The sequence below is a fragment of the Streptomyces sp. NPDC003032 genome (assembly GCF_053591415.1).
The window spans coordinates 1-114,139 of sequence record NZ_JBSFTT010000027.1 but is presented as its reverse complement, the minus strand read 5'-3'; the positions used below and the strand labels follow the sequence as shown (position 1 = coordinate 114,139).

Below are 114,139 nucleotides of genomic sequence, written 5' to 3'. Positions count from 1 at the left end.
GGGAGGGGCAGGTCCGGGCTGGGGCTTTCGGCGAGGCAGTGCACGAACCGTGCGTGCGTGTGGGGCGCGAGGCCGTAGCGCTCTCGTCCGCCCTTCGCGAATCGTCGGGGCCGGCGGCGAGGACCAGGAGCAGGACGACACGCAGGCCGCCGCCCAGGCCACCCCTACGCCTGCGGACCCTCGTCGCCGAGCTGGAGAGCCCGTCAGCAGACCAAGGCCGCCCGCGAGGTGCGCGCTCACGCGGGTTGTGAGGCTCGTGCTGCCCCGTAATCTCGTTTCGTTCACATGTCAAAGACGGGGGGCGCTCAATGGCGAAGCCGGTACGTGCAGCACTGGGAGATGTCTGGCTGACCTGCCAGGTCTGTCAGGGAGACGTGTTCCGAGAGCGGAGTGTCTTGCTCAACAGCACCGGTATGGAGTTCTTGAAACTGGCCTGGGCCGACGAGAGCGCTACGGGGCTGATCTGCTGGCAGTGCGGCTACGTGCACCTCTTCGTCAACAACAACATCAAGCTCTACCGGGCGGACAAGTAACGGCCATCGCGTGCGCGGATACGGACTCACCTGACAAGACCCGGTATGGAGCGTGAGCCCGGGTACGCGATCAGCGGAGCAGCGGACGCACTGCGGCAGTTGGACAAGCGGAGGAGGCCCGGGGCTCTGTCGGCCACGGCCGGGGGCTTTCAGTGTCCCAGAAGCGAGAACGACGGCGGGCCGTATAGGCCAGTGACCAGTGGAAGCTACTGTGCGTCGACGCAGGGCCCTTGGGCACGGAAGCGCGCGCGGGTTTCCGGCCAGCGCGTCGCGCTGTCGTGCCCGAAGCAGCCGACGCCTGCGCAAAGAACTCGTGAGTCACGCGCCGGTCTGCCGTTGATCAGCGCCACCCGTCCGTAGGCCTCGTAGCGCTCGCGACTGTCCTCGCCGTACACGGGATCTGTGGCGAGCTCCTCTTCAGATGTCGTTTCTTATGGCGTGATCGTTCGTTGAGTAGTGCATGACGGATCTGGTTGAGCGGCTGGTTCCGGACGAGTTGTGGGTGTTGTTTCGGCGGGCGGGTGACCGTGAGTGCCTGGCGGCGATCGTCTTCGTGGCCACCTCGGGCTGTACGTGGCGGCAGTTGCCGCCGGTGTGGGGGCCGGCCTGGCCGACGGTCTACCGGCGTTTTGCCCGGTGGAGCCAGGACCGGGTCTGGGCCAGGCTGCACCGGGTCGTCCTGGACGAGCTCGGCGCCGATCCGCTCCCGGCGCGGCCCGCACCGACAACGCCCAGCCAAGCTCCATGCGGACCAGGGCTACGACCACGCCCACCTGCGGCGATGGCTGCGCGGGCGCGGCATCCGGCACCGGGTCGCCCGTAAGGGCATCGAGTCCTCCACGCGACTGGGCCGCCACCGCTGGGTCGTCGAGCGGACGTTTTCCTGGCTGACAGGATGCCGCCGTCTGCACCGCCGTTACGAGCGCAAGGCCGAACACTTCCTCGCCTTCGTCGGTATAGCCGCAGCCCTCATCAACTACCGCCGGCTCACCAAGTAAAACGACGTCGCAAGTCCCGGCCGAAGGCGTCGCAAGTCCCGGCCGAAGGCAATGACAAGGCTGATGGCCCTGGAAGAAGAGGTGGTCAACGCTGCTGACCGCTTAGAAACCGCTGCCGCGGCGACAGCCGTCCACACGCTGACTGACCCTGACGGCACGGCCCCACGCGCCTGTGCGGGATTCCCCGAACCCCGGACGGCGTACAGCCCCACCCACTACGTTGCCTGCCATATCGGGAGTGGTTTCCCGAACCGGTCCTGAGGGGTAGGGAACCGGCACTGCACGCTGGGGGGAACATGTCAGACATATCCAGGGCGATCGATGCCCTGTTGGAAGCACGCCTGCGTCAGCTTCCGGCGGTGGAGCGTGAGAGCGCCCGCTGGAAGACGCTGGGCGAGCGGCTGGACGAGCTGGACACCGCCCTCGCCGCTCTCCGCGTCCACACCACCCCCGATCCGGACCTCGCCGCCTCCCTGACCGTCCCTCAGCTGCCCGAGATCCGCGCCGGTGCGGCCGAGGCCGCCGACTCCTTCCGAACGATCGCCGCGCGCTTCACCCGGCCCACCGTCAACCTCGGGGTGAGCGGGGCGGCCCGAATGGGCAAGAGCACCCTGCTGCAGTCAGTCTCCGGCCTGGGCGACCAGCAGATCCCGACCGGTCACGGCATCCCGGTCACCGCCGTACGCAGCCGGATCTTCCATTCGCCCACGGTGCGCCGGGCCGAGCTGGAGATGCGCAGCCCGGAGAGCTTCCTCACCGAGGTGATCGTCCCGCTGCACACCGCCCTCGGGCTCGCCGCGCCGCCGCGTTCCCTGACGGAGTTCGCCGCCTGGAAGTACCCGAAGGCGGACGAGGAGACCCGCAAGCGCCTGCTGCTCACCCGGCTGCGGGACCTTCAGAGCGCACTGCCCTCGTACGAGCACCTGCTGACCGGCGGGGTGAAGTCCGTACCGCTGAAGGAGATCCGCCCCTACGTCGCCTATCCGACCAGCGAGGAGATCAAGGCCGCCGGTACGGACGGAGTTCCGCGCGCCTACGCCGCCGTCCGCGAGGCGCGGATCGAGTGTCCCTTCCCGCACGAGCACGTGGCCCGCGTCGGCATCGTGGACCTGCCGGGCCTGGGCGAGGTCACCGCCGACGCCGAGCAGCGCCATGTGGACGGGCTGCGCAACGAGGTCGACGCGGTCCTGGTGGTCAAGCGCTCCTCCGACACCTCCGCGTTCTTCGACGAGACCGACACCTCCGGGATGTCCCTGCTGGACCGGGTGCGTGGCTATGTGCGCAGCGTCGAGGAGTTCACCTACGTCGTGCACAACATCGACCCGGACAAGCCGCATCTCGCCGAGGACCTCCGGGGGGATCTGCTGCGCAACCTCAACGGCGGGGAGGCCGACCGCTTCATCACCGTCTTCGAGACCGACGTACGCGATCCGGGCCGGGTCGGCCGTGAGGTGCTCACGCCCCTGCTGGCCAAGCTGGCCGACGGGCTACCGGTGATGGACGCCGAGGTGCTCTCCGGCACCCGCGGCCGCGCCGCCGCGGTACGGGACCGGATCGGGCTGCACCTCACCGACGTACGGCGGGTGCTGGAGCAGGTGGCGCGGCGCGCGGGAGTGCCGGAGGAGGTCAACGACGCCAAGGCCGAGCAACTGCGCGGCGGGGTCGCCAAACGGCTGCGGGTGCTGGTCGCCGAGCTCGCGGCGGAGGCGAACGATCCCGCCGACCCGGGCTTCGTCCAGGCGGTCGAGTCCGCCTACCAGGGCGTACTGGACTGGATCGACGACGGTTTCGGGCGCGGCGCCGAGGCCTGGCAGGAACTGGCGCTCACCCGGATGATCACCGAAGGGCATCCGGCGGACTTCGCCGGACCCGAGTTCAACCGGATCCGGGTCGAAATCAGCCGCCGTTTCGCGGCACTCGACGACTTCTTCACCGAGCGGCTCACGGACGCGTGGGACCGGGCGGCGGCGGCCGTGGCGGCCGAGTGCGGCGCGCTGTTCGCCGAACCCGCCGACGGCGGGACTCCCTCCGGCCGCGCCGTCCTGAGCCGCCTCGCGGAACTGTTCGAGGAATCCCCGCAACCCTGCCCCGGCCTGGCCGCAACGGTCCACAACCTCCTCGACGTACGCCTGGAGTACCGCACCCTCCTCCACCCCCGGGTCCGCCCCGACCTCGCCCCGCTGAACATCCAGGTCACTCACCCCGACACCGGCGAGGAGATGCAGCAGGTGGCGGTGCCGCTGACGGAGGAGGGCGCCAAGGAGCTGTACGGCATCTTCAACGGCCTCGCCGAGCAGGCGGCGTTCCGCATCCAGAAGTCGCTGCTGCGGGAGGCGGCCATCCCGACGGCCGTGGTGCACGCGCTCCTCGAGCAGTTCGAGGACACCCTGATCCGGTCCGGCACCTCGGCGCAGGAGTTCCGCCGCTTCGTCCGCAGCTACCGCAATGACCTGTGGCCGGAGGAGTTCCGCGGCATCGACGAGGCCAACAGCCGCTTCGCGCGGGTGGTCAGGGTGGTCAACGAGATCGCCGTCCTCACGGAGCGGGAAGGGGAGGCGCTGTGATGGACGCCCAGGGCCCGGTTTTCGAGTACAAGATCGGCCTGCTGGCGCCGAGCCAGGCGGGCAAGAGCACCCTGATCGCCGGCCTGCTGACGGAGGGGCAGCGGCTGCTGAACCGGGAGACCGCGGTGCAGCTGACCGCTGCCGACCGGCCCACCCGCAACCGGATCGCCACCACCGACAACCTGGTCAGCGGGGCGCTCAAAGCCCGGGTGTTCCAACCGAAGCTGATGCCGAGCACGAGCGACCCGTCGTGGTTCCGGCTGCTGCTGGAACCGCGGGGCCGGGACTTGCCCATCAGATTCGACATCCTCGACTATCCCGGCGGCTGGCTGGAGAACGGCGGCGAGAGTTCCGAGCACGAGCACAAGTGGAACGAGTGCGAAGCGTTCCTGGCCGACAGCTCGGTGCTCATCGTGCCGATCGACTCGGTGCTCCTCATGGAGGCCGGCGCCGAACACGCCCCCCTGCTGACATCCCAGCTCAGGGTGTTCCAGATCAAACAGGTCGTGCTGCGGTGGGCCAAGAACCGCCGAGAGCGGACCGGCGAGCCCGCGATGGTGATCTTTTGTCCGGTCAAGTGCGAGACGTATCTGCCGGACAGTGGCAGTCTCCAGGACCAGTCCGCGGAGCTGAGGCACCAGGTCGTCGACCAGTTCAGCGAGGTGCTCGAGACGATCCGGGAGGCCGCACCGCATGCCTCGATCCGCTATCTGCCGATCGACACCTACGGATGCGTGGAGCTGGTCTCGGCTCGCTGGACGCCACACGCCGACGCCCCGGGCGGGGTCATCCTGGTGCCCAAGTACCGGGTCCGGCCGCCCGGCACCATCGTCAGGAAGGGCCTGGACGACCTGATCAGCCTGCTCTGCCGCCAGTTGGTCGACAGCGCGCGCATGCAGAGCGAGCAAGCCACCGCCCAGCGCCAGGCAACCGCCCGGCACTCCAGGGAGCACGCCGATCTGCGCGAGGGCTTCTTTCGCGACCTGTGGCTCAAGGTCAACGGGGAGCGCAGCCGTCGCGAGCGCGTCGCCGACAACCACCGAGAGCGCTACCTGGAAGCGCAGGAGACCACCAAGTCCCTCTTCGACGTGCTGGCGGCCTTGGCCGAGCGGCAGAACAGCCCCCGCCTGCACCACCTGAGCTGACCCGGCCCGCTGAAGGTAAGGGACCCTCCTCGTGCAAATGCACCTCCGTACTCGCGGCACACCACGCGGATTCGACTACGAATTCATCAATTCCGCACCCGGCACCCGGTGGTGGGACGCATACAGCGACTGGATCGCCACCGAGCGGCCCTGCCTGCTCGCTGTCGCCGAGGACGGCCAGGAGCACTGGCGGGTGCTGCTCAGCGGCATCCCGTCAGCCCGCAACGACTCCGGGGGCAGGCTCATCTACTACACCCTCGTCCTGGAGGGCGCGTACGACACCGCGGAGGAGAACGAGGCGGTCGTCCTGAGCCTGGCCTCCCACCTGCTGGCCGACCTCGCGGCGGACGAACAGGGCCGTGGGGAGCTGTCCGGCCTCCTCGACGGGCTGTGCCCGGCCGAGAAGGTGGACCCACTGCTCGCCGCCCCCGCCGAACACACCGCGGACCGCGCGGCACTGACCGACCGGCTGCTCACGGCGACCACCGCCCTGGAGCCCGTACGGTACGAGGCCCCCGCCGGGCACACCGGGAACGCCGACCGGTGGATCGCCGGACGGGCGGCCCCCGGGGCCGCGGCGGCCTTCCTCACCCGGCTGTCGGCCCTGCTCTCCGGCACGGAACGGGGGCAGGCGCATCTGCTCAACCTGGTCTCCGAGGCGGAGGACGTGGTCGACCTGTTCCCGGGACGACTCGCGGTCCTGGTTGAAGGAGGCCAGGTCGGCGATCCGGCCATGCCCTTCGAAAAGCTGCCGGCGCTGGGGCCACCGCGGCCTCTCGTTGCTGCTGCCCCTGCGGGACCCCACCCAAAAGCCTGGTGGCGGACTCCGATGGCCCAGGCGTCGGTGGCCGCCCTGCTCCTGCTCCTGGTCCTGGCCGGGGTCCTCTGGATCTCGGGGGTGATTTCCTGACCCTCGGCAAGGCGCGCGTTCTTCGGAAGACCCTGGTCGGCGTCAGAGTGCCGCTACCCGACTACGAACTCGACTTCAACAGTCCGCCGGGATTCGAGGAGAGCTGGCTGAAGGAAAACCAGCTCCTGGAGTTTCGCTGCGAGTTCCAGCCGACCGAGCAGCGCGTCCGGGCGCGGCTGCGAGCGAGGCTTGTCGTCGCTTGGCGGGACGCCTACCGGGTCCCTCTCCTGGGTGAGATCCCTCCAAAATTCGAGCTGATCACAGTGGAGAGCCTGGACTTTGTGGTGGCACTGGACGGGAAGAGGGTCTTCGACGTTGTCGAAGCCCGCCCGGAACAGAACGGTCACTCACTCGTCGTCCCGGTCCGCTTCGGTGGCAGCCTCCGGATCTCGAACATCGTCTACAGCATGAACAAGTCCGTGGAGCGTATGACCGACCTCCGTTCTGGCCAGACACCCGCCTAGGTGTGCTGTTTGGACAGGTTGGTGACACGGCTGGCTGGGGTGTGGCCGATGATGCCGGTGTGGGGTCGGTGGTAGTCGTACCAGGCCAGCCAGTCGGGAAAACGCGGCCTGGCGTTCGGCATCTGAGGCGTAGGGCCGCGCTGGTAGGCCCATTCGTCGAGCAGGGGGCGGTGGAAACGTTCGGCCTCGCCGTTCCTGCGGCCGCCAGGGCCGAGTCCAGCGCGGACTGATGCCCAGGTCGCGGGAGGTGTCGCGCCAGGTGTTCTTGGTGTAGGCCCAGGCGTTGCCGGTCAGGAAGCGCTCGATGGTGACGCCTTGTCGCGCGAACCAGGCGGCAGCCCGGGTGAGAAAGCCGGCGCAGGTGGCGGCGGTCTCGTCGGGCAGGTCCTCGGTATAGGCGAGACGGGTGTGGTCGTCCAGGGTGGTGTGGAGGTAGGCGTATCCGGCTCCGTTGCGGCGGTCCTTGTTGGGGCTGCCGGCTGCCCGGCCGAGGAACCTGTGTCCACCGCCGTCCGGGATGCGGCCGAGCTTCTTGACGTCGATGTGGAGCAGTTGGTCGGGCCGGGAGCGTTCGTAGCGGCGCACGGGTTCGCCGGTAGCCCGGTCACAGGCTGCCAAGGCGGGCAGGCCGTGACGGCGCAGGATGCGGTGAGCGGTGGAGGCGGCGATGCCGCATCGGGCGGCCAGCCGCACCGGTTCCCGGCGGCTCCCGAGTGCCGGTAGCGGTCTGCCCAGCGGGCGGCGGTGGTATGGCTGACCTGGAAGCGTGCCGTCCTTGGCCCACCGGCGGAAGCGGGTATGCAGGGTGGCCCACGAGCCGTACCGTTCCGGCACGTCCCGCCAGGGCACCCCGGCCCGGAACTGCCACACGATCCCGTTCAAGATGCTGCGGTCATCCGACCAACTACGTCCCCGACTCGGCCGGGGCAGTAACGGACGGTTGAACTTCCACTCAGCATCGGGCAGTTCATGGACACCGTCCACCCATAATGCGTAACTCAGCATCATTTGACGACGCCGACTAGGGTGTTGGCCCCGCGGGCAGCAGCAGACCACGGCGTTCCTCCGCGGTCAGGTCCCGGAACACGCGGGAACGAGCCAGTTCCACCAGGGCGTCGACGTCCGTCGTTGTCTCCCAGGTGCGGACCGTCCCGTCCCGGGACCCGGTGGCGACCCAGGTACCGCTCGGATGCCAGGCCAGAGCGTTGACCTGATCGTCGTGGACTCCCAGAACCACCCGTTCACGGCCCTCGTCCGGGTCCCAGAGGCGCACGGTGCCGTCCCAGGACGCGGTGGCGACCTGGTGGCCGTCCGGGGACCAGTCGACGTCTTGCACACGGTCCAGGTGGCCGCGCAATGCGCACAGTTCCGCGCCGGTTTCGGTGTCCCAGACGCGGGCCGTGCCGTCGCGCGAGCCGGAGGCGACCCGGCGGCCGTCCAGTGACCAGGCGACGCACTGCACACGGTCGCTATGCCCCCGAAACGTCGTCACGACCACCTGCCTCTCCACGTCCCACACACAGAAACGGTTATCGGTCGACGAGGCCGCGAGGAACCGGCCGTCGCGGGACCACGCGCCACCGCCGATCCAGTACGACTCTTCGGCACTGAGCACCGCCAACTCGTCACCCGTCCCGGCGTCCCGAACACACGTGGTGCCGTCGCGGACGGTCACGGCGACACGCGTACCGTCCGGGGCCCACGAAATGCCCGTGACACGTTCGCCATGGCCGACAGCGATGAGGGGTGCGGTGCCGGGTGTGGCCGCGTTCCAGACTGCGACCTGAGGGTTCCGCCCCGCGCTGAGCAGGCGTGTACCGTCGGGTGACAGGGCGACGGTGACCAACTGCCCCATCCAGGAGAACTCCACCGGTGCGCTCCCCTCGCCGAGGCCCCACACCCAGGCGCTGCCCTGCTCGGTGCCGGCCGCGAACCGCGAGCCGTCCTCGGACCACGTGACGCTCGTGACCCCGCTTCCGCACTGCGCCAGGAACGTACTGGTGCGGCCGCATACCCCTGCGACGTCCCACAGCACCGCGGTGCGGTCCCGCGACACGGACGCGACGTGGTGTCCGTGCCAGGCGAGGGCGTCGACGGTATCCGCGTGGCGGCCCAGGACTGTCTCCTGTCGAGTGGCTACCTCCCACACCCGCACTATGTGGTCGGCTCCCACCGCGAGGCAGCGGCTGTCCGGGGACCACGTCGCACACGTCGGCTGTTCCCGCGAGGAGAAGCTCTGGCGTGCCTCCCCCTCGTTCCGGACGTCCATGGCCCATACCTGCACGTCATGGCCGTCCGTCAGCAGTGCACGGAAGCGCCGGTCAGGAGACGGCACGACCTGTCGGGGCGGAAGTCCGCTCTCCGGGAAGGCGTTCAGGCGGGTATATGTCCCGCCGTCCCAGGAGTGGGTCGTGCCCCGCACATCCGTGCCGCGGAGCGTACCGTCCTCGGGCTCCCACTCCAGTCCGTCGACCGGCTCGTCATGCTCGGCCAGCTCCGCGAGCACGGCCCGCGTCGCCACATCCCAGACCGTGACTCGGCCGTCATGTGCTCCACCGGCGACTCTGTGGCCCTCCGGCGACCAGGCGACGCACCGTATCCGTACGCCATCACGCGTGAGGACGACCGGGTCGCGGGCGGTGTCGGGGTGCTCGCCGCCCACTTCCAGGACCCGCACCGTCCCGTCGTCCGACGCCGTGGCGAGATGGGTGCCCTCCCTGGACCACGCTACCGCGGTCACGTCCCGGCCGTGCCCGCGCAGGACCGCGCACTTCCGGGACGCGTTGAGCCCCGCGTGAAGTGCTTGCTGGACCAGGGACGTCGGCGCGCATTCCGCCACCGCCGCCAGCGCCGCGAGGAGCGCCAGCTCCGGGTCGTGCCCGACGTCCTGGAGGGCCCGCCGCGCCACGGCGTCAGCCACGCGCACCAGGGCGGCGCGGTCGCGTCGTACCGAAGCGTCGAGGAACTCCACGACCAGCGGCACTCCCTCGAACACCCCGGGCGCCTGGCCCACCCACACGCGTGCCGACGCAAGCCGCTGCCCCTCGAGGAGATACGCTTCCGCCCGCCCCGCGTGCACCCAGTCCCGCGCCGCCCGCTCCACCTCCGTGCGGCGTCGCAGCGCCTCCGCGCTCGCCTCCAGCGCCTCGCACAGAGGTCGCCACCGGCGGAACAGCGCCTCGTGCGCCACGTCGAGGACGCCGTCGTCCCCGGTCAGCAGCCGCCCGGCGACGAAGGCGTCCGCGACGGCACACTCGCGGTCCGTCAGGTCGTCCCGGCGGACCCGTCGTCGCGTCGGCTCTCCGTGGTCCAGGCTCACGAACTTCAAGAGGACGTCCATCACCGGGACACCGGGGTCGGCCGCCCGCAGCTCCGCGCTGATCCGGTCCGCCTGTTCGGACAACGCGCCCTCCACGCCGCCCAGTCGAAGATAGTCGCCTTCCGTCACATGACCTCGCGAGCGGGCCCTCAGGTAGAGGGCCTGGAGCAGGTACGCCAGCAGCGGCAGCGCGTCGCCGCCACCCGTGTCGTCGACCATGCGAGCGACCAGGGCGGGCGGGAAGATCAGGTTCGCCTTCTCGCCGGGCTTCTCGATCACGTCGACGAGATCGGCGCGACCGAGTACGCCGATGAGCAGCGGCTCGCGCACCAGTTCCGTATGACCGGCTTCCAGGAGGTCCGTCAGGAAGTCCGAGCGCAGGGTGGCCACCACCCACAGGCGGGTGTTCACCGCCAGGGCCTCTGCCACCCGCGTGAGGAACGCCTCCCCCTCGTCCGTCTGGAGCAGTAGTTCCTCCAACTGATCGATGACCAGCAACAACCGGCCGCCCGAGGAATTCCGGGACACGTCCTCGAGAGCTGTAGTCAGCGCGCCCAGCGGGTCCGTCCCCGGTGTGAAGCAGGCCGCGACGCACCACCTCTGCCGGCGCGCGCCGAGCGCGGGCACAAGCCCGGCCCGTACCAGGGACGATTTGCCGCTGCCGGAGGGACCGATCACGGTCACGAAGCGGTGCGCGGCCGCGCCGAGGGGGTGCAGTCGCGCCACCAGCTCCCGCACCTCGCGGTCCCGGCCGAAGAAGACACCCGCGTCCGCCTCGGTGAACGCCTCCAGGCCCGGATACGGGGGCTGCGACGCGTCCCAAACGGGCCGCGAGGGCATCGGTCGGTCCAGGCGGTACAGCGCCAACTGCCCCGCGACGAGCAGCAGCGCCGCCCCGCCGAGCAGGGGCAGCGACCAGTCCTGGAGTACGCGGAGCGGCCACGGTACGCCGTCCGTGCGGCTGGTCACGTAGTTGGCGGTCAGGCCCAGCAGGACACCCACCAAGACGGTCAGTACGTCAACGCACAGCTTCAGACGGCGGTGGCCCACGCCAACACCCTAGACGGTGTCGTCTACGCACCGGACCTGAACCCGGTGGAAGGCGTCTGGTCGCTCCCGCGGCGCAGCCCGCCGGCGAACATCGCCTTCACCGACGACACCCCACCTCGAACAAATCTCCGCCGCGGCCTGCGACACATCCAACACCGCCCCGACCTGATCGACGGCTGCCTCGCCGGCACCGGACTCCAACCGACCCACCATCCGACAACACCCCGAAAGGATCAGTAACTCCGAGCGCGGGGCGAGCTGGATTGGTCGCGATGCGCGATCGACTCGGTCAGTCTGCGGGCGGCAAAAGGGGGCCACTGACCGGACCGAATCCGACCGACCGACCGACCGCGGCAAACTGGGATCGAAGATCCACCTGATCCGCGACCGGAACGGACTGCCACTCTCCCTGAGCATTTCCGGCGCGAACATGCACGACAGTCAGGGCCTGGAGCCCCTCGTGCGCGGCATCCCGCCCATCCGGTCCCGCCGCGGGCCTCGGCGTCGGCGGCCGGCGAAACTGCACGCGGACAAGGGCTACGACTACGACCACCTGCGCCGATGGCTCCGCAAGCGCGGCATCCGGCCACCGCGTCGCCCGTAAGGGTGTTGACTCCTCGCAGCGGCTGGGCCCGCATCGATGGGTGGTCGAGAGAACCGTGTCCTGGCTGGCCGGCTGCCACCGTCTCCACCGCCGCTATGAACGCGAGGCCGAACACTTCCTCGCCTTCGTAGGCATAGCCGCAGCCCTCATCAGCTACCGCCGGCTGGCGCTCCCCTCATGGCCTGAGCCGGTTTCGCTGTACGTCGAAGCAGACGAGGCCCATGGACTTCGCCACGGCCGCCGCGTAGGCAGACGCCTCCTGGACCATCGTTGGAGCAAGGGCGAGGTGTCCTCCTCGTCCCCGGTGAGGTCGCACCACCGCTTGAGCAGCGCAGCCGCGCAGGCCGCTATGCGTTCGGATGGAGGCTGCTCCACCTCGCTGTCGATGTAGCGGTCGTACAGTCGTTGAATACCTGGGCGGCGGTCTTGCCATCCGCCGGTCTACGCCTTCCCAGACAGCAAGGTCGTAGCTCCGACAGCCATAAGAAGCGACGTCTAAGCTTGATCTTTATCTACCAGGATTTGACGCGTGCGTGTAGCCCTTGTACTTGCGCAGATACGTCTCGTTTTCCCACGTCCCCACGGTCAAGCACGCGACCTGGCTCGACAGGAAGAACGCCCGCTGGAGGGGGCGGCTGTACTGGGTTCGGCAGCGAGGACACCGCCGAAGTCGGCATGGAAAGGACGATGGGCGCCTGGGGGCGCTGGGAGAGAAGTTCCTTGATCGCGAAGGAACTGGACAGCCAGCATGCGCACCCGCTCCCTCGCGGCCTGGCCCTGCGGAGTGAGACCACCGCCCTGCGCATATCTCATGGCCCCGGCGTACCGCAGGGATCGAGCAATGCCAGCCCCGACAACTGAACGGAAAGGTCAGTGGCGAGAGTGGCAAGTCGGCGGGTCATCAACTCCGCGACGGTGTCCGTACGCCCGGGGACGGGATCAGGGCGCGCCGGGACAGGCCGTAGTCGAGCGCGGCCGCTGCGGCCGGGTCGCTGTCTCGCGTGCGGGACGTCTCGGCGCCGGCTGCGATGGCGCCGCGGATCGCGGCGAGGGAGCGGGCGACGTCCAGGAGCCGGTACGCCTGGGCGCGGCTGATGCCGAACTCCGCGTCACAGAACGACGCCCAGTCGTTGTACCGAGCGGCACCCGAACCGGGAGCTTCCGGGCCGTTGTCGGGTCGCTTCAACGCCGTCTTTGAGTACGGCCCGTACCCGTGTGATTACTTGCTGCTGTGATGATCCGGCGCGGGACGAGCTGCGCATGTGCCGACCGCGTCGTTTGTGGTGCTGGTCGGTGCACTCGAGCAGGCAGGAGAGGTCATGTCGACAGACGAGGGCACCGCGAGTGACACCCAGGCTGAAGATCCTCGCGCTTTCACCCCCAGCACCGCTGTCGTAGAGCGGGCGGAGCTGGCTCATAAGGAGCTGGCCACCCGGGGTGTAGAGGTCAGCGTCAAAACGATGTGGTGGAAGTTCGAGGTGCACCTCAATGCCGAGGGGGCGGCTCTCGCGGCGGAGATCGCGCCGCTCATCGGAGAGGTGGTCGCGGCCTTCCTCAAGGAGCCGATCGGCACGATCGTGGAGATCTACGCGGAGCTGCGCGGCGAGTGGATCAAGCAGGTGGCCGATGGCGGTCCCGTCAAGCTCGTCTCGCCGTGGCTGGCGCCGGGCATGCTCATCCCGGTGAAGGTGCGGGTGGAGGACTATTCGCTGTACTGGAACGTGTACGAGCCGGCCAACGGCTGGAGCGAGAGCGAGAAGTTCGTCGGCCAGATGACGGCCGAGAACCCGGCGCTGGCGATGTTCCGGGACAAGATCTACTGCCTGTACCGCGGGTCGCACGAACGGCACCTGTTCTCAACGGTCTATGACCCCGACCGGGGCGGCTGGAGCCCCGGGACGCAGCTGCCCGGCGGGTACGCCAGCCCCTCATCCCCTGCCGTGGCCGTCTACAACGACAAGCTGTATCTGGTGCACCGTGCCGAAGACGGCAAGACAATGTTCTGGAACACCTTCGACGGCACCCGCTGGAGCACCCCCCGAACGATCGGCACCCAGCAGACGTCCGCCGGGCCGGGCCTGGCCGTCTACAACAACCAGCTGTACTGCGTCTACCGCGGCACCACCGCGCAGATGTTCTGGACCCGCTTCGACGGCAACAGCTGGAACAACGGCGCACAGACCGGCCGCCACAGCTCCCACGGCCCCGCTCTGATCGCCGGCAAAGACAAGAACAGCACCGTCGCCCAGCTGATGTGCGTGCACCGCGGCGTCCAGGACCTGCCCGACGGGTCGAGTGAGAGTGCGGGCGGGGCTGCCCGAGTGGGCGTCAGGCAGGCCCGCCCGCAACAACAGGCGGGCGTCAGGCGGGCGGTCCGCCCACGGCGACAGGCAGACCGATGACGCGCTTCTCGTCCAGCGTGAACGTCTTGTCCACACCGCCGCGGTCCGTGGACAGCCAGACGCCGACGACCTGGCGCTTGTTCTTTCCGAAGATGGAGGGCACCGTGACAGCGTCACCGCCCTCAGGCAGGACCGCGTTCCAGTAGGAACCGTTGTCGAACACGCCGATTCCTCCTCCGGCACCCTCGATGTACTCGGAGGTGCGGGTGCCGGGCTGGACCTGGCAGTGGCCGAGGCACCATCCGGGCCAGCTTCCGCTGTTGTCGTGGAAGAAGCGAACCTGCTTGAGGCCGCCGATGTCATCGATCGTGACCTCGTAGCTCCCCCTGGAGCCCGCTTCGAAGTCGTTGCCCTCAGTGTTGAGTTCGATCTCCGGGCTCCTGCCCTTCTCGCCGATCAGCTGCACACGCACCGTCGCGTCCGTTCCCGCATCGGCCACGGCGGCGGTGTCGACGAGCAGGCGATAGGTGATCTGTGTGGTCACGTACGGACTCCCTTGGTCAGTTGGTGAACGACATGCGAGGCCCCCCCTTCGGGGTGGAGCGTGACGCGGACCGTCACGGTCCGCCCGCCTGCTGATCAGCGTCAAGGGGTCTGCACGCACGGTCTTGTGCGCAGGCGCTGGTGTACGCCTTGTCCGGCGCGGTCGCTGTACCGGGCGGGAAGGAGGAAAGGGCCGCTGTGACCTCCCCAGGTTGTCGCGGCCCTTGCCTGATCAACCTTCAGCGGGCTACCCCGACGTGCTGCTTCCACGCCTTCGCCGCCATGCCTGGACCGCCGCTGTTACTGAGATTCCCAGCGTGATGTCGCCCGATGAAGGCGCTTCTGACCTGGAGGTTTCGTCGACCTTTCCGGTGACATGACGCCGAGATGATCAGTAGTAGATGGTCCTGCAACTTTGCTGGGGATGCAGAACACCGCCGGCCGGCTGACGGCGACAGGTCGTAGCTGGCAGGGCAGCATCGGAGTTGTTGAAGGATGTGCGAGGGCAGGTTTTCCGGCCCTGTCCATGATCCGGTCATGTCGAAGCCAGGGGTCGCGTAGTGCTCCTCGTGACTCTGTCTCACGGTGGCGGTGCGGCCTTTTGGTTTGTCTGAGCGGGTGCGACCGGTGAGTACCGGACAGGGAGGCGGGCAAGCCCGCGCAGCCAGATGCTGGGCCTCCACACGAGGTCGGCGGGGTCGGCGTCAAAGGCGATGTCGGGGCAGCGCTCCAGGAGCGAGCGCAAGGCAACGGCGGCCTCCTGGCGGGCGAGTGAAGCGCCCAGGCAGTGATGGATGCCGTGCCCCATGGCCAGGTGTCCGTGGGTGTCGCGGCGGATGTCGAAGCGGTCGGGCTCGGTAAAACGGCGGGGGTCGCGGCAGGCCGCGGCCAGGACGATGAGTACGCGCTCCCCGGCGGGGATGGCAGTGCCTGCGATGTTCACCGGTTCCGCGGCGAACCGGAGGGCGCAGTCCTTGACCGGGGACTCATAGCGCAGCATCTCCTCGATCGCGCCGTCGAGCAGCGTCCAGTCGGCACGCAGTTCGGCCAGCTGGTCGGGGTGACGCAGCAGTGCGTAGCAGCCATTGGCGATGAGGTTGACCGTGGTTTCGTGGCCGGCGAAAAGCAGGAGAAAGGCCATAGCGAGCAGTTCCTCGCGGGAGAGCCGGTCGCCGTCGTCTGCGGCTCGGGCCAGGGCGCTGAGGAGATCCTCGCCCTCCTGGCCGGAGTGCTTGGCGTCAACGAGAGTGGCCAGGTACTGGGCCATGGCCTGTGCGGCAGCGGCCCCTGCTTCCACGCTGGTGGCGGTGACGATGTCGGCTGACCACTGGTGGAAGTCGGTGCGGTCGGTTACGGGCACGCCAAGGAGCTCGCAGATGATGGCTGTGGGCAGGGGCAGTGCGAAGGATTCGACGAGGTCCGTGCGGCCGAGCGGCGCCATCGCGTCCAGGAGTTCGTCGGCGACCTGCTGGATGTGGGGGCGCAGCATCCGTACGCGGTGGTTGGTGAAGTCCTTGGCAACGAGTCTGCGCAATCTCGTGTGCTCGGGCGGGTGACTCTCCAGCATGGTCCGGTTCAGGACGCCCCGGTCCGACTCCGGCGCGCCGATACCGATCGGGCTGGTACGCAGGCGGGGATCGGCCAGTGCTTCCCTGGCCTCCTCATGAGCGAGAACCGCCCAGACCTCACCATGCGTGGTGGTGTTCACACGGTGCACCGGGCCGCGTTCACGCAGGCGCGCATAGACCGGATAGGGATCGGCAGTGAAGTCGGTGCCGGGCGGCGCCAGGGACTCAAAGCTACGCGCTGCCATGACAGGCCCTTTCCCTTTCCCTGTGTGGGGTATGTCAAATGTCAACCGTTCGGACCATCACCAGGCCCGATCCGGTGAACCACCACGCGAGCGGGAAGGAGAGCTGTTGAAAGCTGTGCTGTTACCTGTCATACCGGCGAAGAGCAGTTGGTCGCCAACTGCATTTGTAAAACACTCTCCCTGTCCATCCTCGGATTCTTGCCGCGCCCGGCGTGTTTTTGGCTGCTGGCGCCACAAACCGCTCTGCGCCTTACGCGAGAACGGCCCCATTTCCAGCCCGGCGTGGAGGACAATATGTCGCACCCCTTCAGCGATCAGGTCGGCGAGATGTACGACCAGCTCACCGACCTCTCACGCACCATCCACGACGACAATCTCCACTACGGGTACTGGGCCGATCCGCAGAGCCAGGAGGAGTCCCTGGCCGAGGCCACCGACCGGATGACCGACCAGCTGATCACCCGGCTTGACGCGCATCCCGGCCAACGAGTGCTCGACATCGGATGCGGCACCGGCAAGCCGGCCCTGCGGCTTGCCAGGGAAACCGGCGCCGACGTCACGGGCATCACCGTCAGCCGGCACCAGGTGGACATCGCCAATGCCGCTGCCCGAGCCCAGGCGCTCCACCACCAGGTCCGCTTCTGCTACGCCGACGCCATGGACCTGCCCTACCCCGACGCCAGCTTCGATCACGCCTGGGCGTTGGAATCCATGCTCCACATGCCCGACCGCGGCCACGTCCTTCGCGAAACAGCCCGCGTCCTGCGGCCCGGCGCCCGCCTGGTCATCGCCGACATCGTCCTGCGCGCCCCCATCCCCGACGATGACACCCAGGCTCTGATCGACCAGTTCACCTCCATCGTCCACTCCCGGGGCCTGGAGAGGATCGACACGTACCCAGCCCTGATCGAAGCAGCCGATCTGGAATTGCTGCAGCTCACCGACGTCACCGCTCACACCCAGCGCACCCTGCACGGCATGATTGCCGGCTTCCGCACCATCGGGGCCCATGACGCCGCGATGAACGAGGACCACTTCACCGAAAGCCTGCGCTGCTTCGAAACCATCGCCACCCTGCCCCATGTCGGTTATGCGCTCATGACAGCGCGCAAAGCCTGATACTCCACACCGGAACCCGGGACAAAAGGCAGAGGCCGATCGCGATTGCGGTGATCGAGCCGCGATTCCCTGCGCCGCGACCTCGTCCGCGGCGCCGTCCACTTCCCGTCCAGGGCCCGACCCGCTGTCCGCCACGTCACGTGGTGCAGCCGCTGCAACGACCGTAACGACCGTAACGACACCCCCAGCAGTTGATTCGCAGGGATTGCCGTGTTCAGCCCGACCTTCGACTACGAGTTTCCCATGAGGCCCCAGGGGCAGAAGCACACCTCACAGTCCCGACCGCAAGCGCCCAACTGACGTCGAGACAAGCAGACGTCGCATAGGCAGAAGCGCCGCCATGCGCCCCCCGGTGAGGGTCGTCCCGTGCGGCTGCGGCCGGTTGGACGCTGGGTACATGACGGGGGGCATGGAAGACAACGCACGGACCCCGGTGTTGCGCACCGAGCAGATCCACGGCTGTCTGCGGGCCCTGGGGCCGCCGGAACCGGAACTACTGCCCTGGGCCGCCGCGCTGGGGGCGTTGCCGCTGTGGGTGAAAGCGTCCGCGCCCGGCGCCGACCGCCTCGACCAGCAGCAGCAGCTGCGCGACGCCAGATCCTAGTCCCCATTGGATCACCGGGCGGTGCCGCTCAGTGCCGTGCGGGAGGACGAGCGGGACGGGTATGCGCAGCTCCTGTGGACGTTCGCCGAACAGCGGTGACGGTGAAGATCCGCGAGGCTGTCGGGCTCCGGACGTCGACCCTCACGCCAGTCATTGTTCGCTGTGCCTGACCACACCGTACGTCGCTGCATCAGCAGAAGACTGACTCATCTGCTTTGCTCAGGAACCTCTCTGCCACCCATCGGTTACGGCCGTGCTCACGGAACCCTCTGGCGGTCCAAATCGATGCACGCCCGACCTCTCCATTCTCAGCCTCGCGTCCTCAGCTCGCGCGAGGACGTGCCGCCCTCAGCTTCTCTACCCACCTGCGCCACAACTTCTTTGAGTCGCACCTTGTCAACTTTACCCCTCCTGCGGTATATGGATGTTGTCGGACCTGAAGCCACGCGACGGAAGCGACGAGGAGGCGATGACCATGCTGATGCGTACTGAACCCTTCCGTGAGCTGGACCGATGGGCGCAGCGGGTATTCAACGGTGCCGCTGGCCCCGCCGCCGTCCCTATGGACGCTTGGCACGGGGACGGATCGTTCTGGGTGCACTTCGACCTGCCCGGTGTGGAGCCGGACTCCATCGACCTGAACGTCGAGCGGGACGTGCTCACCGTCCGGGCAGAGCGGAAGCCCGTGACCGGGGAAGGCAGTGAAGTCCTGATCAGCGAACGGCCTACGGGCACGTTCACGAGGCAGCTCTTCCTCGGTGAGACCCTCGACGCGGAGCACATCGAGGCGGCATACGACGCCGGCGTGCTGAGCCTGCGCATCCCGGTCGCCGAGCAGGCCAAGCCCCGCAAGATCGAGATCAGCGGTGGCCGTAAGGAACTGCAGTCCTGACCCGCACGCCCAGGTGCGGGCTCCCCCAGGAGGCGCGGAGCCCGCACCAGCCCGCCTGTACGGACACATGGCCACTGTGAAGGGAGAACGGATTTCCGCACTGACCTGGTTGCTCATACCGCTGATGACCGCTCTCGGCGCATGCCTGTGGGCCTGGTACACCTCGCGTCCGCACCCGGCCGACGTATGGACCGACGTGGAACGCCATGACCGGCTGCGCGCCGAATTCGCGCGTATCGTGGCGGGCCCGCGAGCGACGGACAGGTCCAGTTGAACGAACGCTGTCCTCGAAGCGCCCGGGCGGGCAGCGCCGCCGGGGCCTCGACGGTCACTGCATGCACCGCCGGCATCAGCGGCGCCTTCGACGCGGTTCGTCCGGGGTGTCCACCGCCCGGCGCGGATGGGTCGCCCTGATCAACATGTGTGTGCCTCCCGTCGGCCCTGAGCGGCAACGCCTGGTCGAGCAGTTGGGCCAGGCGTGGCTTGGTGCAGGCGTGGCTTCCCACAGCCCACCGTCTTGCAGGCAAGTTCCGCGACCGCGGTGAGCCCCTGGAAGATCTGGAGCAGGTCGCGGCGCTGGGTCCAGTCAAGGCCATCGACCGCTACGCCCCAGGTCCGTGACACCACGTCCTTGCAGTGCAGATCGAGGCCAGCACCTGGGTACAGCAGTCGGTCCCGTCGTTCGTCCAGCACGCCTCCAAACGGTCGTCGCAGGACGCGGGCCCAGAGTTCCGTGCCCGGACAGCCAGGCACGAACTGGGCCGTGCCCAGATACCCCGTCGTCCTCACCCTGCAGAACACGGCAGCTCCTCGGGGTGGACGTCGCCCAGTTGTTGTCACCTGGCCGCAGTGGTGCGACGGGTGAGCAGCGTGCCCGCTGCGATCATTCCGATGCCGAGTGCGAAGTGCAGCCAGTCGTCGGCGTTGTTCAGCGGTACGAAGTTGGCGCTGCTGTGGTGGTCGATGATCAGGCCGTAGAGCCACAGCACCAGGTAGACGGCGCCGCCGGCCAGCAGGAACATGCGGGCTCCGGAGGCTGGTTCGGGCCATGGCCAGGCCCGCGACACCGAAGGCCAAGTGCACATTCTCGGCGTCAGCACTACCCTTTTAGCCGAACGGTCGCGCTGGCAGCGGGAAATCACAGCCCGCGAACGCGCCGTTAAACAGCAGCTTGGTCCGGGCTCACGCTTGTCCGTGCCCCTGTCCCGCCCGTATTCCGTGGGTGCCGGCACATTCCCGCAACGCCGACACCCACGGTCGGACTGCACCGGCTGCGGAGGGGAGCTCGACACGGCCGGAACGTCCTACCCCCACCCTCCTCCCTCGGCAGGGGCCAAAACGGGCCGGGACAGCGCATTTCCTCTACGCCGGGACGCACAGGCCCGGTCTCCACCCTCTTGGCATGCCGGCTTCATCAGCGGCTTCTCAACGCCCGGCGTGCAGGTGCGCCTGGCGGGCAACGACCACGCCACGCCAGCGGCTGCGGGTGTCCTGTTCACTGTCGAGCCACCGCACTGCCCAGGCCTGCTCGACAGACATGTCGGCCATGAACTGGGCCATGTCGACGAAGCAGGCGTGATCGCCGTCGGACGTCTTCCCGTAGACGGGCGATCGTGGCGTTGGCGTGCAGTGCGGTGTGATCGTCAAGGACGGCCTGGCGGAAGGCGCAGGCCAGCTCGATGGCGGGTGTCGCAGGCGAGGCCAGCAATATCAAGTTCGGTGCGCAGCGTGGCGATTTACTCGTCGACGCTGTCGCTGTCGGCATCGCGAATGCGTTCGGCCACAGCGTCTCCTCCCCCAGGTGCACCTCGCGGCCAGCGAAGTCCCACCGGGCGGCGAGCGACCGCCCCTGCTCCGACTGTCCGGTATACCCGGTAACAAGCCGTGGAGCTTTGAGATGCGCGCCTGCTGCGAGGCTGCGACCCTCGGCCCATGGCAGCTTTCGATGATCTCCTCGCAGAAGGGCAGGCCGTACCGGTCGAGGGTTGGGACTTCTCCTGGTTTCAGGGGCGCGGCACCGAACAGCGTCCTTCATGGGGATACTCCCGGCTGCTGGCTGACCGGATGGCCCAGGCGCAGGCCGGGCTCGACATTCAGACGGGGGGAGGTGAGGTTCTCTCCGGTATCCCCGTTGTCCCTCCCGTGCTGGTCGCGACGGAGGGATGGCCCCCCAACGTCGCTGTCGCCCGGCGTCAACTCGCCGCCCTGCAGGCCGACGTCGTCCAGGCCGGCAACACTGCAGATCTTCCCTTCGCGGACAACTCCTTCGACCTGGTCGTCAGCCGCCACCCCAGTGCCATCCGATGGGACGAAGTAAGCCGGGTGCTGCGCCCGGGCGGCACCTACCTGTCCCAGGGCGTCGGCTCGGCCAGTGTCCGTGAACTCACCGACTTCCTCAAAGGGCCGCAGCGCGCCGACCTGGCCATGAGCGCCATGACGGCCGCAGCCTCAGCCGAACAGGCCGGACTCGACGTCGTCGATCTGCGCCAGGAAGCACTGCGCATGGAATTCTTCGACATCGCCGCCGTCGTCCACTTCCTGCGCAAGGTCATCTGGATCGTCCCCGGCTTCACCACCGACACCTACCGCACCCAGCTCAGAGAAATCCATGACTTCATCCAGCGGCACGGACCCTTCATCGCACACAGTCAGCGCTACCTCATCGAAGCACGCCCCGCACACCGCTGACATATACCCAGATCGCCGAGGTGCTGGAGGTGCTGGAGGTGCCGCAGCCGGCCCCCGCGTGGCGTTCGAGTGCACCTGCTGTTGCTTGACTCTGTCGGGGATCTTGGAGTCGCCGAGGCCAGCTGCCCAGGGTTGGCCCAGGACCTGGGCCGGGAAATCCCGCGCTGGTCGAGGTAGTTCTGCGAGGCCGTCGGTCGGCGGGGTGTGGGGGCTTGGGCTTCCCCGGTTGGCGGCAGTCCGCGGAGGCGCTCGATGTTGACGGCGATGGCAGCCGGGACGTGGTGATGTCTGGGAACTGCACGCAGCTCGGCTGCTTCGAAGGAAAAGGTTACGGAACACCCGCGGGACAGACTGTCGGCGCCCTGGAGTTTCGGCACCCCTCGTCAGCCACCCCGAAACCGGGGGCCAGCTGGCGGGGACACTCTGCAGGTAGGGCTGCGCAAGCTGGCCGGAGATGAAAACTCAAACTCAAACTCAGGCCAGGCCACGGCGGCACCGGCTGCTTGGCACCTCCCGTTCTCGGAAGGCCAGGAGTACTCGCTCATGCGCTGATCATGGCACGGCGAAAGCTGCCTCCTGAACGTGTCGCGAGGCGCCGGTCATGACCGGCCGGACAGCTTGGTCGGCTCGCTGGCAGCGGTGTTCACCGTTCAGCAGTGGAGGCGGCATCACGTCAGGCGGAGGGCTCACCAGTCGCTGTCCTGGATGGGCTCCAGACGCCACATCTGGTTGTCCCAGCCCACCCAGTCCCACTGCTGGACGATCGCGCCGTTGTCGTTCTTCGCGGCGCCGCCGTCGACGTCCAGCACCTTGCCGCTGTGCTTGGCCACCAGGCGGTGGTAGCCGTCACCCACCGGCTCGATACGCCACTTCTGGTTGTCGCCGTTCACCCAGCTCCACTGGTGGACACGAGCACCGTTGCGGGTTTCGTCCGGCCCCCCGCTGACATCCAGCACCCTGGTGCTGTGCTTGGCCACCAGGTAGTAGTAGCCGTCGCCCGCCGCATTGATGCTCCACTTCTGGTTGTCGCCGCCCTTCCACTCCCACTGGTGGATGCGCGCGCCGTTGCCGTTCGTCGCGGCGCCGCCCGCGACGTCCAGCACCTTGCCGCTGTGCTTGGCCACCAGGCGCGCCCGCGCGGGAAGCTCAGTCTTCGGCTGCCCCTGGGGAAGGTCTTCGTCCAGCGCCTCGACCAGGGCGACGAACATGCTGTGCCAGACACCGTTGCCGCGCGCGGTTTCGTAGGCGGAGCCGCGGACAATGCGAGCGTTGTCGCCGTCGTAGCCGTGCTGGGTCAGCAGCGTGCGGATCTCCACCTCGTTCAGATCCAGCAATTCCTGATCCTCGACCGAGTCGCATTTGTTGTGGAGAACGACGAGCGGAACACCGGCTGTACGGGCCAGACGCACATGCTCACGCGTCTGGGACGTGACGCTGTCCAGCGCGGAGACGACCAGGATCGCGCCGTCCAAGGTCTGGGTCCTCAAAAGACCGGGGACCTCGTCGGCGGGGCAGTCGAGGTGGCGGTAACGGCGCCGGGACGTCTCGTACCCGAAGCGGCGCATGCTGGTGCCGTCAGTCGCCTCCCCCGCCTGAGCGCCCGTGGCCTGCGAGAGCATCCTGACCAGCGCACTGGCCATCGTGGTCTTGCCATGGCCGGTATCCCCCAAAGACGCAATGGTCAACTCGGGCTTGCCACCCTGGAATCCGTCGGCGGCCACGGCCGCTCCTTTCTGCCGACTGCGTACACAGCAGCGGCGGCGACAGGATCCCCGTCGCACACGGCATCCACAAGACCGCTCGGGCACTTCGAGCCACCCGCCCGGTACTCCGGCAACTCGCTGACGGAGTGCCGGGGGCACCGCCCCGGACCGGCCATCCCACAGGAACCCCGCGGACAAGCCCCAGCGGCCGGCAGTGACGAGGATGGGCCAGTGGCTCATGCGGAACATCGTGCCGTGCACAGGGGGCGGCACGAGAGGGAACCTCCCTCTTCTGGCGCTGCCTAGCGAATGTGCTGTGTGACGTGCGGGCCTCACAGGTACTGCTGCTGGATCCAGTAGCCGAGCAGGCCGGACGCGGCGGTGCCCAGGCCATAGCAGAGCCCCTGGAGGGCGTGGGCCGCGGCGGTGCGGTGCAGCCGGTGCAGCCGTTTGGGCGTAGCCAGGGCGCGCGGTGTGCCGGTGGGCGGGCGGGCGACGTCCGGCCGATGCTGCCCGCCGCCGGGGCCTCTCCCTATATAGGGCCCGCACGCTCACTGAGTAGGCCATGGACTTGTTGCCCACCGGTGCCGCGCCGCCGGGTGTCGCTGGACGTGCCGAAGCCCTGGCCAATGCCGCGTGCGAGCTGCCGCCGCCGGCGCCCCGCCGTGCCACTGGAGTTTGGACGCCGTCGAGGACGCGGTCGAATCAATGGAGACCGCCGCGCTCGCCCTGGCGGCCGCGCACCCCGATGCCACCGCGGCCATGTTCGCCATCAGTCAGCAGCCGACCCGGTTCCGCGAGCGCCTCGGCCTCCCGCCCGGCGAACACGCAGCCGCCGACCCCGACGAGGACGAGCACCAGGAGCAGCTCGTCGCGCCACCGACCCCGCTCCGGCTCCGGCGTGAGCGGCGCGGCCTCGGTCCTGGGTATCAGGGTGTGCGGATTCCGCCGGGACGTACCGCGTCCGGGCGGTAGGCGAGTAGCGTCGACATCGCAGCCAGGAGGAGATCACCGTGACCGCACAGCCCGACCATCCGGCCGACCGGCCCGGTTTCCACCCGCCCATGGGCACGCTCGCCGAGCTGCGCGAAGCGCTCAGCACCTGGGGCTTCCCCGTCGACCGCCAGCGGTTCGAGCAGGAGCTGGACGCCCTCGACCTCGACGACCTCACGCAGGCGCGCGAGCTCACCCAGGCCTACCGCCACCGCGTCCAGCTCCGCTACGACCCCCAGGGCATGGCCGCGCTCGCCCGCACCACCGACGACGTCGAGGACGAGCTCCGCCGCAAGCTGGAGGAGGCCGCCCGGTGACCCACGCGTTCTACAGCGACGCCGCCGAGAAGATCCGGCGGGAGCTGTCCCGCAGCGAGCAGGCCGCCGTCGAGTCCGTACGCCGCGCGCTGGAGGACGACCCCACCCCCGCGCATGCCCGCGGCCTGCCGCTCGCCGACCCGCGCAGCGAGTCCTACGTCATCGAGTTGCTGCCCGAGCAGAGCGGCGGCCGCGGCATCAGCATGGTGTTCCGGCACTCCCAGGAGCTCGACGCGTGCCTGATTCTGTGGCTGACCGCAGGGCCATAGACCATCGACGTCCCGGCGAACACCAGCCCAGACACCCCCTCCCCCTGAGAATCACAATCAAGAAGGTGACGGCTTATGGGGCATCGGTCGGTGACCCCCGCCTTTTCTCTTTGCCGTGGGGACGTCGGCGCCGCCGCACTGGTTAAGGGCGCTGCCAAGGGGCAGTCCGGCAAGGTTTCCGTTGGCCGCGCCAGTGCCCTGCGTGGTGGATACGCTGGCGTGGGCCCCGTTGTTGAGGTTGGCGCAGCTGACGCCAAAGGCGGGGAGAGGAAATCACCGATGCCGCCGGCGGAGACGGGGGTGGCTGTGCCCAATCCGACTCCCACCACCGCCGCGGTGAGGGACAGGGCTGTAACTGACCTCCGTGTGATCATGCCTGGGCAACGATGGCGGCCGGGGAAGCGTCACGCGTATACGGCGTCCCGGGGAAGTCGAGCAGCACGCCTTTGATCGCCATGCCGCGATCCTCCGGGGCCGCCGAGGGCCCGGTCAAGCACCACCCGCCGGGCGCCCCGTGCCTCGTTCACCAATCGGCGTGCCAGTACCAGGCGTTGCTGCCGACGCGCACCGGCGAGGCGCCGCCGGTCTCCACCCAGGGTTCGCCGAAGCTCTGGTAGCGGAGATCGAACGTGCGGTCGTCCGCACGGCTGCGCAGAGTCTGGTGGTTGATTTGCTCACTGCTGTCGAACATCACCTTGTGGGCGGCGTCCATCTGCACGGCGCGGCGGCCCGGCACCACAACGACGTCGAAGTCCGTGCCGATCAGCGTCCAGTCCGTCTGCTGGTCGGACTGCGGGTTGTCGAGCTGGTTCTGCAGGTAGTACGAGTCGGGCCGCATGTGGACGCGATCCGCACGTCCTCGCCCTCCGGGTCGCCGACGCCCCCACTGCGGGAAGCCTCACAGGTTCCCGGCCGCGGCATCCAGAATGTCCCAGACCATCTGCTCCGCGTGCTCGGGCAGGGCATCGAGCACCTTCGCGGCCGGAGGCGACAGCCGGACCGCCGGGTGCGGAGGCCGAGCGGGTCCAGCACCCCCGCTCCACCCCTGATCGGGCGGGTCCCATCTGTCGGCCTCTGCCGATACCACGCCTTGAAGGTCAGCAGTTGTCCGCGACTACTGGACCCGACCGCAGCCGTCGACGACGCCGCCGCTGTGTACGTTGCAGATGCGGAAGCGGACACCGCGTACGTCCGTGTCACCCAGATCGCGCGTGAACGTCTCGCCGGGATTGACCCCGGCATAGGTCTTCCAACTGCGATCCGTGGTGTGTGTCGTCGAGCGCTGCAGGACGCCGGCCGTGAAACCGGCAGGACACTTGGACGGGTGGTTGACGAGCCGGGCGCTGCCCCACGTGCGGTACAGGTCCATGCCGGCGTTCGTGAGTTCCCAGCCGTAGGTGCCGGTCACCGTGGTGCATCCGCGGTAGCTTGCGCCGCTGATCGGCCCCTGTGCCGCGCTCGCTGCGGACGGGAGTAGCGCAAGGCCGGTGGCCGCCGCCGCAGTTCCCAGGAGCTTTCCGATGGTACGAGACACGCTCTCCTCCAGTTGATTGCCGGGACACTGGCCCGCTTGTCTGCCGGGCAGGCCAGAGCTTGCGATGGCGAGCTGACGAAGGTCAACGGGAGTTGCCTGTCCCGGACAGTCAGCTGTCTGTCCGACCTGGTCGGGGTCTTGTCCGGATTTCTGTCCGGCCGCGTGCGACGCGGGCGTGCCCGTTCAGAGCCTGATTTAGACGTTCGTAGAGGACCCGCACGAGACGGGCGCGGTTCTGGGCGCAGCCGGCGGTGCCCTCCAACGGTGCGGACAGGCGTCCGCCGGCTGCACGCAGGACGACTTCGGCGAGCGCGACGCGGCCGTCGTTCTTCGGCAGGGCGGCGGCGTGGCGCCGGACGTCGGCGGCGACCGCACGGGCGTGGCCGGTCAGCTGGAGGGCGATCTGCTCGTAATCGCGGGGTGTGCGGTGCGGATCCGTCCACGCGAGAACGGCGGTGAGGAGCGCTTCGTACCGAGCGCGGTCCAGGGGGAGTTCGGCCTCGATCAGGCCGCCCCCGCAGACCGGACCGTCCACCCCGTGTCCCGGTGTCCCACATCCCGCGAACACCGGGGGGACCCGCTCAACACCCTGGTCACAGCTGGGGCAACACCAACCGGGACACACACGCGGGACACCGACCGGGATACCCGGCAGAGGACCGCTTGCCGCCCTCTGGACGCGCGCTCTTGGCGGCTCGCCCTGCAACTTGCCCAGTGAATACAGATGACGCCCGCACAGTGAAAAAACCTGCCGCCCATCAGTAGACACTGGGAAACCAGCGCACCCCCCGCCGAAACCGGAAGGGGGTGCGGGAAAAGGAGCGTCACTCGCTCTCCTTCGCCAACCGCGCCATCTCCTCGGCGTAGCGGCGCGTGGCCTCCTGCTGCTCCTCGGCCGCGCGCTGCAGCGCCTCCATGATTTCTTCCAGGGTCTGCTCGCTCATCGGTTGATCTCCCTCGTCGTTGTTCAGCGGGTGGTGTTGATCCGGTCGATCCCGATCTCGACCTCGATGGAGTCGAGGTACAGCATGAGGCGGCCCTTGTCGTCGCTGGAGGTGGTGGGCGTGACCTTGCGCAGGATGCTCAGCGCTTCAGACAGCCGGTGCTCGTTCTCGCTCGACGCGGTGATGCGGTGATGCGGTGATGCGGTCGGACATCATTGCCCCTCTGTTGGTGCAGGTCAGAGGCATGGTGGCGGCGCCCTTCCGTCGTGGCCGGGGTTTGCCTTTCCGGACACCGGAGCAGGGCTCTACTTCTCGGAGTACAAGACAGCTTCTCAGGGAAGTGGAGCGTTATGCTGCCCAGCATGGAAATTCCGGAGAAAGCACAGGCTGCGGCACTCCAGACCCTCGCCGACCTTGGCGCCAAGCGCGCCGACCTTCTGCAGCAGGCCAAGGAGCTCTTGCCGCAGATCCAGGCCGCAGCCCTGGAGGCCGACCGGCTCGGTGCGCCACGCTCCCGCGCCCAAAAGCTCAGCCGCATCAGCCCGGCCACCTACTACCGATGGCTGACGGACCCCGCGAGTCGAGACAGCCAAGCCAACCCAGCAGAAGACTGAGCAGGACAGCCGTCATGTGCACACTTGCGTAAGCTGGTGTGCATGACGGAGACGAGCTATTCGATCGTGGAAGCGCGCGCCCGCCTAGGCGCCATCGCGCGGGAGGTCAGCGCTACCCGGGAGCCGGTGGCCATCACCGACCACGGGCAGACCGTCGCCGTACTGGTCAGCCCCGCCGACGCCCTGGAACTGCGGGAACTGCGTGCGCTGGCCGCTTACCGCGCACGCCAGGCCCGCGGGGAGAACGCCAGCGTCTCCCATGAAGAGGCGTACCGCCGGGTGTTCGGCGGAGCTGAGGCGTGAGCTACGAGGTCATCTGGGAACCAGAGGCTCTTGCCCAGGCGGAGCAGTTCGCCAAGGACGACCCCGAAGGGATCCGTCAGGTGTTCGCCACCGTCGACCGCCTCACCGCCGACCCACGTCCCAAGGGAGCGTTCGGCAGCGCCGACGTGCTACGCGTCCACGTCGGCGGGTACCGCGTGATGTACGAGATCAACGACCAGCAGATCCGTGTCAGCGTGATCCACCTGGGACGCGTGCGCTGAACAGCCGAAGGGGCGGCCCAGATGAGGCCGCCCGTTCAGCGTGTGGAGCCAGGGACGGGCTCTCCACACTGAGACGCAAACCCACTCATGTGGGTGATGGCGGGATGCAATCACCGGTGAGATGGTCCGCCAAAAGCCTGGTAACGAGCGCCACAGACGTCAGTTGACGGCCCCGGTTCGCATCGCGCGTCCGGGGCCGCGCGTTGCGGCGGCAGGCCACAACCGCCCCACACTTCGCGGTGCGGTGGCGGTGAGGTGAGGCCACGTTCGCTCTACGTCCAGGCTTCCGGCGGCCTGGGCACCCCCTACGCCCGGGCGGCGACGGCCTCGTTGCAGGAGTCTTTGGGGTTGTGCAGGGCGGTGGCGGCGGTGTGATCCAGGACGACCGCGATGGGCGCCATTACGCGGCGGCTCCGCCCTGGCGGGCGCCGAGGCCCTCCAGCAGGGTGCGAGCTTTGGCCTCGACTTCGATCGAAGCCTTCGACACCGCGGCCGCGCTCACCGCCTCCGAGCTCCTGCGCGCCGGGCACTCCTGGGCGGGCGTGCACGCCATCCACGCGGCCCGTCCCTCCGCGGCTTTCCCCACCGGCCGCTTCCTGCTGACGCTCACCCCCGAGGCGTACGAGGGCACCGGCGTCAGGGCCGTCCACCCCGACCGGTAGCGATGAGGCGTGTCCCGCGCTGGACTTGGCGCCCAGGGCGCCGGCGAGCTCGGCGCGGGCCTGCTCGGCGCGCGCCTCGAACTCCGAGGCGGTGGGCCGCGCCTCGGCGAGTTCCTCAACGAGGCCGCGGATGGTGGTGCTCTGCTCGGCCGCGAGCTGGGCCAGGCGGTCCCGGGTGGAGCCGCTCACCTTGATGCTCGTTTCGTCTGCCATCCCCCCTCTACCGCCGGTAGAGGATATGCCGTGCCCCAACGCCACAACGCTGTGGTCGGGCTTCAGTTGCCCCTGAGCGTTGTACTTGGCCCGGCTGAGCGTGACGGTTGGCCCGGGCCGTTCGCGGGTGGCGCTCCGCCGATCTGATCGGCTGCAGCGTCATGGGTTTTCTCGTTACTCCACAGTGCGGCCGATGAGTTTGTGGCTCCCGGCCGGTCCAAGCTCGTGACACCCCAGGAAAGGACAGCGCCATGTCGGAGCTTCTTGTCGACTTCATCACCTCCCTCGACGGCCACGCATCGGGAGAGGGGTGGCCCGGGTTCTGGGGCCTCGAGGGCCCGGAGTACCTCGCATGGCTCGGCGAGCAGCCCGAGGCCACCTACCTGATGGGAGCGAACACCTACCGCCTGATGTCGGGCTTCGCCGCAGGCGAGGTCCCAAATGGCCAAGACGAGTTCAGGCCCGAAGAAGAGGCGTCCGTCGACGAGCTCACGCAAGCGTCCAAGGTGGTGTTCTCCTCCTCACTCGAGGAGCCACTGACGTGGGCCAACTCCACGCTCGTCCGCGACGACGCCGTCGAGGCGGTCCGCGCCATGAAGTCGAGTGGCTCGGGGCTCCTCAGCACAATCGGCAGCCTCAGCCTGAGCCGGTCCCTGCTACGAGCCGGACTCGTCGACCGCTTCCGGGTCGTGATGTTCCCGGTGATCACCGGGGCCACGGGCGAAGAACGCATCTACGACGGCTATCCGGACGTCGCCCTCGAGATGATCGAGCACCGCACCTTCGACGGCCGCGTCCAGCTGGTCGAGTACAAGCCCCGCGTGCTCAAGCACCCGCCGCTCGGCGTCCCTGCGTGACGTCGCCCCGCCGGCGCCGGTCTGGACGGCCGCCAGGCCGACGCCGGCGGCGCGGAACCGTCCGGAAATGCCCGCACTGCGATCAGCACGTCACCATCGTCGCCGTGCTGGCCACCCCGCACCCGATGCCAGAGATCCTCATCACGGGCGGAGTGAACGGGCCGGGGAGGGCGTTCAGGCATCACGTATGCGCAGCAGCAGGCCGCCGGCCAACAGCGCCGCGGCGGCCCACCCGGCGGTCACGCTGAGGCCGGCCCAGGGGCTGATGGGCAGGCTGCCGAGACCGGTGGTGGCCTGGATGGCGAGCCCGGCGCTCATCGGTGCCATCTTCTCCAGCAGTTGCTTCCAGTACGGATCGCTGATGGTCTGGGAGACTATGGGGACGATGTAAAGCAGGCCGAGGACGACCCCCGTGCTGGTGGCTGAGTCCCGCACGGCGGTCGCGATGCCGAAGCTCAGAAGCCCGGTCAGAATCAGGTAGAGGACCGTCCCGAAGACCGCGCGCAGCGTCGGCCCGTCGGACAGGGACAGGGCCTGGTCGCCGAGGTCGGGCAGGATGAGCCGGCCGGCGAGCACCGACCCGAGGACGGCGACCGTTCCGCCGACGGCCACGACGCCGGTGAGAGTAAGGGCCTTGGCCGCGAAGGCGGCGGCTCGCCGCGGCACCGCCGTCAGGGTGGTGCGGATCATGCCCGTACTGTGCTCCCCGCTGATGATCAGCACTGCCAGGATGGCGACCAGAGCCTGGCCGATGTAGACGCCCATGAGGGTGAGCCTGGTCGTGTCGCCGCCGCAGCCGCTGGCCGTGCAGTTCACCACCGAGGTCGCCACGCTGCTCAGGGCCACCATTGCCGCGACGGTACCGAGCAGCAGCCATAGAGAGCTGGCGACGGTCCGCATCTTCGTCCATTCCGCGCGCAGTGCCAGTCTCATGCGTCCCTCCTGTTGAGAAGGGCGGCGGCCACGGCCAGGCTTGCCACCGCATAGCCGGCCAGGACTGCGAACCCGGCCCATGGCGCCAGCGGGTAGTAGCCGTAGTACGGCGTGTAAGCGCTTGCGACCTGGTCATATGGCTCAAGCGTCTGCTGGACGGCGAAAGCTGCGCCCGGCGTCACCGTGGCCACCCCCTTCGACACGCCTGCGGGCATGAACGGGATGGCGATCAGGATGTAGGGCAGCACGATGGCCACGATGACCGTGGTGACCGCGCCCGCACTGTGCCGGAAGAGGGCGCCGACGGACAGGGCCAGGACCGAGGCGGTCGCGAGCAGCGCCGCGGTCCCGAGTGCCACCCGCAGTTCGGTCCAGGACGACACCGGGAAAATGTAGACGCCGTTGCCCCGGGCGAGCCGCTCACCGAGCGGAGTCGCGAGGAGCGCCCCTACCAAACCAGCGACGAAGGTGACGGCCCACAACACGATCGCCTTGGCCACCAGCACCCGGCTCCGCCTCGGACTCGCGGCGAGGGTGAGGTGGATCATCTTGTTCCGGTACTCCTCGGTGATGAACAGCGCCCCCACGACGATCACCGTGATCAGCGCGGCGAACGTGCCGGCGAGGATGTCCCGGAGGAGCCCGCCGGTCGGCAGGCTGTCGCGGACAGCGGGCGCTATGTCGCCGGCACCGGTCACCGTGAACCGGGCGCCGGATCCCGTGAACGAACCCGAGGCGTTCTCCGGGTAGCCGGCGAAGCTGGGGGATGTGGCTCCCACCTGACCGCCTGTCCAGTTGCCACCGGCCCAGCTCCCTTGGGTACGAAGATCCCCGAAGGTGGCTGTGGACACACTGGCGGCGGTGCCCCCGCCGCCCACGGCAGGCGGAGAGGCGACGAACAGCCCCACCTGCGCGGTCGATCCGAGCCCGCTCGCCTGCGCGGTGCCCACCTTGGTCCATTTCGTGCCGTCGGTTGAGGCATAGCCGGTGATCGTGTCGCCCGAGCGGTCCAGCCGCAGCCAGCGGGGGGACTCGGCGGAGACCGGACCGGGGGGGCCGGCCGTGTCGTCGACGTAGCCGTCCTGCATCCGCACGCCGTGGCTGCCGGTGGCCATGATCGCCGCGTAGGGTGATCCCTGGCGGGTGCTCCCCTTGATGATGAGCCCGGCCTTCGCCCACGGCACGGTGCCGGGCCGCAGGTCCCCGGGGCCTTTGGGGATGCTGCTCTTGAGCGCGGAGACGGAGACGGTGATGCTGCCGTTTCCGGTGAGCGGCTGGTGCACGAAGTAGAAGCTGTCGGTGACCGGTTCACCGCCCGGTCCGATCGGAACGGGCGGTGAACCCTTCTGGTTGCTGCTGACGCCGACGAGCAGGGCGAACAGCACCATCATCAGTGCCGCCGCCAGCATGCCGGTCACCCAGCCGCGGACGGTTCGGAACTTGGTCCACTCCGCGCGCACTACATGCGCGAAGCTGTTTCCCCCGTCCCGCTGCCGGAAACGGGACGGCGTGAGCGTGGCGGTCACTGCGAGACCTCCGTGGGCGTCGCGGCGCGGAACTCGACCGACCCGCCAGTGAGTTCCAGGTAGACGTCCTCAAGGGTGGCGCGGTGTGCCGATACCTCGGAGAACGGCACCGCGCTCTGGCTGAGGAGCGTCACGATCCGTTCCGCGGGCAGGCCGGAGACGGTAAGGGTGTCGTGGCCCGTGGCCGCCACGCTCGCGTCGGCATGCGCGAGGACCCTCATCGCGTGCGTCCTGGCCGTGGTGCGCAGGGTCACCCGGTTCCGGGAGGCGGCCGCGATGAGGTCGGCCATGTCGGCGTCGGCGACGGCTTTGCCGCGCCCGACCACGACGAGGTGATCGGCTGTGTCCTGCACCTCGTTCATCAGGTGGCTGGAGACCAGCACGGCGCGGCCATGCGCGGCCAGCGACCGCAGGAATCCGCGCATCCAGATGATGCCGTCGGGGTCCATGCCGTTGAACGGCTCATCGAGCATGATGATCGGCGGGTCGCCCAGCAGGGCTGCGGCGATCCCGAGCCGCTGCCGCATGCCGAGCGAGTAGCCGCCGGCCTTGCGCCGGGCTGCCGGGACCAGGCCGACCTGCTCGATCACCTGGTCCACCCGCCGCGCGGCCAGGCCCTGCGTGTGCGCCAGCCACAGCAGGTGGTTACGCCCGCTGCGGCCGGCGTGCAGAGCCGCGGCGTCCAGCAGTGAACCGACATGATTCATCGGATGCCGAAGGCTGTGGTACGGCTTGCCCTCGATGAGTGCGGTGCCCTCATCGACCGCGTCCAGGCCGAGGATCACCCGCATTGTGGTGGACTTCCCGGCCCCGTTCGGCCCCACGAGACCGGTCACCACACCCGGACGGACGGTAAAGGACATGCCGTCGAGGGCCAGCGTGGCCCCATATCGCTTGCGCAGTCCGGCGACGACTATCCCTGGGGCGCTCATCGCAGCGGGCTCACGGTTCGAAATGCACTCATGCCGACGGTTGTACGCGGCACCCGGTTCCAGCCCGGTTGCAGCCGCTGCGACCCGGCTGAGACCTGGGATCTGGCATCGTTGGCGCATGCCACCTCGACCCGCGGACCGGTTCGGCCGCCCCGCCCGCACGACGACCGGCGGTGGGGGACGGTGAGGGTCCTCGTCGTCGAGGACTTTGAGGTCCTCGCCCGCTCCATCGGCACCGGCCTGCGCCACGAGGGCATGGGCGTCGATGTCGTCCTGGACGGGACCGCCGCCCTCGATCATCTGGCCGTCACCCGCTATGACGTGGTGATCCTCGACCGCGACCTGCCCGGCGTCCACGGGGACGAGATCTGCCGACAACTCGCCCACGGCCGCTGCGCGACGCGCGTGCTGATGCTCACCGCGTCCGACACGATCGAGGACCGCGTCGTCGGGCTCAGCCTCGGCGCCGACGACTATCTGCCCAAGCCGTTCGCGTTCGCCGAACTGGTCGCCCGCGTCCGTGCCCTGGCCCGCCGCGCCACTCCACCGCTACCGCCCACCCTGGCATGCGGGGACATCGCTCTTGATCCGGCCCGCCGCGTCGCATTCCGGGCCGGCCGGCGCCTCGAGCTGAGCCCCAAGGAGTTCGCCCTGCTCGAATGCCTGCTCGCCGCACCCGGTCTGGTCATCTCCGCCGAGGAACTGCTCGAACGCGTCTGGGACGCGGCCGCCGACCCCTTCAGCAGCGCCGTCAAGCACACCATGCACCGGTTGCGGGCCAAGCTCGGCGACCCGCCCGTGATCGAGACCATCCGCGAAGCCGGCTACTGCATCGGACCGTCATGACGACCCAGCAGCTCGCCAGAAGGTCCCTGCAGACACGGCTCGCGCTGGCCTACGCGGCGGGCATCTACGCCGCCGGGGGCTTCGTCCTCGCCGTCGTCATCGTCCTGCTCGCCAGCGTCGATGCGGCCACACCCGAAGGCCACCCCGCATCGAGCGTGACCACCGGAAACGGGCGCGGGATCAGCCTGTCCCACCTCCTCACAGGATCCGCCGTCGCCCTGGTCATTCTGATTCCCGTCGCCCTGGCACTCGGCTGGTTCGTCGCCGGCCGGTTCCTGCACCCGCTACGCGCCATCACCGCCACCGCCAAAAGCATCTACGTCGGCAACCTCCACCGGCGCCTCGGCCTCGGCGAGCCCACGGACGAGCTGACCGAACTCGGCTATACCCTCGACGACCTGTTCGCCCGCCTTCAAGCCTCCTTCGACGCCCAACGCCACTTCGTCGCCAACGCCTCCCACGAGCTACGCACCCCCCTCGCCGGCCTGCGCACCCTCCTCGAAGTCGCCCTCGCCGACCCCGACGCCGACACGGACACCCTGCGCTCGGCATGCCAGGAAGCCCTCGCCCTCGGCGAACACCAGGAACGGCTCGTCAAGGCACTCCTCATGCTCGCCACCAGCGAGCGTGGAATCTCTCGTTGGGAGACCCTCGACCTCGCCCAGGTCGTCGAAGGAGTGCTCGCCTCCCGCCGCGGCCAAGCAACAGACAGAAGCATCGACCTGGCCGAACACCTGACGCCCGCGGTGACGGCCGGGGATCCAAGGCTGGTCGAAAGCCTCGTCTCCAACCTCATCGACAACGCCATCCGCCACAACCACTCAGACGGGCACGTAGAGATCACCACCCAGAACTCCGGCACCCAATCGACCCTTACGGTCACCAACAGCGGACCAGTCATCCCCGACAACCAGATCCAGCGCCTCTTCCACCCCTTCCAGAAACTGGCGCCCGATCGTCACGGCCACCGCGAGGGCTACGGTCTCGGCCTCGCCATCGTCAACGCCGTCACCCAAGCCCACCACGCCGCCCTCACCACCACCGCACCCCCCAAAGGCGGCCTGTCCATCACCGTTCGGTTCTCGCACACATCCCATCCAAACCTCCGCCGGGGGGAAATTGAGGGCCTGTCAGTCACCGGCGGGATGCGCTCAGCGGAGGATCCGGACGATGATGACGCTGGCGCGCTGGGGAGTCCGTGACGTCCCTGCCGCCGTGCGCTGGAGGAGGCCGGTGCTGACGGCCAGGTGATCGGGACCGAGCGCGGATCTCTGACTGACCAGCAGGTAGGAGTTGACCGAAGCAGGCCAGTGCCGGTGGTGGTCGGTCAGCCACTCCATGGTGAGCCGGTGTGTGAACTCCTCCGGATAGAGGGTGTGCCGCAGTAGTCCGCGGCGGATTTCGAGCGTGCCGCGGGCGATGTCCAGGTTGCTCGTCAGGATCATGCGGATGTCGTTGCCGGGCACGGCATGGACGGCGGCCAGCGCGATGACGAGGCGCCCGAGCGGGGTCTTGGCCCGGTCGAGCAGGCCGACGAGGCGGTCGCGGGGAACGGCCCGCGGAATCCCCTTCAGGTCGCCGACGGTCAGGTGGCGCGCTTTCATCCAGTGGCACCGCGACGCCGACCGTGACCCCGGGGCACTGCCCCAGCTGTTCGAGGACTGGGAGACCGAGACCATGGACGCCCACGGCTGGTCCCGCGCCCCACAGCCCGAAGCCCCGCCCAGCCCGTCGGCCCGCCTGAGCCTGGTACCGCGCGGACAAGGCTGAGCGCACGGACGACGAAGCCTCCGGGGCGGACAGACTCGACCGCGAGCCGTACGAGAGCCTCGTCAAAGCCGTCCTCGCGTGGACCGGCGAGGACACGCTGACGACCCACGACTACGAGCAGATCGCCCCCCAGCTCACCGGCCACGCCCACGCGCTCGCCGCCGACGTCCGCCGCCGCGCGAACCAGCTGCCGAAGGACAGCGGGCCCAAGGCGCTCGCCAACGTCGTCGTGCGCGAGGTGGACGGCCGGCTGTCCGCGACGCTGGAGGGCACCGTGCGCTGCGCCCGGAACCGCGCTCGCCTGGCCCCGCGCGCTCTACGAACGCACCCTTGAACCTGACGTCACCAGCAAACCTCTGGCATGAGCACGTGCACGCCGTTGGCGTCGCTCGCATGCAGTGCTTCGCTTCCTGGCGTACTCGCCGCTGAGGGGCGGCCCGCCGCCACAGCTTCATGCTCATTCGAGACCGCCCTATCTGGCGGTCCTGGATGGCGCTCGGGCCCCGCTGTGTGATGGGTCGGGGCGCCATGCGAGCGTGGTGACTATGACCACTGACACACCAGCAGATGTGCGAGTCACCCGGGCATGGAGCCGGATCGTGGAATGGCTGGCAGAGTACGCCCCGCCGTCGTACGCGGCCCTCAAGCCCGGCGCATCCGACGACGAGATCGCGGCCTTGGAAGAAGCCCTCGGCGTGAGCGTTCCGGAGGAGTTGAAGGCGCTGTGGCGGCTGTCCGCCGGTGAGGACGGCGTAAACGGCTCGGGTCTCATGCTGGGCGACTGGGCCCTGATGCCGTTCGACGCCGTGATCGAGGTCTACCAGATGCAGATGCGGTTCCAGGAGGGGGACGGCGAGGACGACACCGTGGATGAGGACGCCCTGGTGCTGTGGAAGCCATCGTGGATACCGTTCTGCTCCCTCAGCCCCGGCGACACCGTCTACGGCCTCTACCTGAACGGTGAGACCGGGGAGGTGTGCAAGTGGACCAGGTTCGCCGAGCGCGAGCGGGAGTACGAGTCGCTGCCCGCCTACCTGGAACTCATGGCGGTCAGCCTGGAAGCCCCCTTGGCGGCGGCCGGCCCGGAGAAGCCCGGCATGATGGGCGGCGCCCTGGTGTGGGGACCTCCTCCGGACGAGGAGCGCGGGGACCGGTGGGAGCGCCACCTTGGCCAGGCCCCGCCGCGCCATCCCGCGAAGACTCTCGGCGCGATCCGGGAAGCCCTGCCCGGCGATGAGCGTGAGGAGTTCGACGAGCAGCGCGACGCCTGCGACCTGGCCGATCCCGCCGTCGCCGCCTTCCGGGACCACTGGTGGGAGCGTGCCGTGCAGGGCCAGGAGGAACTGGAGGGCCAGGTTGCCGCCGCGCTGGGCGGGAACGTCCTGGTCCAGCCGGGCCACAAGCTGGCGCCGGAGTACGAGGCGACGCTGCCGCCCGCCATCCGCCGCCTCCCGCCGTCCCGGGACGACATCCGCGCCGCCTTGCGCCACGAGAACGTCCGCGCACGGTTCAACCGGGAGTTCATGGACGCGGTCCCGCCGCACTGGCCGGCGCTGCTGCTGCGGTGGTGGGACATCGCCCGACTGATGGCCGACCCTCGCGGCGACCGGGCCGTGCGCGCTGTCATCAACGGCCGCCGCACCTCGGACTAGATGTAATGACCCGCAGTGTTGTCCACGCGGCTGATGGGTGGCTTGCCTCCAAGGGCGGTGTGGCATCGGTGGTGGTTGTAGGTGTGCAGGAAGTCTGCCAGGGCGTCGGTGCGTTCGGTGTTGCCGATCGTTTACTGATCTCTTCGGGGTGTTGTCGGGCAGGGTGACGGATGGCGATCCTTGCGGTAGGCCGGTGGCATGCGGTATGCGGTGTGCGCAGGGTGGCGGGCTGACCGCCGAGCGTCAGCGGTTTCGTGAGCGGATCCGGTTCGAGGCCGGTGATCCGTGGCAGTGGTCGCAGAGCATCCGGCCGACCGCGTCACCAACCGCTCGCCTCCTCCGACGGGCTTCGACATCGAGCTGCACTCGACCGCACACCGCCGCGCCAGCTGACCTGCCGCGGTCTCAGCATGAGTTCGGCCGTCGTCTACGAGGTCACCTCGATCCGCGACACACCTTGCTCCGTTCGCCACGCGTGACCGGTGCGAGTAGTCAGTCCTCCAGTTACTCCTCCAGTCACTCCTCCAACTCGCCTGTATTTCCCCGCCCTTTCCGCGTGTAGAGCAGCAGGAAGGCGAAGATTCCGGCCAGCCCGGCCAGGATGCAAGCGGTGTCGGCGACTCCGCCGCCGAAGGCCGTCATAAGTGAGGCGGAACCGACGGCGATGGCCACTGTCTGGCCCGCGACCACCACGAAACCGGCCAGTAGGAAGAGGGCAACCAGAACGCGCGAGGCATTCAGGCAGAACATATACATCCGATACTCCTTACCCGAGCCACCCAGCACGTCCCGAACCACCCGGCTCACCGGCTCACCCGGGAATCCATATCGCCCCAACCGCCATCAGCACGCCGATGAGATAGGACGGCACGAGGTAATACAGCGTCACCGGAACGAAGATCCGTACCGGATTGATGTCGGCGATTCCGGCAGCCACATACAGCGGTGCGGCCCCCGGCGGCGAGCAGCCCTCGGACGAGGCCCACACGATGATCGCGGCGAAGGCGATGTACGGCGCGACGTCGGCCGCCGTCAGCGCGGCGAAGGCGACCGGCCCGACCGCCGCCAGCGTCGATGTCGTGTTGAGCGGACCGGCGACGATCACCACGACCAGTCCGACGACGAGCGCCGCGACGATCTGCGGAACGTCTTCAAGGCTCCGTAGAACCGGGGCGAGCTGGTCACCGATCCCCAGGGTGTGCAGCACGTTGGAGGCGGCGAAGGCCGAGATCATCGTGACGCCGATCAGCCCGAGCTTGGGGCTGATCTCCGACAGCAGCGTCCACCATTCACCACTGGCGCGCGGCAGCACCCGCCGCTCGACGACAAGTCCGGCGAGCAGCATCACCACCGGCAGCCAGACCAACAGCGGTACGGCGTCGGCGGCTTCGAGCCCGCCAAGACGCTCCCCGACAATGTCGCTGGTCGGCGAGGTCGTCAGTACGATCGGTGCCGCGAGGGCAGCCAGTACGACGAGCGAGGTCCAGCCCGCCGCGAACGACTGCCGCAGCGGGTGGATGTCCTCCTCGGCCATCGCGCCCACGCCGCGCCGTCTGACGATGACGTACGCGATGACCAGACGCATCACGACCATCCAGGCACCGGTGACGAAGAGCGTGCCGACCACGTCCCGCGCGCTGAGCACCGGCAGCACGGTCGGCGCCGCGAGCAGGATGAAGAACGCGCCGCTGAACGGGAAGGTGGCGCCGACGCCCGCGTTCCCGGAGAGGACCAGCGCCGCGGTCTCGCCGCTCGCCTTCGAACGCTTCATCCACGGAATGGTGATGGACCCGACGGTCGCCACGATCGCCGCGCCGTTGTGCGCCACGGCACCGAAGAGACCGGCCGAGACCGTCGCCGCGTAGGCGGAGCCACCCTCGCGGCGGCCGAGGAGGGAGCTGAGAATAGCGATCATCCGCTGCACGAGCCCCGTCCTGGTCAGCAGTTCGCTGACGAAGACGAAGGCCAGTGCGGCGAAGGTAATGTCCGACTTCAGCCCTTCGACGAGGGCGTCCCCGGCGACGCGCGGCGCGTCCGTACCGGCGAACGCGGCGCTGGTGAGAAAGCCGATGACCATGGCCTCGCCGATGTTGCGCTTGACCCACACATTCCACACAACGATGGCCCCGATGAAGGTGACCAAGGCGAATATCGCGTTCATGGGCGCCTGCCGCCCCGGCGGCACAGTGGACAGTGAACCCCGGGCAGTTCAGTCCAGCGGTGATACGTCCTGTCAGCCCAGCGGTCATACGTCCTGTCAACCCAGCGGTGGTACGGCCAGACCCGCATCGCGGTACGCATCCCCGGCCTCCTCCCCGGTGAGGAACGAGTGCAGTGCGCGGGCCTCGGCCCGTGCGACGGCCGCCGTTCCCAGCGCGGCCGAGACTTCCGTGAAGTGCTGCGCTCCCTCCGGCAGCGGCCCCACCACCTCTGCCTCTGGTACGAACAGCAATTCGCTCATCTGCTGTACGGCCAGATCGGCCCTGCCGTCGACCACGGCCAGCGCGGTGAAGCCCTTCTCCACGACCGTGGCCCGCGCGTTCACCTCGTCCGCTATGCCGAGCCGTTCCAGCAGCCCGGCGAAGTAGACCCCGCTGGCCCCGGTGCGCGAGTAGGCGACGGAACGGGCCGAGCGCAGCACCGCGATGAGGGCGTCGACAGTGTCGATGGCGGGTTGGCCGGCACCGGGCGGCGCGGCCAGGCCGACCCCGACCCGGGCGAGGACCCGTACGGAGCCTCTGTCGATCACACCCAACTCGCACAGTGCGGGAAACGAGCCGGTCACACCGACCATGACCTCCGGCCGGGCGCCCTCCTCGATGCGCTGCAACAGCACGTTCGTCGGGTCGTAGACCCCTTCGACGGTGATACCGGTCTTCTCGGTGAACTTGGTGAGAATGACGTCGTCGAGGGCTTTCTTCACCGCGAGCGCGCTGAAGAGGGACACCTTGTGCGGTGTGTCCGTGGACATCTTTGCCCTTTCGCCTGAGCTTGAGTGGAGTGGGTGTGCGCACCGGCCCGACCGCTCACGCGACCCCCTCGGCGGAGGCGTCGACGAGCAGACCCGGGCCGCCGAAATTGCCGGACTTGAGCAACAGCGAGAGGGGGCGACGACCACCCAGCGGATGAATCCACGGCACTCCCAGCGCCGCCTCCGCACCGACCCGCGCGCCGATGACCCCGAGGGCGGCGACCACCGCCCCTGACGTCTCGCCCCCTGCGGCGACCAGTCGGCGCACCCCGCGCCCGGCGAGACCGACCGCGATCAGCCCGGTCGCCTCCTCCAGCACGGCCGCCGACCGCTCCACACCCAGCAACCGCTGGACTTCGCGCAGGCGTTCCGGGGCGAGGGAGGAGTACAGGACGGGCGCGCCGCCCCCCGCGGGCAACTCGTCGTACCAGGCGAGTGCGGCATCGGCGAGCGCGACCGGATCCGGTACGGCCACCGCGTCCAGGTAGTACGAGGGCCTGCCCGCCTCGTCGAGAGCGGCGAGCTGTTCCAGGGTGCGGCGGGAGCAGCTCCCGCTCAGCACGGCGGCCGGCCCGTCAGGCGTCCCCCCGGCGTCCCCAGTGTCCCCGGCGCCCGGAGCCTGCCCGGCGCGCTTCTCCGCGTACGCACGGGCCAACCCGGCGGCCAGCCCCGCTGCACCCGCGACGAGCGGCGCGTCCACGAAGGCCCGGCCCAGCGTACGCAGGTCGCTCTCCTGTGTGCCGTCGGCCAGCACATAGCGCGCGCCCCGCACTCCGGCGGCCGTCAGTGAGGCGCGTACCGCCGCCCGGCCCTTCCGTACCGTAGGAAGACCGATCAGCGAGATCTGCTCGCGGGTCTGGGCGCGCAGCAGCCGGGGCAGATACGAGTCCGTCATCGGGGTCACCGGGTGGTCCCGCATGTGCGACTCACCCAACAGGACGCCGTTCACGAACAGATGACCCTGGTACTGGGTCCGCAGGTGTGCGGGCGAACTCGGCGTCAGCGGTACGGGGCCCGCTCCCGTCGCGTGCGCCAGCGCGTCCAGGACCGGGCCGATGTTGCCGCGCGGCGTCGAGTCGAACGTCGAGCAGAACTTGAAGTAGAGCTGCCCCGCGCCCTGTGCGCGCAGCCATTCGCACGCCTCGGTGGACGCCGCGACGGCATCCGACGCGGGGGCCATCCGGCTTTTCAGCGCCACCACCAGCGCGTCATGCGGGGGGAGTTGGGGAGCGTAACCACCCTCGCTCGTACCCTCACCCTCAGGCACCCTGAAGAACAACAACGTCCGCAACCCGGCACGGCGCAGTGCCACGGCGACATCGGTCGCGCCGGTGAAGTCGTCGGCGATGACCCCGAGAGGGCCTCGCGGCGGGTGAGGTTCGGTCACGGTCATGCGGGCCTCCCCGTGAGGGTCGTGCGCAGTGACATGGCAGCGGCCTGCGGGCCGGAGACGACGGGTAGACCCAGCGCGGCGGACAGCGGCGCGGCGGCGGGCGCCAGCGAGTACTGGGCGAGCAGGACGGCATCGGCGTCGGCCGCGTACGCGAGACATGCGTTCCGCAGTACGTCGGCCAGCGCGGCCGTGTCGTTCCTGCGGGCCGCGTCGAAGGCGCCGGGTGCGACCACGCCGACCGGCTCCGTCGCCGAACCGGCAGCCCTCACGGCGGCGGAGAAGCGGGCCACCGAATCCCGCATCGCCGCCTCGAACGAGGCAAGCACCAGCACCCGGCCGAAGCCCGAGGACAGCGCGCGCGTGAAGGCGGCCGCGTCGGGCGCCAGCAGCGGGACCCGCGCCTCGACCTCCTCGGAGACCGGACCGTACAGCGAGCAGGTCAGCAGCACCCCGTCCGCCCCACCGTCCAGCGCATACCCGATGAGCCACCGCATCCGCTCCCTGAGGGCGGGCGGCAACGGCCCCTCAGCCGGCGCGTCGGCCAACAGCCGGTCGTCCAGCAGGTTCCAGGGCTCGGCGGCCGGAAACTCCTCGGCCAGCCCCGCGACCGCCGGGGCGACAGCGGCGGGGGTGGCGCTGATCAGTGCGATACGCGGCGCGCGGTCCGCCTTCCCGCCGCTCATCGGGGCACTTCCGGCCCGGGGTGCGCCGAAGCCGTTCCGGCCTGCTCAGCGATCCACGACAACCCGTTGACCGTGCCGTTCGCCGGGCGGTACTCGCAGCCGATCCAGCCCGCGTATCCGGCCTCCAGCAGTGTGCCGAAGACGCGCGGCCAGGCGATCTCGCCGCTGCCGGGCTCCGTCCGGTCCGGCGGGTCGGCGATCTGGACGTGCCGCACCCGGGGAAGGTGCTCGCGCAGCGTCGCGACGAGATCACCTTCCTGGACCTGTACGTGGTACACGTCGAGCAGCAGCCCGAGCCCGTCTCCATCCCCGTCGCCGCTGCCGTCCCCGTGCCCGCTGAGTTCGGCGAGCGCCTCCAGGACGGCGGCGGCCCGCGCCTGGGTGTCCGGCACAAAGCCGGGCGCGTCGCGGCCGTTCTGCGCCTCGAGGATCAGACACACTCCGGTGCCCCGCGCCCGCTCGACCGCCCAGGAGAGGTTGCCGACATAATGGGCGAAGGCGCGGTCGTCACTGACGCCGGGCGGCCGTACCCCACCTCTCACGTGCAGGAAGTCGCTGCCCAGCTCGACCGCGTAGTGGAGGCCGCGCTCCAGGTCGGAGCGGAAACGGTCCGTGTCTCCCGGAAGAATGGCCGCGCACCCCCGCTCCGGTGAACCGGGCTCACTCGCCGGGGTGTTGATCAGTACCTGGTGCAACCCCGCGTCGGCCAGGCGTCTGCGGAGTCCGGTGGCCGGGTACGGATAGGGGTCCGCGTACTCGACACCGGTGAAGCCCGCGGCGGCCGCGGCGTCGAAGCGCTCTTCGAAGGGGACCTCGGTGAACAGCCACTTGAGGTTGGCGTCAAAACGCAGCCCGTTCGGCGCCCGCATCAGTGCGCTCCGAAGTGCGCTCCGACATGCACTCCGACGTGGGCCGCGGCGTTCGCGTACCCGGGGTTGACCAGGTGAGCGGGCGAGCGCCCGGCGAGCACGTCGATCACCTGCCGGGCCGCCATGGCACCGGACCTGGCGCGCGCCTCGCGGGTGGCGGCACCGATGTGCGCGGTGACCAGCACGTTGTCGAGCGCGCGAAGCCTGCTGTCCGCCGGAAGCGGCTCGTGCTCGGTCACGTCCAGTGCGGCGCCCGCGAGTCGACCACCCTCGATCGCGTCGGCGAGCGCGTCCTCGTCCACGACCCCGCCCCGCGCGGTGTTGATCAGATACGCGTCGGGTTTCATCCGGCGCAGCGCGGCGGCGTCGATCAGATGGCGGGTGTGCTCGTCGAGGGAGATGTGCAGGGTGAGGAAGTCCGCCTCCGCCAGCACGCCGTCGAGGCACCGCGCCCGGACGCCGGTCTCGGCGAGGAAGTCCTCGTCCAAGTGAGGGTCGTGGGCAACGACCCGCATGCCGAGCGCGAGTGCGGCGCGGGCGACGGTCTTGCCGATGGAACCGAGGCCGACGACGCCGAGCGTCGTGCCGTGCAGCTCACGCCCGCTCTCCTGCGTCCAGCCGCCGCTGTGCACGGAGGCGATGTTCTGGGGAAGGCGCCGGGCGCAGTTCAGCATCAGCGCCAGGACGTGCTCGGATACGGATATCCGGTTGGCGCCGGGGGTGCAGGTGACCGCGACGCCCTGCCGGGTCGCCGCCGCCACATCGATGTTGTCGTAACCGACGCCACAGCGCCCGAAGACCTTCAACGCGGGTGCTGCCCCGATGACGTCGGCGGTGAAGGGGTCGGTGCCTGCGACGATGCCCGCCGCGTCCGCGACACACTCCGCCAGAGTGCGTCCGGTGGCCTCGCGGTCGGCGCGACGGGCGAAGACCGTGTCCAGGCCCGCGTCTTGGAGCATCCGGTCGACTTCGCCGCCGGGTTCGAGATAGGGCGTCGTCACGAGGACACGGGGCGGGAGTTCGTACGGGGACAGGGGCTGCGCCATGGGGAAGTCCTCTGTTCTGCTCAGCTCTGCGCTTATGCGTCCAGTGGTCCATCTCCGAGCCCAAAACTATAGTATAGGTTCTACCTCAATCCTATAGCGGTGCATGAGAATATGTGATCGCGAAGAGAGGGGCCGCGCTACCATCGGGCGACAAAGGAGGCTCGCATGGTTACGCGCCCGTCGGGTCGGCTCCCCCTGGCCGATCAGATGTATGAGGTGCTGCTCGGGCAGTTCATGGATGGACTGTGGTCGCCCGGCCAGTCGCTCAACATCGGTGCGCTGACCCGCGAGTTGAACGTCAGCCAGACCCCCCTGCGCGAAGCGCTCGCCCGGCTTGAACACACCGGTCTGGTACGTCGCGAGGCCCTCAAGGGCTACCGGGTGGCCCCTCTTTTCAGCGAGACCGAACTGGTCAAGCTGATGGATGCGCGCCTGGTGCTTGAGCCGACCCTCACGTACGAGGCGGGCCGCCGCACCACCCCCGAATTCCTCCAAGATCTCGCGGGCAGCATCGCCGACCTGCGGCGCTGCGCGGAGGGGGGCGGATCCAAGTCCGTCCGCGCCTACCTGTCGGCCGACGAGCGCTTCCACTTCCTGATCGCCGAGCAGTCGGCCAACCCCTTCCTGGCGTCGGCCTACCGCTCGCTCGGCGGGCATGTGCAGCGCTTCCGCCTCTTCACCGAGCTGGGCTCCTCCGACGCGGCGTCACCCGCGCACGACCACACCGCTGTATACGAAGCACTGGCCGCCGGGGACGCGGCAGGTGCCGCCGGCCGGATGCGGCAGCATCTGGAGAACGCGAAGGCGCGTGCGCTGAAGGACCGTCAGGCAGTCCAGGCGAACTGACTCAGGTGTGGCCGCGCAGTGGCCTGATGACGCGCACCGCTGTGATCGGTCACGTCGCCCCCAGCACCTTCGCCAGAACCCCCTCACCCCCAGCTCGATCCAGCCCGCCCGTACCTCCTCGCCCACTGTCTGCGCGCCCTCGCTCACCTCGACGCACGTCTCCGCGTCCAGCGTGAGCAGCGCGTCGGGGGCCTGTGGCGCGGGGCCGTCGCCGTATGCCTCCGTCGCGCCTCCGACATGTACGGGGAACTCCCCTTCGGGGAGGCGGACCTGCACCACTCCTTCGGCGCCGAGCCCTGCCAGGGACCGCAGCAGCGGCAGCGCGAACCAGTGCGCGCGCGCCGCGTCAGTGGGCCTGCGCTCCGCCAGGGCGGGGGCGCCCCAGGCGGCGAGGGCCTGGAGGACGGGCAGCAACGCGCGGCCCCGGCCGGTGACTTCGTAGACGTACGCGGCGGAGGGCGGTGCCAGGCGGCGGCGCGTGGTCAGGCCCTGCTGCTCCATGTCCTTCAGGCGGGATGCGAGGACGTCCGTGCTGACGCCGGGCAGGACCCGGGCTGCGCGGCTGACCCGCACGCAGTCGGAGGCCGCGCTCAAACGGGCCGGCCGCAAGCGGGGCATCGCGGCCGAGGCCGATGCTGTCGGGGTGGCATATCAACCTTCTCCTTCGGTTGCCGGCTCCTCCCTTCCTCCTTTGTCGCGGCCTCAGTTGGCGCAGGCGCGTTGTGTTCGGGCAGTCGAGTTGTTCGAGGGCGGCGGCTCGAATGCGGAGATCTCCAGGGCGGTGGGGGTGTGTGCCGATGGTCCGGGCCGCTTTGGAGACTTCCGTCCGATCAACACCCGGATTCTCGCCATCGTCCAGCGCTGATCCTCCCAGCCATGCACGGCCGGACCCCGCGCCGGCTCCGCGTCCAGCTCCGTGAATTGACCATCGGACAACTTCGGCAACTTCGGCGGTCCCAAGGACGCCAGGGCATCCATACCGCCCGCTCGCCAGGCACATCGCCAGCGCTCCACCGACCGCTCGGCGGTCAGCCCGCCACCCTGCGCATACCGCGTACCACCGGCCTACCGCAAGGATCACCATCCGTCACCCTTCCCGACAACACCCCGAGAGATCAGTAATGCCGTTCGTCAAGGCGCAGGGCACGCGCGAGGTGGCGGGCAGGAGGTGTCGTAGGTGCGCGGTACAGTCCGTTCCTCCGACTGGGGAGGGCTCATGGCGACCAAGTGGAGCTTGACGATCGACTGCGCGTACCCGGCGAAGCTGGCCGCGTTCTGGGCGCTGGCGTTGGGCTATGTGGAGCAGCCCGCGCCCGCAGGGTTCGGTAGCTGGGAGGAGTGGTCTCGCATCATGGGGTTCCGGAGGACGAGTGGGATGACGGGGCGTACTGTTGGCGCTCTGGTCGAGGGGTCTGGAAGTTGCGATCACGCTTCTGGTCATCGACAACGGTGACGTAGTCCGCAAACAGTCCCTGCGAAATATGAACTTGCGGGTGACCCATCTCGACGCGCTGTCCAATGGCCGACTCGTTGTGCACGGGTACAGCGGCGCTGGAGACCAGAACGCGCAGATAAACGCGCAGATATACGGGATGGACGGGCAACGCCGCCGCAGCTTCGCGATGGGGCGTGCGGTCGAGTGCCTGATGGCAGACCGGCGGCACCATGTATGGAGTGCCTACTTCGACGAAGGCGTCTACATCGACCCGATCAGCGCCGCCGGCCTGGTGCGCTGGGACAGCGGCGGTAACCACCAATGCGGGTACACGCCTCCCAAGGGCGTCGAGCCCGGAGAGTCCGGCAGCGCCGTGTGTAAGCCTCGGGGTGTGGCAGTGGTCCATTTGCCGGGTGGTGGCCCGGTCGGGGGTCCAGAGGTGGGGGCCGCCGTGGTCGCGCAGGAATCCCAGGGCTCTGGTCGCCGCTGATTACGTCCTGCACGGCGTGTTGCCCACTTCGCTGACGTGGGGGCTCACGCGTCACTGAGCAGCGGGTTGTAAGGGCTTGAGCGTTGGCGGCCCGTCATGAAGGAGAGGAAGTCCTTTACGAACGCGCTGCGGGAGTATGTGGTGTCGGTGCCGACGGTGCCGACGGTGTCGCGTTGGAATCCTGTCCGGAACAGGGCCCGGTATTCGTCCGCGTCGATGGACTGGTTGCCGTCGGTGTCGGTGGCTTCGAAGAGGACCTCGGCGACCCGGATGAGGGCGGGTCCGGCGAGGGTGGGCACGCCTGCGGCGTATTCCTCTTTGCTGATGCGGCCGTCGCCATCGACGTCGAGCGCTGTCTGGAGTTCGCGCCACCAGTCGGCGTAGGCGTTGTAGAGCTTGGTCTCCTGCGGTTCGTCCAGGTCGAGTCGGCCGGACAGTTCCCGGGCCATGGCGGCGAGGTCGGGCCACTCCAGGTAGCCGTCGCCGGTCTGGTCGAGCACGGCGTGGAAGAACTCCTCCGCACTGCGCTGCGGCACGGTCGCCCGGGTGGGTGCGGGGTGCTCGGAGAGGGGCGTGATGAGTCGGAGGAGGGCGCCGGCTCGTTTCATTCCTTCGCGCACTGCTGTGATGGTTTTGGCGCGGGGGTCGTCGCTGTCGGGGGTAAGGGTGAGCAGACTGGCGAGTCCTTCGGCCTGGATCCAGCTGTCGGGCAGAAAGCGTGTCAGGCCGATGGTGAGGTAGGCGCTTTGCGTGAGTGTCTGAGCGCCGGGGATCTCGGGAAGCCCTGCGCGTCGGCGGAAGGGTTCGGGGAGGGATGCCACGGTGATGGCGCCGATGACGGGCCCGGCGAGTGCCCGGCCGGCCGCCCACACGGTGGGCACACCTTGCAGCACCGGTGGGGCGGGGAGGTGGTCGAAGAGCTTGTAGAGGATGATGCGCAGCGCCTCGGTGTTCTCCAGCTCCTCCTTGACGACATGGTCGAAGTACTCCCAGAACTCGTGCAGGGTTGACGGGAGGTGGCCGGACTGGTCGCCCATGGCTGCGAGGAAGGCCTGGAACTCGGCGTACAGCTTTTCCATGGTGGCCTGTTCGAGGGGCTGGCCGCTCAGCCGGCACATGGTGACGGCGCTTTCGAACAGGGTGGCCACGACCCAGGCGCGGGCCCCCGGGTCCATCGCGTCGTAGGGCCGCCTCTTCGCGTCGGTGCCGCTGAGCCGGGCGTGCATGCGGTTGAGACGCGCCGCTTCCCGCTGCCGTGTGTGATCGTCGGCGCCGAACATGCGCTGCATGCTCAGGAAGGTGTTGCTCAGCCGCCGCCACGGGTGGGCCACGAACGTCGAGTTCCCGATCAGGGCGGCGCCGATCTGCGGGTGAGCGGCCTCCAGCACGGTCGCCCGGACCATGGCCAAGGCCCAGCGCGGATCGTTGAAAAACTGGTTGAACTGCGAACCGGGACCGAACAGAGGATCGGAGAGTGCATCGAAGCCCGGCTGCGGGGAGTCTTCGCCACGATCAGGGGCGCCGGGGGCAGTGTCCTCGGGGTGACTGCTGGCTGTGTCGGTCACGGTGGTGGTGCTCCGTTCGTGTTCGGCGCCGCGCCGCCGAAGCGGCGATCGCGTTGCTGGTAGGTGTGCAGGCACTGCACGAAGTGCGTCGCGCGGAAGTCGGGCCAGAGCACCGGCGGAAAGATCCATTCGGCGTAGGCGACTTGCCAGAGCATGAAGTTGGAGATGCGCTGTTCACCGGAGGTCCGGATGACGAGATCCACATCGGGCGTGTCGGGGAAGGGGAGATGCGCGGCGAAGTTCTGCTCGGTCACGGCATCGGCAGGCATTCCGCTGCGGATCAGGGAGCGTGCCGCTTCCACGATGTCTCCGCGTCCGCCGTGATCGAACGCCACCGTCAGCGTCATGCCGCGGTTCCTGCCGGTCAGCGTCATCAAGTCGTCGAAGTCCTGGGCCAGTCCTGCCGGAATCCTGGAGTCGGTTACGCCGAGGAACCGGCAGCGGATACCCCGCGCGTGCAGCAAAGGAGCCTGCTTGCGCACCACACGGCGCACCAATTGCATGAGGAAATCGACCTCATCACCCGGACGTTGCCAGTTCTCGGTGGAGAACGCGTACAGGCTCAGCCACTCCACCCCGGCCGCCCGTGCCGCCTCGATGACATCGATCACCGTCGCCTCCGCCGCCCGATGACCTGACGTACGCGGCAGTGACCGCTGTGCCGCCCACCGACCGTTCCCATCCATCACGCACGCGACATGCCGCGGCACCCGCTCCTGCCGGCCTTCACCGACCGGACTGCGGGAAGAGGCGGGGGCCGACAGGGAAGCAGAACTGTCAATGGCTCGGTCAACCGTCACGCATGTCCCTCACGACTGTCACAACCCGATCTCCCTGACCCCGGAGGCCACGCGGCATCGCCGCGACAGGCCACCGCCCCGCTGTGCTCGACCCCCGCCTACCGGCCGGCGGGCATGGATGGGATCACCGCGGGAGCCGCTCCATGATCCATTCGCACAGTTCGGCGGTGATCCGGGTGTGGGCGGTGGTGGTGGAGGAGCACCGGTACTCGTCCAGCTCGCTCTCCTCCGGGGAAAGCCCGTCGATCTTGACGTAGAGGTTTTCCTGGCTGTCGATGTCGCGGACGGCGACGGCGCTGACCGAGGGGACGAAACAGACGGCGGGGTCCCGCAGGTCGGTCTTGCCGCCCTTGTCCCGCAGCGCCTTGGCGATGATCTGGTACGAGTCGAGAGTGCCGCCGGGAGCGCCGTCGAGCTCGGGCAAGCCGCTGGTCTTGACGGTCTTCGAAGCGGGCGGCAGCAGTCGCCTCAGCTCGGCAACCGTGACGTTGGCGCCGACGGCCTGGGTGTGGAAGGTGGAGCCGGGGAAGGCGATGGCACCGGTGCTCTTCAGTGCCATCTCGCCGGGCGGGGCATCGAGGCCGGTGCCGTCGCCGGTACCGTTGGCGACAGCGGCCTTGCGAGGACGCGTAGGCCGGCCGCCGACTCTTTCCAGATCCGCCAGGAACTGGGTGCGCATCGGGTCCTGCCGGACGGAGCCGTCCGCGCTGTTGTAGTGCCGCGCCAGCATCTGCCGCGAGGCCGGGCTGTTGATCTGCTTGGCGAAGGCGTTCTCCTTCCCCGGCAGTGTGGGAATGAAGTGGGCGAACGCCTGGATCCCGATGGGGATCACGCGGCCGCGGTGCGGGGTGTCGTAGGAGAATTACAGCTCTGTCTCGTGGTCCATGCGCTGTTGCTCGAGTGCTGCCAGGGCGTAGCGGGTGATCAGGCCGCCCATGCTGAAGCCGCCGACAGCCAGCGGAGTGTTGTCGATGCGCTCGGAGATGGTACGCGGGATGGCTTCCTGCGCGGCCTTGGCGTTGCTGGGGATGGAGGCGGTGCGCTCCTGGAAGCCGAGCAGGATGACGGTTCTCTGCTGTTGGCGCGGCTTGGTGATCAGTGGGTAGTCCCGGTCGAGTCCCACGTACAGTACGGCCAGGTCGCTCTTGCCCAGGTTGAACGCGTCGGCGATGATGACCGGCCGTTCCACACCACGTGAGCCTTCGCCGTAGTGGACCCGGGCAAACCCGCCGGGCAGAATCCCACTTCTGATCCGGTTCCAGCACTGGGTACGGCAACGGAGACACAGACGTGATCGGATCCCCGAGGGCCAGCTCGCCGAGCTCCTGCTCGTTGCTCTGCTCTGCGGTCAAAGCCACTCCCTCGCTCGCACGCACATGCAGCGCCTTCAACGAAGCGAGGGCGCTACAGACGGGCTGGTTGGGCCATATATCCCAACGCCATCCTTCATCTTGTTCAGTGTCAGGCCGGAGAATTACCGCATCTTTCACCTGTAGAGGTGGTATTGGCCTGGAAAGGTTTATTCCGATCCCAGCCACTGGCCCCAAGATGGCCGAACTCGCGGGGGGAGAACGCCGACGGCGTCCTGACACCCCCCTACGCCAACCACCGGCACCTCACCGAGGTGCTGCTTCCCGCAGTTGAACGCGGCCGTGCCCGCGCCCAGCGTGCCGACGCGACGGATGCTGGAGCGCGTCACCGGCCGCGTGCGTAGGGCCAGGGATGTGACGACGTACGAGACCAGCCAGTCCTGGTCGGCCGTTCACGCCCGTCTGCGCGCAGCCAGGTGCTCGGCTACGGCCGATGAGGCGCGTTTACTGACAGTGATGCCCAAGTACGCACGGTGGTTCGGTCGGGTAAGACGCTCACGAGCGTGACAGTCCGCTCCGGTGGTCGTGGCACTGGTCGGCGATCTTTTCCGAGCTCCGTTCTCATCGCCGTAACGGTCACTTAATTTGCGAACTCCACATTTTCCGCCGAGCGTTGAGGAGTTCGACGTGCGCCGTAGAGTCGTTTCGAGACTTGCGGTCTTTGCCGCCGCAGCGGCGGCGAGTGCCGCCACGCTGGTCGGCCCGCAGGCTCTCGCCACCGAGAACGTGTCGGCCGCGAGTATCTCCGCGAGTGTCTCCGCGCGTGATTTCGCCAAGGGGCCCGACCCGACCGAGCAGTCGGTGCGGGCCGAGCGGGGGCCGTTCGCCACGGCCACGACGGTCGTGCAGGGGGAGTTCGGCCGTGGCTTCAACAAGGGCACGCTGCACTACCCGACCGACACCAGCCAGGGCACCTTCGGGGCGGTCGCGGTGATTCCAGGTTTCATGGAGCCGGAGTTCACCCAGATCTGGTACGGGTCGACGCTGGCCTCTCACGGGTTCGTGGTCCTCACCCTGGAACCCATCGTGGTCAGCGACTTCCCTGACCCTCGTGGTGACCAACTGCTCGCGGCGCTGGACTGGATGGTGGAGTCTTCGCCCGTCCGCGGCCGGATCGACCCCGACCGGACCGCCGTGATGGGCCACTCGATGGGTGGCGGCGGCACGCTTGCCGCGGCGAACAAGCGGCCATCGCTGAAGGCGGCGATTCCACTGGCGCCGTGGCACACCACCAAGGAGTTCCCGAACGTGCGGGCGGAGACGCTGATCATCGGCGCCGACGGTGACGCGATCGCCTCGCCGGCGGGTCACGCCGAGCCGATGTACCAGAACCTGAGGAGCCCGGCCGAGAAGGCGTACCTGGAGCTGCGCAACGCGGATCACTTCACGACCAATTCCTACACCCCGACGGTGACGCGGTTCGTGGTGTCGTGGCTGAAGCGATTCGTCGACGAGGACACCCGATACGCCCGGTTCCTCTGTCCGCCGCCCGCGCCGGACCCCACGTTCGTCGAGTACCGCAACACCTGCCCGGTCTGACCGGAGCCGTTGGCCGGGGCGCCGCGCGCGTCCCGGCCGACGGACCGGCCGGCTACCAACTGTGCGCGTTCCCGGAAGAGGTGGCAAAGGTAAATGCGGCGGCTCTTCGTGCTGTTTCTCCTGCCTGTCCTCGTGGCCGTCAACACTTCACTGGGAGTTCCCGTCGCGAGGGCGGAAGGCGGCTTCGACACTCGTGTGGTGGGCGTCCCCGGGCATAAGGGCGTGACGCTGCGCTCCGTCGTAGTGCAGCCGCGGTCGCGGGGGCCGCACCCGCTGGTCCTGATCCCGTCGCCCTGGGGTGGCAACGCGCTGTACGGCATGCAGGTCGCAGCCAGGCTGGCCGAGCGCGGGTACGTCGCGATCTCCTACTCCGAGCGAGGCTTCGGCGGCTCGACCGGCCGTGTGGAGGTCGCCGGTTCCGGGGATGTCGCTGATCTGTCCGCGGTCATCGACTGGGCGCTGGGCGCCACCACCGCCGACCCTGAGCGCATCGGCGTGGTGGGCACTTCCTACGGTGGTGGTGTCTCCCTGCTCGGTGCCGCGGCCGACCCGCGGATCGACGCGGTCGCCGCCCTCAGCGGCTGGTCGGACCTCTTGTCCTCACTGATCCTCGGTGACACCCGCGCCCGTATGGTCGGCCTGGCCCTGTACCAGTCCGGGATCAGCAACGGCAGTCTGACCGCCGACGCCGACCGGATGTTGCGCGGATTCATCGATCCCGGCCTCGTGCCGGAGGAGGAGCTGATGCGCTGGGCGCAGGAGCGCTCCCCGATCGGCGTGGTCGACCGCGTCAACGACAACGGCACGGCCGTTCTGCTCGGACAGGCGTGGAGCGAGACGGTGTTCCCACCCGGTCCGCTACTGGATCTCTTCGATGCCTTGAGCGGGCCCAAGCGGATCGAGCTGCAGCCCGGCGACCATGCCTCCGTGGAGGTTCCCGGCCTGTTGGGGCTGGACTCGGTGATCTGGGACTCGGTGTACCACTGGTTCGACGCGCACGTCGCGGGCACCGGCCCGGGGCCGCGCCAAGGGGTCGTCATGCGTCCGCGACCCGGCCCGGAGCGGGCCGAGGAACACTACCCGGACCGGGCGTCGGCGACCCTGCCCGCGCGGGAGCTGCACCTCGGCGGCGGGAACGACGGTGTCCTCGCCGCCCGGCCGGCCGCCGGACCGGCGCACACCATCGACCTGGGCCGCGACACGATGGCCGCGGTCGGCGTCCCCTTGGCGACGTATTCGCTGGAGGCTCTCACGGGCGATCCGCCGACCACCCTGTTGCCGCTGGTGGACCGCTCGGCCGCCGGGGTGTGGCACGGCTCCGCCGCCATGACGGCCACCCGGCTACGCGGCGCACCGCGGCTCTCCCTCGACGTGGTGCCCAGTGCGGGCCAAGGCACACTGGTCGCCTACCTGATGGCCGTGGACGGCAATGGTGTCGGCCGCATGATCGGGCATGCCCCGGCCAGCTGGGAGGGCGCCACCGCGGGCGCGCGCCGGACCGTGGACTTCCGCTTTCAGCCGACCGCGTACGACATCCCTGCGGGTGACCGGATCGCCCTGATCGTCGACGGCCAGGATCTGCTGTACGCCGACCTGAACAACCGGTCCGGTTCGCTCACCTTCCCCGCGGGTTCCCCGGGCTCGCTGGCCCTTCCGGTGTCGCCATGACCGCCCGACTGTCCCGTGCTCGCCCGTCCTCCAGCCGCCCGCTGGCCGTCATCGCGCTGGTCGCGTTCGTGGCCACCGCCGACAACACGCTGCTCGTAGCGGCCCTGGCATCCATTCAGGCCGAACTCGGTCTGGGGATCGCCGGCGCACAGTGGCTCGGCATCGCCTACATGCTGACCTTCGCCGGACTGCTTCCGGCTACGGGAGCGCTGCTCGACCGCTGGGGACCGGCAGGACTGCGGGCAGGGCTGGTTCTCTTCGCCTCGGCGTCGCTGGCCGCGGCGCTGGCGTCCGACGCTGCCATCCTCATGGCCGCACGGGTGGGGCAGGGCGTGGGTGCCGCGGTCGTGGTTCCCGGCGCTCTGCGTCTGCTGCGTACTCAACTGCCGGCACCTCACCGCGCTTTGGGTGCCGCGGTCTGGACCGCGGCCCTGGCCGCGGCACTTGCCCTGGGGCCGTGGCTCGGCGGTGTGCTCACCCAGCACGGCCACTGGTCATGGATCTTCCTGGCCCACCTGCCGCCGCTGGCCGCCGCGGCGATTCTGCTCGGCAGGCCGGCGCACGACAGGCCCGAGCAGGCCTACACTCCGATCCCCGTCGGTCCCGCGCTGCTCGCGGTCGCCGCGAGCACGGCGCTGATGGCAGGCATCGTGGGACTTGGACACGGCTGGTCCTGGCTGCCGGCGACAGTAGGCGTGGCCGCGCTGACGATGCTGGTGCGCCACGACCTGCGCAGCGCGACGCCACTGATCCCTCGCAGGATCGTACGGAACCGGGCCGTGCTCGGTTCGGTCGCGGTCCTGCTGCCCTGGGGGATCGGAGTCAGCGGGGCCGTCTACTTCACCCCGATGGCCCATCAGGGCGCGCTCGCACAAGGGCCCGTGGCGGCGGCTCTGCCGCTGGTCGTCATCGCGATCGCGGTGGTCGTCGCCGCGCCTGCCGTGGCGCCGACGACAAGGCGGTTCGGGGTGCGTGCGACGGTCGTGGCGGGCTGCCTGGCGGGTGGCTGCGGGTTCCTGGCGCTCGCGGGCACGGCCCATGCGCCCGACCTGCTGTCGCGGGTGCCCGGCATGGTGCTGCTGGGCGTCGGAGCAGCCTGCACCGCGCCGCTGACGGCACACCCGCTCGACACCGTCGCCGAACGGGACTCCGGCACGGTCGCGGCACTGCTCACCGCGGCAAGCGAGGTGGCCGCCGCGCTGGGTGTCGCCCTGCTCGGCCTGGTGCTGGCCCGCAACGCGGCGGCGGGTCCCGCGAACGGCTACGCCACGGCGCTGGTCGTCGCGGCCGGACTCCAGGCCGTCGCCGCGACCGCCGCGGTGGCGCTGCTGCGTCCGCCGAGGCAGGTGCCCGCGTGACCGCCCACGACCGCGTTCCTCGCTCTGTCCCTTCCACCATTGCTGAGAGTCCGATGAAGCTGCAACGAGCCGAACTCACCACCACCGCCGACTCCGACGCCCCGGTCCTGGAGCCGCTGTCCGGCCTGCTCCGCCGTTCTGCCCAATCGCGCGGTGACGAACCCGCTGTCACCTACCTCGATCACTCCCGAGTCCGCGACGGCGTAGCTGTCACCGTGACCTGGAGAGAGCTTGACGCACGGGTCGACGCCGTGGCCGCGTGGATCCGGCCCCGGGCGTCCGCGGGGGACCGGGTCGCCGTGATGTGCGCCCAGTCGATCGACTATCTCGCGTCGTTCCTCGGGGTGATCCGTGCCGGGCTGATCGCAGTGCCGCTCTTCCCTCCCGGTGACGCCCGGCAGTGGCCGAGGTTGTCCGCCGTACTCGCCGACTGTGCGCCGAGCCTGCTGCTCACCACCTGGCGTGAGGTCCACGCCGTGCAGGAGTTCGCGGGCACCGAGGGTCTGTCCGACGCCGGAGTGGTCGCGGTCGACGCTCTGCCCGCCCCCGGTGAGCGGTTCGCCGAACGCGCATGGACCGACCCCGACGACGTCGCCTACCTGCAGTACACCTCCGGGTCCACCCGGGCCCCGGCCGGCGTCATGGTGAGCCACCGCAACGTCCTTGTGAACTCCCGGCAGGTCGTCGACGCCTTCGGCATGCGGTCCGGGCACACCGTGAACGTCTCCTGGCTGCCGCTGTTCCACGACATGGGACTGGTCGTCGGGCTCACCGCCCCCGTGGTGTCGGCGACCCGGTCGGTGCTGATGGATCCGGTGGCGTTCCTGGCCGACCCGGGCCGGTGGCTGCGCGCGATGTCGGCCAATCCGGGCGCGATCACCGCTGCTCCGAGCTTCGCCTACGCCTATGCCGCGACGCGTGTCGCCGAGCCTGATCGCGTGCTGCTGAATCTCGGCCATGTCGTCGCGCTGGTCGACGGCAGCGAGCCGGTCCTGCCCGCGAACATCGAGCTGTTCCGGGAGTCGTTCGCCGACTGCGGCCTGCCGCCCCAGGCTCACCGCCCCGCCTATGGGCTGGCCGAGGCGACCGTACTGGTGTCTGCCTCCCCCGCCGGGGAAGGACCGCGGGTCATCCGCCTCGACCGCGACGCCCTCGCGGCTGGACGCGCCGTCGAACCGGTAGGAAAGACGGCGGTGGCCATGCTGGTCAGCTGCGGGTTGCCTGCCGACCAACGGATACGGATCACCGACCCGGCCACGGCCGCGCCGCTGGCAGAGGGCCGCGTGGGAGAGATCTGGGTCAGCGGCGAGAACGTGGGCCTGGGCTATTGGGGCAGGCCGCGGGAGACAGCGGCCGTCTTCGTCGAGGACGGGGAGAGCCGCTGGCTGCGCACCGGCGATCTCGGCGTGGTCGTCGACAGCCACCTCTACATCACCGGACGCATCAAGGACCTCGTGGTCATCGACGGACGCAACCACTACCCGCAGGACATGGAGATCACCGCCGAGCAGGCACACCCCGGCATACGCAGGCACGCGGTGGCCGCCTTCGGAGTCCCGACCGGCGACGGCGAACGCCTGGTCCTGCTGGCCGAGCGGGCCAGGGGCGTAGAGCCGGGCTCAGCCACCGACAGCGACATCATCACCGCGGTGCGGGCCGCGCTCGCCGACGTGCACGGCATCGGCCTGAACGACATGGTGCTGTTGGAGCCAGGGGAGTTGCCACGTACCTCCAGCGGCAAGATCAGCCGGTCCGGTGGCCGGGCACGCTACCTGGGGAGCGCGTCGTGACGGCCGCGCCGCGCGACGAGCGCGAGTGGCTGCTCTGGCTACGCAACCGCGTAGGCGCCGAGTTGGGTCACGAGCTGACCGACGCCGACCTGTCCCGCCCGCTGCGTGACTGCGGGCTGTCCTCGCGGCAGACAGTCGGCATCGCCGCCGCCATCGCCCGCCGGACCGGGCGCGACCTGCCCCCCACTCTGCTGTGGAGCGCGCCCACGGTCACCGACCTGGCGAAGGTGCTCGCCGACGCCGCCGGCCCGAAAGAAGGGGCTGAGGCTCGCGCGGCCGAGTTCCCGCCGATCGCGGTGGTGGGCCTGGCGTGCCGGGTTCCCGGCGCCGCCACGGCCGAGGAGTACTGGTCGCTCCTGCTCGAGAGCCGTGACGCGGTCGGCGAGGTCCCCGCACAGCGCTGGCCACAGGCAGACAACGACGTGCCGCGACAAGCAGGGGTGCTCGCCGACATCGCCTCGTTCGACGCCGAGTTCTTCGGGATCTCCTCCGAAGAGGCCGCGGTGATGGACCCGCAGCAGCGGCTGCTCCTGGAGGTCGCCTGGGAGGCCCTGGCCCACGCCGGAATCCCGCCGGGGCGACTGCGGGGCACGGACACAGGCGTCTATGTCGGATTGTCGGCCACCGAGTACTCGCTGCTCACCCTCGCCGACGCGACCAGGGTCGACGCGTGGTCGAGCCAGGGCGCGGCCGCCTCGATCACGGCCAACCGCCTGTCCTACGCCCTCGGCGTCCACGGCCCCAGCATGACCATCGACACCGCGTGCTCGTCGTCACTGGTGGCCGTGCATCAGGCGGCGCGCGCACTGGCACTCCACGAGGCCGACACCGCCCTGGCCTGCGGAGTCAACCTGCTGATCACACCAGGGGTGAGCGCGTCGTTCGCCGCCGCCGGTGCGTTGGCCCCGGACGGCCGGTGCAAACCGTTCGACGCCGCCGCGGACGGCATCGTCCGCGGCGAGGGCTGCGGTGTCGTCGTCCTCAAGCTGCTCGCCGACGCCCGCCGGGCGGGGGACCGGGTTCTCGCCGTGATCCGTGGCGGAGCCGTGAACTCCGACGGTCGCTCCAACGGACTGCCGGCCCCCAATCCGCTGGCTCAGCAGCGACTGCTGCGCCAGGCGTACGCCTCGGCCGGGGTCCCGCCGTCCACCGTCGACTACGTGGAAGCGCACGGGACCGGCACCCTGCTCGGCGATCCCATCGAGGCGACCGCCCTGTCGGCGGCCCTCGCCGCCGACCGCCCCGACGACCAACCGCTGCTCACCGGCTCGGTCAAGAGCAACATCGGCCACCTGGAGGGCGCCGCGGGCATCGCCGGCCTGATCAAGACCGTACTGGCCCTGTGCCACGGCAGCATCCCGGCCAGCCGCAACTACACCGAGCCCAACCCCCACATCGACATGTCGCGGCTGCGGGTCGTCACCGAGACCACCGCGTGGCCTCGCTACTCGGGCCATGCCCGCGCCGGAGTGTCCGCGTTCGGTTTCGGCGGCACGAACGCCCACCTTGTCGTCGAAGAATGGCCGCACGCCGCACCACCGGCCGGGCGAGCGCAGCGGCGTCCGGCGGTGATCGGCCTCGGGGCCCCGACCACCGACCGGCTCGCCCGCGACGCCCGAACGCTCGCCGACTGGCTGACCGAGCGGGATGTGAGGCCGGACCAGCTGGCCGCCGCGCTGGCCCACGGCCGCGACCACGGCACCTGCCGCGCGACGATCGTCGCCACTGAGCAATCCGATGTCCTGGCCGCCCTGAGAGCCCTCGCCTCGGGTCGCCCCCACGAACTGCTGGACACCGCGCGGCCCTCCCCTGTGCTTGACAAGGCACCGGTGTTCGTGTTCTCCGGCTACGGATCTCAGTGGCCGGCGATGGGCGCCAGATTCCTCGAGGAGGAACCGGAGTTCGCCCGCAAGGTCTCCGAACTGGACGACGACTACGCCGACCTGGCGGGATTCCTGCTCTCGGAAGCCCTGGGCGACAACGTGGGGGCCCAGGGCTTCCGGATTCACCAGCCCGCCCTGTTCGGCATGCAGCTCGCGCTGGCCGAGCTGTGGCGCGCCCACGGCGTGACCCCCGGCGCGGTGGTCGGACATTCCGTCGGTGAGATCGCCGCCGCCGTCGTGGCGGGGGCACTGACCGCCCGTGACGGCCTTCGGGTGGTGCTTGCCCGTTCCGCCCTGCTGGCCGGTGTCGAGGGCGCGGACACCGGGGCGATGGCCGTGGTCGAACTGACACCGGCCGAACTCGCCGAGCTGGGCGAGACCTTCCCCTCCGTCACCATCGCCGTCTACGCGTCCCCGGCACAGTGCACCGTCAGCGGGCCGCGCGAACAGGTCGCTGCCCTGGTCGCCCACGTCGACGCGCGCGGCGGCATGACTCGGACGCTGAACGTGGGCGGCGCCGGACACTCAGCGGCGGTGGACCCACTGCTGGGCCGGTTCCGCGCCGACCTCGGGGCGATCCACTCCGCCGCACCCACGATTCCCCTGTACTCCAGCGTCACCGACGACCCCCGCGGAGAGGCCGCCTTCGCCGCTGACTACTGGGCGGCCAACCTGCGCCGGCCGGTCCGGTTCACCCAGGCCGTCGCGGCCGCCCTCGACGACGGCCACCGGGGCTTCGTCGAGATATCCCCGCACCCCATCGCGACGATCGCCGTCGAGCAGACCGCTGCCGGCCGGGAGCCGGCCGCATACGCGCTGGCGACCGTACGCCGTGACCCGGACCGCTTGACAGGGGGATTCGCCGCCGCGGTGGCGCGAGCCCACGTCCTGGGCCACCCCGGCGCCCTGCTCGCCCGGCACCCCGACCGAGTGGTGCTCGACCTGCCCGCGCCGGGCTGGGAACACCGCAGACACTGGGTCACGCCCGCCCCGGCGAGCCGGCCCGCCGGCGGTCATCCCATGCTGGAGGCGGGGAACGAGCTACCTGACGGCGACGGGCACGTGTGGTTCGGCGACGTCGGCCTCGCCGACCACCCATGGCTGGCCGATCACACCGTCGACGGCGTACCGGTGCTGCCCGCAACCGCTCACATCGAGCTGATGCTCGCCGCCGGACGGTCGGTGCTCGGTCCTGTCGAGGTGCACGACTTGGTGCTGCACCGCATGCTTCCGCTGTCCGAGCGCGCACGGGTATGCCTGCGCGGGCGCCGGACCGGCACCGGACTGGCTGTGCGCGTGTACGGACCGGCGGGGGACCGGCACGTCCTGCTGGCCGAAGCCACCGCCGCGCCGGCCCGAGACAACCGGGCCGACGCCTTCGCCGTGCCCGACGGCGACCCGGTCGGCCTCTACCCGCGTCTCGACGGCGCCGGCCAGCACTACGGCCCGGCGTTCCGTGCGCTGCGTACGGCCACGGCCTCTGGAGGCACGGCCCAGGCCGACCTCGCCGTGCCCGAGCACCTGCGCATTCGCCGGTTCCACCTGCACCCCGCCCAGGCCGACGCATGCCTGCACGCGCTGGCCGCGGCGGTCGACGCCGATGAGGCCGCACACACGGTGTGGCTACCGGTCCGGTTCGGCAGGGTGCGCCTGATGGGTGACGCTGCCGCTGGGGTGCGGGTCCGGGCCAGGCTCACGCGGGCAGGAGAGGGGACCGTCCGCCGAGGAGACGTACAACTCCTCGACGCCCGTGATCAGGTGGTGGCGGCGTTTGAGGCCGTCGAATGCGCCCCCCTGCCCACAGGGGAAGTCCCCCTGGGCCTCGACCGGCTCGGCCACCACGCCGTCTGGACACCGCTGCCGCACGACGAGCCGCCGCGGCGGGCGGGCACTCACGTGTTGCTCGAGCACGGAGCTACGTGGACGGCCGAGCTCGCCCACGAGATCACCACGCGCGGGGGAGAGGTGCACCTGGCCCCGGCGCACGAAGCCGCCGCCCACGCCGCCGGCCGTGACAGCGTTGTCCTGGCCGTCGGCTCCTCTTCCGCACCCCTCGATCCGCGATCAGCCCGGACACTCGTCGCCTCTGTCGCGCGCATCGTCCGCGCCCTGGCCGACCTCGACGCTCCACCGCGGCTGTGGATGGTGACCCGGGGCGCGACCTCGACCACCGACGATCAGTCAGGGGACCCGGGTCGGGCGGCGCTGCGTGCGCTGGTCCGCGTACTCGCCTTCGAACACCCGGAACTGCGCGCCACCCTGGTGGACATCGACCCTGCGGCGCCCACCGGGCGGGCCGCCGCGGAGGCTGCCGCCGACATCGTCGCGTCCACGCCGGACGACGAGGTCGCATGGCGCGGCGGCGTACGGTACGTGCGCAGGCTGCGGGGCGGGGTGCCCGAGCCGGGCACCCCGCGCACACCTGTCGTACGGCCGGGCTCCTACCTGATCACCGGCGGCCTCACCGGCCTCGGCCTGGCCACCGCCGAGTGGCTGGCCGAGCGGGGCGCGACCCGGCTGGTGGTCGCCGGCCGCCGGCCCCCCTCGCCCGCCGCGGCCAAGAGCATCGGCCGGATGCGCTCGGTGGGCATCGAGGTGGCCGTGGTCACCGGAGACATCGCCGACCCCGACACCGCGCGCCGCATGGTCGCCGAAGGCAGTGCGGACGGTATCCCGGTCCGCGGCGTGGTCCATGCCGCAGGCGCCCTCGCGGACGCGGCCGTGGTTTCCCTGACCGACGACCGACTCGCCGCCGCCTGGCGCGCCAAGGCCGACGGCGCCCTGCGGCTGCACGAGGCGACAGAGGCACTCGGCCTGGACTGGTGGGTGGACTACTCATCGGCCGCGGCCCTCCTCGGTTCCCCGGGGCAGAGCGCCTACGCCACCGCGAACGCCTGGCTCGACGCCTTCGGTGCGCACCGGCGTGCACAGGGTCACCCGGTGGTGACCGTCCACTGGGGAGCCTGGTCCGGCATCGGTGCCGCCGCCGCGACGGCAGAGTCCGCGGCCGCTCGCCTCAGCCCCGACGAAGGGTTTGCCGCGCTCGGGGAGCTCCTGGCCGCGGGATTGCCCCAAGTCGGTGTGTTCCGGCTGGACATGACCGCCGTACGCGCCCTGTTCCCCGAAGCGGCGGACCGGGCCTACCTCGTGGAGCGGGCGGCACCGGCGCGCTCTTCGACGAGGCCGGTCGTCGACGACACGCCGGAGGCGATCACCGGTCATCTGCTCGCCGTGTTCGGCGAGCTGCTGCGCGTCGACGCGGCAGCACTGGATCCCGATGTGCCGCTGACGTCGCTGGGTCTTGACTCGCTCACCGCCATGCGGGCCCGCTCCACCGTCGAACGTGACATCGGGGTGCCACTGCCACTCCCGCTGCTGCTGCGTGGCGCCTCGACCGCCGAACTCGCTGCCGCACTGGCCGAGCGGCTCGCCACCAGCACGACAGCGGGGCCCCGGCAGCGGGCGAGCACCGAGAAGGCGCCGGGACCAGGACCGCGCGACACCGCTGAGCGCTGGGTCGCCCGGCACTGGCGTCGCGTACTCGGCGGCCACAGCCACACCGTCGACGTCACGCTGGACACCGCAGGTGCCGGGGAGTCGGATCTGACCCGCCTTGCGCAGGAGTTGACCGCCGGTCTGCCCGGCACCGGCCCGGTCCGGCTCACCGGCACGGACACGATCGCGGCCATCGCCGACCTCCTGCGCGACCGCATCGAGGGTGGCGCCGACGGTCCGGTACGCGTGCTCGCCGACCACGGACACGACCGCGCGCTGTTCCTGTTCCACCCTGCGGGCGGGCCCACAACGGTCTACCAGCCACTTGTCGAGCGGATCGGCCCGACGGCGAACTGCTACGGGCTGGAACGGCTCGACACCGTCGACGCCGTGGAGGACAAGGCGGCGGCCTACATCGACGTGATCCGCCGCCTGCGCCCGTACGGGCCCTACCGGCTCGGGGGATGGTCCTTCGGCGGCTGCCTGGCATACGAGGTCGCGCGGCAGCTGACCGCCGCGGGCGCCCAGGTCGACCTGTTGTTCCTGATCGACTCCATCCTCCCCCTGCCCACCGACGACATCGAGAAGGCACGCCTCGCCCGGGTCGCGCGGTTCGCCGAGCACATCGAGCACACCTACGGCGTGCCGCTCGGTCTGGACGTTCCCGTCAACGGCAACGGGACTGACCTCGACCTGTTCGACCAGGTCATGGCACGCATCCGCGAGCGCGTGCCGGAGATGGGACAGGCCGTCCTGCGCCACCAGTACACCTCCTACGTCGACGCGCGCATCGCCGAGGGCTACCGGCCGGAGCCGTACACGGGCCCGGTCCTGCTCTTCCGCGCCGCCGAACCGCACCCCCTCACCACCTCGCTGGACCCACGCTATCTGCGCACGGACACCGCCCTGGGCTGGGGCGCCACCTGCTCCGACCTCGAAGTCGTACACGTCCCCGGAGACCACATCTCCATGATCGATCCGCCCCACATCGACGTCGTCGCACAACGGCTGGCCTTCGAACTGGAGCGGAACACACGCGTCACAGGAGGCCACCGTGCATGACGGCAACCCCGACAGCACCTCCCTGGGTATCGCGGACCTGCTCGCACGCGACGAGGAGGTCCTGCGAGTCAATGAGAAGAACGCGGTCGAACGCCAGCACTCCAAGGGCAAGCTGACCGCGCGCGAGCGGATCGACCTGCTGGCCGACGCAGGCTCCTTCATCGAGTTCGACCGCTTCGCCCGGCACCGCTGCACCGACTTCGGCATGTCGGGCACCCGCCCCTACGGCGACGGCGTGGTGACCGGCCAAGCCACAGTGGGGGGACGCCCCATCTGCGTGTTCTCCCAGGACTTCAGCATCCTGGGCGGCAGCCTCGGCGAGGTCTTCGGCGAAAAGGTCATCAAGGTGATGGACCGGGCCCTCGACATCGGGTGCCCGATCGTGGGCATCAACGACTCCGGCGGGGCCCGCATACAAGAGGGAGTGGCGTCGCTGGCGTACTACGCCGAGATCGCCATGCGCAACGTCGCCGCTTCCGGCGTGGTGCCGCAGATCTCGCTGATCCTCGGGCCTTGCGCGGGCGGGGCGGTCTACACCCCGGCCCTCACCGACTTCACCGTGATGGCCGACGAGACGGCGCACATGTTCGTCACCGGACCCGACGTCATCGCCGCCGTCACCGGGGAACGCGTCAGCGCCGCCGACCTCGGCGGCGCCGCCGTCAACAGCACGGTGTCCGGCAACGCCCACTACCGAGCCGGCGACGAGCACGACGCCGTCGACTGGGTCCGGACCCTGCTGGGCTACCTCCCGGCCAACAATGTGGATCCCGCTCCCACTTACCAATCCGCCGCCGGCGACGAGCTGACTGTCACCGACCGGGCGCTGGACTCTCTTGTCCCCGGCGACCCCAACCAGTCGTACGACATGCGCAAACTCGTCGCCGTCCTCGCCGACGACCGCGAACTCCTCGAAGTGCACGACGGTTTCGCGCCCAACATGCTCTGCGCATTCGCCCGCATCGAGGGCGACACGGTCGGCGTCGTGGCAAATCAGCCCCGCCACATGGCCGGAGTCATCGACATCGACGCCTCCGAGAAGGCGGCCCGCTTCATCCGGTTCTGCGACGCCTTCGGTATCCCGCTGCTCACCCTGGCCGACGTCCCCGGTTACCTGCCCGGAGTGGCCCAGGAGCGGGCGGGTGTCATTCGACGCGGAGCGAAGCTCGTCTACGCATATGCGGAGGCGACCGTTCCGAAGGTGACCGTGGTGGTCCGCAAAGCCTATGGCGGCGGCTACGCGGTCATGGGCTCCAAACACCTCGGAGCCGACATCAACCTCGCCTGGCCAACGGCGGAGATCGCGGTCATGGGCGCCGAGGGCGCCATCGCCATCCTGCACCGCCGCACTCTGCGTGAGGCCGATGAAGGCGACCGTGACCAGGTCCGGCAAGCACTGGTGGACGACTACCGGGCCAGGGCGGCATCGCCGTACGCGGCGGCCGAGCGAGGCTACGTCGACCGCGTCATACGCCCGGCGACGACGCGCGTCGAGGTGGCGCGGGCGCTTCGCTCGCTCCGCTCGAAACGCAGACGGCTCCCCGAGCGCAAGCACGGGAACATCCCGCTGTGAGTCCCGCCCCCCATGGAAGGAACGAGCAATGAAGTCTGTGCGCAGACGTCGTACGGCTGTTGTGGCACTCCTGGCCGCCGCACTGGCCGGGAGCCTTCTCACCCCCGGCGCCGCCCCCGCCGCCGAGGCCGCCGCGTCCGTGCGCGCCGACGACGGCGCAGGCGTCGTGCGCGAGACCCGTATCGACGACCGCACCCTTGACCTGCAGATCAGCTCGCCCGCGCTCGGCCGGCGAGCGATGGTCCGGGTCCTTCTCCCCAAGGGCTGGGACAGCCAACCCGACCGGACCTGGCCGACCCTGTGGCTGCTGCACGGCTGCTGCGAACCGGCCGACTACCGCTCATGGACCCAGTTCACCGACGTCGAGGAGTTCACCGCCGACAAGGAGGTGATGGTCGTCATGCCCTCCGACGGCGCGGCCGGAATGTACACGGCCTGGTGGAACTACGGCCTGGGGTCCCAGCCCGATTGGGAGACCTTTCACGTGACCGAGACGCGGCAGATCCTCGAACGCAACTACCGGGCGGGCACCCAGCGGTCCGTGGCAGGCCTGTCCATCGGCGGATTCGGCGCCATGCACTACGCGTTCCGGCACCCGGACCTCTTCGGGGCCGCCGCCTCCTACAGCGGAATGCTCAACACGCTCTCCTTCGGCGTGCCCGGACTGATAAAGACCATCCTCGTCCGGGAAGGGTTCTGGAACTGGACGGCCCTGTGGGGCGAAGAGCGCTGGACCAACGAGGTGTGGCGGTCCCACAATCCGTACGACAACACCGAACCACTCCGCGGGAAGCCGCTCTACGTTTCATCCGGAAACGGCCGGCCTGGTGATCTCGCACCGGACGAGGGCGCGGACGCGCTCGAACCCGCAGCTCTGGGTACCTCCCGGGAATTCGTCGAAAAGCTCCGTGACAACGGAATGACGATTACCAGTGATTTCTACGGAAACGGCACACATGACTGGCCGTACTGGGAACGCGCGTTGCACCGGTCCTGGCCCACTCTTGCCCAAGGGCTCGGTTCGTGAGAAGAAGCTGTGTGCAGGAGACCACACCGTGTCGGCTGGAGGTGCTCCGAGTGGGAAGGAACAACGTCTCGGCCCACGACCCTTGGCTGGAGTTGCCGGTCGAGATGGCCCATGTGCTGCGGCCCCGGCTGGACACCATCGCCGCCGAGATGATCGAGGCCATTCAGCACAGCGTGGCCAGCTACCGCAGTCCACTCGACTCCTACGTCGGACGCGACTTGGTGGGCGCGGTCCGGCGCGCCGTGTACCAGTTCGTGGAACTCATCGAGTACCCCAGCCGGCCGCAGGACCAAGCTGCCGCGTACTTCCGCGGACTCGGCCGCACGGAGTTCTTCGCCGGCCGCGACCTCGACCACCTGCAGGAGGCGTACCGAGTCGGGGCGCAGGTCGCCTGCCGGCGCTACGTCGACTTCGCCCGTCAGGCCGATCTGCCGCTCTCGGCGGTGCTGCGCCTGGGCGAGGCGGTGCTGGTCCACATCAACGCCTTGGCCAACGAGTCGACCAAGGGCTATGCCGAGGCCAAGGCGGTGAGCACCGATGAGGTCGCCCATCATCGCCGCGCGTTGGCCGAGCGCCTCCTGCAGCGATACGGGGAGGACGGCACTCCACTGGAGGTCCTGGCCGACAAAGCGCGGTGGCCGCTGCCCGACCGGGTCTCCTGTCTGGTCGTGGAGAACCAAGCCATGCCACCGCTCGGACAGTTCGACGACGTGCTGTACGTCACGCGCGGCACCGAGCTGCGTGCGGTCTTTCCGGCCACGGGCGAGCTCGAACGGGAGCACCGCCTGCGGGTGGCATTTCCGGACAGGCGTACGGTCGTGGGCCCCGCGGTTCCCCTGGCGAAGGCGTGGCTGTCGCTGCATTGCGCTCGCCTGACCGTGCACCATATTCGCCGAGGCCATCTTCCCGGCGACCAGTCGCTGGTGAAAGCTGAATCACATCTGACCGACCTCATTCTGTTGGCAGGCGAACCCATCAGCGAATTGGTGGTCGAGCGGCTGATCGGCACTCTTGAAGGACTCTCTCCGAGCAAGGCCAAGCGCCTCGAGGAGACGCTCCGTGCCCTGCTCGCCTCCTGGAGCCGGTCCGCGCCAGAGGTCGCCGCAGCACTGGGGATCCATCCCCAGACGGCTCGCCACCGGCTGCGTCAGCTCGATGAACTGCTCGGTGACCGCCTCGGTGACGCGGACTTCCGGTTCGACGCCGAGCTTGCTCTGCGCCTCGTGTCCACTTTCGCATGCTGGCGGCAGTGGGCCAGTGCGGAGTTGGCCGGAACGCCCAGTCCAGGGAACGCCCCAGCCAGGGCGCTGGGCCTGTGACCAGTGATGACAGAACCCGTACGGGCCGTAGCCGGCGGCGGACGCTTGAGCAGCCGGTCGAGCACGGTGCCTGGCCCCTCCCGGGAGCTGGAGCCACCTGTGCCCGCGAGGTAGAGGGCCGGTCTCCGGCTGGGCGTCTACGCGCAAGGCACGAGGGGCGGACCGGTGCGTCCGCCCCTCAGCTGCGCGACGCGGCGTGTTACGCGGTGACGGGCCGGCTTGCGGGGGCAGCCGGTGTCAGTCGTCCGCTGCGGTGCAGGCCGTTGAGGGCCGCGGCGCAGGCGAGGCCGAGCGCCAGGAGTGCGAGCCAGGGCAGCGCGGGAAGGCCCGCTTCCCGGGCCATGTCGAGTGCGGCGCCGGTCAGCAGGTTGCCCACGGTGATGCCGATGCCGCAGATGGTGTTGTAGAGCCCGTAGTGGGTGGCGACGAGGCGGTCCCCGGAGAGGCGGACGATGGTGTCCATCTCGAAGGGGTACGCGATCATCGTGCCCACGGCGAGCAGAAGGGCCGAGAGTGCCGGCGGCACTGCCGCGAGCAGCCAGCGCCCCGGCCCGCCGTGCGGCACGGGCAACGGCATCACGGCGAGGAGCGGCACGAAAGCCGCGCCCATGGTGACGAGCCCCCATGTGAGCGCACGCCCAGGCTCCATCCGCTCCTTGCACCAGGCTGTCACGCGTGTCTGAAAGGCGATGGTGGTGAGCCCGGAGACGGCGAAGAGCAGAGCCGTCGCCGCTGTGCCGGCCTCTCCGGCGCCTCCCAGCCGGCGTACCTCCAGCGGCAGCGCGAGGTAGACCTGGAAGGAGAGGACGTACGAGCCGATCATGGCCACGGAGAAGAGCACGAAAGGCCGGTTGGCCACCATCGAGCGCCACTGGGCCAGCACGCCCGCCCGCCCCGCGCCCACGCCGGTGCTCTCGTCGGCGGCCCGGCGCGCGGGAAGCGCACGGATCTGGACCACGCTCAGGAGCGCGAAGATGCCCGCGGACACCAGGCAGGTGGTGCGGAAGTCCACGGCGGTCAGCAGCATGCCGACCAGGGGGCCGAGCAGGATGCCGGACTGGTAGAAGACGTTGAACAGCGCGAAGGCTTCCACTCGACGATCGCCCGCGTCCGCCGCGAGGTAGGCGCGGACGGCCGGATTGAACAGTGCTCCGGCAAGACCGGTTGCCGCCGAGGCGGCCAGGAGCGCGGGCAGCGAGTCGACCAGGCCGAGCGTGGCGAACCCGACGGTGCGAAGGACACACCCGGCGATGATCAGAGGCTTGTACCCGAACCGGTCGGCGAGCGTACCGCCCACCAGGAACATGCCCTGTTGCGTGAAGTTCCGTACGCCCAGGACGAGTCCGACCATCCATCCGGCGAGGCCGAGCGAGCCCGACAGATGCGCGGCCAGGTACGGCATCAGCATGTAGAAGCCCAGGTTGATGGTGAACTGATTCACCATCAGCAGCTGCACACTGCGCTCGTACGTTCTGACCTGTTGCAGCGTGCCCTTCATCGGACGCCCTCGATCGCGGAGGCCAGGGTCAGCGGGTCGACGACGTCCGCGCACCGGGTCCAGCGGGTGACTTCCTTGTCGTCAGGCCGCGAGATCTCATCGGGTTCGGCAGCCGGGGGGTGGTCCAGCAGGCCGTGGGCCGCGCAGTACTCGTCGTCGTACACCGTCCCGAGGTAGCGCTGCGGCCCGTCGGGGAAGACGGCTGCGATACGGGTGTCGGCGGGCAGGGTCCTGGCGATCCAGCCGGCCACGAGGGCGACCGCGCCGACACTCCAGCCGCCGGTCGCGTAGTGCGAGGAGGCGAGTCGCCGGCAGGTCCACACCGCCTCGGCCGGGGCGACCCAGTGCACCTCGTCGAAGTTCTCGTACGCCACGTTGCGCGGGTAGATGCTGGAACCGAGGCCGCGCATGAGACGCGACCGCGCGGGCTGGCCGAAGATCGTCGAGCCGATGGTGTCGACACCGACGACGCGCAGGTCCGGATAGAGCTGCCGCAGTACGCGGGACACGCCCGCGGAGTGTCCGCCGGTGCCGACACTGCACACCAGTACGTCGATATGGCCGAGCTGGGCGGCGAGTTCAAGGGCGAGCGGGGTGTAGGCGGTGGTGTTGTCGGGGTTGTTGTACTGATCCGGGCACCAGGACCCGGCGTGCTCGGTGAGCAGTTCGGTCACGCGGTCGCGACGCGCCTGCTGCCAGCCACCCTCGGGGTGCGGCTCGCCGACCACATCGACCTGGCCGCCGTAGGCGGCGAGAAGCCGGGTCATGGACGGCTCAAGACCGGGGTCGGTGACCAGGGTGACCGGGTGCCCGTACACCATGCCGGCGAGCGCCAGGCCGAGGCCCAAGGTGCCGCTGGTCGATTCGATGATCCGGCCGCCGGGCACCAGTTCGCCGCGGCTCCGTGCGCGTTCGACCATGTGCAGGCCGGGACGGTCCTTTATGCCGCCGGGGTTGCAGCCCTCCAACTTGGCCCAGAAGCCGTGTCCTTGCGGGGTCAGCGGCTCGGACATGTGCAGGACCGGCGTGTTGCCGACCAGCCCGGAGATGGCTGTTCGTGTGGGGGACGCATCGGTGGTGATCAGGGAGTGCATTGTTTCGCTCTCGTCGAAGTGTTGGCGTGTCCGGTGCGGGGTTCGACGCGCGCACCGTGGTGCGGGCGGCGGCCGTGTGTTCACGGCCGCGGAGACGAGCCCTATATGCGCCACCGACAGACGGCGATGAGCGTTGTTCTGGAGGTCGTGGCGTCAGCCGTTCTGACCTGCGTGAGTCCGGAGGCCGGGCGCGTCGTCGCCGCGGTCACTCCGGTGCTGGATGGCGCGTCACGGGGAGTTGGTCCGCTGGTGTTGCGCGGAGCGGTACTGCTGTCTCCGCCACGATCGGACGAGCAGGTAGGCGAATCATCCAGCGCCTGACGGGATTCGAACCCATCCGTCGACGACGCCTCCACGGCGCTGAGCGGCCGCACGCCGGGCCCGTGCCCGTCGCCTGCCGCGGTCAGATGGTGCGGACAGGCGAGGGCGCTCGCCAGCAGTACGGCGAAGACAAGGGCGACGAAGTGACGGGTCCAGGGCGGCGCTTGGTGGACCGGATGACGCGGGAGGAACGACAGCACAGCGGCTCCGCACGGCTGCCCGGGCCCGCGCGAAGAACGCGACTGAGCGGACGGCAGCGGTCAAGGATCGATGAGATGGCAGGCGGGGGCCGTCACGCGGCAAACACGTACATAGCGGAGCGAACGAGGAGCGGTTCGCGCGCCGATGACGGCCGACTGGGGCTGCTGCCGGCCCTAGATCCGAAGGACCGCTGCCTGCTGGGAGGGTGGCGGGGCATGGGCCTCACGCCCGGAGCCGCCCGTGGAGGTGATCCCACCGCCCGGGCCGCCGTACTCGAAGGCCGAACCCAGATCCGAGACGCACGGCGCCGCGAGGAACGGGCCGTTCTGAGGCTGCCCGGAGAGGCACTCGCCCGCAGCGTGGGAAGAGCCTTCGTCGTGGCCGTGACCGCGGGAGCCGTCGCCGGCGGGCTCGGGAGTGTCGGCGTGTCCCGCAGCCGATTCAGAGGAGCGGTCCACGGCGATGGAGGAGGTCACTATCGCCGGGGTTGTGTGCGCCGACGCGCTTTCCACCCCGATCCCGTGTGAGTAGAGCACAGCGAGAAGGAGGGCACCCAGCCACCACAGGCGCGACGTACGCGGCGCGCAGCCGGTACGTCGTACGCCGAAAGGCGACCGGGTGGTCATCATGACGTGATGTTAACCGTTGTGGTGCGGGAGTCTGTGCACACCTCGTGGAACTCGGCGTTAACAAGCCATGAAGCATGTCGCAGGTGGTTCAACTGACTGACGGCTTTCAAGGGTGCCTCTTCGGCCATCTCTCAAGTCTCGTCATGACTTTGGCGCCATGATCAAGGACCATCGGCGGGTACTGCTGTCCGTTACGTGGCGTCCGCGGGAAGCGACGCCGGGAGTGCCAGGTTCGCAGGTTCGCTGCCGTGGTCGAAGAGAAGCGAGGGTTCTGCACGCTGCGCAAGTCCCGCTGCTCAACCATCTGCACCATTGAAGACGGCCGACTGACCGCTGTACGGCTGGACTCGGAGGACCCGAACGGGGCCGCGACATGCCCCAAGGGGCGGGCCGCGCCGGAGGTCACACGCAGCACCCGCCGGCTGACCACACCGATGCGGCGTAGGCGGCCCGATGCGCGGGTCTCCCCTCTGCACGTGCGGCGCCGGGACAACGCCAACGGAGCGAGGGCGAAGTCCCGCCGCTCACGGGCGGTCCCCGTCGACGAACTGGTCGTTCTCGCGCATGACACCTACAGCTTCGAGCGGGACCGTTGCCGCTCCGCCCGGGACTGCGACTTCGTCCTGGTGAATCTGTTCCACGCGCCTCTCGGGGCGCCGATGCGACCGGGGCGATCAACGAGCCGTTGACGGCGCTGTCCCGACGGTCGGGGCTGCCCCGGCAGATTCATCCCCCCAGCTACGGCACGGATCTGCCTCCAACGTTCTTGACGCCGGCGGCGCCGTCGACGAAGCCCAGCACCTGCTCGGACATGCCCAGGCCAGCTCGACGCAGGTTTACCTAAACCCTCGGGAATTGCATCAGACGGGCGAGAAGTCGCAGGTCGCAAGCTCAGGGCGACGGACTGACGAACTCCAACGCTACTACGAACTAACCGTCTGAGCAGGCATGTTGCCAGATAGATCCCGTCTGATGCATGATCTGCCCTCCAGAAGGGATGGTCTGGAGTGGTGCATCAGCGCAAGATGGCCCTGGCCGGGTCGGCTCAACTGGAGCTCGTCTCCGGGGTGGTCCAGCTTCGCCCCGAGGACGCGATGTTCGACGCGATGCTGCGGGGCTGGCGTGCTCAGCAGAAGTCGCGAGGGCTGAAGGACGAGACGATCGCCCCGAGGGAACGGCTGATCCGCCGGTTCCTGGAGTTCACGAACGAGTACCCGTGGCGATGGACGCCCGCCCATCTGGACGAGTGGTCGGCATCGCTGACGAGCGAGAAGCACTTGGCGCCGTCCACGATCCGCAGCTACCAGGGCACCGTCGGGCTGTTCACCGAGCTCCTCATCGACGCTCGATACGGCTGGGTCCCGGCGTGTGAGGAAGCGTTCGGCACCTATCCGGTGGCGATCGCCCACGAGTGGAATACTCTCCCTCACCTGCAGGATTACGAAGGCGACCCGGAAGCGAGGCCATTCACTCGCGAAGAGCTGCAGCGGTTCCTCGACTACGCCGACGACCAGGTCGCACGCGCCGTCAAGGCCAAGCGCAAGGGAGCCCTCGCCGCCTACCGCGACGCCACGCTGTTCAAGGTCATCTACGGGTGGGGACTTCGCCGGACCGAGACGTCCAAGCTCGACGTGGTCGACTTCGGACGCAATCCGCAGGTCAGGCAGTTCGGCCGGTACGGCACGCTCAACGTCCGCTACGGCAAGGCGAAGAAGGGCCAGCCGCCGCGGCGGCGGAACGTGCTGTCGGTGATGGACTGGGCCGTCGAGTCGGTCGCCGACTACGTCGAGAACGTCCGGCCGCGCTTCGGATTCCCCGACCACCCGGCTCTGTGGATCACCGAACGCGGGGGCCGCCTCCAGCCCGGCTCCATCAACGACCGGTTCGAGGCATACCGCGACGCCCTAAAGCTCCCAAAAGACCTCACTCCCCACTCAATCCGGCACTCTTACGTCACGCATCTGACCGAGGACGGGGTCGACCGCCGGTTCATCCAGCAGCAGGTCGGCCACGAGTGCGACAGCTCCCTGGCCATCTACACGCACGTCAGCGACGACTTCATGAACACTTCCCTGCACAAGGCACTGGCCCCGGCGTTCGCCGGAGCCTGACGAGGAGGGATCCGGCGATGGCCGCCAAGCTCGACTACCACTGGCACCTGCGCAAAGTCATGGCGGACCGCGGGATGTTCTCCACCACCGACCTCATCCCTCCGCTCGCCGAACGCGGCATCAGCCTGTCGTCGAGCCAGGTCTACCGGCTCGTCGTCGAGCGACCGGAGCGACTGAGCCTGAAGATCCTCATGGCCCTGCTCGACATCCTCGACTGCACCATGGACGACCTCATCGAACCCATCGCGGCGGCCGGGGCCGTGAAGAAGCCGAAGAAGGCGGCCGTCGGCGGCGGCACGGCATCCGGTTCGGAGGGACTTGGTGGACTGCGGCCAAAGCAGGCCCGGATCAGGGGTGTTGACCGGTCGTGACCACTGCTGACCATCTCAGCCGCGCCGTTTCGGACCCGATCGGCCTGATCACAGACATGGTCGCCGACGTCGAGATGGAACTCGGCGCTGAGACCATCCGGGCCGTGGTCGCCGCGGTCGCGGGCGGCCGCGCGAAGTCACGGCGCCTGGCGGAAGCCCTGGCGATGCGGCCCGCCGTCCTGACCGACGGCCAGTCCCCGGCGCCCCGGGCCATCGGTGATCTGCTCATCGAGCTCCGCAAGGCCGGCGCCTCGGCGATCTCGCCGCCGGTCTGTGTCGAGTGCGGCAAGAAGCTGCGAACCCTCCAACGCCAGGGCCAGGACTGGTACTGCTCGGTCTGCGGACAGGAGACCACCGAGTGCACCGCCTGCGGCAACGTCCGACGCGTCGGCTTCCGGGACCGCAAGGGCCTGCCGCGCTGCAAGATGTGTCCGGACAACGACGACCGCGATCCAGTCACGGTCGTCCACGAGATGATCACCGCGATCGCCCCGGACGCCGACCGCGACGTGATCGCTGAAGCCCTCCGCCGCACGGCACCCCAGCGTCCCACCTATCGACAGCGACTGGTCTGGGCCCTGGAGGAGAACCCTCGTCTGCTGACCGGAGAGGGCTATCTGGCGCCACATCGCGCCATCCTGCGGTTCATCGACTTGCTGCACGAGGCAGGCGTCGCCGGGATCGTCCGGCCGGCCTGCCCTCGCTGCCACCGGGTTGTCCACATCGACAAGCCGCTGGATGGGCAGCGGGGCTGCCGCAACTGCATCGCCAAGTCCCGCATCGAAGAATGCGTACGCTGTGGTGCCCGGCGCGAACCGGCCATCCGCGACGCCCAGGGACGACCGCTGTGTCCGAACTGCCTGGTTACCGACCCCGCGAACATCGAAGTCTGCATCGGCTGCGACAGACGTCGACGAGTACAGAACCGCACCGCCGATGGCCCCCTCTGCCCCACCTGTTGCCCCCTGCCAGTCCTGGTCTGCTCAATCTGCGGACGCACCGCACCTTGCACCCACTCCCGTCTGACCGGCCTGCCCCGCTGCGGCGGCTGCGACAGACGCCCGGCTCACTGCACCGTCTGCGGGCGACTCCGCGGCATCCACTCCGGCACCGCCGACGCCCCCGTCTGCGGCCCCTGCACCAAACCGGACGCCGAGCTCTGGCGCCCCTGTCCCACCTGCGGACAAGCTGAACGGCTGCGAGCATCCGGACCGTGCCCGCGCTGCACCCTCCAGCAGCGGCTCCACGAGCTCCTCGCCGATGGCACCGGCGCCATGCCCGCGAAGCTGCAGTCCCTCCACGACGCCCTGGCCAGCACCGAACGGGCCGGCACCGCGATGCGCTGGCTCTCCAAGGGCATCGTCTCCACCGTCCTGTCCGATCTCGGCTCCGGCCGCCGCCCCCTCACCCACGAGGCCCTGGACGAGCTCCCGGAAGGCAAAGTCGTCGAACACATCCGCAGCGTCCTCGTCGCCACCGGCGCCCTGCGGAAACGGGACGAGCAGATGGTCCGCCTCGAACGACACGTGAAGGACCTCGTCACCTCCCATGCGACGGCCGAGGGACGGAAAATCCTGCACCGATACGCGACGTGGCACCTCCTGCGTCGGCTTCGCCGACGCAGCCGCGGCAAGGACATCACCCACAGCCAGCTCACGGTCGCCCGGCAACATCTGCGGGCGGCCGTCTATCTCCTGAACTGGCTGGAGGACCAGAACCTGACCCTTGCAACCTGCCGACAAACCGACATCGAACGCTGGATGACCAGCGACGACGCCCGTCTTCGCCAAGAGGCAGGCCACTTCGTGCGATGGGCCCTCTCCCAGAAGATCGCCCGCGATCTCACCTTCCCGGCCGAGCGATGGAACGGCCCCTCCCAGCCGATGGACGAGGAAGCCCGCTGGGCCACCGCCCGCCGCCTGCTGCACGACGACACCCTCAAGCCCCAAGACCGCCTCGCCGGCCTGCTGTTGCTCCTCTATGCCCAGTGGCCCGCAGCGATCTCCCGGCTCACCGTCGACCACATCGAGGAGACGGACGGAGCGGTCCGCATCCGTCTCGGCGCCGTCCCGGTGGACCTGCCCGCACCCGTCGCTGAGCTGGCCCTCCAGCAGGTCGAGGTTCGCCGCAGCCATGCCGTCCTCGGCTGGACAGACTCGCCCTGGCTCTTCCCTGGAGGCCAGCCCGGCCGCGCGATCAGTGCCTGGGCTATGGGCGAACGGCTCCGCAAACTCGGCATCCGGCTCGCGGAGACCCGCTCGACCGCGCTGTTCCAGCTCGCCACCGAGCTGCCCGCCGCAGTCCTCGCCCGCACCCTCGGCATCGACATCACCGTCGCCGTCAAGTGGCAGCGAGCCGCCGCCGGGGACTGGGCCGCCTACGCAGCCGAGATCAGCCGACGGACGAGACCGTCGTGACAGGCGTGGAGGACCAATCCAGCACGGTCAGCTCGGGACACTGCTCGCACCACCTCACGACCACCCTGGCCTCAGAGATCGTCGGCCGGACAGGCAGGCCCGCTCATCGAGTGCAGTTGGGCGAACTCGTCAGCGAGCATGCCCATCATGACGAGATCATGGTGTCGGCCAGCAAGGAACACGCGATCGCGGAGGCGACCCTCCTCGACGAAACCGAGCCGATGATGAAGTGTCAGCGATGCCTCATTGTGGGCGAAGATCCGCGCTTCGCACTTGTGATAGCGCCGCTCGGCGAACATGAAACGCAGCAGCATCACCACCGCTTCTGCCGCATAGCCTTTGCGTCGATGATCAGCGCCGATCGTGACGCCGTACTCGAACCAGCCCGCACGCGGGTCAGCCTGGTGCGTGCCGACAGCACCGACTATTTCTCCCATGTCGACGGCTTCGATCGCTAACCCGAAGCAATCGCCGTCGGACTTGGCTGCGGCCTGTTCTTTCGCCCAGGCACGGAAGTTCTCAGCGGAACGGGGTGGGTTCAGCAGGTCTCCCATCCGCTCCTCGTCCACGGCGAAGCGCATGAACGCGGTCCAGTCGTCTGCCTTGATACCGCGCAGACGTATCTGTTTGCCGCTCCAGAACGATGTCATCCCCTATTCGATCACGCCGCAGCGCGCGAAGTACAGACCCTTCGCCAACGTCGGGACGGCCTGTGACCTGCCACTTCAAGGTTGCCGAATGCTCGCTCCGGGGCGGTCAGATCCCTCTCAAAGAACCTCTCGTTCCAGAGGCATTCAGGCAGTTCCCATACCCGACTCCACCATTACGCCGCCTGGATACGACCCGCATCTACCGGGAGGCATACGAGGGAGCCGGAGCCGCTGCCGGACTGACCGATGATACGGCCGCCGAGCGGGAAGCCGCGGCTGAGTTCGCCGACGAGGCCAGGGACGGTGATCTGTGATGCCGACCATGCTGATCGACGAACCCCTTGGTCTCACCTGCGTGTTCAGCGACGGCAGCCGCGCCGACTACCTCCTGGACGACCTGCCCAACCCTCGCCTGGCCCGGGACCTGGCTATCGGTCTCGTGGACTTGATCCATCCGCACGGCACTGCGGACTCGGAGGGCACCGTCAACTTCTACGTCCAGTCCCTGCGGAGCATGGTCTGCACCCTCGCGGCTCAGGGGTTCACCGGTGGCGCCGCTCACCTGCGACGAGGACAGCTGGCCGAGTTCTGGATGCCCGGCCCGCCCAGGCTGGAGGCCATGACCCGCAGCCTGCTGGAGGGCTACGCCCAAAGCGGGGGCACGTTGGCGGATGGAGTGCTGGAACTCGCTGCCGGGCGTCACTTCAACATCCAGCCCTTCCGTCAGGTGTTGGCGCCCTATCCGGAGGAGGAATGGCAGCGGCTGACCGAGGTCTGCCGGACCTTGGTCGACGATTCGTACGCCGCCCACCGCCAGGCCCTCGCCGATGCTGCCGACGGTCGGCATCCTCGAGAAGGCGGCTGGCAGCCGGGCAATCTGCGCTGGCTGCTGGCCCGGGTCGGGCCCGTCAGCATCAGCGGGTTCGGCGGGCACCTGGACATCTCGGCGGCGGTGGTCCACAACCGCGGTGGTTTCCACGACGCGATCCGGGCGGTCTTCCCGCACCTGGACGTGCTGATCGCCTACCGGCTGCTGTTCGGCATCTATTCCGGCATCGTCCCCGACGGCATCGCCGACTTGGTTCTCGAGGACATCGACTGGGCCGGTGACTCGACGGTCCTGCTCTCCTACATCAAACGCCGCACCGCGGCGGAGAGCCTGAACCTGCCCCGCCGGGCGGTCCGCCTGCTGGAACAGTGGCTCGCGCACTCCGCACTGCTGCGCACCTTCGTGACTGAGGAGGAACGCCGCAAACTCTGGGTGGGCGTGAGCCGGGCCGGCGGCGATCGCCGAGTCCGCAAGGTCGACCGGGTCGCCGTCCAGCGGTGGGCTGTTCGCCATGCGGTCGTCGGCAACGACGGACAGCCCCTCAAGATCCACCGTTCACGGATTCGTACCACCCACGAAGCCATGCGGGACAAAAGCACCTGGACGGGCAGCGGACGGGCCACGATCGACCCGAACCACACCCCGGACGTCGAAGGCGATCATTACCTCACCGCCACCACCCCGGCCCAGCGGCACTCGGTCGAAACGGTCATCGAGGACGCCCAGCACGACGTGCTCCGCCGGGCTCAACCGCCCACGGTGATCACCGATGAGGAAGCGGCCGCGCTGGCGGACGGCTATCCGCACCTGGTCGCGGAGTTGAACCTGAACGATTCCGTGATCGCCGAGCTGGTGGGCGGACAGCGCGATGTGTTCACCACCGCCTGCGGGGACCAGCTGTCCGGGCTGCACGGCCCGAAGGGGAAGCCTTGTCCGGCCCGGCCCTGGGTCTGCCTGCTCTGCCCGCTGGCCGTGTTCGCTCCCCGGCACGCGGGCAACCTGCTGCGGCTCAAGGCGTTCTTCTCCCGGCAGTGGCAGCAGATGCCCGCCGCCCACTTCATGGCCGTCTTCGGCCCCTATGCCACCCGCATCCAGCAGGTCCTGGACCGCTTCGACCCTGCCGTCATCGCCGCGGCATCCCACCACATCGAGGACCACGACGGCGAACTTCCCTTGCGGCCCGAGGAGATGACCGCGTGACCACCGTCCCTACCACTGCTGCCGCCTTCAACGGCCGGTCCGTGGTCTTCGCCGGCGCCGACGTCTGCCGCGAAGCCGGATTCACCCTCCCTGAGGGGACGCTCCGTCCGGTGTTCGAAGACGACGTCTGGGACTTCACCGACGTCATCGGCCTGCCCGTCCAACTTCCCCTTTGCACCCGCCGCTTCGACTTCACCGAGATCACCGACGAGCGGCGGCGGCTGGTCGGCAAAGAACTCGTCCTGGCCATGCTCGCCCCGCGGCACCCGGCGGTCGCTCCGCTGCCCCGGGCCCATCGCACCGCCCTGCACCTGCGCAGTTGCGCGGGCCATCTGGACGAGCTCATACGATTCTGCCGGTGGCTGTCCGAACAGGGGGTTCCGGGCTTCGCGCAGATCGACACCCGTATCTGCGACGCCTACATGGCCCACCGGCGCTACATACTCGACGAGAACGGCGCAGTCGTCGGCGAGAACAGCCCCGGAACCCGCCGCAGGGCCGCGCAGGTCGTGGTCGACCTGGTCAACTACCGCGAGCTGTTCACCGCTGACCGTGTCCCGGCCGATCTGCGGCCCTGGGGCGGGGCCACCGCCTCCGCCATCGCCGAAATGCCCAGCGGCCGGACCGAGAACAAGACCTAACCCGTCGACTACGCCGTCATGCAGCCGATGCTCTGCCGCCCTGTTTCTCATGTCGTCCCTGGGGCCGCACGCCGTTGAACTCGCCCGGCAGATCCGGGAAACCGACAAGCTCTCCACCCGCAAAGCACCGGGGCTCCGGGCCGTCCACGTGGCCCCGGTGACCGAGTTCACCGAGCTGCTGAACGAGTACAGAGATACGTGCACACCCCTGCCGATGCTCGCCGACCACCACGTCGCCGACCGGCTCGCGAACGGCTGGTCTGCCGATGACCCCCTCCTGGCGGTGGCCACAGGAGTCCTGGCCCGTCAGGCCGGGATCACCCAGTTCGAGGCCCGATGGATGCACCACCTACGCGGCCCGCTGGAGAACGCGGTCGCATCGGTCGGGGTGAAGGAGGTCTTCGCCCGGGACGCCGCCGACATCACCACGGCGGACACCTCGTCCGTATTGCCCTGGACGAAGCCGCTGCACCGCATGCAGGCCGTCGCTCTGGTCGGCATCGTCCGCACCGCCGCGATGATGGTGCTGGCCGCGGCCTCTGGCATGCGCGCGAGCGAGTTGATGGAGCTTCGTATCGGCTGCCGACGCCTCGAAGAGCCCGTTCCCGGACTCACCCGCTACCGGCTCGCCAGCAAGGTCGTCAAAGGGCAGCCGCTGGGCGGCACCGACGACGAATGGGTCGTCATCGAGCCCGTCTATCGCGCCGTCGCACTCGCCGAAGATCTCCATGACGACCGGCAAGAAGGCGCTCTGCTCTTCGGACGGTTCGCCTTCTCCGTCCGCTACAAGTGGTTCCGCAACTGGGTCAACTCCCCGGCAGGGCACCGCATCGGACTCGCTCCCATCCCTGATGGACAGGTCAATCTGAGGCGGCTGCGTCGCACATTGGCCTTGGAAATGGCCTACCGTCCGGGCGACGTGCTGGCCTCCAAGCTGCACCTCAAGCACATCGCAGTGGCCACTACAGAAGGGTATGCCTCCCACCCTGGCGGGGCTCAGGCCGAGTTGCTGGCCGAGGTCAACAAGCACGAGAGCGACCGGAACCTGGCTCTGGTCCTGGAGGAGTTCCGCAACTACCAGCAGGGCATCCTCCCGGCCGGCCCCGGCGCCCGGAACCTCACCGAGTTCTTCGCCAGCATCGACGAAAAGCTCGACCCGGCAACAGCTCCGGCACCCAAGACACAGCGCAGTGACCGCGACGTCCTCAACCTGCTGACCAAACGCGCCAAGGTCTTGCACCTCGGGCCCGCGAACTACTGCTGGTTCACCGACCCCTCCCGGGCACTCTGCCTCAAACTGGCCGGCACCCCGACGGCCGACCGCCCGCTGATCGGGATGTGTGACTCCGCCCGCTGCCCGCAGGCCACCCACCACCCCTGCCACCGGCCCGTCTGGGCCGAGCACGCCGACCGCACCGAGACCTTCATCGGCCAGCTCGGCACCTCACGCAAGACCGAACGCACCAGGCTCCAGGGCGACTACGACCGGGCCCGCCGCGTCATCGCCGAGATCGACATCGCCAACACCGTGGACGAGGAATCCGCATGAGAATCTCCGCAGCACAGCGGACCGAGAACGAGAACCGCATCCGGGCCGCCATGGACCGGCTCCTCCGAGGCGAGATCCCGCCCGGCGGAAAGTGCGACATCAAGACCCTCGCCCGCGAAGCCGCCGTTGACCGCACCGCGTTCTACGGCACCCGCCCCTACGCTCACCTCCGCACCGAGTTCGAACGACGGGTCCAAGTGCTGCAGCAGGCCGGCGAGATCCCCGACCCCCGCAAAGCCCAGATCACCCGCCTCAAGGCGGAGAATGCCAAGCTCAGGGAGCGACTGGCCAAGTCGGAACAGACGATCGACGAGCTCGCGGACTTCCAACCCAGGCCCTGGCCCGGCTCGCCGCACAGCACGAGGAGATCGCTGCAGGGAACGCCAAGGTGGCACCGCGACGGTCGGCCTCGCGCGCCCGACACCCACGTCCCCTGTGTCATTGGGAGAGATCACCCAGCAGGGCCCGTTCAAGGAGCCCGATGGGCGGCATACCCAGCGCGAGGAGAGCGTCGTGGAACCGCCGGTGTGTGTAGCACCTTCCCCAGTGTTCCCGTGCTCTGCCGCGCACCCGCTGGATCTCCAGCTTTCCCAGCGTGTAGCGCCCGTACGTCGGGTCGACGGTACCGCGCCGCGCCTCGCCGAGAGCGGCCGTTCCCCGGAGGAACGCGTCGGCCTCGAAGCGCGCGGCAGCCTCATCCACTCGCATGGCACCCGTGTGCAGGCCGATCGAACAGGCCAGCCGGGTCACCCGGAGCAGTGCCTCGACGGCCATGCCGATGACATACAGCGGGTCACCGTCACGGAAGCACTCCTCGGCGAAGAGTTCCTCGGTGTAGTGGGCCCATCCCTCGACGAACGCGGGGGACTCCAGGGACCGCCGCACGTCACCGGTGAGGCCGCGCAGCACCCGCCCGTGCGCGTAGTGGCCAGGAGTGACCTCGTGCACGGTGATCGCCGGCAGCGAGGTGCGGCTGAATACGGCGAGCCACTCCTCGGCCTGCTCATCGGACCAGTCCGGGTCCGGGGGAACGACGTAGTACCAACTCGGGGCATCGGCTTCGTAAGGCGCCGACCACGACATCATCGCCTGGGCGAACGTCCTCGAAGCCGGTGCCGGCCCGACCTTGCACACACCCCCGGGCGCACCGATCAGGTCTCTGTCCAAGGCAAAGGCGGTGACCTCGTCGATCAGGGCTGCGGCCTCCGCGAAGACACCCTCTGCTGTGGACGGATGGTCGTGCAACAAGGCCGGCACCACTCGATCGGGCCGCTCGCCCGGGGCGTACCTGCCGACGGCCTCCTCCAGGAGCGCCCGCAGCCTCGCCCGCTCTCGCTCGGCCGTCGCAGTCAGTTCCGCGATGTCGAAGCCGATCCCCTCGCCCGCGCCGAGCAGCCGCAGGAAAAGGCCTGGGCCAAGGGCTGCCGACGGGTCGCCATCACGGGCGGCCGCTTCGACGTGCGCGGCGAGCCGGTCGACGGCGATACGGGCCCTGGGATCGTCGACCCCTTCCCGCAAGCCGCGTACGGCTGCCAGCGACGCGGTCGCCACCGGCGCGGGAACGCGGTCCAGCGACATGACGGCGTTGTCGACGGCGTCTGGCCACGCCTCAAGGTGGAGCTCTTTGGCCCGGCGGCGCTCCTCCGACGACGCGTACTCCCGGTCGTAACATGCGACGTCCATGGCTCTGACGTGCAGAAGCGGATCGCGCCTGTGCACCTCCGCCTCCTCGAACCAGGCGCGCAGTCCGTCCTCGTGAATCTCCATCACCGCGGCATCGAAGGGATCGCCGGGCAGCGGGCCACGGCCCAGGCCCCGGAGGGCCGTCGCCACCCCGGCGGGTGAGAGGTCTTGGAGGCGGCCGTCGTACTCGTGAAGCCCTACGTATTCACGTGCCTTCGCGTAGTCGAGATCCAGCGCGGCTCGTACGCGGAGATCGGCGAGGTCGGCCACTGGTCGTCTCTTCCAGGTCGAACGGAATCTGTCAAGGGGCGGTGCGCTCTGGCTCGGGCGCCATGGGGACGGTCCGACGGCCGGGCCGGGCGAAGTCCTCAGCGCGGCGATGCCGTCCCCAGGGGTTCGGAGGTACGGGCGTTGATCACGGCGTCGCGGACGAACAGCAGGCTGAGCAGCCCGGGTCCGCCGGCCAGTACCACCATGACGAGGACCATCGCCGTGTACTGACCCGAGCCGAGGAGGGGCCCGGCAATCACCGAGCCGACCGGCAGGGCGCTTAGCATAAGCGTCCGCATGAGGGTCATGGTCCGGCCGCGCAGGGCCTCCGGAGTGCGCTCGTAGCGCACCGCCTGGGAGGAGACAACCAGCACAGCCGCCGGAATGCCGCAGACCACCTGGCCCACGAGGACGAGTGCCGGATGCGCGCCGAGCAGGAACAGCAGTCCAGCACCGGAGATCAATTGCAGCACGCCGATCCTCAACATGGGGCGCCCGGCGGGCGGGATGAGACCGGCGAGGATTGATCCGGCCATCTCCGCACAGGCCAGTACGCCGACCAGGATGCCCAGCATGGTGGCGCCACCGGGCAGCCGTTCGTGCGCCAGCCACGGCTGCGCCACAATCAGCATGCCCATGGCGATGTTGAAGGTCGTGAACGCGATGGTGATGATCAGCATGACCCGGTCGGCGCGGAGGAAGGTCACTACCGGTGCCCAAGCGCCCCGGCCTGCGCCGGAACCGCCGCCGTCCATGGGGCGGCCGGGCTTGTCCAGCCGGGCCTTCATGCCTAGTACGGCCAGCGCGAAGACGAAGTAACTGGCTGCGTCCACCGCGAGCACCCAGTTCACCCCGATCAGCGGGATCAGCGCTCCGCCGATCGCCGGGCCGAGCAGCCCCGCCGCGTTGGTGGCTATGGATTCGAGGGCGATCGCCGTACTGAGGTGACGCTTCGGTACGAGGTCCGGGATAACGGTCGGGATGATCCCGATGGGTAGGATCTTGAGCAAACCGTAGATGGCAGCCACCGCGTAGAGGTGCCACATCGAGAGAAGGCCGCTCAGGGCGAGCAGGGGGACGCTCAGCATCACCACGCCCCGGACCATACTGTCGGCCACCAGCAGCATCCGACGGGAGAAGCGGTCAACGATTTTCCCAGCCAGCAGCCCGCCGACGACGATCGGGCCGGAGTAACAGAGACCCAGGATCGTCAGACTGCCCGTGCCGCCTGTCGTGACCGCCAGCCACGACATGGCGATCCAGCTCGCGCCGTCACCGATCAGGCTGACCAGGGCGCCGACCCACAGGATGCGGTAGTCGGCGATGCGCAGCACCGTCAGATACGTCTTCAACAGTCTTCCTCTTCCGGTGCGTGTCACAGATCTTTTGGAGATGAACCGGCCCGGTTCAGGACTCGCGCGCGGCACCGATTGACATGAAACAGGCCGGTTCTTCGCCCCGTCAGACCAGGGTGGTCCGGCTCATCCCCGTCGGTCAGCCCGGGGAGCTTCTCCGCGACCTCGGCCAGCCACGAGGCGCTCGGGGTCGCCGATGGGCTCGGCGACGGGCGACTGCGGCGCGTACCGAGCCAGCAGCAGGCGCGTGCCGCCCACGCCTGGGAACGGAAAGGTCCTCGGCTGACGGGGGTCGGTGCCTACGGTGGTGCCGCCGTCCTCAGTGCCCCAGAGCATGTAGAACACGGTCCCAGGGGCCGCAGCGATGCTTATCGACGCCGGCTGCTCGTCGCTGGCCACCACCGAGTTGCCTTCGGACTGGCGTTCGGTGACGACGAGGCGGGGTCGGATGGTCATCGGTCTGTGCTCCTTAAGGGTCCGGTGGTGGCTAGTGTTGGAAGGTCCGGGCCGGGGCCGCTCACCGCTCGCGCCCGACGGGGCCGGGACCGCGGCGGAGCGCGGTCGCGCCATGGGGCTGCCGACGTGGCGCCCGACGGCGCGTGGGCTCGTGTCAGCCGGTCGGGCCCGGGCCTCGCCCCCGCCGTTCCGGTCCCCGCTAGGTCTGGCCCGCGCCGCTCGGGAGTCGATCAGAGGCCAGCGCACCACGCACGGACGGCAGTGCTCCAGCCACCGAGCCCACTGCCCACGAGTACAACCGCGGTTCGGGACAAGGGAGTCGACCGCCCCTCATGTTGCCAGACTCCCTGTCGTGACTGGTCTGGGTGAGGAAGCATCATGCTGCCATGCAGCATGATGCCGGGCGGAAATACCGGGCTGAATCATCTGCATCCACATCGGTGAAGGGCTATATGCCCGCCTGGGCGCGTTGCGCGCCCAAGTGGGGGCAGCACCGCTCCCAGCAGCGTGCGTCATCGGGTAGAGGAGCCGTCGCCTCTCCCGCGTCATCAGCCCCCGGTCATGACAGCCCAACGTCATCGGACGGGTGTGACGCCGCGCTCATGGAGTGTGGTGTGCCCCTGGGGCCAAGCCGCGCTGGCGCGAGGTCGTCGAAGTCCGGCAGCTCGGCCCGGCCGTCTCGCCCCGCCCGGTGAGCCCGTGCGCGGCGCTGGTGGTCGGCAGCGACTCCATGACCGCGATCTGGCAATGGGCCCCCGCGCCCCGCAGGCCAAACTGGCACGCATCGGCGCCCAGTACGACCCGCTGACCGGCCAGTACCTCGTACCCAGCGAACACACCTTCCGCCGCGTGCTCGCCGACCTGGACGCCGACGCCCTGGACGTGGCGACCTGTGCATACGTCATCGAAGTGGCGGCCGGTACGACAATGGCGCCCGAGATCCCACGCACCCCGGGGCTGGCCGAGCGCGAACAGCGCTGCGCCACCAGCGGGCCGCCGAACACCCGACCCCGGCCGGGCTGCTGCCCTCCGCCGCTCTCGACGGCAAGGCCCTGACCGGTGCCCGCACCGAGACGGGCAGGGTCTTCCTGGTCGGGGCGGTCGACCACCCCCGCGGCGCGGTCCTCGGCCAGACCCAGGTTCCGGACAAGGGCGGCGAGGGCGCGTTCACCATGGACGCGCTGCACACCACGAAGAAGACCGCCGCCCTGATCACGGAGCAGCTCGACGCACACTACGTCCTGATCCTGAAGGGGAACCAGCCGCTGGCCCGCGAAGCTGCCCAGGCCCTACTGGCCCGGCACCGACGCCGAGTGGACCGAGACCGCCATGGCTGAGGACGAACGTGGGCACGGGCGCACCGAGCGCCGCACGATCCGCACCGCCACAGCCGACGACGCCCTCTTCCCCGGCGCGGGACAGGTCTTCCGCCTGCGCCGTGACTCCGGCGGCCTTGACGGCACCTGGACCGGGAGGGAGATCGTCTTCGGCGTCACCAGCCTGCCCGCCCACCTCGTCGGCCCCTATCACTTCAAACACTACGAGGGCCCACTGGTCCATCGAAAACAAGATCCACTGGGTGCGGCACGTCACCTTCTACGAGGACAACCTCCAGGTCAGGGCCAGCACCGCACCCCGAGCCCTGGCCAGCTTCCGTGACCTGGGGCCCCAGTACGTTCCGCCTGGCCGGACGAGCCAACATCGCCCACGCCCGCCGCGATCTCCTCAACCACAACGACGCCTCCGCCGCCTACGGCATCTGATCAACTACTACGAAGTCGGACACAATGGAACAACGCTCGGGCCCGTGCGTGCTCGGGGGAGGTGATGCCCCGACTGCTTTCCTTGTCTGATTTCGGACATGACCACTTTCCGACGCCGGGCAGGCATGGTGATGGCTCTGACGGCCGTAAAGAATCGAGCGTGTCGCCGCGCAGATGGGACCAGGGGATGTGTCCTGTCGACAGTGCGTCGCCCCCACACTCGAAATGTGAAGAGGAACGTTTCCGGTGTCACATGCGTTCGAACTGCCCACAGCTACTGAGCTGCCGACTCGGCAGGCCGACGGAGATCCCTTCCTGGAGCTGACCGGTGCCGAGAGCGCCCAGCTCAAGGACATGGCCGAAGAGATCCTCGAGTTCGCCCCCGATACCCCGCTCGAACAGCAACTGGAAAGGCTGTCACTGCTCGCCCACAAAATTCCGCTGTCCTACGGGCCACGGCTCAACACCTTCCGCCTGACCGGCCGCCCCTACGAGGGGCATTGATGAAACGTCAGTGCGACACGACGAGTTCGTCGCGAGGCGGCGCGGCTCGACGGCGTGAACCATCGCGTATGGCGGGAAATGATCTCGGACAGCGTCGGAAACGTTCGCCACGCAGGGGTACATCACCCCTGGTCACAGAGTTTCGTCGGTGCACCCCACAACGGCGTGGTGATCTCCAACCTGCCCGTCGACGAGACCGCTGCCGGCCCCAGGGCCTCCTAGACGGACGAGCCCACGAGCCCACGAGCCGTGAAGCCGCCCGGGTCGACGCTCTGCCCTCGACGACGCGGCCGCTCCTTTGTTCCTGGAGATCTCCAGGGGCCCGAGTGGCAGGCCAAAGTCGACGGCCTCACACAGCTCACCCATCTGGTCGACCTGCGGTCCGTGATCGACGTCGGCGGCCGCACCCGTCGAACTGCGCTGGGCCGGGCGGGCCTACACGGCCGGAGACTTGTGGGTAATGGTGCCGGACATCGATGTCGTCGTGGCTGGTGACCTGATCGAGGAGGCCAGCGAGCCGGTCTGGGGGCCAGACTCCTTCTCCCCTCGAGTGGCCCGCGACCCTGGAGCTGCCTTCGACTTCATCGGCCCAGACACCCTCGTCGTACCGGAGCACGACACACTGGTCGACACCGGCTTCGCCTGGGCCCAGCGTGAGCTGATCGCGTCCGTCGCCGAGCGGATCCCCGGAACTGCACGGCGCGGGAGTGCCTCTTGCCGAGGGGCCCTCGGCCCGCGGCTGGCCTATCCCGGAGCACAGCACGCAGTACGCGCTGGCCAGCGGTCAAGCGCACTTCGACCGATTCACCGAACCAGCACGGGAAGGCCCGATGACCGAGAGCCTCACAGGCCCGACTCTCACCCATATCTCCCTCCAGGACTTCGAGGTCGACCCGGTCAACGGGTTCCTGCCCGGCACCGACCCGCTGCGCCAGCTGTCCGGCAGCTACGCCGAATGGGACGAGATCGCTGCCCAGTTGCACAAGTACCTTGTGAGCGGCCGCGCCCGCACGCTCCTGCGGGACGTCCCCCAGTTCGACACGGCCGCGCTGCGGGATGGCGCCGAGCTGGAACGGGCCATGCTGCTGCTATCGTACTTCGGGCACGCGTGGATCAACGACACAGAGCCACCTGTCGACTCGGTGCCCGCGAACATCGCCGTGCCCTGGGCGGCGGTGGCCGCCCGCCTCGGCCGCCCGCCGATCCTGTCGTATGCGACGCAGCAACTGCACAACTGGTGGCGTCTGGACGACAGCCGGCCCGTCGAGCTGGGTAACATCGCCCGGCTCCAGGACTTCCTGGGCGGCATGGACGACGACTGGTTCGTCATGGTGCACATCGCGATCGAGGCGGCCGCCGCCCCCGCCCTCCAGGCCGCCGTTCGCGCCCAGGACGCTGTCCTCGGCGGCGACGCCGATGCGCTGGCCGAGGAGCTGCGGGGAGTCGCGGCGGGCCTCGCGGCGATGCAGGCGGTGCTGGCCCGCATGCCCGAGCGCTGCGACTCGTACGTCTATTACCACCGGGTGCGGCGGTTCCTCTTCGGCTGGAAGAACAACCCGGCCTTCCCCGAGGGCATCCACTACGAGGGTGTGACCGCCTTCGGCGGGCGGCCGCAGTCCTTTAGCGGGGAGACCGGCTTGCAGAGCGCGATCATTCCGTTCCTGGACACGGTCTTCGGTATCAGCGACGAGGCGGACCCACTCGCCGATCACATGCTCTCCCTGCGGGACTACATCCCGCCCGCCCACCGGGCGTTCATCGAACACGTCGGGCCCCGGGCCGACCTGCGCGGGATGCTGCTGCGCGAGCGCCCCCAGGAGGCGGTGGCGGCGTACGACGAGTGCATCGAGGCCACGCATGCCTTCCGCCGGCTCCACATGGGGTGCGCGGCGCGTTACATGCACCAGGCGCAGCGCCACGCGTCCAACTCCAACGACGTGGGCACCGAAGGTGCTCCGTTCATGAAATACCTGTGCCGCCACCTGGACAACGTGCTCCGCCACGTCATCCGCTGAACTCCGGTACGCCGTCCGGCTCAGGGCCCCAGCCAGCCCAGCCGGGCGGCGTTGACCCCGGCTTGGAAGCGGCTCTCCGCGCCGAGCCTGCTGATCAGTTCGGCGACCTGGCGGCCCACCGTGCGTTCGGAGACCCCGAGTTTGCGGCTGATCGCCTCGTCGGTCAGCCCGCCGGAGAGCAACTGGAGGATCTGCCGGTGGCGCTCAGTGAGCCCGGGCTTGTCGGACTCCTTCTCCCGGGGACCGGCGCCCGCCATTCGCGGCACCGGGGGGGTGCCGCCGCCCCAGCAGTGGTCGAAGATGTCCTCGAGGATCCCGACCAGCACTTCGCCGCGGACCCGTACGGACGCCACCGTGCCGTCGGGCGCCCTGAGCGACCGGGGGAGGGCGACGAAGGCGAGCGTGTGGTCGATGACGATCAGCCGCATGGGCAGCACATGGGCGGTGCGCACCTGCCCGCCGAGCTCGCCCAGACGGCGCAGGTAGTCCGAGACATGGGGCATGGCCGCCGCGGCAGCGAGGTGGATGGTGCGGATCTCGATGCCGCGCTCCAGCATGGCCGTGTCCCGCTCCAGCCCGCTGTGCAGCGCTGGCGCCGGCAGCGGCCTGCCGGGGTGCATGGACAGCACGCGGTAGCGGGCGTGGCGGGTGGCGTTCTCCAGTGCCGCAGTAACCTCCGCCTCGCCGAGCAGGATGTCCAGCTGCGGCTCGGTGACGCTGCGGCAGTGGATTGGCTGGAAAGTGGTGACCAGGCTCTCGACGGAGCGGCGCATGTCTACCACCTCGTCGAGGACGGACAGCGAGGAGTGCATCGCCTGGTCGACCAGGGTGTGGACTGCCGACTCGGGGGTCAGCACCGTCCAGCCACTGGGCGCCGTCCGGGACTCGACGAGCAGGCTCAGCTTCGCCAGTTCCCCGACCGCGGTGGCGAACTCCTCGCCGGACCAGTCCAGTTCGCGGCACACCTGCTCGGGCCGCCAGAGCGGGTCCCCGGCGATCCGGGCGTACAACTCCTCGGCGTGGCTCCTACGGACATCAGGCACGGCTGTGCACCCCCAATACGACCCCATGCGACACCTAGGCCCGTGAGCAGCCGATTCAAGCACGCTTCGGGCGGGCCCGCAGAGCTGTCCACGGCTATCGTGAATGAGATTTCGGTTATGGGACACGACCAGAATCGGACAGGGTTGAACTCTGGCGAATCGCCCTGAACACGCAAAGAATGGTGGTGTCGAGCGGGGGGATGAACGCCGGGCGTGTCCACCACTCGGACTGCACCTTAACAAGATCCCCTTCCCACCTTTACCGTCCCGGGGCCGGTTGCTGCAACGCAGCAAGTTGCCACGGGGACGAGAAGGTGAAAAGTGAAGACACACAGGGACGTTCCGGGGGAGTTCCTGGACGGTGGACTTCTGCGGCGCGTGTACGGATCCATGCTCGATGCGACCCGGTGCGACGGGGCGGCGCTCGACGTGGAGGCGGCGTCGGCTCAACTGGATGTACAAAAGGGGGAATTCCGCGAGGCGCTGGCCGAACTGACAGCGCTGGGACTGCTGGTGAACCGCCCGGGGCGCGGTTTCGTCGCGGTGTCGCCCGACGAGGCGACCACCCGCGTGCTGCTTCCTCTGGAGTCGGAGCTGCACACACGGCGCGCCCGGGTCGAGGAGATCAGACGGCGGCTGGTGTCGTTCTCGCCGGTCTTCGACGCCAGCCTGCTGGCGCACGAGAACCGAAAACAGATCGAGCTCATCGACAGCCTCCCCGACGTGCGCGCGGCGATCGCCGATCTGTCGGCCAAGGCCCGCCGGGAGATCCTCACGGCGCAGCCGGGCGGCGGCCGCCGCGAGGACGTGCTGGTGGAGGCCGCACCGAGGGACTACGACACCCTCAGCCGGGGCGTCGAGATGCGGATCCTTTACCAGCACACCGCCCGCTCCAGCCGAGGTACCCACTCCTACGTGGAGCAGGTGACCCGTCTCGGTGCCCAAGTGCGCACGCTGGACGACAAGTTCATGCGGTTCCTGATCTTCGACCGGGAGTGCGCGGTGTTCGCGACCCCGGGCGACCCCAACGGCGCCGTGGTGATCCGCAACCCGTACGTCGTGGCGTTCATGGTCGAGACCTATGAGCGGCTGTGGCTGACGGCCGAGCCTTTCGAGGTCGAGGCGGACACCAAGCCGGAGATCATAGAGGATCTCAAGGACGCCATCGTCCGGCTACTCGCGGCCGGTATGACGGACGCGACCGTGGCCCGTCGGCTGGGCATGTCCGTCCGCACCTGCCGACGCCATGTCGCCGAGATCATGGCGGCTCTCGAGGCCGAGAGCCGCTTCCAGGCCGGCTATTTGCTGGCCCTCCAGGAGCGGTCCAAGTGACCCCCCGGCCACGCGCCAGTGTCGTCGCGTCACCGCAAGTCCCTTCGCCCCTGCTCCGCAGCCCGAATGATCCGTCGCTTGCGATGTATGCCCTTTTTCTCCTGTCGGACATCAAGTTGCCATGCAGCTTGATGCTCCGCCTTTTCTCCACCATCCGGCCCGCTGTCCTGGCACTTTGATGACAGATCGGTTCGGGGCCCACAGCGGGTGCGGCGGATTCGCGAGAACCGAGACAAGGTGTGGAACGGACTGAGTGAGGGGCTGGAAAGTGAATCGCTTCGGCAAGGCGACTGTTGCGGGAATCGCGATCATCATGGCCGTCCTGGGCAGCGCGGAAGTTTCCGCGACCCGGCAGCAGGAAACCGCCGTGAGTGCGACGACTGCCCCGGCCGGCGACACCGGCTGGGGATAAGCCTCGTGTCGTCGTCGATCAATGATCTGTACCAGAGCCTGACGGAGCATCCCAAACGCCGGATGCGATTCATGTCCGTCGCCGGAAAACTGGTCACCAAGAATTTCCCGCAGATCCACGAAGACGTCCTGGAACTCATGGCCGAGTTGCGGGAATCCGGAATCGAGCCCGGTGACCTGGTGGGGATCGCCGGACCGAACTCCTACGAGTGGGTCCTCGCCGACCTGGCCCTCCTGGGCCTGGGCAGCATCCCGGTGGCGCTGCCGCTCGAACAGCGGACCGGCGCCGCGGCGGTGGACGAACTCGCGGGGAAGTACGGGCTCTCAGCGGTGCTCTCGACACAGCCGCTCGCGTCGGACTCCGGCCTGCCGGACGGCGTCGCGGTCCTCGGGGAGCGCCCGCTGAAGCTCGTCAGAAGGAGCGTCCCGGACGGCGGTCGGCAGCCGCTGTCCGGGGACATCTTCACCGTCGCCTTCTCGTCGGGGACCTCGGGCAGCAAGAAGGGCCTCCTGATGTCCGCGAAGGGGGTGGAGAACACCATGCGCACCTCCGCGGAGGCCTGGCGGCTCACCGCGAACGACGACCTGCTGATCGTCATGCCGTTCTCCAACTTCCAGCAGCGGTACCTGCTGTACACGGCCGTCCGGTACGGCACCGACGTGACGGTCGTCGCGCCCGAGCGCATGTTCCAGAAGCTCAGGGAGTTCGAGCCGACGATCGTCCTCGGCCCGCCCTCTTTCTTCGAGATCGCCGCTAACCGGGTCGGCTCCGCCGGCCTGCGCGAGAGGCTGCCGTATCTCCTCGCCACGGCCCTGCACACGCTCGCCCCCGGTCGGCTGAGCCGTGGGCTGCGGGCGCGGCTGGGGCGGAAGTGGCTGGACATGTACGGCTCGCGGGTGCGGCTGATGCTCACCGGATCCGCTCCGGTGCCGCCGCGCACGGTGCGGCTGTTCCAGCGGCTCGGCGCACCGCTCTTCGAGGTCTACGGGAGCACCGAGATCGGCTGGATCGCCTTCAACCTGCCGGAGCGGCACCGCACCGGCAGCGCCGGGCGCCCGGTGGACCGGATCGACGTGGACATCGCCGACGACGGCGAGGTCACCGTCCGCACCCGGTACCCCCAGTGCCTCGGCTATGTCTTCGAGGGAGTGGAGACGCAGGACGCGGTCTTCCTCGGCGACGACCGGATCGCCACCGGCGACCTCGGCGCGTTCGACCGGGCGGGCTTCCTGCGGCTCAAGGGCCGCAAGAAGAACGTGATCATCACGCGCAGCGGGGTCAAGATCAACCCCGAGGAGCTCGAACTGGGCCTGGAGAAGGCCTGCCCCGGCGCCCGCGCGATGGTCACCTCGCCGGACGGCAGCGGGCTGCTGACCTGCGTGGTTTGGCTCGACGACGAGCGGTCCGCCGAGCAGGTGGCGCCGGTCGAGGCGTACCTGGACGAGACGAACAAGAAGCGGGAATCCGCATTCAGGATTTCGGAGACCGTCTTCCGGCCCGCGGCCGAACTGACGGTCGAGGAAGGCCTGCTGACGAGAAATTTCAAGATCGACCGAAGCGCGGTCATGCGAAGGGTCTTCGCCGAACGGACCGGAGTGGGACGTTGAACACGAGTCAAGTGAGCGACGAAGAGATCTGCCAGATCATCGCGAGCGTCATCCCGAAGAAAGCGACCAAGGGCGGAATCCGCCCCGACATGAGCCTGAGAGGTGATCTGGGAGTCGACTCCCTCGCGCTGATGAGCATCGTCTTCGTCCTGGAGGAGAAGACCGGCATCGACGCCTTCGGCCAGGTCGACAGGTTCGTCGCCGCCGAATTCGTGTCGGACATCATCGACATCGTCCGGCAGGGCTGAGAGGCGCCCGGCATGAACGACACACAGACGATCATCGACTTCCATGCCCACATCGCCTCCGAGATGTGTTTTCCCAGGTCGTTCAACGACGGCGTGGTCGACAACATGACGGTGGCGCTGGCCAGCAAGGGTCTGCCCGTCTCCCGGGAGAAGGTCGCGCGCATGCACGCGGGCACGCTGACCGACCCGCTCTGCGACGAGCTCGTCAAGCAGATGGACGAGGCCGGAATCTCCGAGTCCGTCCTACTGCTGCCCGACTTCACCTACGCGCTCAAGGACAGCACCCACACCATCGAGGAGCTCGTCGACCACCACAAGGCCGTAGTGGACCGCCACCCCGGCCGGTTCCGGGTGCTGGTGGGCGTCGACCCGCGCTGGGGCGACGACGGACTCGCGCTGTTCGAGAAGGCCGTCGTCGACTACAAGTTCGACGGCATGAAGCTGTACCCGCCGTGCGGCTACAAGCTCTCGGACGACCTGCTGTACCCGTACTACGAGATCTGCGCGCAGTACTCCCTCCCCGTGCTGTCGCACATCGGGGCCACCTCGCCGGTCCTCGACTTCGAGATCGCCCAGCCGATCTACGTCGACAAGGCCGCCAAGGACTTCCCCGGAATCGACTTCGTCCTGGCCCACGGCAGCGTCCACTACCCGGACGAGGTCGCGATGCTGTGCAACAACCGCCCCAACATCTATGTGGACGTCAGCGGTTACGAAGCCTTCGGGACCACGGCGCTCAACACGCTGTTCCGCCGCGGCATCAACCACAAGATCCTCTTCGGCACCGACTGGCCGGTGTTCCGGCTCCAGGGACGCCAGCTGAGCCTGGTCGAGAAGCTGGAGAAGGAAGGGGCCTTCCCCGAGTCGATGACCGCCGCCGACCGGGACCTCTTCTTCCACGGGAACGCGGCCCGGCTGCTCGGCAAGAACAAGCTGAAGTCCGCCGCGTGACCCCCTGCGCCCCCCGCTCCACCCCCGCTTCACTCCTTATCCCGGTTACAGAAGGGCAGCGACGTGTCTGAAAGCGCGACCGAGACCCAGTTCCTCGGCCTCACCGACGAACAGATCGAGTTCTTCCAGGAGAACGGCTTCGTCGGTCCGTTCGACCTCTACTCCGAGGACGAGGCTCCACTGCTGTGGAACCAGGCCATGATCGAGATGGTCACCTCGCAGAACAAGCCGCACAACTCGACGGTCATCAACTACGACCGCCACCTGGACTGCAACACGCTGTCCGAGCACATCAGCCGGCCCGAGATCGTGCACAAGCTGCGCAGCCTCATCGGCGACGACATCCTGTGCTGGAAGTCCAACATCTTCAAGAAGGCGCCGGGCGACGCCGGCACCGGCTGGCACCAGGTCGAGACGTTCGTGGTCGGCGATACCACCACGGACGCGACCCCCTCCCTGAAGTACACGGAGGAGGGCGAGATGTACACCCAGGAACTCACCGTGTGGACCGCGTTCTCCCCGGCCGGCAAGGAGAACGGCTGCCTGCGCTACATTCCCGGCAGCCACAAGAAGTGGTACTACGACGAGTCCAAGCCGCTCACCTACGACGTGGAGAGCAAGTCCCACGACTTCTTCGGCTACGACTACTCCGAGCTCCAGCTCGACAAGGACTGGAACCCGGACCAGGAAGATGTCTTCGAGATGGAGATGAAGCCGGGCCAGTTCGTCATCTTCCTGGCCAAGTGCATCCACGGCTCCCTGCCCAACGTCAGCGACACCACCCGCCTCGGCTACGCCTCCCGCTATGTCGCGCCGTCGGTGAAGGTCTACGAGAACGTCGACAGCCTGAGCGAGTTCGGCGACACCATCAGCCTCGACTACCACGGCAGCGTTCTGGTCTCCGGCGAGGACAAGTACGGCCACAACCGGATCCACGACAAGAACCTGAACGGCGTCCCCTTCAAGAAGGTCGAGACCGATGAGCGCTGACGACTACCGCATCAAGTTCGCGGACTTCCTGCAGACCCAGCCGATGACGCAGGGCATCACGCGCGAGGACGTCGAACGGGCCACCACCCGGGAGGAGCTGGGCATCAGCTCCCTGAACATCATTCTCGTCCTCGTGAACTACATCAAGGAGAAGGCGAACGACAGCGTTCAGCTCCGGCCCGAGTGGGTGTCCAGGCTGGGTGACGTCGAGGGCATCGTCTCCGTCGTCCGCGAGATAGACGATAGCGCTCTCGCCGCGGCGAAGTGAGGCTCGTGGCATCGCGCTCCCGGACCCGGCGGCCCCTCGGCCGCCGGGTCCGGGCCGACGGAAACGGGAGACAGTGACTGACCACCAGCACATCGGCCTCGGCTCCTTCGCGTGCACCTTCGGTGCGGTGGAACGCAAGCCGGAGGACATACCGGAGTTCGACCGGCTGTGGCGCGAGCAGTCGCCGGACGCCGAGTTCGCCGCCATGGGCTGCCGGAACTTCCGCAGATTCTCCGGCCCCGTCGAGGACTACGTGATCGAGACGGTGCGTACCACCCTGCGGGACGGATCCGTCCGGCCCGCGGACGTCGACCGAATCGTCTTCGCCACCAGCGACGCCCGGCTCGCCTTGCTGCGGCCCGACTTCGCCGCCCATGTGCTCAGCTCCCTCGGCCTGGTCCACTGCGTACCGGTGATGTTCTCCTTCCAGCAGTGCTGCAGCTCGCTCGCCGCCCTGCGGCACGCCCGGGACCTGCTGGCCGAGGACGGCGTACGCACCGTCGTCCTCGTCTCGCTCGACTTCACGCCCGACGACGCCGACCGGGTCAGGTCGTTCGCCCTGTTCAGCGACGCCGTGGCCAGCTGCCTGATCACCCGCGACGAGGGTCTGGTGCGCCTGCTGTCGGCCGCCGTTGGCGTCGACCACGCGGGCCTGCTCGGCCGGGACTCGTTCGTGTCACGGCAGCAGGTGGCGCAGTCCTCCCTCGCGGCGGCCCTGGGGCAGCGCGACCTCACACCCGCCGAGGTCACCAAGGTCTTCCCGACCAACCTCTACCGGCCGGTGGCGCTGTTCAACGCCACCATCGCCGGAATCGGCCGGGAGCAGCTGCACTTCACCGAACCGCTGGGGAACTATGGCCACTGCGGCAACTCCGACTGGATGATCAACCTGGCCGACTACCACGACCAGGTCGGGATCCGCCCGGACGAGACGTACCTGGCCCTGTCCTCGGCCCCCGGCTTCTTCGCCTGCGGGCTGCTCGCAGGAGCCTGAGCCGGCGGAACAACAAGCAGACGAACACAGCAAAGGTGAGATGCATGAAGATCTCAGTGGACGACCTCTCCGGGCGCGACATCGCCGAGTTCCTCGAAGCGCATGTCCAGGAGATGCGGGCCATCACGCCGCTGGAAAGCAAGCACGCCCTCGACCTCGACGGACTGCGGGTGCCCGAAGTCACCTTCTGGACCGCCTACGACGGCGACACCCTGGTCGGCTGCGGTGCCGTCAAGCGCATCGAGGAGGGCCACGCCGAGATCAAGTCGATGCGCACCGAACCCACCCGCAAGCGCACTGGCGTGGCCTCGAAGCTGCTGGCCCACATCATCTCCGAGGCCCGCGGCATGGGGTACCGCCGACTCAGCCTGGAGACCGGCGCGACCGAGTTCTTCACCCCCGCCCGCGCGCTCTACGAGAAGTTCGACTTCACCTACTGCGCTCCCTTTGCGGATTACCAGGAAGACCCCAACAGCGCGTTCATGACGCGCCTTCTCTAGCGCCCACCCCGAAGGGGACGGTTGATGAAAGACATTCCCTACCCCTACGACAGAACGCTGTACAGCAGGCTGTTCCTGAACTGCTACGAGCGCGAATCCCTAGTGATGCTCGCCGAACGCGGGCGTCCCGTACACCAGTTGCACTTCCGCTGCCTGGTCAGCACCGACGAGATCCTGCGGCAGGTCATCAGGGAACAGCGCCCAAAGTACGACTTCGAGAGCGGCATCCTCGACCCGGACGACCTCGCCCGCATCGGCATCGTCAAGGAGGAGACGGAGTTCGACTCCTACGCCAACGCCCGCGGCCTGCTCCTCGACGTCGTCGCCCAAGAGGGCTACGCCATCCTCGTCGGCGACGTCTTCTACTGGCCGCACTGCCCCGAGTACCGCACCAAGCACCTGGTCCACTCGATCGTGCTCACCGGGTACGACGCGGACACCGGCCAGTGGCACGTCGTGGACGACAACCCGGCGAGCCTGCTGTGCTCGTACATCTACCCCGAGGACGTGATCGCGGCCGCCTTCGACAACAACGAACGGCGCCGCGTCCGCTACTACACCACCAAGGACCTCGACCCGGCGCAGGCCGAGCAGGGCACCCGCGAGGCCTTCGCCACTCTCCTCGACCGGTATCAGGACAGCCACGTGCTGCTGGCCCGGGTCGCGGACCTCATCTCCTGCCGCTGGATAGCGCCGGAGCGCGTCATCGCCTCCTTGCACGGCGCGTTCTCCCTCTACCAGGGCTCGCGCATCGGCCTTAGGGAGTACGTGCGGCACGCGTTCGGAGACTCGGCCGTGGACGAGCTCCTCGACCGGATCGTGCGGGGCGCCGCCGAGATGATGAACCAGCTGCTCCTCGCCCAGGTGACGGGCACCGTCGACGCCCAGTGGACCGCCGAGGCCTGCCTCGGACTCCAGCAGGCCGAGCAGGAGCTGCTGCCCCGGCTGCGGGTCGTCGCGGGGGCCGCCGGAGCCGGGGGCCGGACATGACGGAGTTCCAGACAGCGGTGCTCCTCGCCGACATCGCCCTGATCATCGCAGTGGCCTGGCTCGCCGGGCGGATCGCCCGCCGGCTCGGCCAGCCGTCGGTCATCGGGGAGATCGCGGTGGGAGTGCTGCTGGGCCCGACCCTCCTGGACGGAGCCGTGGCGGACACGCTCTTCCCGACGGAGATACGGCCGTACCTCGGCGCCGTGGCCAACCTCGGCCTGGTGCTGTTCATGTTCGTCATAGGCCTGGAGTTCGACTTCGCCCGGCTGCGCGGCTCAGGCCGGGTCACCGGGGCCACCGTCATCGGCTCGACCCTGGTGCCCTTCGCGCTCGGCATCCTGCTCGGGATGTATCTGCTGCGCTCCTACGCCCCCGCCGACCGCCTCGCCTTCGTCCTGTTCATCGGGGTCGCGGTGTCGGTGACGGCCTTCCCGGTCCTCGCCCGCATCCTCGCCGACCGCGGCATGAACGGCACCTGGCTCGGCGCCGTCGCCCTGTCCGCGGCGGCGTTCTGCGACCTCGCCGCGTGGACGACGCTGGCCGGCCTCCAGGCCCTGGCCGGCGCGAGCGGGGCGCACCCCTGGAAGGTGCTGCTGGTCGTCCCGTACGCCCTCGCGCTCGTCCTGGGCGTACGACCCCTGCTGGCCCGGTTCCTGACCCGGCGGGGGACCGACGGGCCCCTGCCGGCCGGCGATGTCACCGTCGTCGTCACCGGCGCCCTCGGCTCGGCGGCCGTGACCCAGCTGCTCGGACTGCACTTCGTGATCGGCGCGTTCCTCTTCGGGCTGGCCATGCCCCGGCTGCACCAGCCCGCCCACGAGGGCCTGCTGCGGCGCACGGAGCACACGACTGCGCTGCTGCTGCCGGTCTACTTCATCGTCGCCGGCCTGAAGGTGGACCTGTCCGGCATCGGCGGCGACGGCCTCGTCCAGCTCGGCTGGATCATGGTCGTGGCCGTCACCGGGAAGTTCGCCGGCACCTGGCTGGGCGCCCGCTCCCAGGGGCTCCCGGCCCGCGGCTCCGCGGTCCTGGCCAGCCTGATGAACACCCGCGGGCTCACCGAACTCGTCGCGCTCGGCGTCGGCCTGGAGGCTGGGCTCCTCGACGAGCGGCTCTACTCGCTGTTCGTCGTCATGGCCGTCGTCACGACAGTCATGACCGGCCCGCTGCTCGGCCGCCTCATGGGGCGCGTCGACGACACCCCGACGCTCCTCGATCCAGACCTCGCCGGGCGACCCCGGGCGCGCGCGGTGGCCTGCACTCCCCGGTGACCCCGGCACGGCCCGCGCTGCTCGCCGGGCTGCTGCCCCCGCAGGCCGAGCTCGCCGAGGTCTTCGAGGACCCCCGGTCGTCGACCTCTTCCCCGAGGAGCGCGCGCTCATCGCCCTGGCCACGTCCGACGAACGCCGGCGCGAGTTCGCCACGGTCCGGATGTGCGCGCGCACCGCGCTGGCCCGCCTCCGAGTGGCCCCGGTGCTGGTCCTGCCCCGCGGGGGAGTCGAGGCCTGGGCGCGGCACGCCCCGTCCTGGCCCGACGGCATCGTCGGCAGCATGACCCACTGCCAGGGCTACCGCGCCGCCGCCGTGGCCCGGGACGACGTCCTCGCCTCCCTCGGCATCGACGCCGAACCGCACGCCTCGCTGCCCGCCGGGGTGATCGGCGGGGTGGCGCTGCCCGACGAGCGGCGCCACCTGGCCCGGCTGGCCCGCAGCCACCCCCAAGTGGCCTGGGAGCGCGTCCTGTTCAGCGCCAAGGAAAGCGTCTACAAAGCGTGGTTCCCGCTGACCGGGCGCTGGCTCGGCTTCCTGGACTGCGCCGTCGCGCCCGACCCGGACAGCGGCATGTTCACCGCCGCGCTGCGTGTGCCCGGCCCCGTGGTGGCCGGCACCCGCGTGGACCGGTTTACCGGACGTTGGCCGGTCCTCGAAGGGCAGGGCCACGAGCTGGTGGGGACGGCCGTCGCCGTACGCGGGCATGTCTGATTTGTCTCCGTGGGCATCAAGTTGCCAGGCAACTTGATGCCCACGGCCGGGAGATCTCCGGCGGCGCTTCTTCTGGCACAGTCGTTCCCGGCTCCGAATTCGGCCGGGAAGAAATTCCCATTCCCTCGCACACAGCCGTTCCCGATGATCGTCATGCCGCCCGCCGTCTCAATACCCGGCGTCTTTCCCACTGTTTGAAGAATTCTTCGTACCCCTGGAGGTGAACTGAATGAGTGGCGTGGTGGGCTGGATCGACTTCCGGCGCGATCTGGGCGATCAGCACGGCTTGCTGCATTCGATGACGGAGACGATGCGGCACAGAGGCCCCGACACCCAGGACGTCTGGATCGGCGAGCACGCCGCCATCGGCCACCGCGGCCTGGCCACGGGACGCCCCGACGACGTACGGCCCGCGAGCGCGAGCCTCAGCGGCGACACCGTGTACGCGGCGCACACCGGCGAGGTCTACAACGCCGACGAACTGCGCGGCGACATCGAGGCGGATGGCGGCGCCCTGCGCGACGGCTCCACCGCCGAGGCCCTCCTGAAGGCCTACCTCCTGTGGGGCACCAATTTCGTCGACCGGGTCAACGGCGCCTTCGCCTTCGCGATCTGGGACGGCCGCACCCGGCGCCTGCACCTCGGCCGTGACCGGATCGGCGTCAAGCCCCTCTACTACCACCCGTACGACGGCGGCATCCTCTTCGCCTCCGAGCCGAAGGGCATCATCGCCAACCCCCTCTTCCGGCCGCGCCTGGAGCTCTCGGCGCTGCCCGTCGTCCTCCAGCCGCGCCTGGCCCAGCCGAGCGAGACCCCGCTGAAGGACCTCTACGAGGTGGAGCCCGCCCATGTGCTGACGTACACCGAGTCGGGGCTGACCCGGCGGCGCTACTGGCAGCTCGTCAGCGAGCCGCACCACGACTCCTTCGAGGAGAGCGCCCGCCGGGTGCGCGAACTCCTCGACGACACCGTGCGCCGGCAGCTCACCACCGGCGTCCCGCTCGGCGCGATGCTCTCCGGCGGCGTCGACTCCACCTCCGTCGCCGCCCTCGCCGCGAGCGCCCTGCGCAAGGAGGACCCGGCGCACAAACTGGCCACCTTCTGCGTGCAGTTCGAGAGCGACCCGGCGCATTTCGTGGCCACCGAGCTGCGCCCGGACATCGACGCCCCCTACGCCGCCGAGGCCGCCGAGTTCATCGGCACCCGGCACACCACGCTCACCGCCTCCGTGCAGGACCTGCTGGACGTCATCCCGGCCACCCGGCGCGCCCGCGACCTTCCCGGCTGGGGCCAGTTCGACGCCTCGATGTACCTGATCTTCCAGCAGATCCGGGACAACTGCCCCGTCGCGCTGACCGGCGAGGCCGCCGACGAGGTGTTCGGCGGCTACCCGTACTTCTTCAAGCCGGAGGTCCTGGCCGCCGACCGCTTCCCGTGGCTCTTCGACGGCCCGAAGCTGTCCCGCTACCTCGTCCCCGACCTGCTCGCCGAGGTGAACCCGGAGGAGGACGAACGCGCCCGCTACGCCGAGGTGCTGGCCCGCGTGCCCCGACTCGCGGGCGAGAGCGCCGAGGACGCCCGGATCCGCGAGGTCTTCTTCCTGGGCCTGTCCGGCCCGCTCTCGGTGATCCTGGACCGCAAGGAACGCATGAGCATGGCCCACGGACTCGACGTCCGGGTCCCCTTCTGCGACCACCGCCTCCTCCAGTACGTGTGGAACGTGCCCTGGGAACTGAAGTCGCGGGGCGGCGTGAAGGGGCTGCTGAAGGCGGCCATGGCCGACGTCCTGCCGCCGAGCACGGTCAACCGCAGGAAGAGCGCCTACCCGCACGTGCAGAACCCCGCCTACGACCGGACCCTCGTCCGCGAGGCGACCTGGATCGTCAACGACGAGGCCTCGCCGCTGAAGCCGCTGTTCGACACCGACCGGACGAACGGGCTGATCCAGCAGATCTCCGCGGGCGCCGTCCACGGCGAGCTGCCCGGCGGCTCCAACCAGGCCGCCCTGCTGATCCAGCTCGTCGAGCTGCGGCACTGGATGGACGAGTACCAGGTCGCTCTCCCCTGACCCAGGCGCCGACGTACCGACTGAAAACCCCAGGGAGTACCCCTTCATGCTTGAACTGGTCCCCATCACCGACGGCATCGGCACGGAGGTCCGCGGTGTCGACGTCACCCGGCCGCTGTCCGACCGCGACTTCGACCGCATCTACCAGGCCTGGATCGACACGACCGTCCTGCTGATCCGTGGCCAGGACATGATCCCGGTCGAGCACATCGAGTTCACCCGGCGCTTCGGCGAGGTCTTCGCCTACACCCGCTCGCAGTTCAACGACGTCGAGCACCCCGAGATCCTCATCCTGTCCAACCTCACCAAGGACGGGAAGCCGATCGGCTCGGCCTACAGTGGCCGCGTCTGGCACAGCGACGGCGCCTACCTGACCGACCCGCCGGTGGGCTCCATGCTGTACGCCCGCGAGATACCGCCGACCGGCGGCGACACCTGGTACGGCAACATGTTCGCCGCGTACGAAGCGCTGCCGCAGCCGGTCAAGGAGCGCATCGAGGACCTCAAGGTCGTCATCAGCCGCGTCCAGTCACGGCCGTACAACTACCCCGACCGCCCGGCGCCCACGGAGAAGGAACGCGCTGAGTGGGCCGACGTGTCGCACCCGCTGGTGCGCGTCCACGAGGAGAACGGCCGCAAGGCGCTCTACGCGGGCGGCAACGTGCCGTGGCGCATCGAGGGCCTGTCCGAGGACGAGAGCGCGCCGCTGATCACCTTCCTCCAGGAGTTCGCGATCCAGCCCCGGTTCACCTACCGCCACCAGTGGCAGGTGGGCGACATCGTCCTGTGGGACAACCGCAGCGCCATGCACCGGGCAACGCCCTACGACCACGTCAACCACCACCGGCTGCTGCACCGGACGACGATCACGGGCCGCCGCCCGGCCGCCGCAGCAGCCGAGGCCGCGTGAGGGGGCGGGCACCGGTGCGATACGACTACATCGTCGTCGGCGCGGGCGCGGCCGGCTGTGTGCTGGCCGGCCGGCTGACCGAGGACCCGTCGATCCGCGTGCTGCTGCTGGAGTCGGGCAGCGAACGGCGCAGCCCGCTGCTCACCGTCCCCGCCGCGGAGACGGTCCTGATGGGGAACCCGAAGTACGACTGGTGCTTCGAGACCGACGCCGACCCCACTCTCGACGGCCGCAGCGTGAGCATCCCCCGCGGCCGCCTCCTCGGCGGCTCCAACCAGATCAACGGCATGATCTTCGTCCGCGGCCAGCGCGAGGACTACGACGACTGGGAGCGCCTGGGCAATCCGGGCTGGTCCTGGGAGGGTGTGCTGCCGTACTTCCGCAGCATGGAGCGCGTCACCGGCATCGAGGGCGCGAACCGCGGCCGCGCCGGGCAGATCGCCGTCGGACTGCCACGCGACCGCGACGAGCTCACCGACGCCTTCCTCACCGCCGCCGTCAAGGCCGGCTACCCCGAGAACCCGGACTACAACTCCGGCGACCAGGAGGGCTTCGGCTACTACCAGGTCAACCACGAGGGCGGCCGCCGCTCCTCCGCCGCCGGCACCTACCTCAAGGCGGCCCAGCGCCGCCCGAACCTCACACTGGTCACCGAGGCGCACGTCACCGGCCTGCGCTTCGACGGCAAGCGCTGCATCGGCGTCGACTACCGGCGCGGCGACACCGAGCACAGCGCCGACTGCGCCCACGAGGTGATCGTCAGCGCCGGAGCCGTGCAGTCCCCGCAGCTGCTGGAGCTCTCCGGCATCGGCTCGGCGGACCTCCTCGGCGAGGTCGGCGTGCCGGTGGTGCACCATCTGCCGGGCGTCGGTGAGAACTTCCGCGACCACTTCGCCGCCCGGCTGCGCTGGCGGGTCCGGCGCCCGATCACCTTCAACGAGCGCTCCCGCGGCCTCGGCCTGGTCCGCGAGATCGGCCGGTACGCCCGCGAACGGCGCGGCCTGCTGAGCCTGCCGATCGCCCTCGGCCACGGCTTCGTCCGCTCCGACGCCTCCCTGACCCGCCCCGACATCCAGTTCCACTTCGCCCCCGCGAGCTACGGTGGCGGCCGCAGCCGGCGCCTCGACACGGCCCCCGGCATGACCCTGGGCGTCTATCCGCTGCGCCCGGAGTCCAAGGGCTCCATCCACATCCGCTCCCGGCAGCCGCTGACCCCGCCATCGATCCGCACCCGCTTCCTGGAGTCGGAGGCCGACCGCGCCACGCTGCTCGCGGGCATGCGCATCGGCCGGCGCATCGTCGAGGAACCGAGCCTGGACGCGTACCGCGCGTTCGAGCTGATGCCCGGCAGCGAGGTCCGCTCCGACGACGAACTGCTCGCCTACGCACGGCAGCACGGGGACACCTCGTACCACCCGGTGGGCACCTGCCGCATGGGCGACGACCCGATGGCGGTGGTCGACGAGCGGCTGCGCGTGCACGGCGTGCACGGTCTGCGCGTCATCGACGCCTCCGTCATGCCGGCCATGATCTCGGGCAACACGAACGCCGCGAGCATGATGATCGGCGAGAAGGGTGCCGCCCTCGTCCTGGCCGACCACAAGGACCGGACCCGCGCGTAGCCGCCGTTCCCGGGGCCGTACGCCGATTCCCCCGCGGAGCTTCTTCACCAGCATTCGATTCCAGAACGGGAAATCCCATGCCTGAAAACCTCACGGCGGACCGTTTCGACCACCCGTCCAACCTGGTCAGGGCCGGCTCGTACCGCACCCACCGCAGCGCCTTCTGGCCGCCCGCGGGTGCCTACACGCTGGGCTGCCTGGACCTCGCCGGAGCCATCCCCCCCCTCGGCGACGGGTTCCGCCGGGCCCTCGCGGACCTCAAGGCCGCCGTGGAGGCCGAGTGGCAGCGGGTGAAGGAGATCGGCATACCCGCCCGCCGCCGCTTCAATGACCCGGTGGCGATCGCCGAGGCGGTGCGCGACGTCGCTAAGCACCTGCCGGGCGAGGCCGACCGCAGGGCCACCGAACTGCGCGCCAGCGCCGTCCAGGACGGCTACGACGACGACATCCTGCGCGAACTCGCCTCCCTGGAGGAGGACTTCACGGTTGTCGCCGGCCAGATCTCCACCTGGTACGGCAAGGAGGTCCGCGGCCTGCCCACCGCCTTCGGCTGCCGCGCCGACGACGAGCGCCAGCGCCTGGTCACCGAGGCCCTCGCCGACCGCGCCGAGGTGGCCGCCCACCTGCGCGGGCTCCACGCCGACCTGCGCCTGGGCGACCTGCCGGCCTTCGGCGCCGCCGAGCTGTTCTTCATGGCGGGCGAGGGGAACCTCCACCCCAAGCACATCGCCTACTTCCTCCCCGAGGACGAGGGGGTGAAGTACTCGCCGTTCAAGAAGACGTACTACTTCGCCAACACCCACCGCGCCCTGCTCGACACCGTCTCCGCACCCCTCGCGCGGCGGTTCCTTGAGATTGGCGTGCAGTTCGACCCGGCCGACCCGCGCTTCGCCGCCATCCCCACCCTGGGGGTCCTCAGCCACGAGCTCGGCCACTTCGTACACCGGCCCGCCACCGACTACAAGGAGCTCAACACGGCCGACCGCTGGGCCTCGGTGGTCCTCCAGGAGGTCGCCGCCGATGTCTTCGGCATCCTGATCCTCGCCGACGTCTGGGCCCCCCGCCTCGGCATTGACCCGGCAGACTGCGTCGCGTACTACCTCGCGGAGTGCCTGCGCTACACCGACCGCGGCCTCGGCCACTTCCCCGATAGCGACGGCATGTTCCTCCAGCTGTCCTACTTCGTCCAGCTCGGCGCCCTCGACCTGACCGGCCCCCCGCGGCTGGCGGGGGAGCCGGAGGTCGTCCTCGCGGGTCTGCGCTCCCTGGCCCGCGTCCTGGCCGACACCCTCCTCGCCACCGACGCCGGCCGGGCCGTCCGCCTCTACCAGAACTACGGCCCTGCCACGGCCGCCCCGCTCGCGGCGCTGGTCGAGCGGCTACGTCCTGAGCCCTTCCGGTCCGTCGAGTACACGCAAGAGCACCTCCACACCGCCGCCACCTCTGACTCCTGAAAGCGGGACACGATGATCACTGAGTTGAACCAGGACCTTGCCCAGGTGCGTGACTACTACACGGCGCAGCGCTCCACCGGCAGCGAAGCGGAGAGCATCTACGCCATCTGGGAGAAGGGCGGCGCGTTCAACGACTCGGTCACGCCGTCGACGTACGTGCCCGAATACCGCTCGCACATGGCGCTCAAACTGCTCTCGCTGACCGGGGAGGGGGCGTCCGTCTTCTCCCTGGGCTGCGGCAACGCCGCCGTCGAGGGCGTCGTCGTCGACCTCGGCCGCACGGTCCGCGGCATCGACTTCAACAAGGAGGCCGTGGAACTGGCCCGGCAGAAGGGTGTCGACGCCTTCACCGCCGACTACTACACCCTGCAGCCCTCCGACGTCGCTGATGCCGACATCATCTACGCGGACGGCTTCCTCGGCCACCTCTTCGACGCCGAGCGGGAGACCGGGCCCGCCCTGGACAAACTGGCCTCCCTCGGCCTGAAGTCCGGCGCCTACCTGGTCTTCTCCAACGACGCCCCGCAGGACCGGGAGGCGCCCTACGCCCCGCACCAGCGGGTCGCGGACTTCTGGTACCTGTCCAAGGACTACCTCGCCGAACGCCTGGCGGCCCGCGGCTATCCGACGGTGGAGAGCTACTACTTCCCCTACCAGCGCCCGGTCAGCGGCATGCGCAACCGCACGATCTGCATCGCGCGCGTTCCGTAAAGGGGGAGCCGTGCCCATCGCAGACACCTTCTCCGCCCGCCTCAGGCCCCTGCTCAAGGACCTGACGTCCGCCTACGGAACGCCCTTCCACATCTACGACGCCGCCGGCATCGTCGACACCTACCGCGCCATGACGGACGCCTTCCAGGGCGAGCAGTACCGCCAGTACTTCGCCGTCAAGGCGCTGCCCAACCCGCACATCCTGTCCCTGCTACTCGCCGAGGGCAGCGGCCTGGACTGTGCCTCCCCGGTGGAGCTGGAGCTGGCGGGCAGCCTCGGCGCCGGGCCCGGCGACACCGTCTTCACCTCCAACAATACGGCCCGCGCGGAGTTCGAACTCGCCCTGAAGACCGGCGCGTTGATCGCCTTCGACGATTGGACGGGCCTGGACAAGGCCGACCCGCTGCCCGACACGGTCGCCTTCCGCGTCTCCCCGCACGGACTGTCGGCCGGCTCCCGCCTCATGGGGGACGCGCGGGCCACGAAGTTCGGGGTGCCCGCCAGCCAACTCGCCGACGCCTACCGCGAGGCGAAGGCACGCGGCGCCCGCCGGTTCGGCATCCACGGCATGATCTGCGCCAACGAACTCGACGTGGACCGCGCCGCACGCGCCGCGACGGACGTCATCGAACTCGGCGCACGTGTCGCCGCCGAGGCCGGCATCGAGCTCGACTACGTCAACGTGGGCGGCGGCCTGGGCATCCCGTACCGCCCCGAGGACCGCCCGTTCGACTTCCGCCGCTACGCCGACGCGATCCTCGCCGCCCGCCGCCGCTGCTTCCTCCGCTCCACGCCCCGCATCCTCATGGAGTGCGGCCGCTATGTCACCGGCCCGCACGGCGTCCTGGTGAGCACCGTCATCAACCGGTGCAGCAAGGGCCGGGAGATCGTCGGCGTGGACGCCTCGATGTCCGCGCTGATGCGCCCCGGCTTCTACGGCGCCTACCACCACATCACCCTGCCCTTCGCGCAGGACCGCACGGAAGCGCCGTACGACGTTGTGGGCTCCCTGTGCGAGAACATGGACAAGTTCGCGATCGACAGGCCGCTGCCCGACCCGCGCGAGGGGGACGTCCTCCTCGTCCACGACACCGGCGCGCACGGCCACGCGATGGGCTTCACCTACAACGGCCGTCTGAGGCCCGCCGAGCTCCTGCTCACCCGCGACGGCGACGTCGTCGAGATCCGCCGCGCCGAGACCTACAACGACTACGTCACCACCGTTCCCGCCCGGCCCGGGTCCGTCCTTCCCCCTGCACCGCACGCACGATAGGAGTGTCCCCCATGTACTCCCGACCGCTGATCGAGGACGCCTTCGAGCGCCGGGCCGAGCTGACCGAGGCCGAACTCGCCCGACTCGGCCCGCACATTGAGGCTGGCCTCGGCGCCCTGGACTGCGGCGAACTGCGCGCCGCGAACCCCGCGGACGGCACCTGGGCCGCCGACCCCTTCGTCAAGAAGCTGATCCTGCTCTCCTTCCCGCTCGGGACGAACGCCGTCGCCGACGCGGGCCCGGGCCGGCCCAAGAGCTACGACAAGATCCCGCTGAAGTTCGAGCACTGGCAGGAGGCGGACTTCGAGAAGGCCGGGATCCGCGTGGTGCCGGGCGCGGTCGTGCGGCGCGGCGCCCACATCGCCCCGGGCGCCGTCCTCATGCCGTCCTTCGTCAACATCGGCGCCTACGTCGGCGCCGGCACGATGATCGACACCTGGGCGACGGTCGGCTCCTGCGCCCAGGTGGGGGACCGCTGCCACATCTCCGGCGGCGCAGGCCTCGGCGGCGTCCTCGAACCGATCGGCGACAGCCCCGTCGTCATCGAAGACGACGTCTTCGTCGGCGCCCGCAGCGAGATCGCCGAGGGCGTGCGGGTGCGGCGCGGAGCCGTCATCGGCATGGGCGTCTACCTGAGCGCCTCCACACCGATCGTGGACCGAGCGACCGGCGAGGTGACCCGCGGCGAGGTCCCCGAGAACGCCGTCGTCGTCCCCGGCACCCGCACCGACCCGTGCCGCCCCGAACTGTCCACGTACGCCGCGGTCATCATGAAGTACGCCGACGAGCGCACCCGCGGCAAGACGGCACTGAACGACCTGGTGCGGGACTGACCCATGGGCCACGTCGCCAGCGCCTTCGCCCGGCTGCGCGCACTCCAGCACGGCATCCCCGCCCCGGCCGGACTCGCCCCCGTCCAGCTCCACCTCGGCGAGTCCCGGCTGGGCACGGGCGGCGTCGACACCGCGCTCCTCGCCGACCCCGACGGCTGGACCCGCTACCCGCGCCTCGGCGGCACCCCCGAGCTGCGCACCGCGTACACCGGCTGGCTGCGCCGCCGGTTCGGGGTGGGGCGGCTCCTCGACCCCTCCACCGTCGCGGTCGAGCCCACGCCGGGCACCAAGCAGGCCCTGGCCGTGGCGGTCGCGCGCGCGGTGGAGCGTGTACGGCGGGCGGGCGGCGAGGCCGCGGTCGTCATGCCGAACCCGTTCTACCCGACGTACCACGCCGCCGCCGTGGCCTTAGGAGCACGACCAGTGTTCTACGACCCCTGCGGCGGGATCCCCGCGCTGGAGGATGCCGTCGCGACGGCGGGCGCCCGGGTCGCCGCCGTCATCGTCTGCGACCCGGGCAACCCGCGCGGCGAGCTCCTCTCCACGGAGTTCCTGCGCGCGGCCACCCGCGCCGCCGGAGGCGCGGACGCCCTGCTCCTCGTCGACGAGTGCTACACCGACCTGGCGCTGTCCCGCCCACCGGCTGGCTACCTCTCGCTGGTGGAACGAGGGGTGGCAGCGCCGGGCCGGTTCCTCGTCCTGCACACCCTGTCAAAGCGGTCCGGCGCGCCGGGACTGCGCAGCGGCTTCGCCGCCGGCGACGCCGAGACCGTGGCCGACTACGCCCGGTACAACCGGGTGTGCGGCGTCTCGACCCCGCTGCCGGTGTGCGCCGCCGCCGCGCGGCTGTGGGGCGACGACACCCATGTGGAGCGGGCCCGCCGGGAACTGGCCGCCAACTGGGCTCTCGCCGACGGAATCCTGGCCGCCGTCCCCGGATACCGCCGGGCCGACGCCGGGTTCTTCCTCTGGCTGCCGGTCGACGACGACGAGGCCGCCGCCCGGCACCTCTGGCGCGACCAGGCGCTGTCCGTCATGCCCGGCCGCTACCTGGCGGCCGACGGACCCGACGGCGTCAACCCCGGCGCCGGACACCTCCGTATCGCCCTCGTCCACGACGAGCCGCTGATGCGCGAGGCACTGCTCCGCCTCCGCGCGGGCCTGACCCGAACCGACCTTCTTCTCTGCGAGGACGTCTCCGCATGACGCTGACACGGTCCGACGACAAGCCGCTGCTGCTGGTCATCACCAGCGGGCTCCGGCGGTACCGCGAATACCTCCTGCGCTCGATCGCCGGCCGCTACCGCGTCCACCTCATCGACGCGGCCGAGCCCACCTGGGAGCTGCCCCACCTGTCCGGCCACACGGTCGTCCCCGACACCGGCGCCCGGTCGGTGCTGGAGGCGGCCCGCAAGATCGCCGCCGAGCAGCCGGTGGCCGGCGTCATGAGCTGGCACGAGGAGCACATCGTGCAGGCGGCCCTGGTCGCCGAGGAACTCGGCCTGCCCGGCACCTCGCCCGACGTGGTCCGGCGCTGCCGCGACAAGTACGCCACCCGCACCGCGCTCGCCGAAGCGGGCCTGCCCCAGCCGGAGTTCGCCTTGGCCGGCAGCCTCGACGAGGCGCTCGCTGCGGCCGACAAGCTCGGCTGGCCCGTGGTGCTCAAGCCGCGTGCCGCTGGCGGCAGCCAGGGCGTCGTCCTGGTCCACGACGCGGCCGAACTGGCCGACCAGTTCGACGCCACCCGCGATGTCCACGTCCCGCACAACCCCGACTTCGCCGAGCTGGTCCTCGTCGAGGAGTACCTCGACGCCCCCGAGGTCAGCGTCGACTCCGTAGTCCACGAAGGCCGCGTCACGCCCGTCTTCGTGGGCCGCAAGGAGGTCGGGTTCCCGCCGTACTTCGAGGAGACCGGCCACCGCGTCAGCGCCGCCGACCCGCTGCTCACTGACCCGGAGTTGCTGCGCGTCCTCACCGGCATCCACCGCGTCCTCGGCGTCACCGACGGCTGGACCCACACCGAGCTCCGGCTGACCCCCGAGGACCCGAAGCTGATCGAGGTCAACGGGCGGCTCGGCGGCGACCTCATCCCCTACCTCGGCCTGCGTGCCTCCGGTATCGACCCCGGCCTGGCCGCGGCCGACGTGGCCTGCGGCGCGGTGCCGGACACCGCGGCGAGCAGGGCGTCGTACGCCGGGATCCGGTTCTTCTACCCGCCGGCCGACGACACCACGATCGGCGCGCTGGACTTCGACCGCGACGGACTGCCCGCCGCCCTCGACCTGCTGGAGCCGCTGGTCGGTCCGGGAGACGTCGTCTCGCCGCCCCGCAAGGGCCTCATCGACGGCCGTATCGCCCTCGCCACGGCCGTCGCGGACACCGCCGAGGAGTGCGGCGCCGCCCTCGACCACGCCGAGCGAGCGCTCTGGCTGACCGTGAAGGGAGCGTGAGCATGCACATCCTCGTCATGCACCGCGTACCCGACTCCTTCGTGCGCTACGCCGAGAACCTCGACCACACCGTCCATCAGGTCACCTACGTCAGCACCCCCGAGCGGCTCGCCACTCTCCCTGCCGGCGTCCCGGCCCGCCGCATCGAACGCCCCGGCACCGGCGACACGGCGGCCGAGGTCCTTGCCGCCGTCTCCGGCCTGCCTCGGCCCGACCTGGTCGTCGCGCTGTCCGAGTACGACCTGCTGCCCGCCGCCGAGGTCCGCGAGGCCCTGGACGTCCCCGGCCCGCGCGTCGCCGACGTGCTGCCCACCCGGGACAAGGTCGTCATGAAGGCCGCAGTCGCCGCGGCGGGCCTGCGCGTGCCGCGCTACGCCCCGCTGGACCGGGCCCTCGCCTCCGGCGTCGACTGGACCGGCCGGAGCGTCCTCAAGCCGCTCGCGGGCGCCTCCAGCGAGGGCATCACGACCTACCCGACGCCGGACGCCGCCCTCACCGCGGTGCGCGACGGCTCGGTGCGCGTGGACGTCGACGGCTTCGAGATCGAGGAGTTCGTCGAGGGGCCGATCCTGCACATCGACGGAGCCGTCGCCGCGGGCCGCCCGCTTGCCGTCCAGGCCAGCCGGTACCTCGGCACCTGCCTCGGCTACGCCGAGGGCGCGCCCCTCGGCTCCGTGCAGATCGACACCCCGCCCGCGACCGTCGACTTCACCCTCTCCTGCCTGCGCGCGGTCGGCATCACCGACGGCCCTTTCCATCTGGAGGCCATCGAGACGGCGGACGGCCCGGTCTTCCTGGAAGTGGGCGCGCGCGTCGGGGGAGCGGACGTGGCCGACACCTTCGAGCTGGCCACCGGCGTCCACCTGGCCTCCGCCCAACTCCGGCTCCTGGCCGGCGAAACGCTCGACGCACCCGCCGCCCCGGCCGCCGGACCGGACGCGCGGTACGGCTGGTTCGTCGTCCCCGGCCACACCCTCGGCTCCGCCTACTGCCGGATCGAGGGCGAGAAGCCCTTCCGCGAGGACCCCGTGGTCCGGCGCTGGGTGCAGCGTGCACCGCACGAACCCGTCAAGGCCGCCATCACCTACGCGGACGCCGACATCCCCCTCGCGGGCGTCCTCGGCCCCGCCCCCACAGCCGTACTGGAACGGTTCCTCACCGAGCTCTTCGCCTCGGTGACGGTGGAACCCGGAGAGGACCCGCGATGACCCTTCAGCCCCGCCTCGTCGTGGCCGCGCGCACGGTCGACGGCACCTCGGTGGTCGCCGCCGACGGACCCGTCCCGGCCACCACCGTCGGCGCCTGGCCCGGCTCGCGGTTCCATCTCGCCTGGGGCACCGAGGACGGCGGCGCCCGGGTCGGCAACGGCCTGCCCGAGCCCAAGACCCTGCCTTTCTTCCCCGGCACCGGCGGCACCCGCCTGCTCTTCGCCCGCTACGAGCCCGACGCCTTCGTCCCCGCACCGGCCGACGACCCGGACGAGCTCGCTGCCGAGGTCGAGGAGCGGCTGCCTGGTCTGCTGGAGGTCTTCGAGCCCGGCGACACCGGCATGCACACCACCGACACGCTCGACTACGGCATCTGCCTGGAGGGCGAGCTCCACCTCGAACTCGACGACGGCAAGGAGGTCCTGATCACCCCGGGCACCTGCGTCGTCCAGCTCGGCACCCGCCACACGTGGCACAACCGGGGCACCACCGCGGCCCTCATGTGCTTCGTCGGCATCGGCGCCGAACGCGACCGCTGACCGGAGAGGACCTCATGGACCCTAATACTGCAACGGTGCTTGTTCTGAGTGCTGGGCAGTTTTCAGGGGCTGTGTCCGCGTCGTTTGTAGTGACTCAGGCGGGCCTGATATTGGCG

101 protein-coding genes and 9 pseudogenes (1 of these 110 cut by a window edge) are annotated in these 114,139 nt (G+C 69.5%); 71 read left to right on the top strand and 39 right to left on the bottom strand.

Features of this window, described 5'->3' with window-relative positions; translation table 11 throughout:
* Positions 1–44 carry the beginning of a Fic family protein gene (locus ACWDZ7_RS31330; protein ID WP_451801655.1) on the bottom strand. Its footprint begins 247 nt before the window's first position, so only the first 44 of its 291 coding nucleotides appear in the window; the start codon lies at positions 42–44; its stop codon lies beyond the left edge, outside the window.
* 949 nt (positions 45–993) lie between these two features.
* Here ACWDZ7_RS31330 and ACWDZ7_RS31325 point away from each other — a divergent pair.
* The 5 genes and pseudogenes from ACWDZ7_RS31325 to ACWDZ7_RS31305 all read left to right on the top strand — a co-directional run bounded on the left by ACWDZ7_RS31325 (position 994) and on the right by ACWDZ7_RS31305 (position 6,614).
* Positions 994–1,531: pseudogene (locus ACWDZ7_RS31325) on the top strand (transposase).
* A gap of 296 nt (positions 1,532–1,827) precedes the next feature.
* Positions 1,828–4,095: a hypothetical protein gene (locus ACWDZ7_RS31320; protein ID WP_451801654.1), complete on the top strand. Its 2,268-nt coding sequence runs from the start codon at positions 1,828–1,830 to the stop codon at positions 4,093–4,095.
* Positions 4,095–5,240 (top strand): hypothetical protein, encoded by a 1,146-nt coding sequence (locus ACWDZ7_RS31315; RefSeq protein ID WP_451801653.1) that lies wholly within the window; start codon positions 4,095–4,097, stop codon positions 5,238–5,240. The genes ACWDZ7_RS31320 and ACWDZ7_RS31315 overlap by 1 nt, the downstream gene beginning before the upstream one ends.
* A gap of 37 nt (positions 5,241–5,277) precedes the next feature.
* A complete protein-coding gene (locus ACWDZ7_RS31310; protein ID WP_451801652.1) occupies positions 5,278–6,150 on the top strand; it encodes a hypothetical protein in 873 nt (290 codons plus the stop codon).
* Positions 6,151–6,197: 47 nt separating this feature from the next.
* Positions 6,198–6,614 (top strand): hypothetical protein, encoded by a 417-nt coding sequence (locus ACWDZ7_RS31305; protein WP_451801672.1) that lies wholly within the window; start codon positions 6,198–6,200, stop codon positions 6,612–6,614.
* Here ACWDZ7_RS31305 and ACWDZ7_RS31300 read toward each other — a convergent pair.
* The 3 genes and pseudogenes from ACWDZ7_RS31300 to ACWDZ7_RS31290 form a co-directional block, all read right to left on the bottom strand.
* Complete coding sequence (locus ACWDZ7_RS31300; RefSeq protein ID WP_451801671.1) at positions 6,611–6,778, bottom strand: hypothetical protein; 168 nt, start codon at positions 6,776–6,778, stop codon at positions 6,611–6,613. The genes ACWDZ7_RS31305 and ACWDZ7_RS31300 overlap by 4 nt on opposite strands.
* 94 nt (positions 6,779–6,872) lie before the next feature.
* Positions 6,873–7,619 (bottom strand): annotated as a pseudogene (locus tag ACWDZ7_RS31295) (transposase); the annotation flags it as partial.
* Between the two features lie 16 nt (positions 7,620–7,635).
* Positions 7,636–10,983, bottom strand: coding sequence for an NACHT and WD repeat domain-containing protein (locus tag ACWDZ7_RS31290; RefSeq protein ID WP_451801650.1), 3,348 nt, complete (start codon positions 10,981–10,983; stop codon positions 7,636–7,638).
* Between the two features lie 24 nt (positions 10,984–11,007).
* Here ACWDZ7_RS31290 and ACWDZ7_RS31285 point away from each other — a divergent pair.
* A pseudogene (locus ACWDZ7_RS31285) lies at positions 11,008–11,223 on the top strand (IS630 family transposase); the annotation flags it as partial.
* 18 nt (positions 11,224–11,241) lie between these two features.
* A pseudogene (locus ACWDZ7_RS31280) lies at positions 11,242–11,747 on the top strand (IS5 family transposase); the annotation flags it as partial.
* A gap of 741 nt (positions 11,748–12,488) precedes the next feature.
* On the opposite strand, the gene ACWDZ7_RS31275 reads toward ACWDZ7_RS31280, so the two are convergent.
* Positions 12,489–12,773 (bottom strand): hypothetical protein, encoded by a 285-nt coding sequence (locus ACWDZ7_RS31275; protein ID WP_451801649.1) that lies wholly within the window; start codon positions 12,771–12,773, stop codon positions 12,489–12,491.
* A 133-nt stretch (positions 12,774–12,906) separates the two neighbouring features.
* Between ACWDZ7_RS31275 and ACWDZ7_RS31270 the strand changes: the two genes are divergently transcribed.
* Positions 12,907–13,989: a hypothetical protein gene (locus ACWDZ7_RS31270; RefSeq protein WP_451801647.1), complete on the top strand. Its 1,083-nt coding sequence runs from the start codon at positions 12,907–12,909 to the stop codon at positions 13,987–13,989.
* On the opposite strand, the gene ACWDZ7_RS31265 is transcribed toward ACWDZ7_RS31270, so the two are convergent.
* The gene (locus ACWDZ7_RS31265; protein WP_451801645.1) at positions 13,949–14,473 is read right to left on the bottom strand and encodes a PLAT/LH2 domain-containing protein; all 525 of its coding nucleotides are present in this window, start codon (positions 14,471–14,473) and stop codon (positions 13,949–13,951) included. The genes ACWDZ7_RS31270 and ACWDZ7_RS31265 overlap by 41 nt on opposite strands.
* Positions 14,474–15,052: 579 nt before the next feature.
* Positions 15,053–16,285: a cytochrome P450 family protein gene (locus ACWDZ7_RS31260; protein WP_451801643.1), complete on the bottom strand. Its 1,233-nt coding sequence runs from the start codon at positions 16,283–16,285 to the stop codon at positions 15,053–15,055.
* Positions 16,286–16,579: 294 nt separating this feature from the next.
* Here ACWDZ7_RS31260 and ACWDZ7_RS31255 point away from each other — a divergent pair, with 294 nt between their 5' ends.
* From ACWDZ7_RS31255 to ACWDZ7_RS31235, 5 genes and pseudogenes are all read left to right on the top strand, one after another.
* Positions 16,580–17,404 (top strand): SAM-dependent methyltransferase, encoded by an 825-nt coding sequence (locus ACWDZ7_RS31255; protein ID WP_451801669.1) that lies wholly within the window; start codon positions 16,580–16,582, stop codon positions 17,402–17,404.
* 409 nt (positions 17,405–17,813) lie between these two features.
* On the top strand, positions 17,814–18,008 hold the full coding sequence (locus tag ACWDZ7_RS31250; RefSeq protein ID WP_451801641.1) for a hypothetical protein: 195 nt from the start codon (positions 17,814–17,816) through the stop codon (positions 18,006–18,008).
* Positions 18,009–18,483: 475 nt separating this feature from the next.
* Positions 18,484–18,900, top strand: coding sequence for an Hsp20/alpha crystallin family protein (locus tag ACWDZ7_RS31245; RefSeq protein ID WP_451801639.1), 417 nt, complete (start codon positions 18,484–18,486; stop codon positions 18,898–18,900).
* Positions 18,901–18,967: 67 nt separating this feature from the next.
* Positions 18,968–19,174, top strand: coding sequence for a hypothetical protein (locus tag ACWDZ7_RS31240; protein WP_451801638.1), 207 nt, complete (start codon positions 18,968–18,970; stop codon positions 19,172–19,174).
* 200 nt (positions 19,175–19,374) lie between these two features.
* Positions 19,375–19,512 (top strand): annotated as a pseudogene (locus ACWDZ7_RS31235) (sigma factor); the annotation flags it as partial.
* A 224-nt stretch (positions 19,513–19,736) separates the two neighbouring features.
* Here the strand turns inward: ACWDZ7_RS31235 and ACWDZ7_RS31230 are convergent.
* On the bottom strand, positions 19,737–19,922 hold the full coding sequence (locus tag ACWDZ7_RS31230; RefSeq protein WP_451801636.1) for a DUF4383 domain-containing protein: 186 nt from the start codon (positions 19,920–19,922) through the stop codon (positions 19,737–19,739).
* 403 nt (positions 19,923–20,325) lie between these two features.
* Complete coding sequence (locus ACWDZ7_RS31225; RefSeq protein WP_451801635.1) at positions 20,326–20,448, bottom strand: hypothetical protein; 123 nt, start codon at positions 20,446–20,448, stop codon at positions 20,326–20,328.
* Between the two features lie 384 nt (positions 20,449–20,832).
* Here ACWDZ7_RS31225 and ACWDZ7_RS31220 point away from each other — a divergent pair, with 384 nt between their 5' ends.
* The gene (locus ACWDZ7_RS31220) at positions 20,833–21,588 is read left to right on the top strand and encodes a class I SAM-dependent methyltransferase (protein ID WP_451801633.1); all 756 of its coding nucleotides are present in this window, start codon (positions 20,833–20,835) and stop codon (positions 21,586–21,588) included.
* Positions 21,589–22,274: 686 nt separating this feature from the next.
* Here ACWDZ7_RS31220 and ACWDZ7_RS31215 read toward each other — a convergent pair.
* Entirely contained in the window at positions 22,275–23,309 is a 1,035-nt protein-coding gene (locus tag ACWDZ7_RS31215; RefSeq protein ID WP_451801632.1) for an RICIN domain-containing protein, read from the bottom strand.
* A gap of 660 nt (positions 23,310–23,969) precedes the next feature.
* Here ACWDZ7_RS31215 and ACWDZ7_RS31210 point away from each other — a divergent pair.
* From ACWDZ7_RS31210 to ACWDZ7_RS31200, 3 genes are read left to right on the top strand one after another with little or no spacing between them, the layout of a single operon-like run.
* A complete protein-coding gene (locus ACWDZ7_RS31210) occupies positions 23,970–24,266 on the top strand; it encodes a hypothetical protein (RefSeq protein ID WP_451801631.1) in 297 nt (98 codons plus the stop codon).
* A gap of 38 nt (positions 24,267–24,304) precedes the next feature.
* Positions 24,305–24,601, top strand: a complete 297-nt coding sequence (locus tag ACWDZ7_RS31205) for a hypothetical protein (RefSeq protein WP_451801630.1) — start codon at positions 24,305–24,307, stop codon at positions 24,599–24,601.
* Complete coding sequence (locus ACWDZ7_RS31200) at positions 24,598–24,870, top strand: hypothetical protein (RefSeq protein ID WP_451801628.1); 273 nt, start codon at positions 24,598–24,600, stop codon at positions 24,868–24,870. Before ACWDZ7_RS31205 ends, ACWDZ7_RS31200 begins: the two co-directional genes overlap by 4 nt.
* Positions 24,871–25,393: 523 nt before the next feature.
* Here ACWDZ7_RS31200 and ACWDZ7_RS31195 read toward each other — a convergent pair.
* The 3 genes from ACWDZ7_RS31195 to ACWDZ7_RS31185 all read right to left on the bottom strand — a co-directional run bounded on the left by ACWDZ7_RS31195 (position 25,394) and on the right by ACWDZ7_RS31185 (position 26,939).
* Positions 25,394–25,708 (bottom strand): hypothetical protein, encoded by a 315-nt coding sequence (locus ACWDZ7_RS31195; RefSeq protein ID WP_451801626.1) that lies wholly within the window; start codon positions 25,706–25,708, stop codon positions 25,394–25,396.
* A 276-nt stretch (positions 25,709–25,984) separates the two neighbouring features.
* Complete coding sequence (locus tag ACWDZ7_RS31190; RefSeq protein ID WP_451801624.1) at positions 25,985–26,404, bottom strand: hypothetical protein; 420 nt, start codon at positions 26,402–26,404, stop codon at positions 25,985–25,987.
* 109 nt (positions 26,405–26,513) lie between these two features.
* Entirely contained in the window at positions 26,514–26,939 is a 426-nt protein-coding gene (locus ACWDZ7_RS31185) for a restriction endonuclease (protein ID WP_451801622.1), read from the bottom strand.
* Positions 26,940–27,710: 771 nt separating this feature from the next.
* On the opposite strand from ACWDZ7_RS31185, the gene ACWDZ7_RS31180 reads away from it, so the two are divergent.
* From ACWDZ7_RS31180 to ACWDZ7_RS31160, 5 genes are all read left to right on the top strand, one after another.
* Positions 27,711–27,962: a hypothetical protein gene (locus ACWDZ7_RS31180; RefSeq protein ID WP_451801621.1), complete on the top strand. Its 252-nt coding sequence runs from the start codon at positions 27,711–27,713 to the stop codon at positions 27,960–27,962.
* A gap of 42 nt (positions 27,963–28,004) precedes the next feature.
* Positions 28,005–28,265: a type II toxin-antitoxin system Phd/YefM family antitoxin gene (locus ACWDZ7_RS31175; RefSeq protein WP_451801619.1), complete on the top strand. Its 261-nt coding sequence runs from the start codon at positions 28,005–28,007 to the stop codon at positions 28,263–28,265.
* Positions 28,262–28,507: a type II toxin-antitoxin system RelE family toxin gene (locus ACWDZ7_RS31170; protein ID WP_451801618.1), complete on the top strand. Its 246-nt coding sequence runs from the start codon at positions 28,262–28,264 to the stop codon at positions 28,505–28,507. Before ACWDZ7_RS31175 ends, ACWDZ7_RS31170 begins: the two co-directional genes overlap by 4 nt.
* A gap of 455 nt (positions 28,508–28,962) precedes the next feature.
* Positions 28,963–29,169, top strand: a complete 207-nt coding sequence (locus ACWDZ7_RS31165) for a hypothetical protein (protein WP_451801616.1) — start codon at positions 28,963–28,965, stop codon at positions 29,167–29,169.
* 464 nt (positions 29,170–29,633) lie between these two features.
* On the top strand, positions 29,634–30,239 hold the full coding sequence (locus ACWDZ7_RS31160; RefSeq protein WP_451801615.1) for a dihydrofolate reductase family protein: 606 nt from the start codon (positions 29,634–29,636) through the stop codon (positions 30,237–30,239).
* A gap of 174 nt (positions 30,240–30,413) precedes the next feature.
* Here ACWDZ7_RS31160 and ACWDZ7_RS31155 read toward each other — a convergent pair whose 3' ends face one another.
* Genes ACWDZ7_RS31155 through ACWDZ7_RS31145 form a run of 3 tightly spaced genes read right to left on the bottom strand, consistent with a single transcriptional unit; the run spans position 30,414 to position 33,630 of the window.
* Positions 30,414–31,172 (bottom strand): ABC transporter permease, encoded by a 759-nt coding sequence (locus ACWDZ7_RS31155; protein WP_451801613.1) that lies wholly within the window; start codon positions 31,170–31,172, stop codon positions 30,414–30,416.
* Positions 31,169–32,698: an ABC transporter permease subunit gene (locus ACWDZ7_RS31150; protein ID WP_451801612.1), complete on the bottom strand. Its 1,530-nt coding sequence runs from the start codon at positions 32,696–32,698 to the stop codon at positions 31,169–31,171. The genes ACWDZ7_RS31155 and ACWDZ7_RS31150 overlap by 4 nt, the downstream gene beginning before the upstream one ends.
* A complete protein-coding gene (locus ACWDZ7_RS31145) occupies positions 32,695–33,630 on the bottom strand; it encodes an ABC transporter ATP-binding protein (RefSeq protein WP_451801611.1) in 936 nt (311 codons plus the stop codon). The genes ACWDZ7_RS31150 and ACWDZ7_RS31145 overlap by 4 nt, the downstream gene beginning before the upstream one ends.
* A 183-nt stretch (positions 33,631–33,813) precedes the next feature.
* Here ACWDZ7_RS31145 and ACWDZ7_RS31140 point away from each other — a divergent pair, with 183 nt between their 5' ends.
* Together ACWDZ7_RS31140 and ACWDZ7_RS31135 are read left to right on the top strand one after the other, a co-directional pair.
* Positions 33,814–34,476, top strand: a complete 663-nt coding sequence (locus ACWDZ7_RS31140; protein ID WP_451801609.1) for a response regulator transcription factor — start codon at positions 33,814–33,816, stop codon at positions 34,474–34,476.
* Positions 34,473–35,678, top strand: a complete 1,206-nt coding sequence (locus ACWDZ7_RS31135) for a sensor histidine kinase (protein ID WP_451801608.1) — start codon at positions 34,473–34,475, stop codon at positions 35,676–35,678. The genes ACWDZ7_RS31140 and ACWDZ7_RS31135 overlap by 4 nt, the downstream gene beginning before the upstream one ends.
* Here ACWDZ7_RS31135 and ACWDZ7_RS31130 read toward each other — a convergent pair.
* Complete coding sequence (locus ACWDZ7_RS31130) at positions 35,628–36,080, bottom strand: hypothetical protein (RefSeq protein ID WP_451801606.1); 453 nt, start codon at positions 36,078–36,080, stop codon at positions 35,628–35,630. The genes ACWDZ7_RS31135 and ACWDZ7_RS31130 overlap by 51 nt on opposite strands.
* A 263-nt stretch (positions 36,081–36,343) precedes the next feature.
* Here ACWDZ7_RS31130 and ACWDZ7_RS31125 point away from each other — a divergent pair, with 263 nt between their 5' ends.
* Together ACWDZ7_RS31125 and ACWDZ7_RS31120 are read left to right on the top strand one after the other, a co-directional pair.
* The gene (locus tag ACWDZ7_RS31125) at positions 36,344–36,580 is read left to right on the top strand and encodes a DUF6415 family natural product biosynthesis protein (RefSeq protein WP_451801667.1); all 237 of its coding nucleotides are present in this window, start codon (positions 36,344–36,346) and stop codon (positions 36,578–36,580) included.
* Positions 36,581–36,845: 265 nt separating this feature from the next.
* The gene (locus tag ACWDZ7_RS31120; protein ID WP_451801605.1) at positions 36,846–37,898 is read left to right on the top strand and encodes an SMI1/KNR4 family protein; all 1,053 of its coding nucleotides are present in this window, start codon (positions 36,846–36,848) and stop codon (positions 37,896–37,898) included.
* On the opposite strand, the pseudogene ACWDZ7_RS31115 reads toward ACWDZ7_RS31120, so the two are convergent.
* The 8 genes and pseudogenes from ACWDZ7_RS31115 to ACWDZ7_RS31080 form a co-directional block, all read right to left on the bottom strand.
* A pseudogene (locus ACWDZ7_RS31115) lies at positions 37,895–38,020 on the bottom strand (IS481 family transposase); the annotation flags it as partial. The gene ACWDZ7_RS31120 and the pseudogene ACWDZ7_RS31115 overlap by 4 nt on opposite strands.
* 394 nt (positions 38,021–38,414) lie before the next feature.
* Positions 38,415–38,654, bottom strand: coding sequence for a hypothetical protein (locus tag ACWDZ7_RS31110; RefSeq protein WP_451801604.1), 240 nt, complete (start codon positions 38,652–38,654; stop codon positions 38,415–38,417).
* A 55-nt stretch (positions 38,655–38,709) separates the two neighbouring features.
* Positions 38,710–40,059, bottom strand: coding sequence for a TRAP transporter large permease subunit (locus tag ACWDZ7_RS31105; protein WP_451801602.1), 1,350 nt, complete (start codon positions 40,057–40,059; stop codon positions 38,710–38,712).
* A 96-nt stretch (positions 40,060–40,155) separates the two neighbouring features.
* A complete protein-coding gene (locus ACWDZ7_RS31100) occupies positions 40,156–40,869 on the bottom strand; it encodes a molybdate ABC transporter substrate-binding protein (protein WP_451801601.1) in 714 nt (237 codons plus the stop codon).
* Positions 40,870–40,924: 55 nt separating this feature from the next.
* Complete coding sequence (gene otnK, locus ACWDZ7_RS31095; protein ID WP_451801599.1) at positions 40,925–42,262, bottom strand: 3-oxo-tetronate kinase; 1,338 nt, start codon at positions 42,260–42,262, stop codon at positions 40,925–40,927.
* On the bottom strand, positions 42,259–42,945 hold the full coding sequence (locus ACWDZ7_RS31090; RefSeq protein ID WP_451801598.1) for an aspartate/glutamate racemase family protein: 687 nt from the start codon (positions 42,943–42,945) through the stop codon (positions 42,259–42,261). The genes otnK and ACWDZ7_RS31090 overlap by 4 nt, the downstream gene beginning before the upstream one ends.
* On the bottom strand, positions 42,942–43,814 hold the full coding sequence (locus ACWDZ7_RS31085; RefSeq protein ID WP_451801596.1) for a hydroxypyruvate isomerase family protein: 873 nt from the start codon (positions 43,812–43,814) through the stop codon (positions 42,942–42,944). Before ACWDZ7_RS31085 ends, ACWDZ7_RS31090 begins: the two co-directional genes overlap by 4 nt.
* Complete coding sequence (locus ACWDZ7_RS31080; RefSeq protein ID WP_451801594.1) at positions 43,814–44,860, bottom strand: phosphoglycerate dehydrogenase; 1,047 nt, start codon at positions 44,858–44,860, stop codon at positions 43,814–43,816. Before ACWDZ7_RS31080 ends, ACWDZ7_RS31085 begins: the two co-directional genes overlap by 1 nt.
* 165 nt (positions 44,861–45,025) lie before the next feature.
* Between ACWDZ7_RS31080 and ACWDZ7_RS31075 the strand changes: the two genes are divergently transcribed.
* Positions 45,026–45,706, top strand: coding sequence for a GntR family transcriptional regulator (locus ACWDZ7_RS31075; protein WP_451801593.1), 681 nt, complete (start codon positions 45,026–45,028; stop codon positions 45,704–45,706).
* A 49-nt stretch (positions 45,707–45,755) separates the two neighbouring features.
* On the opposite strand, the pseudogene ACWDZ7_RS31070 reads toward ACWDZ7_RS31075, so the two are convergent.
* Together ACWDZ7_RS31070 and ACWDZ7_RS31065 are read right to left on the bottom strand one after the other, a co-directional pair.
* Positions 45,756–46,252, bottom strand: a pseudogene (locus ACWDZ7_RS31070) (winged helix-turn-helix transcriptional regulator); the annotation flags it as partial.
* A 276-nt stretch (positions 46,253–46,528) separates the two neighbouring features.
* A pseudogene (locus ACWDZ7_RS31065) lies at positions 46,529–46,738 on the bottom strand (IS630 family transposase); the annotation flags it as partial.
* A gap of 184 nt (positions 46,739–46,922) precedes the next feature.
* Between ACWDZ7_RS31065 and ACWDZ7_RS31060 the strand changes: the two are divergent.
* Both ACWDZ7_RS31060 and ACWDZ7_RS31055 read left to right on the top strand, forming a co-directional pair.
* Positions 46,923–47,095: pseudogene (locus ACWDZ7_RS31060) on the top strand (VOC family protein); the annotation flags it as partial.
* Between the two features lie 104 nt (positions 47,096–47,199).
* On the top strand, positions 47,200–47,631 hold the full coding sequence (locus ACWDZ7_RS31055) for a hypothetical protein (RefSeq protein WP_451801592.1): 432 nt from the start codon (positions 47,200–47,202) through the stop codon (positions 47,629–47,631).
* Between the two features lie 44 nt (positions 47,632–47,675).
* On the opposite strand, the gene ACWDZ7_RS31050 is transcribed toward ACWDZ7_RS31055, so the two are convergent.
* From ACWDZ7_RS31050 to ACWDZ7_RS31035, 4 genes are all read right to left on the bottom strand, one after another.
* Positions 47,676–49,094, bottom strand: a complete 1,419-nt coding sequence (locus ACWDZ7_RS31050) for an oxygenase MpaB family protein (protein ID WP_451801665.1) — start codon at positions 49,092–49,094, stop codon at positions 47,676–47,678.
* Positions 49,095–49,192: 98 nt separating this feature from the next.
* Positions 49,193–49,960, bottom strand: coding sequence for a polyprenyl diphosphate synthase (uppS, locus tag ACWDZ7_RS31045; protein WP_451801663.1), 768 nt, complete (start codon positions 49,958–49,960; stop codon positions 49,193–49,195).
* 160 nt (positions 49,961–50,120) lie between these two features.
* Positions 50,121–50,828 (bottom strand): hypothetical protein, encoded by a 708-nt coding sequence (locus tag ACWDZ7_RS31040; protein ID WP_451801590.1) that lies wholly within the window; start codon positions 50,826–50,828, stop codon positions 50,121–50,123.
* A 30-nt stretch (positions 50,829–50,858) separates the two neighbouring features.
* A complete protein-coding gene (locus ACWDZ7_RS31035) occupies positions 50,859–51,185 on the bottom strand; it encodes a hypothetical protein (protein WP_451801589.1) in 327 nt (108 codons plus the stop codon).
* An 808-nt stretch (positions 51,186–51,993) separates the two neighbouring features.
* Here ACWDZ7_RS31035 and ACWDZ7_RS31030 point away from each other — a divergent pair.
* From ACWDZ7_RS31030 to ACWDZ7_RS30995, 8 genes are all read left to right on the top strand, one after another.
* On the top strand, positions 51,994–52,905 hold the full coding sequence (locus ACWDZ7_RS31030) for an alpha/beta hydrolase family protein (RefSeq protein WP_451801588.1): 912 nt from the start codon (positions 51,994–51,996) through the stop codon (positions 52,903–52,905).
* A 93-nt stretch (positions 52,906–52,998) separates the two neighbouring features.
* Positions 52,999–54,573, top strand: coding sequence for an alpha/beta fold hydrolase (locus ACWDZ7_RS31025; protein ID WP_451801586.1), 1,575 nt, complete (start codon positions 52,999–53,001; stop codon positions 54,571–54,573).
* Positions 54,570–55,931 (top strand): MFS transporter, encoded by a 1,362-nt coding sequence (locus ACWDZ7_RS31020; protein WP_451801584.1) that lies wholly within the window; start codon positions 54,570–54,572, stop codon positions 55,929–55,931. The genes ACWDZ7_RS31025 and ACWDZ7_RS31020 overlap by 4 nt, the downstream gene beginning before the upstream one ends.
* Positions 55,932–55,984: 53 nt before the next feature.
* The gene (locus ACWDZ7_RS31015) at positions 55,985–57,721 is read left to right on the top strand and encodes a fatty acyl-AMP ligase (RefSeq protein ID WP_451801582.1); all 1,737 of its coding nucleotides are present in this window, start codon (positions 55,985–55,987) and stop codon (positions 57,719–57,721) included.
* Positions 57,718–64,161, top strand: coding sequence for an SDR family NAD(P)-dependent oxidoreductase (locus ACWDZ7_RS31010; RefSeq protein WP_451801580.1), 6,444 nt, complete (start codon positions 57,718–57,720; stop codon positions 64,159–64,161). The genes ACWDZ7_RS31015 and ACWDZ7_RS31010 overlap by 4 nt, the downstream gene beginning before the upstream one ends.
* A complete protein-coding gene (locus tag ACWDZ7_RS31005) occupies positions 64,154–65,734 on the top strand; it encodes an acyl-CoA carboxylase subunit beta (RefSeq protein WP_451801579.1) in 1,581 nt (526 codons plus the stop codon). The genes ACWDZ7_RS31010 and ACWDZ7_RS31005 overlap by 8 nt, the downstream gene beginning before the upstream one ends.
* A gap of 28 nt (positions 65,735–65,762) precedes the next feature.
* Positions 65,763–66,761, top strand: a complete 999-nt coding sequence (locus ACWDZ7_RS31000) for an alpha/beta hydrolase (RefSeq protein WP_451801577.1) — start codon at positions 65,763–65,765, stop codon at positions 66,759–66,761.
* An 11-nt stretch (positions 66,762–66,772) separates the two neighbouring features.
* Complete coding sequence (locus tag ACWDZ7_RS30995; protein ID WP_451801576.1) at positions 66,773–68,080, top strand: helix-turn-helix domain-containing protein; 1,308 nt, start codon at positions 66,773–66,775, stop codon at positions 68,078–68,080.
* A gap of 199 nt (positions 68,081–68,279) precedes the next feature.
* Here ACWDZ7_RS30995 and ACWDZ7_RS30990 read toward each other — a convergent pair whose 3' ends face one another.
* The 3 genes from ACWDZ7_RS30990 to ACWDZ7_RS30980 form a co-directional block, all read right to left on the bottom strand.
* Positions 68,280–69,578, bottom strand: a complete 1,299-nt coding sequence (locus ACWDZ7_RS30990) for an MFS transporter (RefSeq protein ID WP_451801574.1) — start codon at positions 69,576–69,578, stop codon at positions 68,280–68,282.
* A complete protein-coding gene (locus ACWDZ7_RS30985; RefSeq protein ID WP_451801573.1) occupies positions 69,575–70,672 on the bottom strand; it encodes a PLP-dependent cysteine synthase family protein in 1,098 nt (365 codons plus the stop codon). The genes ACWDZ7_RS30990 and ACWDZ7_RS30985 overlap by 4 nt, the downstream gene beginning before the upstream one ends.
* A gap of 695 nt (positions 70,673–71,367) precedes the next feature.
* Entirely contained in the window at positions 71,368–71,823 is a 456-nt protein-coding gene (locus tag ACWDZ7_RS30980) for a hypothetical protein (protein ID WP_451801571.1), read from the bottom strand.
* Between the two features lie 630 nt (positions 71,824–72,453).
* On the opposite strand from ACWDZ7_RS30980, the gene ACWDZ7_RS30975 reads away from it, so the two are divergent.
* From ACWDZ7_RS30975 to ACWDZ7_RS30960, 4 genes are all read left to right on the top strand, one after another.
* Positions 72,454–72,765, top strand: coding sequence for a tyrosine-type recombinase/integrase (locus tag ACWDZ7_RS30975; RefSeq protein ID WP_451801661.1), 312 nt, complete (start codon positions 72,454–72,456; stop codon positions 72,763–72,765).
* A 65-nt stretch (positions 72,766–72,830) separates the two neighbouring features.
* The gene (locus tag ACWDZ7_RS30970; RefSeq protein WP_451801570.1) at positions 72,831–73,934 is read left to right on the top strand and encodes a tyrosine-type recombinase/integrase; all 1,104 of its coding nucleotides are present in this window, start codon (positions 72,831–72,833) and stop codon (positions 73,932–73,934) included.
* 17 nt (positions 73,935–73,951) lie between these two features.
* Positions 73,952–74,305: a helix-turn-helix domain-containing protein gene (locus ACWDZ7_RS30965; protein ID WP_451801569.1), complete on the top strand. Its 354-nt coding sequence runs from the start codon at positions 73,952–73,954 to the stop codon at positions 74,303–74,305.
* Positions 74,302–76,722: a site-specific integrase gene (locus ACWDZ7_RS30960; protein ID WP_451801567.1), complete on the top strand. Its 2,421-nt coding sequence runs from the start codon at positions 74,302–74,304 to the stop codon at positions 76,720–76,722. The genes ACWDZ7_RS30965 and ACWDZ7_RS30960 overlap by 4 nt, the downstream gene beginning before the upstream one ends.
* Before the next feature lie 71 nt (positions 76,723–76,793).
* Here the strand turns inward: ACWDZ7_RS30960 and ACWDZ7_RS30955 are convergent, their stop codons facing one another.
* A complete protein-coding gene (locus ACWDZ7_RS30955) occupies positions 76,794–77,372 on the bottom strand; it encodes a GNAT family N-acetyltransferase (RefSeq protein WP_451801566.1) in 579 nt (192 codons plus the stop codon).
* A gap of 313 nt (positions 77,373–77,685) precedes the next feature.
* Here ACWDZ7_RS30955 and ACWDZ7_RS30950 point away from each other — a divergent pair, with 313 nt between their 5' ends.
* From ACWDZ7_RS30950 to ACWDZ7_RS30940, 3 genes are read left to right on the top strand one after another with little or no spacing between them, the layout of a single operon-like run.
* Positions 77,686–79,401: a hypothetical protein gene (locus ACWDZ7_RS30950; protein WP_451801565.1), complete on the top strand. Its 1,716-nt coding sequence runs from the start codon at positions 77,686–77,688 to the stop codon at positions 79,399–79,401.
* Positions 79,398–80,042, top strand: a complete 645-nt coding sequence (locus tag ACWDZ7_RS30945; protein ID WP_451801563.1) for a hypothetical protein — start codon at positions 79,398–79,400, stop codon at positions 80,040–80,042. The genes ACWDZ7_RS30950 and ACWDZ7_RS30945 overlap by 4 nt, the downstream gene beginning before the upstream one ends.
* A gap of 49 nt (positions 80,043–80,091) precedes the next feature.
* Entirely contained in the window at positions 80,092–81,591 is a 1,500-nt protein-coding gene (locus ACWDZ7_RS30940; RefSeq protein WP_451801562.1) for a hypothetical protein, read from the top strand.
* Between the two features lie 438 nt (positions 81,592–82,029).
* Here ACWDZ7_RS30940 and ACWDZ7_RS30935 read toward each other — a convergent pair whose 3' ends face one another.
* The 3 genes from ACWDZ7_RS30935 to ACWDZ7_RS30925 all read right to left on the bottom strand — a co-directional run bounded on the left by ACWDZ7_RS30935 (position 82,030) and on the right by ACWDZ7_RS30925 (position 85,355).
* Positions 82,030–83,544 (bottom strand): DUF885 family protein, encoded by a 1,515-nt coding sequence (locus ACWDZ7_RS30935; protein WP_451801560.1) that lies wholly within the window; start codon positions 83,542–83,544, stop codon positions 82,030–82,032.
* Positions 83,545–83,642: 98 nt separating this feature from the next.
* Positions 83,643–84,896 carry an MFS transporter gene (locus ACWDZ7_RS30930; protein WP_451801559.1) on the bottom strand — a complete coding sequence of 418 codons (1,254 nt, stop codon included), beginning with the start codon at positions 84,894–84,896 and terminating at the stop codon, positions 83,643–83,645.
* A 129-nt stretch (positions 84,897–85,025) separates the two neighbouring features.
* Positions 85,026–85,355, bottom strand: coding sequence for a hypothetical protein (locus ACWDZ7_RS30925; protein WP_451801557.1), 330 nt, complete (start codon positions 85,353–85,355; stop codon positions 85,026–85,028).
* 747 nt (positions 85,356–86,102) lie between these two features.
* Here ACWDZ7_RS30925 and ACWDZ7_RS30920 point away from each other — a divergent pair.
* The 5 genes from ACWDZ7_RS30920 (at position 86,103) to ACWDZ7_RS30900 (ending at position 89,637) form a co-directional block, all read left to right on the top strand.
* On the top strand, positions 86,103–86,411 hold the full coding sequence (locus ACWDZ7_RS30920; protein ID WP_451801556.1) for a hypothetical protein: 309 nt from the start codon (positions 86,103–86,105) through the stop codon (positions 86,409–86,411).
* Positions 86,412–86,527: 116 nt separating this feature from the next.
* On the top strand, positions 86,528–86,692 hold the full coding sequence (locus ACWDZ7_RS30915) for a hypothetical protein (RefSeq protein ID WP_451801554.1): 165 nt from the start codon (positions 86,528–86,530) through the stop codon (positions 86,690–86,692).
* On the top strand, positions 86,685–87,014 hold the full coding sequence (locus tag ACWDZ7_RS30910; protein WP_451801552.1) for a hypothetical protein: 330 nt from the start codon (positions 86,685–86,687) through the stop codon (positions 87,012–87,014). The genes ACWDZ7_RS30915 and ACWDZ7_RS30910 overlap by 8 nt, the downstream gene beginning before the upstream one ends.
* Positions 87,015–87,364: 350 nt before the next feature.
* Positions 87,365–87,622 carry a hypothetical protein gene (locus tag ACWDZ7_RS30905; RefSeq protein ID WP_451801550.1) on the top strand — a complete coding sequence of 86 codons (258 nt, stop codon included), beginning with the start codon at positions 87,365–87,367 and terminating at the stop codon, positions 87,620–87,622.
* Between the two features lie 830 nt (positions 87,623–88,452).
* On the top strand, positions 88,453–89,637 hold the full coding sequence (locus tag ACWDZ7_RS30900) for a hypothetical protein (protein ID WP_451801548.1): 1,185 nt from the start codon (positions 88,453–88,455) through the stop codon (positions 89,635–89,637).
* Positions 89,638–89,657: 20 nt separating this feature from the next.
* Here ACWDZ7_RS30900 and ACWDZ7_RS30895 read toward each other — a convergent pair whose 3' ends face one another.
* A complete protein-coding gene (locus ACWDZ7_RS30895; RefSeq protein WP_451801547.1) occupies positions 89,658–90,680 on the bottom strand; it encodes a LuxR C-terminal-related transcriptional regulator in 1,023 nt (340 codons plus the stop codon).
* 321 nt (positions 90,681–91,001) lie between these two features.
* Here ACWDZ7_RS30895 and ACWDZ7_RS30890 point away from each other — a divergent pair, with 321 nt between their 5' ends.
* The 22 genes from ACWDZ7_RS30890 to ACWDZ7_RS30785 all read left to right on the top strand — a co-directional run bounded on the left by ACWDZ7_RS30890 (position 91,002) and on the right by ACWDZ7_RS30785 (position 114,023).
* Positions 91,002–92,012 carry a LuxR C-terminal-related transcriptional regulator gene (locus ACWDZ7_RS30890; protein ID WP_451801545.1) on the top strand — a complete coding sequence of 337 codons (1,011 nt, stop codon included), beginning with the start codon at positions 91,002–91,004 and terminating at the stop codon, positions 92,010–92,012.
* Positions 92,013–92,495: 483 nt separating this feature from the next.
* Positions 92,496–94,031: an AMP-binding protein gene (locus ACWDZ7_RS30885; protein ID WP_451801543.1), complete on the top strand. Its 1,536-nt coding sequence runs from the start codon at positions 92,496–92,498 to the stop codon at positions 94,029–94,031.
* Positions 94,032–94,042: 11 nt separating this feature from the next.
* Complete coding sequence (locus ACWDZ7_RS30880; RefSeq protein ID WP_451801541.1) at positions 94,043–94,279, top strand: acyl carrier protein; 237 nt, start codon at positions 94,043–94,045, stop codon at positions 94,277–94,279.
* 12 nt (positions 94,280–94,291) lie between these two features.
* A complete protein-coding gene (locus ACWDZ7_RS30875) occupies positions 94,292–95,230 on the top strand; it encodes an amidohydrolase family protein (protein WP_451801539.1) in 939 nt (312 codons plus the stop codon).
* A 63-nt stretch (positions 95,231–95,293) separates the two neighbouring features.
* A complete protein-coding gene (locus ACWDZ7_RS30870) occupies positions 95,294–96,220 on the top strand; it encodes a chlorinating enzyme (protein WP_451801537.1) in 927 nt (308 codons plus the stop codon).
* Complete coding sequence (locus tag ACWDZ7_RS30865) at positions 96,210–96,488, top strand: hypothetical protein (RefSeq protein WP_451801536.1); 279 nt, start codon at positions 96,210–96,212, stop codon at positions 96,486–96,488. Before ACWDZ7_RS30870 ends, ACWDZ7_RS30865 begins: the two co-directional genes overlap by 11 nt.
* 73 nt (positions 96,489–96,561) lie before the next feature.
* Entirely contained in the window at positions 96,562–97,482 is a 921-nt protein-coding gene (locus tag ACWDZ7_RS30860) for a hypothetical protein (RefSeq protein ID WP_451801534.1), read from the top strand.
* A gap of 44 nt (positions 97,483–97,526) precedes the next feature.
* Positions 97,527–97,982 (top strand): GNAT family N-acetyltransferase, encoded by a 456-nt coding sequence (locus ACWDZ7_RS30855; RefSeq protein WP_451801532.1) that lies wholly within the window; start codon positions 97,527–97,529, stop codon positions 97,980–97,982.
* Between the two features lie 24 nt (positions 97,983–98,006).
* Positions 98,007–98,972 carry a hypothetical protein gene (locus ACWDZ7_RS30850; protein ID WP_451801530.1) on the top strand — a complete coding sequence of 322 codons (966 nt, stop codon included), beginning with the start codon at positions 98,007–98,009 and terminating at the stop codon, positions 98,970–98,972.
* Complete coding sequence (locus tag ACWDZ7_RS30845; RefSeq protein ID WP_451801529.1) at positions 98,969–100,243, top strand: cation:proton antiporter; 1,275 nt, start codon at positions 98,969–98,971, stop codon at positions 100,241–100,243. Before ACWDZ7_RS30850 ends, ACWDZ7_RS30845 begins: the two co-directional genes overlap by 4 nt.
* Positions 100,188–100,955: a 4'-phosphopantetheinyl transferase family protein gene (locus ACWDZ7_RS30840; RefSeq protein WP_451801660.1), complete on the top strand. Its 768-nt coding sequence runs from the start codon at positions 100,188–100,190 to the stop codon at positions 100,953–100,955. The genes ACWDZ7_RS30845 and ACWDZ7_RS30840 overlap by 56 nt, the downstream gene beginning before the upstream one ends.
* A 229-nt stretch (positions 100,956–101,184) precedes the next feature.
* Positions 101,185–103,023 (top strand): asparagine synthase (glutamine-hydrolyzing), encoded by a 1,839-nt coding sequence (gene asnB / locus ACWDZ7_RS30835; RefSeq protein ID WP_451801527.1) that lies wholly within the window; start codon positions 101,185–101,187, stop codon positions 103,021–103,023.
* 46 nt (positions 103,024–103,069) lie between these two features.
* Positions 103,070–103,933: a TauD/TfdA dioxygenase family protein gene (locus ACWDZ7_RS30830; RefSeq protein WP_451801526.1), complete on the top strand. Its 864-nt coding sequence runs from the start codon at positions 103,070–103,072 to the stop codon at positions 103,931–103,933.
* A 14-nt stretch (positions 103,934–103,947) separates the two neighbouring features.
* Complete coding sequence (locus ACWDZ7_RS30825; RefSeq protein ID WP_451801524.1) at positions 103,948–105,555, top strand: GMC family oxidoreductase; 1,608 nt, start codon at positions 103,948–103,950, stop codon at positions 105,553–105,555.
* A 77-nt stretch (positions 105,556–105,632) separates the two neighbouring features.
* Positions 105,633–107,009 (top strand): hypothetical protein, encoded by a 1,377-nt coding sequence (locus ACWDZ7_RS30820; protein ID WP_451801522.1) that lies wholly within the window; start codon positions 105,633–105,635, stop codon positions 107,007–107,009.
* Between the two features lie 24 nt (positions 107,010–107,033).
* Positions 107,034–107,720 (top strand): class I SAM-dependent methyltransferase, encoded by a 687-nt coding sequence (locus tag ACWDZ7_RS30815; RefSeq protein ID WP_451801521.1) that lies wholly within the window; start codon positions 107,034–107,036, stop codon positions 107,718–107,720.
* Positions 107,721–107,730: 10 nt separating this feature from the next.
* On the top strand, positions 107,731–108,993 hold the full coding sequence (locus ACWDZ7_RS30810; protein ID WP_451801520.1) for a diaminopimelate decarboxylase: 1,263 nt from the start codon (positions 107,731–107,733) through the stop codon (positions 108,991–108,993).
* An 11-nt stretch (positions 108,994–109,004) separates the two neighbouring features.
* Positions 109,005–109,826, top strand: coding sequence for a 2,3,4,5-tetrahydropyridine-2,6-dicarboxylate N-succinyltransferase (locus ACWDZ7_RS30805; protein ID WP_451801518.1), 822 nt, complete (start codon positions 109,005–109,007; stop codon positions 109,824–109,826).
* Positions 109,827–109,829: 3 nt separating this feature from the next.
* The gene (locus ACWDZ7_RS30800) at positions 109,830–111,032 is read left to right on the top strand and encodes an aminotransferase class I/II-fold pyridoxal phosphate-dependent enzyme (RefSeq protein WP_451801516.1); all 1,203 of its coding nucleotides are present in this window, start codon (positions 109,830–109,832) and stop codon (positions 111,030–111,032) included.
* Positions 111,029–112,276: an ATP-grasp domain-containing protein gene (locus ACWDZ7_RS30795; protein WP_451801515.1), complete on the top strand. Its 1,248-nt coding sequence runs from the start codon at positions 111,029–111,031 to the stop codon at positions 112,274–112,276. Before ACWDZ7_RS30800 ends, ACWDZ7_RS30795 begins: the two co-directional genes overlap by 4 nt.
* Positions 112,277–112,278: 2 nt before the next feature.
* On the top strand, positions 112,279–113,484 hold the full coding sequence (locus tag ACWDZ7_RS30790) for an ATP-grasp domain-containing protein (RefSeq protein WP_451801514.1): 1,206 nt from the start codon (positions 112,279–112,281) through the stop codon (positions 113,482–113,484).
* Complete coding sequence (locus tag ACWDZ7_RS30785) at positions 113,481–114,023, top strand: cupin domain-containing protein (RefSeq protein ID WP_451801513.1); 543 nt, start codon at positions 113,481–113,483, stop codon at positions 114,021–114,023. Before ACWDZ7_RS30790 ends, ACWDZ7_RS30785 begins: the two co-directional genes overlap by 4 nt.
* Positions 114,024–114,139: the final 116 nt, after the last annotated feature.

Bases quoted from the DNA above. Each gene is read 5' to 3' on its own strand.
- ACWDZ7_RS31245 (WP_451801639.1), top strand. From the start codon at position 18,484: ATGCTGATGCGTACTGAACCCTTCCGTGAGCTGGACCGATGGGCGCAG.
- ACWDZ7_RS30865 (WP_451801536.1), top strand. From the start codon at position 96,210: ATGAGCGCTGACGACTACCGCATCAAGTTCGCGGACTTCCTGCAGACC.
- ACWDZ7_RS31000 (WP_451801577.1), top strand. From the start codon at position 65,763: ATGAAGTCTGTGCGCAGACGTCGTACGGCTGTTGTGGCACTCCTGGCC.
- ACWDZ7_RS30820 (WP_451801522.1), top strand. From the start codon at position 105,633: ATGCCTGAAAACCTCACGGCGGACCGTTTCGACCACCCGTCCAACCTG.
- ACWDZ7_RS30955 (WP_451801566.1), bottom strand. From the start codon at position 77,372: ATGACATCGTTCTGGAGCGGCAAACAGATACGTCTGCGCGGTATCAAG.
- ACWDZ7_RS31015 (WP_451801582.1), top strand. From the start codon at position 55,985: ATGAAGCTGCAACGAGCCGAACTCACCACCACCGCCGACTCCGACGCC.
- ACWDZ7_RS30910 (WP_451801552.1), top strand. From the start codon at position 86,685: ATGGCTGAGGACGAACGTGGGCACGGGCGCACCGAGCGCCGCACGATC.
- ACWDZ7_RS30875 (WP_451801539.1), top strand. From the start codon at position 94,292: ATGAACGACACACAGACGATCATCGACTTCCATGCCCACATCGCCTCC.
- ACWDZ7_RS31075 (WP_451801593.1), top strand. From the start codon at position 45,026: ATGGTTACGCGCCCGTCGGGTCGGCTCCCCCTGGCCGATCAGATGTAT.
- ACWDZ7_RS31145 (WP_451801611.1), bottom strand. From the start codon at position 33,630: ATGAGCGCCCCAGGGATAGTCGTCGCCGGACTGCGCAAGCGATATGGG.
- otnK (WP_451801599.1), bottom strand. From the start codon at position 42,262: ATGACCGTGACCGAACCTCACCCGCCGCGAGGCCCTCTCGGGGTCATC.
- ACWDZ7_RS31130 (WP_451801606.1), bottom strand. From the start codon at position 36,080: ATGAAAGCGCGCCACCTGACCGTCGGCGACCTGAAGGGGATTCCGCGG.
- ACWDZ7_RS31180 (WP_451801621.1), top strand. From the start codon at position 27,711: ATGGAAATTCCGGAGAAAGCACAGGCTGCGGCACTCCAGACCCTCGCC.
- ACWDZ7_RS30785 (WP_451801513.1), top strand. From the start codon at position 113,481: ATGACCCTTCAGCCCCGCCTCGTCGTGGCCGCGCGCACGGTCGACGGC.
- ACWDZ7_RS30915 (WP_451801554.1), top strand. From the start codon at position 86,528: ATGGACGCGCTGCACACCACGAAGAAGACCGCCGCCCTGATCACGGAG.
- ACWDZ7_RS31025 (WP_451801586.1), top strand. From the start codon at position 52,999: ATGCGGCGGCTCTTCGTGCTGTTTCTCCTGCCTGTCCTCGTGGCCGTC.
- ACWDZ7_RS31320 (WP_451801654.1), top strand. From the start codon at position 1,828: ATGTCAGACATATCCAGGGCGATCGATGCCCTGTTGGAAGCACGCCTG.
- ACWDZ7_RS31220 (WP_451801633.1), top strand. From the start codon at position 20,833: ATGGCAGCTTTCGATGATCTCCTCGCAGAAGGGCAGGCCGTACCGGTC.
- ACWDZ7_RS30885 (WP_451801543.1), top strand. From the start codon at position 92,496: ATGTCCGTCGCCGGAAAACTGGTCACCAAGAATTTCCCGCAGATCCAC.
- ACWDZ7_RS31110 (WP_451801604.1), bottom strand. From the start codon at position 38,654: ATGTATATGTTCTGCCTGAATGCCTCGCGCGTTCTGGTTGCCCTCTTC.
- ACWDZ7_RS30980 (WP_451801571.1), bottom strand. From the start codon at position 71,823: ATGATGACCACCCGGTCGCCTTTCGGCGTACGACGTACCGGCTGCGCG.
- ACWDZ7_RS30940 (WP_451801562.1), top strand. From the start codon at position 80,092: ATGTCGTCCCTGGGGCCGCACGCCGTTGAACTCGCCCGGCAGATCCGG.
- ACWDZ7_RS30900 (WP_451801548.1), top strand. From the start codon at position 88,453: ATGACCGAGAGCCTCACAGGCCCGACTCTCACCCATATCTCCCTCCAG.
- ACWDZ7_RS30965 (WP_451801569.1), top strand. From the start codon at position 73,952: ATGGCCGCCAAGCTCGACTACCACTGGCACCTGCGCAAAGTCATGGCG.
- ACWDZ7_RS30985 (WP_451801573.1), bottom strand. From the start codon at position 70,672: ATGCACTCCCTGATCACCACCGATGCGTCCCCCACACGAACAGCCATC.
- ACWDZ7_RS31090 (WP_451801598.1), bottom strand. From the start codon at position 42,945: ATGAGCGGCGGGAAGGCGGACCGCGCGCCGCGTATCGCACTGATCAGC.
- ACWDZ7_RS31315 (WP_451801653.1), top strand. From the start codon at position 4,095: ATGGACGCCCAGGGCCCGGTTTTCGAGTACAAGATCGGCCTGCTGGCG.
- ACWDZ7_RS31105 (WP_451801602.1), bottom strand. From the start codon at position 40,059: ATGAACGCGATATTCGCCTTGGTCACCTTCATCGGGGCCATCGTTGTG.
- ACWDZ7_RS30850 (WP_451801530.1), top strand. From the start codon at position 98,007: ATGAAAGACATTCCCTACCCCTACGACAGAACGCTGTACAGCAGGCTG.
- ACWDZ7_RS30800 (WP_451801516.1), top strand. From the start codon at position 109,830: ATGGGCCACGTCGCCAGCGCCTTCGCCCGGCTGCGCGCACTCCAGCAC.
- ACWDZ7_RS30855 (WP_451801532.1), top strand. From the start codon at position 97,527: ATGAAGATCTCAGTGGACGACCTCTCCGGGCGCGACATCGCCGAGTTC.
- ACWDZ7_RS30805 (WP_451801518.1), top strand. From the start codon at position 109,005: ATGTACTCCCGACCGCTGATCGAGGACGCCTTCGAGCGCCGGGCCGAG.
- ACWDZ7_RS31020 (WP_451801584.1), top strand. From the start codon at position 54,570: ATGACCGCCCGACTGTCCCGTGCTCGCCCGTCCTCCAGCCGCCCGCTG.
- ACWDZ7_RS31230 (WP_451801636.1), bottom strand. From the start codon at position 19,922: ATGTTCCTGCTGGCCGGCGGCGCCGTCTACCTGGTGCTGTGGCTCTAC.
- ACWDZ7_RS31080 (WP_451801594.1), bottom strand. From the start codon at position 44,860: ATGGCGCAGCCCCTGTCCCCGTACGAACTCCCGCCCCGTGTCCTCGTG.
- ACWDZ7_RS30920 (WP_451801556.1), top strand. From the start codon at position 86,103: ATGGGCCCCCGCGCCCCGCAGGCCAAACTGGCACGCATCGGCGCCCAG.
- ACWDZ7_RS31175 (WP_451801619.1), top strand. From the start codon at position 28,005: ATGACGGAGACGAGCTATTCGATCGTGGAAGCGCGCGCCCGCCTAGGC.
- ACWDZ7_RS31225 (WP_451801635.1), bottom strand. From the start codon at position 20,448: ATGGCCGACATGTCTGTCGAGCAGGCCTGGGCAGTGCGGTGGCTCGAC.
- ACWDZ7_RS31135 (WP_451801608.1), top strand. From the start codon at position 34,473: ATGACGACCCAGCAGCTCGCCAGAAGGTCCCTGCAGACACGGCTCGCG.
- ACWDZ7_RS31160 (WP_451801615.1), top strand. From the start codon at position 29,634: ATGTCGGAGCTTCTTGTCGACTTCATCACCTCCCTCGACGGCCACGCA.
- ACWDZ7_RS30790 (WP_451801514.1), top strand. From the start codon at position 112,279: ATGCACATCCTCGTCATGCACCGCGTACCCGACTCCTTCGTGCGCTAC.
- ACWDZ7_RS30950 (WP_451801565.1), top strand. From the start codon at position 77,686: ATGCCGACCATGCTGATCGACGAACCCCTTGGTCTCACCTGCGTGTTC.
- ACWDZ7_RS31270 (WP_451801647.1), top strand. From the start codon at position 12,907: ATGTCGACAGACGAGGGCACCGCGAGTGACACCCAGGCTGAAGATCCT.
- asnB (WP_451801527.1), top strand. From the start codon at position 101,185: ATGAGTGGCGTGGTGGGCTGGATCGACTTCCGGCGCGATCTGGGCGAT.
- ACWDZ7_RS30990 (WP_451801574.1), bottom strand. From the start codon at position 69,578: ATGAAGGGCACGCTGCAACAGGTCAGAACGTACGAGCGCAGTGTGCAG.
- ACWDZ7_RS31250 (WP_451801641.1), top strand. From the start codon at position 17,814: ATGGAAGACAACGCACGGACCCCGGTGTTGCGCACCGAGCAGATCCAC.
- ACWDZ7_RS30795 (WP_451801515.1), top strand. From the start codon at position 111,029: ATGACGCTGACACGGTCCGACGACAAGCCGCTGCTGCTGGTCATCACC.
- ACWDZ7_RS30925 (WP_451801557.1), bottom strand. From the start codon at position 85,355: ATGACCATCCGACCCCGCCTCGTCGTCACCGAACGCCAGTCCGAAGGC.
- ACWDZ7_RS31255 (WP_451801669.1), top strand. From the start codon at position 16,580: ATGTCGCACCCCTTCAGCGATCAGGTCGGCGAGATGTACGACCAGCTC.
- ACWDZ7_RS30830 (WP_451801526.1), top strand. From the start codon at position 103,070: ATGCTTGAACTGGTCCCCATCACCGACGGCATCGGCACGGAGGTCCGC.
- ACWDZ7_RS31195 (WP_451801626.1), bottom strand. From the start codon at position 25,708: ATGCGGCCCGACTCGTACTACCTGCAGAACCAGCTCGACAACCCGCAG.
- ACWDZ7_RS31310 (WP_451801652.1), top strand. From the start codon at position 5,278: ATGCACCTCCGTACTCGCGGCACACCACGCGGATTCGACTACGAATTC.
- ACWDZ7_RS31260 (WP_451801643.1), bottom strand. From the start codon at position 16,285: ATGGCAGCGCGTAGCTTTGAGTCCCTGGCGCCGCCCGGCACCGACTTC.
- ACWDZ7_RS31155 (WP_451801613.1), bottom strand. From the start codon at position 31,172: ATGAGACTGGCACTGCGCGCGGAATGGACGAAGATGCGGACCGTCGCC.
- ACWDZ7_RS30845 (WP_451801529.1), top strand. From the start codon at position 98,969: ATGACGGAGTTCCAGACAGCGGTGCTCCTCGCCGACATCGCCCTGATC.
- ACWDZ7_RS31240 (WP_451801638.1), top strand. From the start codon at position 18,968: ATGGCCACTGTGAAGGGAGAACGGATTTCCGCACTGACCTGGTTGCTC.
- ACWDZ7_RS31085 (WP_451801596.1), bottom strand. From the start codon at position 43,814: ATGCGGGCGCCGAACGGGCTGCGTTTTGACGCCAACCTCAAGTGGCTG.
- ACWDZ7_RS31100 (WP_451801601.1), bottom strand. From the start codon at position 40,869: ATGTCCACGGACACACCGCACAAGGTGTCCCTCTTCAGCGCGCTCGCG.